This window comes from Pseudidiomarina tainanensis, from assembly GCF_004214835.1.
Taxonomy (GTDB): Bacteria; Pseudomonadota; Gammaproteobacteria; order Enterobacterales; family Alteromonadaceae; genus Pseudidiomarina; species Pseudidiomarina tainanensis.
The window spans coordinates 1,207,955-1,323,297 of record NZ_PIQJ01000001.1 but is presented as its reverse complement, the minus strand read 5'-3'; the positions used below and the strand labels follow the sequence as shown (position 1 = coordinate 1,323,297).

Below are 115,343 nucleotides of genomic sequence, written 5' to 3'. Positions count from 1 at the left end.
CGTACTACCGCAAAAGCTCAAAAGTGGGCTCAAACTTATCACGGCGAATATGCAGAAACACCCGCCAAGGCAGCGTCGGGTGCAGACTTTGTAATGCTGTGTGTAGGCAATGATGATGATGTACGCAGTGTCGTTTATGGTGACGATGGCGTTCTAGCATCAATGAAAGCCGGCACGGTATTAATTGACCATACAACGGCTTCGGCTGAGCTTGCAAAAGAGCTTGCCCAAGCATGTCACGAGCGTGGGATCGGCTTTTTAGATGCGCCCGTTTCTGGCGGACAGCAAGGGGCCGAGAATGGCGTATTAACAGCGATGATTGGTGGTGATAAAGACGCTTTCGAGCAGGTTGATGACGCCTTAGCTTGTTATGCAAAAACCCGCGAATATATGGGGCCAGCAGGGCATGGTCAACTCGCGAAAATGGTGAATCAAATATGTATCGCAGGGGTGGTGCAAGGTTTAGCTGAAGGCTTGCAATTGGCACGCAAAGTTGGCCTTGATCCGGATACGTTAATTAATGCGATTAGCCAGGGTGCAGCCGGCTCATGGCAAATGAAAAATCGTTATAAAACCATGTGGGACCAACATTATGAACATGGCTTTGCGGTAGATTGGATGCGTAAAGATTTGAAAATAGCGCTTAGCGAAGCAGAACGGCAGGGTTTGAGTATGCCTTTGACCGCTTTAGTTGACCAGTTCTACGCCGAAGTTCAAAAGATGGGTGGTGCTCGTTGGGATACGTCGAGTTTACTTGCTCGTCTCGAAAAATAATTTATCTCAGACAAATAAAAACCCCAGCTCGAAGCTGGGGTTTTTTTAAGTAATTCAATACGAAGAGCTTAACGAATACCCATACGGCGCAATGCACCAGTAGAGAAATCACCACGAACTGGCTCGATATCGAAGTTCATGTATTCACTTTCTTCGTTCGCCAGACCCAGCAGAATGTAACGACCTGAGTTGAGGTCATATAATGCTTCTGCTGCCATCCACGGCGTATCGTGATAGTAGAATTGAGTATTGTATGCTTCCGCTACACGCCACAGCTCACCACGGCCATCATAATGATCAATAACTGACGCTGTCCATGTATCTTCGTCGATAAACATGTGACGAGTTGCATAAATGTGACGCTCACCATCTTTCAGCGTACCTTTCACTTCCCATACACGGTGCTTCTCATAACGCACGTAGTCTTGGTTCATGTGGCCTGGGCCGATGATGTCGTCGTACGACAATTCAGTATCCATCAACTTGTAGTTGTTGTATGGAATTAACATTTCTTTCTTGCCAACAAGTTCCCAGTTGTACTTATCTGGTGCACCGTTGAACATGTCTAAACCGTCAGAAGTACGCAGACCGTCAGAAGCGGTACCTGGACCATCATATGCTACCGATGGTGCTTTACGTACACGACGCTGACCAGCATTGTACAACCAGGCACGGCGAGCTTCTTTTACCTGATCGATAGTTTCGTGAACGAGCAACACAGTACCAGTCATACGAGCTGGTGCTAATACTTCTTGCAAGAAGTAGAACAAAACGTTGTCGTCATCTGCTTCACGGCCAGTTTTCAGATATTCAGGGAATACCAGTGATTCACGTAACAGTACTGGAACAAAGTCACCATTCTCGAGTACTGGGAACTGGTTCACCAAGCGCTGAACGGCACCGCCACGATAACGGGTGATGTGGTTCCAAATGATTTCCAAGCCATTTGCTGGGATAGGGAAAGGCACGTGCTTATCAAAGTTAGCCAAACCATTACCGCCAGCAACCAATTCAGCGTTTGCCGCATTTTTCGCAATCACGTCATATACGTCTTGCGGGTATGCTGCAGTACGATGCGTTGGGTAGACATGCATTTTGTACTCAGGGTACTTGTTGAACATTGCCATTTGACCGGCTGAGAGCAAATCTTTGTATTGATCAACGTTGGCGGCAGTAATGGTGTAAAGTGGTTGTTCGTCAGCGAACGGATCAGCTGGACGCTCTGGTGCTTCACCTTCAGCGCTCTTACTGTAACCGCCAGTCCAAGCTGGAATAGAGCCGTCAGCATTACCTGCTTTAACAGCACCTACAGGCGTTAAATCGTTCCCCAAACGTGCCGCTTCTTCTGGGCTAACTTTTGCCATGACCGTAGCGGACACAACAGATAGCGCAAAAATACCGGCTTTGAGCATCATTTTATTCATTGTGCTTTTCCTTGTTGTTCTTGATATGCTTGCTTTACCGCAATAAAGCTACATCAAAACTTAACAAATTTAAATGGCCAACTGATACTAGCGTTAAAACAGCGTTCGTTGTAAGGTATCAGCTGGTTTGACCTCTAGTTATTTTTCCATAGCATGTATCGCGAAATGGAAATTTGCAACTATTAACAAGATATAAGACTCAGAATTTTTACGAGGGTTCCATGATAAAAGCGACAGCTTATGCTGGTGCAGCAGTAATTGCAGCCTTATATGGCGCGCCCAATTCTGCTTTTGCGGACACAATTACTGATTATGAAGTGATTAATGCACCGGCAATGAAGGCCGCCAAAGCGCCACGTACGGTGCTAACCGAGATTACTCAAACGGAAAAATATACCGTTGCTGTTGGCGATTATGGTGTAGTGCTGTTCCGTGAGCCTAGCCAGAGCGAATGGCAGCAGGCCGAAGTGCCAACTAGTGTATTGTTTTCTGCAGTTGATTTTGCTGATGTGGATCACGGTTGGGCTGTCGGCCATCATGGAGTTATTGCAGCAACGACCGATGGCGGTCAAAGCTGGCAAGTACAACTGGACGGATTCGAGTTTATTGCACTGCAACAGCAGCACTTTCAAAAAATAGTGGATGATTTAACTGCGGAACTCGATAGCCTTGATGGCACCGATCCAGATGCTGAAGATGAACTGGCCTTTGCGTTAGATAATGCTTCGTTTTTATTAGAAATGGCTCTGGCAGCAGACGCTGAAGGCCCAACGAAACCGTTTCTCGATGTTCACGCTGTTAACCCGAACGTTATATTTGCTGTCGGAGCTTACGGTACTTTAGTGCGCTCGCGTGATGGTGGAGTCAGCTGGGAGATTCTTGATGATCGTATCGAGAACCCTGATGGTTATCATTTAAATGCTCTGAGTTCAGATGATCAATATGTTTATGTCACTGGTGAAGCTGGCCAAATTTTTCGCAGTGCGGATTTAGGTGATACATGGGAGTCACTCGATTCACCATATTATGGTTCATTCTTTGGCCTCCACAAAGATAGTAAAAATCGGTTATGGGTTGTTGGATTGCGTGGCAATATTTTTGTCAGTAACGACCAAGGTGATAGTTTCGACCAAATTAAATTACCCGACAACGTTAACATTAACTCGGTTGTCGATGCGCCTAACGGCGGTGTTTACTTAGTTGGTAATGCAGGTGTGATCGGTTGGGTTGATGCTGCTGGTAATATTAAGCAAATGACCCATAGTTCGGGCGCCGCGTTAACTGATCTTGTTGCTCACGACGATGGTCGATTGACAGTTGTTGGGCAGCGTGGCGTTCTCGAAATCGGTGATTTCGCCTCTGAATCTTCAGCACAAACCCAAGAATAATAAAGGAACAATAGCAGCATGTCTGAACAGTCTATTGAGTCAAAAAGCGTGTGGTTAGAGCGTGCGCTCTTCAACTTTCGTCCATTGTGGTTTGTGATTTTCGCAGTGTTAACTGCGTTTTTAGCATGGCATGCAAGTCAGGTTCGCCCTGAAGCTAGCTTCACCAAAATGATTCCAACGAAGCACGAATTTATTCAAAACTACTTTAAGCACCAAGAAGATCTTGCCAGTTTAGGTAACGTGGTGCGTATTGCCGTTGAAACAACTGACGGCGATATTTTTACGCCTGAATTTCAAAAAACACTGCAAGAGATTACCGATGAAGTGTTTTTTATTCCGGGCGTCAACCGCAGCGGCTTAAAAAGTATCTGGACGCCGAACGTTCGTTGGAGTGAAGTAACCGAAGAAGGTTTCGTCGGTGGCCCGGTTATTCCAGATAATTGGGATGCGTCAGAGCGTGCGTTAGATCAGCTCCGTACGAATGTGTTGCGTTCTGGAGAAGTGGGTAACTTAGTTGCGAATAACTTTAAATCAGCGTTGATTCTCGTACCGTTGAATGAGGTGAACCCAGATACCGGCGAAGCGCTTGATTATCAGCAGTTTTCACAGCAACTTGAAGAACGCATTCGGGATAAATATCAAAACGACACAGTAAAAATTCATATTACTGGTTTTGCCAAAGTTATAGGCGATTTGATTGAAGGCGCTTACCAAGTCGGTTTGTTCTTTGTGATTGCGATTGTCATCACCTTGCTCATGCTGTTCTGGTATAGCCGCTGCTGGCGCAGCGCGTTTGCAGTGCTATCGTGCTCGATTATCGCTGTGGTTTGGCAATTGGGTATCATTGAATTGATTGGCTCTGGCATTAATCCTTACTCGATGCTGGTACCGTTTTTGGTTTTCGCAATCGGGGTAAGTCATGGCGTGCAGATTATTAACGCGATTAGTAATAATCGCGTTGACGGACATGACAAGTTTATAGCCAGCCGATTAGCTTTCCGTTCGCTCTACATTGCAGGTTTAACGGCGCTAGTTTCAGATGCGATTGGTTTTACCACGTTAATGGTTATCGATATCGAAGTGATTCAAGAGCTTGCTATTGCTGCAAGTATTGGTGTGGCGGTTGTGGTACTGACTAACCTCGGCCTATTGCCGATTATCATGTCGTATACGGGCGTGTCACCGAAGGGGGTTGAATATGTTCGTTCAACCCGCGAGGAACAGCATCCAGTGCTTGCTTTCTTTGGGCGCTTTTCGCAGCCGAAATGGGCTTATAGCGCTTTAGTTGTTGCGCTCATTGGCCTCTTTTGGGGTCTTGTGTATAGCCAGCAAATGAAGATTGGTGACTTAGACGCCGGTGCGCCAGAATTACGCCCAGATAGCCGTTACAACCTTGATAACCAATTTATTGTTGATAATTACAGCTCGAGTACGGATATTTTTGTGGTGATGGCGGAAACAGCGCCAAGCCAATGTATTGCGTACGACAATCTTGAGTTGATGGACCGCTTTAGCTGGCATATGGAGAATACGCCAGGCGTACAAGACGTAAAATCAGTTGTATACGTGGCGAAAATGGGGTCATTCGGTCTCAATGAAGGGAACTTGAAATGGTTCAGCCTAAACCGTAATCAATATGTGTTGAATGCAAATACGGGCCGAACGCCGCCTGGATTAATCAACCCTGATTGTTCAATGGCACCAATTATTATTTATTTGAATGATCATAAAGCAGAAACCCTACAAACGGTTGTTGCATCGGTGAATTCGTTCAATCAGCAATACCAACAAGAAGGTTTAGAATTGTTGATGGCTGCCGGTAACTCAGGTATCGAAGCGGCAACAAATTCAGTCATTGAATCAGCTCAAACCAAAATGCTGTTATGGGTTTACGGTGTTGTTATTGTGCTGTGCTTGATTACGTTCCGTAGTATTCGCACCGTAACGTGTATTGTATTGCCATTGATGCTGACCACCATTATGAGTCAAGGCCTCATGGCTGTGCTCGGTATTGGAGTGAAAGTTGCGACCTTGCCCGTGATTGCTCTGGGTGTCGGTATTGGTGTCGATTACGGTATTTATATCTATACCAAAATCCGAGAAGGCTTGGCGCAGGGTATGCATCTCAATGATAGTTATAAATATGCCCTTGATAGCACAGGTAAAGCAGTTGGATTCACGGGCTTAACGTTAGCGATTGGCGTGGCAACTTGGATTTTCTCGCCGATTAAGTTCCAAGCGGATATGGGAATTTTGCTGACCTTTATGTTCCTCTGGAACATGTTAGGTGCGTTAATTCTCATACCAGCCTTAGCGCGCTTCTTCGCGCGCTTTGGCAAGCAAGTTCACTAGTTAATTTAACGGTTATCAGATTCGGCGTCGGCCAATATAAAGTCGGCGCCGATATCTGCAATCACCATGGTTGGTGCATTGGTATTGCCGCTGACCACTGTTGGCATAATTGACGCATCAATCACACGTAAGCTTCTCACACCATTCACACGTAGTTTCGGATCAACCACAGCATGGTTGTCATTGCCCATTCGGCAGGTACTGGTTGGGTGATAAATCAAGCCTATGTTAGCCGTAATTCGTTTAAGTAATTCATCATCCGAAGTAACTTCGCCTGGCCAAACTTCGCCACCGTTATGCGCAGCCAAAGGAGCTTGGTTCATGACATGGCGTACCTGCTTTACGCCTGACAGCAGGGCATTTTTATCTTCTTCGTTATCTAGAAAATTATAACTAAACGTTGGCGCTTGTGTAGGGTCAGAGCTAGCTAGACGCAGTTCACCACGCGCTTTGGGGCGCAATACGCAAACGTGACAGGCGTAACCGTGCGTGAAAGCGGGCCACAAATCCCAACCACTGTCGTTGAATCGCGTTGAGACAAAATGCAGTTGCAGGTCAGGAACATCAAGTTGCGGCTGACTTTTTATAAAGCCACCCACTTCTGCCGGTGAAACGGCAAGTGGACCGGTTTTATGCCGCTGATACTGCCACCACGCGGCAGCCATCTTGAGTAACCCGCGCGGTGTAATGCTAATACCGTCTTTGCGCTTATTACGGTAATGAATCATCACATCGACATGATCTTGTAGATTTTTACCGACCTCTGGGCTGTCGACAATAATTGGAATGCCGTGTTGTTCTAATTCGGTTTTCGGACCGATACCTGAAAGCAGTAACAATTGCGGCGAGTTAATGGCACCGCCGGCGATGATGACTTCTCGATGGGCAGAAGCCACGTAAGTCTTACCACGCTGTTTAAACTGAATACCATTCGCACGCTTGCTATCAGCAGTGCCCTCTACGGTAATCCGTTCAACTAAGCTGTGGGTAAAAATGGTCAAATTAGATCGTGTGCGCGCGGGTTCCAAGAACGCTTTACGTGCACTGAAACGTGCGTTTTCGAATATCGTAAATTGATACGGACCAACACCGAACAATTGTTCACCGTTAAAATCTGGATTAAAGGGGATACCGGCGGCCACGCCAGCTTCAACAAATTGTTTCGCCGCACTGAAATACACCGGAACATCACTCACTTTCAATGGACCATGAGCGCCATGAAAGGTATCTTCACCACGTTGATTACATTCAAGTTTACGGAACCGTTGAAGTATTTTGTCCCAAGCCCAATCAGGTGAACTCACGGCTGACCAATGCTCGTAATCGCTGGCTATACCGCGGGTATAAATCATCGCATTAATTAGACTGCTGCCGCCGAGCCCTTTGCCACGTGGTGTGTAGAGACCTTTGCCGTTGCGCAAGGGCGCTTTATCTGAACTGCGATACAACCAGTTAAAGGCTTTGCTATGCATAAATCGAATCACGCCACCGGGCATATCGCTAAACGGTGATTTACCCTCGCCACCAGCTTCAAATAGCGCAACACGGTACTTGCCACTGGCTGTTAGCCGTTCTGCCAATACACACCCAGCAGTGCCGCCTCCGACAATAATATAATCAAAATGCAATGCCGGCTTGTTCATTGGGTTATCTCTTCAATAAGTTGACGTTAGAGGCTTTGAACATAGCGATATAAATCGTGTAGTAAGCGCATATGTTTTGCCGAATCGGCATATTGAACCGATGCTTGCTCTAGTTCATGCATAAATTGCTCGGCACTAAGTGCACGCCCAGGTGGCGTCATTAACTGTTGTTGGCAGAATGAACGCCAACGTTGTAGTTCAGCGTCGTTCAACGTTCTCGGAAAGTTACGAGCGCGATAACGAAATAACATTTCAGGTAATCGACTGTCGGCAAAATTCAGTTCAAGCCCTGCAAGTTGGTCAGGATCAGCGGCGCGAATAATAGCCATGTTGGAACGATCTTGGTCACTAAAAAACGCGCCGCTGTAGAGCATGAGATCTGGATCGGAAGTCGTTTCAAATTCGCGTGTAAAACAGCATGCAGCAACGATCTTTTCACGCAATTCTGAGTTACCAATTAAGAACTGTCGGCGTTGCTCAAATTCGTTTAAATCAATTTGCCAACGCGTCTGTGCTGTTTGATCAATAACTTTAAGTGGCGCTATAAACGGGCACTTATTGAGCGCAAACTGGCCGCCACCAAAAGGACTTAAATTTTGCTCTTGAAGTACGGCGCGACGGGTAAAACGACGCTCAATCATGTCAGCTTCGCTCATCTGGAGCAGTTGCTGTGGGTCGCAGCGCAAATCCCAATAGATCACTGAATTAGGCTGATCAGGATGGTAAGCCAACGGCATAATCACACTTAAATAGCCATGATGAGCGCCATAAAATCCGCTGACATGGGCTAGCGCTGTAAACGTGGTTAATTGCACCAAGTCTTTTACGGCTTGCTTACGACGCATGCTATAGGCGTAATCGAACAGGCGTGGTTGTGCATGTTTTACTTTTTGTGCCATTGCAATGGTGGCATAGACATCCGCCATTGCATCGTGCGCTTGGCCATGTTCGATGTTATTAACTCGGGTCAAATCTTCAAGTTTCATGCTCACGCGCCCATCATCGTGATAGGGCCACTCGATACCTTCAGGGCGCAACGCATAGCAGGCACGCATGAGATCAATCAGATCCCACCGTGAATTGTTATCCTGCCAGGTGTGGGCATAGGGATCGATAAAGTTGCGATAGAACAGATGTCGTGTAACTTCATCATCAAAAGCGATATTGTTGTAGCCAATAATCGTCGTATCCGGCTCACTCATTTGTGCCGCGATTTTTTCTGCAAATGCGGCTTCATTCATGCCTTGCGCCAAGGCATGTTGCGGTGTAATACCGGTAATCATAACTGCTTGCGGATGCGGCAAAAAATCTGGCGTTGGCTGACAATAAATCGTCATTGGTCGACCAACCGGTTCAAAATCTAACGTTGTGCGTAGGCCAGCAAACTGCGCGGGTCGGTCGGTTTGTGGGTTTGCTCCCCAAGTTTCATAGTCATGCCAATAGAATGTCGGCTGAGTCATCGCTGATCCATCATGTTTTTTTAAATACTTGCGCTCAGATTAACTGAATAAACGAGCAGAGCAAAGGCGTTATTCATTATTGGTTATTCGTTATTCGGAAGAGATAAAAGCGGTAAAACGAGAAGCACAAGCGTCAGAACAACTGTATTCCAAGTTTCCCAACTCTGCTAGTATCGGTAAACTAATAACCAATAACGATAATCGAATAACGATCAACGAGGTTCTTATGAAACGTATCGCTCTTATTGCTGCTATGGGTTTATTTGGCGTTGCAGCCAATACCGCGTTAGCAGATAACCATGGTCATAAAGCGGCTGACGAAACCTTCGCCATCGCCATTCATGGCGGTGCCGGCACCATCACACGCGAAAGCATGACGCCAGAACGCGAACGTGCCTATAAAGAGAAATTAACTGAAGCGATTAATGCCGGTCATGCCGTTTTAGCACAAGGCGGTACGAGTATGGACGCAGTGATCGCGGCCGTCCAGATTATGGAAGCTTCACCGCTATTTAATGCGGGTCGCGGTGCGGTTTATAACTGGGACGGTGAACACGAGCTCGATGCCTCCATTATGGATGGTAAAACGCGCGAAGCGGGCGCAGTTGCTAGTGTTAAAACAGTAAAGAGCCCAATCGCTCTGGCTCGTAAGGTTATGGAAGAATCTGTGCATGTCATGTTAAGCGGTGAGGGTGCTGAGCAATTTTCTCGCGAGCAGGGCTTAGAACAGGTTGATAATAGCTATTTTAATACTGAAGCGCGCTATAAAGCGTTGCAACGCATGAAAGAGCAAGTTGGTAACCCGCAAGATAAGCAAGCTTGGGTGACCATGGATGATAACTTTAAGTACGGTACGGTTGGCGCTGTTGCTCGAGATAAACATGGCAACCTTGCCGCGGCAACATCAACCGGTGGTATGACCGGTAAACGCTATGGCCGAGTGGGTGACTCACCAATTATTGGTGCCGGAACTTGGGCTGATAACGACAGTTGTGCGGTTTCTGCAACTGGCCACGGCGAATACTTTATTCGTTACCACGTTGCTGCAGATATTTGTTCGCGAATGAAGTATCAGCAAGTTGATGTGGTGACTGCAGGTGACACGGTGATCCATGATGTGTTGCTTCCGCAAGGCGGTACCGGTGGTGTGATTATTGTCGATAAAGACGGCAATGTGCATATGCCATTTAATACCGAGGGGATGTATCGCGCGAAACGAATCGGTAATAGTCCAGTTGAGGTTGCCATCTACAACGATTGACTATACTGAATGCATGGTAACTTGAAGTTCGACAAACGAGGTGCGCCATGCATTCATTAAAAGTGGTTGATTATATGAATCGACATCCGGTGAGTTTCTCACCGTCGATGTCGATTGAAGCAGCAGTTTCAGTACTAATTCAAAGCAACCAGCGCGGCGGGCCGGTGGTTGATGCGCAGCATAAGCTGGTTGGTTTCTTATCTGAGCAAGACTGTCTGGCGACGATGTTACGTGATACCTACCATAACGAACAAAGCGCTACCGTCAGCGACTGTATGTATCGGGGTGAGGTGGTGACGGTCGATGCCGATACCTCAGTCACTGACTTAGCGCAGCAAATGACCGCCAATAAACCTAAGTTGTATCCAGTGATTGATGCTGAGCGTCAACTCATTGGGGTTATTTCACGAAGTGATGTGTTACGAGCAATCGATTTACATTTACGTGAAGGATACTCTCGCCGTTAACATCAAAGGCTGACGCTGGTAAACTAGCGTCAGCTTTTTAAAATCAATTAGGATTGACGTGCGCGCTATTCAATTTCCCGCTGACTTACCTGTCGTACAAGAAAAATCGTCTATTCAGGCGGCCATCAAAAAACATCAAGTTGTTATTGTTGCCGGCGAGACAGGTTCAGGTAAAACGACTCAGTTACCCAAAATGTTGCTCGAAATGGGCTACGGTGATGCTGAGCAAGGGCGCATGATCGGACATACGCAGCCGCGTCGATTGGCGGCTCGAAGCGTAGCTAGCCGTATCGCACAGGAACTGCAAAGCGAACTTGGCTCAATCGTTGGTTTTAAAGTTCGATTTCAAGATGAAACTGCCCCGGGCACCCGGATTAAGTTAGTCACCGATGGTATGTTGCTGGCTGAACTACAAACGGACCGACTGTTGTCCAAATACGACGCAATTATTATTGATGAAGCGCATGAGCGCAGTCTAAATATCGATTTCTTATTGGGTGTATTGGCTACATTGTTGCCAAAGCGTCCAGAGCTGAAGCTCATCATCACCTCTGCAACGATTGAAACGGAACGTTTTTCCAAGCACTTTAATGCCGCGCCGATTATTACTGTTAGCGGGCGGACCTATCCCGTTGAAACACGCTATCGACCGTTGCAAGACGCAGATACCAATGATGATGATCTGGACGTGGTGCAAGGCGTTTGTGATGCCCTGCATGAGCTACAGTGCGAAGCACCTGGTGATGTGTTAGTTTTTGCCAGTGGTGAGCGTGAAATTCGTGACTTTGCTGAAGCGATTGGTGAGTTGAAGTTAACGAATACCGAGGTATTACCTTTATTTGCGCGCCTTTCTGCAGCTGAACAAAACCGAATTTTTCAACCACACAGCATGCGCCGCGTGGTGATTGCAACCAACGTGGCGGAAACATCGCTCACGGTTCCAGGTATTCGTTATGTGATTGATCCAGGCACAGCCCGAATCAGCCGTTATAGTTATCGCACTAAGGTGCAGCGGTTGCCGATAGAGAAAATATCGCAAGCCAGCGCCAATCAGCGTGCAGGACGCTGCGGCCGCGTTGCACCAGGCATTTGTATTCGGTTGTATAGCGAAGAAGATTTTCTTGCTCGCCCGCAATACACGGATCCAGAAATTTTACGTACCAACCTTGCTGCGGTTATTTTACAGATGACGTCGGCGAAGTTGGGCGATATTCGTAAATTCCCATTTATCGAACGCCCCGATGAGCGTTATATCAACGATGGTGTGAACTTGCTGCAGGAGTTGCATGCCATAGCTCCAAGTGGTCGTCGTAATCGACGGCAGAGAGGAAATGGCTATCAAGGGCCTCGATTGACTCCGATCGGGCGGCAACTCGCTCAATTACCACTAGATCCGCGCCTGGCGCGTATGGTTTTAGCGGCCAACGAGTATGGCTGTATGCAGGAAGTGATGGTGATTGTGGCTGCGTTGAGCATTCAAGATCCGCGCGAGCGTCCACAGCAGGCAGCACAAAAAGCCGACGAGTTACACCAACGCTTTCATGATAAAGATTCAGACTTTATGGGCTTTTTAAAGCTCTGGAGTTATTTGTCAGAACTGCAACATGAGTTGTCAAAAACGCAATTTAGAAAGCGTTTAAAGCAAGAGTTTTTGCACTTTCTGCGTGTGCGTGAATGGCAGGATGTTTATACCCAAGTGCGGCAAACAGTGCGTGGCTTAGGCTTTCGGATTAACCAAGAGCCAGCCTCTTACGAGGCTGTGCATCGGGCGCTACTCACAGGCATGTTATCGCAACTTGGCCAGAAACAAGAAGGCCATGAATATCTCGGTGCGCGTAATCGAAAGTTCTATATATTTCCGGGATCGAGTCTGTTTAAGAAATCTCCCAAGTGGGTGATGGCGGCTGAGCTGGTCGAAACCTCGCGGTTATTTGCGCGCATGAATGCCCGAATTGAGCCCGAATGGATTGAACCTGCGGCAACGCACTTGGTGAAACGCAATTATTTTGAGCCTCACTTCTCGAAGAAGCAGGGGTCGGTTATTGCCGATGAACAGGTTACTTTGTTCGGCTTAATTATTGTGCCTCGGCGCAAAGTACAATATGGACCAATTGACGCAAGTGCGGCACGCGAAATTTTTATACGTGAAGCGCTAGTGCAGGGTGAGTTGAAGCGTGAATTACCGTTTATCGCCCATAATCGAGCACTGATTGATGACGTACGAAAGCTTGAAGAAAAGTCACGTCGCCGTGATATTTTAATTGATGATGAAGCGCTATTCGAGGCCTATGATCGCGAGCTACCTGCGGGGATCTATAACGAGCAGCTGTTAAGTGGCTGGTGGCACAAGGCCGTTAAACAACAACCTCAATTATTGCGCTTTGAACGTGATGATTTGATGGCTCAGGACGCTTCGCATGTTACCGAACTAGATTATCCAGAAGCCTGGCAGCAAGGCAATTTACGTCTAAAACTGCGTTATGTTTTTGATCCGAAAGCAGAAGACGACGGCGTGACCGTGGAAATTCCGCTGGCGCTATTGAATCAGGTGACTAATCATGGTTTCGATTGGTTAATTCCGGCTTTTCGTCATGATGTTGTGGTGGCTTGGATTAAATCCTTACCTAAAACATTACGGCGTAACTTTGTGCCCGCACCAAATTATGCTCAGGCATTTTTAGCTGATTGTACCGGTGAAGTAATTTCCAACACATCATTGTTAGATGCACTGGCGGCCAAATTAAGGCGCATGACCGGCGTTACCATTCCGTCCGATGCATGGGATGCATCACAATTGTCGCCGCACTTGCGGATGAATTATGCGGTTGTGAACGAACGCGGTGAAACGTTACGCATGGCCCGAGATTTAGAAGTGCTACAGCAAGCCATGCAAGGTCAGGTACAACATGCGTTGAAACGCGCTGTACAGAAGTCTGAGACAGAACAGCCAATGCGGGCAACCGAGTGGGTATTTGGCGCACTTCCAGATACTTTGGAACAGCAACAACAAGGGTATGCGATAAAAGCTTATCCTGCGTTGGTTCCAGACGGCGAGGGCGTTCGTCAGGAACTGTTTGATACGCCAATACAAGCGCAATATGCGCATCGACGTGGTTTGCGTCAACTGCTGCTAGTACAGCTTCCTTCACCGGTACGTTATCTGCAGCAGTCGCTGTCTAACAAAGCGAAACTGGCGATGTATTATAATCCTTGGGGCAAAGTCGATGACTTGATTCATGACTGCATTATAGCGGCGCTCGACGAACTCATTGATGGCAATACAGCTCGTGACGCTGCGTCTTTTAGCCAACTGTTTGAGCAAGCGCGTGGAGAAATTAATGAGAGAGTTACAGCGATTGCCAATATGGTGGAGCCGTGTTTGATATTGAGTCAGACCATACGCAAGCGCTTAAAAGGCAAAGTAAGTTTAGATCAGATTCAAGCACACGGTGACATCAAAGATCAGCTTGATCACTTGGTTTATCGGGGCTTTGTTAGCGATGTCGGTGCTGCGAGATTAGCCGATATTTTGAGATATTTACAGGCGATAGAGCGGCGCCTAGAGAAACTTCCGGTTGATCCAAACAAAGACCGCTTACATACGCTCACAATTACCAGCTTACAGCAAGATTATCAGGCGTTGCTGGCAAAATATCAGCACAGTCAGGAAATACCGAAAGCGGTTAAAGATATTCGCTGGATGATTGAAGAACTGCGGGTAAGTTTGTTTGCGCAAACATTAGGCACCCGTTTCCCTATCTCTGAAAAACGGGTGCGACAAGCATTAACTAGCGTATAAGCCTAAGTTGGCACGTGAATACGCTTCGAAATCATCGCAACCACCAATGTGCTGCTCATCAATAAAGATTTGTGGCACGGTGAGTACTGGTTTACCGACCGTTTTTTCTAAGTCAGCTTTGCTGATACCTTCGGCATGCATATCGATGTAACGGAATTCAAAATCGTCACGATCCTCAGCTAATTTTTCAGCAATCTGTTTTGCGCGGACGCAAAATGGGCAACCAGGGCGACCAAAAATTACAGTAAACATTCGCTACTCCTGTTTTTTAAAGCGATAATTGCCCAGTATTTTCCTACAAACAAGGCCGAGATGCCAATGGGTTTCGTTGATTTAGATTATCGATTTTGTCGATTTATTGATTAATTTCGAGGTCGGTTTTTGCTGTACAGCAACAGGCGAGACAATCACCGGGGCGAATAAAGGCAAGTGGATCATTCACATAATCAACTTCACCGCTGACCAGCTGGACACGACAAGCACCGCAGAAGCCATTACGGCAGTGATAGTGCGGTTCTAAGCCGGCTTGCTCCATCACCTCAAGCAGAGTTGTACCTTGTGAAGCATCAACGGTCAGCTCGTGCTGACCGTTGACTTTAACCTTATAAAGCTGGCTCATGGGGGATTAAAGTTCGAAGTCTCCCAAATCGGCGGCACTTACTTCGCTATCGATTTGGCCCACTAAGTAAGAGGTGATTTCAGCTTCTTGTGGCGCGACTTGAACGTTGTCAGAAACAAGATACTTGTTCATCCACGGTAATGGGTTACTGCGTTGTTTGAATGGCGCATCAAAGCCAATGGCTTCCATACGCATATTGGCAATGTATTCCACGTATTGGCATAACATTTCTTCGTTCAAACCAATCATTGACCCATTACGGAACAAATAATGCGCCCATTGCTTCTCTTGTTCGACCGCTTTCATGAAAATCGCCAGCGCTTCTTCACGCAGTTCTTCGGCGATTTCTTTCATTTCAGGGTCATCTTTGCCGTATTGCCAAAGGTTCAAGATTTGCTGAGTTGAAACCAAGTGCAGGTTTTCATCACGAGCAATCAAACGAATGATCTTTGAGTTACCTTCCATTAAGTCGCGCTCAGCAAAGGCAAAGGTGCAAGCGAAACTTACATAGAAACGAATAGCCTCAAGAGCATTCACGGAATTGATACACAAGAATAATTTCTTTTTGAGCTCCCGCATGTTTACGGTGTGCTCTTCGCCATCAACTTCCCAGACACCTTCGCCGTGTGTTTGCCAAAGCTGCGTGTAGAAAATCAAATCATCATAGTACTGAGAGATATCGTTCGCGCGCTTTTGGATTTCTTCGTTGATCACGATATCTTCAAATACTTCACTCGGGTCGGTAAAAAGATTACGCAAAATATGCGTATATGAGCGTGAGTGAATGGTTTCAAAGAACGACCAAGTTTCAATCCAAGTTTCAAGTTCAGGAATCGATACAATTGGGAGTAGGGCAATGTTTGGACTACGACCTTGCACTGAATCGAGCAACGTTTGATATTTCAGGTTTGAAATAAAAATATGCTTTTCACTTTCAGTAAGTGCCTGAAAGTCCACGCGATCGCGACTCACGTCAACTTCTTCTGGACGCCAAAAGAAGCTGATTTGTTTCTCGATGAGCTTTTCAAAAATACTATGTTTTTGTTGGTCATAACGCGCTACGTTGACCGAGTTACCAAAAAACATCGGCTCATGTAACGGGTTAATCTGATTTTTATTAAACGTCGAATAACTCATAATTTAGCGCACCTTAATTGTTGGCCTTGCCACGTTATTAAATTTTGCAAGCACCACCGGCACAATCATCGTCTTCTTCAACGACCGCCACAGTTGCTTGTTGATTTTCTTCTTCACGTGTTTTGGCTTCAACTTTATCGCGGAGATCCACCTGGTTGTCAGATGCACCGTCACGCGTGTTGTGGTAATACAATGTTTTGACACCAAGTTTGTAGGCATACAGCAAGTCTTGTAGCAATTGCTTCATAGGTACTTTGCCGGCTTCGAACTTGTTCGGGTCGTAATTGGTATTCGCTGAAATCGTCTGATCGACAAATTTCTGCATAATACCAACCAGCTCTAAATAACCTTTGTTACTTGGAATCTGCCACAGAAGTTCATACGCTTGCTTCAAGGTCTCGTACTCTGGAACAACCTGTTTGGTAATCCCGTCTTTCGATGCTTTGACGCTGATATGTCCGCGTGGCGGCTCAATACCATTGGTTGCATTCGAGATTTGCGACGACGTCTCAGATGGCATCAATGCTGACAAGGTTGAGTTACGCATGCCATACTTCATAACATCTTCGCGCAGGCTATCCCAATCGTAATGCAATGGTTCGCTACAAACGGTATCGAGATCTTTCTTATAGGTATCAATTGGCATGATGCCTTTTGAGTACGTCGTTTCGTTAAACTTCGGACACGCACCCATTTCTTTCGCCAGGTTCATCGAGGCTTTCATGAGGTAGTACTGAATTGCCTCGAAAGTACGGTGCGTTAGGCCATTGGCCGAGCCATCAGAATAGCGCACGCCATTTTTCGCTAAGTAATATGCGTAGTTGATTACACCGATACCTAAGGTACGGCGCCCCATGGTGGCATTACGCGCTGCCGGCACTGGATATTCTTGGTAGTCGAGGAGGCTATCAAGCGCGCGCACGGCTAATTCAGCCATCTCTTCCAAGTCGTCCAGTGATTTGATCGCGCCTAAGTTAAAGGCGGACAGCGTGCATAGGGCAATTTCACCTTCTTCATCGTTCACGTGCGCCAACGGTTTCGTTGGCAGCGCGATTTCCAGACACAAGTTGCTCTGGCGAATCGGCGCCACTTTCGGATCAAATGGGCTATGGGTGTTGCAATGGTCAACGTTTTGCAAATAAATACGGCCAGTGCTGGCACGCTCTTGCATAAACAGACTAAACAATTCGATTGCTTTGATGCGCTTCTTACGAATTGATTCATCGGCTTCATACTGTTTGTATAAACGCTCAAATTCGTCTTGATCAGCAAAGAATGCATCGTATAAACCAGGTACGTCAGACGGGCTAAATAATGTGATGTAGTCGTCTTTAATCAAACGCTGATACATAACTCGGTTAAATTGCACGCCATAATCGAGGTGGCGTACACGGTTCTCTTCAACACCTCGGTTGTTCTTAAGCACCAACAAGCTCTCTACTTCTAAATGCCAAAGCGGATAGAAGAGGGTAGCTGCGCCGCCACGAACGCCACCTTGCGAACAGCTTTTTACAGCTGTTTGGAAGTATTTATAGAACGGGATACAACCGGTGTGGAACGCTTCACCGCCGCGAATTGGGCTACCGAGTGCACGAATACGACCTGCATTGATACCAATACCAGCGCGTTGCGATACGTATTTCACAATAGCGCTTGCGGTTGCGTTGATAGAATCGAGGCTGTCACCTGCTTCAATTAATACGCACGAACTAAACTGACGCGTTGGCGTACGCACGCCCGCCATAATTGGCGTTGGTAGCGAGATTTTGAACTGTGACGTCGCATCGTAGAAGCGTTTGACATAATCTAATCGTGTATCTTTCGGATAGTTGGCAAATAAACAAGCCGCTACCAGAACATATAAAAATTGAGCACTTTCATAGATGTCGCCGGTAACACGGTTCTGAACGAGATACTTACCTTCCAGTTGTTTTACTGCAGCATACGAGAAATTCAAATCACGTGAATGATCAATAAAATCATTCATTTGTTCGAACTCTTCTTTGCTGTAATCGGTTAACAAGTGCTTATCGTAACGACCTGACTCAACCATTTTGGTGACTTGATCATACAAATGCGGTGGCTCGAACTGGCCGTATGCCAACTTGCGCAAATGGAAAATGGCTAAGCGAGCGGCCATGTATTGATAATCAGGTGCTTCTTCAGAAATTAAATCGGCAGCAGCCTTGATAATCGTTTCATGAATATCTTCAGTTTTGATGCCGTCATAAAACTGAATATGTGATTTGATTTCAACTTGTGAGACTGAAACGTCGTTTAGGCCTTCGGCGGCCCAGCTAATAACGCGGTGGATTTTGTCCAAGTTCAGAGGTTCACGTTCGCCGCTACGCTTAGTTACGAAGAGCTGTTGATTCATGAGGCGCATCCATAGTCATTGTTGTTATGTGTTTTTTATGTAGCCACAAGATATGGTGCGACAGGACGTCGCTCGTGCGTTTTTTACACAATATCTTGGGTTAGCTGAATGACCTGTATCCTAGCACTTATCGTACGCTGATCAAGTGAATTTACGGTGAAAAAATGGCGAGAATTGCATGGCGAAGTAGGAGCTTTCGCTAAAACGCTTGCCAATAAAGCGACTTAGGAAAATCAAGCCAGAAAAAAAATTTTCTTATTATTTTTTTGTCTGTTAAATGCAATGTTCAGATAACAAATTTATAAGCCACGTTTAACAAGGCTTTTACAAGATCTTGACGGGTGAGTCGGCTCACCCACAAGATGTAGTGTTAAACAATTAATTTGACCACAATCGGACTAATTCTAGCGGGTGGGTAATTTGCGCATTTGCGCCCCAACTTTGGATGTTATCATTGGTGCTGATGTAACCATATTCGGCCAGCACAGTGAACATGTTAGCGTGCCGACCAGCTTCTATATCACGTTCGGCATCTCCCACATACCAGCAGTGCTGAGCTTCAATACCAAGATGGCTTGCAGCATGCAGCAACGGCGCAGGATCAGGCTTTGCTACCGGCAGCGTATCGCCACTGACTACCACCTTAATTGTCGCCAACTGTGGGTAGTGCGGCACTAACTGTTGCGTCAGTGCTTGTGGTTTGTTCGTGACAATTGCCACCGCGATGTGTTGCTGATGCAATTGCTCGAGCAAGTCTGCAACGCCATCAAATAATTGCGTGTGTACGGCAATTTGGGCGGCATAGGCATCTAAAAAAGCGCTGCGTAGTTCATCGCTACGTTGCTCAAACTCATCACCGTAGGCGTAGCGTAACAGCCCAGCAGATCCATGCGACGCTAGCGGCGTGTATTCTGCAGGACTGACTAAGGGACGCTGCTCGGCGGCAAGTACCGTATTCAAGGCCGCGCCGAGATCTGGCGCGGTATCTAACAAGGTCCCGTCGAGATCAAACAAGACCGCTTGCGGTGGTGCTAACTTGGCTTGTGTAGACATACGATGTAATTCACATCCACATTCGAATTATCAAGATAAAAACCACGCCACGGTAAATAGTGCATACCGGTCATGGCTTGCGCGTCAAGGCCTGCTGCATCAGTCATGCGCAGTAGTTCGGCTGGCTGAATAAATTTTTGATGCTGGTGTGTTCCTTTTGGCACCCAGCCCAATACATATTCAGCGGCAACAATACCTAATAGCCATGATTTGACGTTTCGGTTTAACGTGGAGAAAAATACATAACCACCTGGCTTCACAGCATTGGCAGCGGCTTGGACAATGGCGCCGGGATCAGGCACGTGTTCAAGCATTTCTAAACAAGTGACCACGTCGAATTGCGCTGCGTGCTCCTGCGCAAATTGCTCAGCGGGAATACACTGATAATCAATTGAAAGTTGGCTTTCAAGGGCATGCAGACGCGCAACTTGCAGCGATTGTTCTGCCATGTCGATACCAGTAACTGTTGCACCAGCTTTTGCTAAACCTTCAGCCAGGAGGCCGCCGCCACAGCCGATGTCTAAAATCTTTTGTCCAAAGACACCGTCGCAGTGACGCAAAATATAATCAAGGCGCAACGGATTAATGAGGTGAAGTGGTTTAAATTCACCTTCGGGGTCCCACCAACGGGAGGCAATGGCGCTAAATTTTTCAATTTCTGCTGGATCTACATTCGAATTTGCGGTCATAGGGCTTCTGCTACGGCTTAAAAGTCGGTACAGTGTACTCAACCTACAGGGATAAAAAAAGATGCGATAGCGGCTCGCTACGGGTACAATGCGCTATCGTACGAATTATAAGAAAGACAGAGCGTTTAGGGATATAACTACTATGAGTGATCTCGCCAGAGAAGTCGTTCCGGTCAATATTGAAGACGAACTGAAAAGTTCATACCTCGATTATGCGATGAGCGTAATTGTAGGACGGGCATTGCCGGATGTACGTGATGGTCTCAAGCCGGTTCACCGTCGCGTATTGTTTGCGATGAATGAACTACGCAATGATTTCAATAAGCCATATAAAAAGTCAGCACGTATTGTTGGTGACGTTATCGGTAAGTATCACCCACACGGTGATAGCGCTGTGTACGATACCATTGTACGTATGGCGCAACCATTCTCACTACGCTATATGCTGGTGGATGGCCAGGGTAACTTTGGTTCCGTTGACGGTGACTCCGCAGCTGCCATGCGTTACACCGAAATCAGAATGGCAAAAATTGCCAGCGAATTACTCTCCGACCTCGACAAAGAAACCGTCGATTTTGTGCCAAACTACGATGGCACTGAACAAATTCCTGAAGTCTTACCAACTCGCGTACCGAACCTTCTGGTAAACGGTTCATCAGGTATTGCCGTAGGTATGGCGACCAATATTCCGCCACACAACTTAACCGAAGTGGTTAATGGTTGCTTGGCAATGATTGATAATCCAGATATTCAAATTGATGAATTGATGGAATATATCCCAGGCCCTGACTTCCCAACGGCGGCAAGCATTTCTGGTCGTGCAGGCATCATTGAAGCCTACAAAACTGGACGTGGTCGGATTCACCTGCGCGCTAAAGCCGAGGTTGAAACGGATAGCAACGGTCGCGAAGCGATTATCGTTACCGAAATACCTTATCAGGTGAACAAGGCGAAGCTGATTGAGAAAATTGCTGAGCTAGTGAAAGAAAAGCGCCTAGAAGGTATCAGTGGTCTGCGCGATGAATCAGATAAAGATGGCATGCGTATCGTCATTGAAATCAAGCGCGGTGAAGTTTCTGAAGTTATCCTGAACCATTTATATGCCAACACTCAAATGCAAGTTGTGTTTGGTATTAACATGGTTGCGCTTGATAAGAACCAACCACGTTTGTTCAATCTGCGTGACATGCTGGAGTGCTTCATTTTACACCGCCGCGAAGTGGTGACACGGCGCTCAGTATATGAGTTGCGCAAAGCACGTGAACGCGCGCACATCTTAGAAGGTTTAGCGATTGCGTTGGCGAATATTGACGAAATTATTGAGTTAATTCGCCGCTCACAAACTGCCGCGGATGCGAAAGCTGGTTTAACGGGTCGCGCATGGCAGTTAGGTGATGTTGCAGCAATGCTTGAGCGTGCCGGTGTTGACGCTGCGCGCCCAGATCACCTTAGCCCTGAATTCGGTATTCGCGAGGGTCAATACTATTTAACGGAAGAACAAGCCCAAGCAATTTTGGACTTGCGCTTACACAAGTTAACTGGTCTTGAGCACGAAAAAATCCTCGAAGAGTATAAAAACCTTCTACAAATCATTGAAGAATTGCTGCACATTCTGAATAGCGCTGAGCGCTTAATGGAAGTGATTCGTGAAGAGCTAGAAAAAGTGAAAGCAGAGTATGGCGATGCGCGCCGTACTGAAATCACTGCAGCTGCGCACGATATCAGCATGGAAGATCTGATCAATGAAGAAGACGTTGTTGTAACACTTTCGCATCATGGTTATGTGAAGTATCAACCATTGACGGAATATGAAGCGCAACGTCGTGGCGGTAAGGGTAAATCTGCCACCAAGATGAAAGATGAAGACTTTATTGAGCGGCTATGGGTTGCCAATACGCACGATACGATTTTGTGCTTCTCAACTCGCGGCCGTATTTACTGGATGAAGGTTTACAACTTGCCATTGGCGACGCGTACCGCGCGTGGTCGACCTATTGTAAACTTGTTACCACTCGAAGAGGGCGAACGTATTACCGCCATCTTGCCAACACGTGACTACCCAGAAGATAAGTACATTGTGATGGCCACCCGTAACGGTACGGTTAAGAAAACGCCGATGGAAGCATACTCGCGTCCGCGTAGCGGCGGTATCATTGCCTTGAATCTCAACGAAGGTGATGAATTGATTGGTGTTGACGTTACTACTGCGGGCGATGAGATCATGTTGTTCTCTGATGGCGGTAAAGTGGTCCGTTTCAGTGAAGATCAAGTGCGTTCTATGGGTCGTACCGCAACCGGTGTCCGTGGTATTCGCCTCGCTGACGGTCAGAAAGTCGTGTCATTGATTGTGCCTCGAACTATCGAAGAAGAGGTGCCGTGCATCTTGACGGTAACCGAAAATGGTTACGGTAAACGTACCCCAATTACTGATTATCCAGCGAAGAGTCGCGCAACCAAAGGCGTTGTTTCAATCAAGGTAAGCGAGCGAAACGGCGAAGTGGTTGGTGCCATGGAAGTGGTTGAAGCGAACCAGATCATGCTCATTAGTAATAAAGGTACCTTGGTACGCACCCGCGTCAGTGAAGTATCGATTGTCGGTCGTAACACCCAAGGTGTGCGCCTGATTCGCACGGGTTCTGATGAGCAAGTGGTCGGTATGCAGCGGATTGATGAAGTAGACGAAGATGATGAAACCGATGCGCTGTTGAATGAGCCAGTAGAAGGCGAGGACAACAGTGAACCTTTAGATGACGATGCGGATGATGACGCAACGCCTGATGATGTCAGTGAGGAATAATTGCATGAGCGCCCCGTTTAACTTTTCTGCGGGGCCGGCAATGTTGCCGGCAGAAGTAATGAAACAAGCCCAGGAAGAATTCCTAAATTGGAACAACTTGGGCATTTCAGTGATGGAAATTAGTCATCGTGATCCGAGTTTCATTCGGATGGCCGAGCAAGCTGAACAAGACTTGCGTGATTTGATGGCGATTCCTGATAACTATCAAGTGCTGTTCATGCATGGGGGGGGGCGCGGCCAGTTCAGTGCCGTGCCTCAAAATATCGCCGGACCAAACGCCACTGTCGATTACTTAAATTGTGGTATTTGGTCTGACTTTGCCATTCGAGAAGCACAGAAGTACGTGCAACATGTCAATGTTGTGGGTGCGGCAGTGCAAACCGAGCAAGGTAAAGCATTGGCACCGCGTGACAGCTGGCAGTTGTCCAATAACGCAGCCTACTTCCATTATTGTCCAAACGAGACCGTTGACGGCATTGCCTTACATGAAATTCCGGATGTTGATGCGCCCATTGTTGCGGATATGTCTTCGAATATTCTGTCTGAACCTTTAGACGTGAGCCGTTTTGGTATTATTTACGCTGGCGCCCAGAAGAATATTGGGCCGTCTGGTTTTGCCATTGCGATTGTTCGCGATGACTTGCTTGGCCATGCCCAGGGTAACACCTCGACCATCATGGATTATACCGTTCAAGCAAAAGAACGCTCCATGTATAACACCCCAAATACCTTCGCTTGGTATTTGTCGGCGTTAGTTTTCCAGTGGTTGAAACGCCAAGGTGGCGTTGCGGCGATGGGGCAACAAAACCACGCCAAGGCGAGCAAACTGTATCAATATATTGACAGTTCTGACTTTTATAGTAATCCAGTTCACCCTAACTATCGTTCAATTATGAACGTACCATTTCTGCTCGCTGATGACCGCCTCGACGGTGAATTCCTCAAGCAAGCAGAGCAAGCTGGTCTGTTGGGGCTTAAAGGACACCGTTTTGTCGGCGGTATGCGCGCAAGTATTTACAATGCGATGCCGATGGCCGGAGTGGATGCGTTGGTTGAGTTTATGCGCGAATTCGAGCGCAAAGCCTAAAACATAAAACACAAAAGCGTTGTTCGGTTTTCGTCCGTTCACTTTGTTCACTGTTCGTGCGTGCTACGCACTGTTCGAATAGCGAAGCGGACGAATAGCGAAGCGTACGAACAACGAAGTGTACGAACAACGAGAAATTTATGACTGAATTTAATGCGAAAGAACTTGCGAACCCAGGCGTTCGTAACTTGAGTCCTTATCAAGCTGGCAAGCCCATTGAAGAAGTGGAGCGTGAGCTTGGAATTAAAAACATCGTGAAGCTCGCTTCAAACGAGAACCCGTTGGGATTGAGTACACAGGTAAAAGCGGCATTACAAGACGCGTTAAATGGATTAGCGCGTTATCCGGACGCCAATGGCTTTTATTTGAAAAGTAAATTGGCAAGCAAATTTGGCGTAAATACGAATCAAATCACCTTGGGGAATGGTTCGAATGATGTGCTGGAGTTATTGGCTCGCACGTTCGTTGATGCCAGCCATGAGGTCATTTTTGCCCAGCACGCATTTGTGGTCTACCCGCTGGTAACCCAAGCGATTGGTGCAACAGGTGTCGCTGTGCCAGCGAAAGATTATGGCCACGATCTACCAGCCATGTTAAAAGCAATTACGCCAAAAACTCGCATGATTTTCATCGCCAATCCGAACAATCCAACCGGTACTTTTTTAACAACCGAAGCGTTGGCTGAGTTTATTGCGCAAGTGCCAAGCAATGTCTTGGTGGTACTTGATGAAGCTTACTACGAGTATGTTGACGAAGCTGAACGTGCACCTTCCGTTGAGTGGGTCGCGAAGTACCCGAATTTGATTGTCAGCCGCACTTTTTCAAAAGCCTATGGCCTAGCTGGGTTACGTGCCGGCTATGCGATTTCACATCCTGAAATTGCCGATTTGATGAACCGTATTCGTCAGCCGTTTAATATGAATAGTTTAAGTCTTCGCGCCGCAGAAGTAGTGCTGGATGATGAAGCGTATTTGGCGGAATCAATTCGTGTGAACAAACAAGGCATGCAACAGCTTGTCGCGTTCTGTGAGGAGCATGGCTTGAACTATATTCCTTCGCACGGCAACTTCCTCACCATTGAAGTGGGCCCAGAAGCTGGTGAAATGTATCAAAAATTACTGCGATCAGGCGTGATCGTGCGCCCGGTTGCAGGATATCAGCTGCCCAATCATCTGCGCGTCAGTATTGGTTTGCCAAGCGAAAACCAAGCCTTCATTGATGCGATGAAAACTATTTTGTAGCTCCTTACATGACCTCAGGCTCCCCATCAATTACGCTCAAAAACTTGCAGCAGTGTCGCGGCGACGTGACACTGCCGGGTTCGAAAAGTATTGCCAACCGTGCGCTATTGATGGCTGCACTTTGTGTGGACGGTCAAAAAACCACGTTAACTAACGTATTGCGTAGCGACGACACTGAACGAATGCTTGAAGCATTGAGTGAGCTTGGCGTTATTATTGATGTTGCGTCTGACAGCGAGACGACCATGACTGTTACCGGTTGTGGCGGCCATTGGCCAAAGCAACCACAGGTGCTTGACTTGGGTAATGCTGGCACCGCAATGCGCCCGTTACTTGCCGTATTAAGCGCGACATTGCACGATACAGCGTGTGTGTTAACGGGTGATGCACGAATGCAAGAGCGACCGGTGCAGGCATTGGTGGATGCCTTGCGCGCTGGCGGCACACAACTCAACTGCTTACAGCACGAGGGCTATCCGCCAATAGAAGTGCAGGGCGGTCTACAGGGCGGTATGCTCAGTATTGATGGTAGTGCGTCGAGTCAATATATATCAGCCATGCTGATGGCGTTGCCACTATTAACACAGGACAGTGTGCTGCAACTTACCGGTACCGTGGTTTCATGGCCGTATATTGAGTTAACACTGGCGATGTTAAAGCGCTTCGGCATTGAAGTGCATCGTATTTGTCGGCAGGAATTTTTAATTCCAGGGCAGCAAACATATCAAAGTCCAGGTGAATACTGGGTTGAAGGTGATGCAAGCGCGGCATCTTATTGGCTTGCCGCAGCAGCGCTTGGTGGTGGCCCCTTAACGGTGCATGGTGTCGGCAGTGAAAGTATTCAAGGTGATGTTAAATTTGCTGATTACCTAGCTGATATGGGCGCTGAAGTAATAATTGAGGCACATTCGATTACTGTCAAACGCGGTGAGCTACGCGCTTTAGACGCTGATCTTAATGCCATCCCAGATGCTGCCATGACGTTCGCCACACTGGCCTTGTTTGCAAGCGGCACCACTCATATCCGCAACATCGCAAACTGGCGTATTAAAGAAACGGATCGTCTGGAGGCCATGGCAACTGAGCTACGCAAAGTTGGTGCTCATGTGGTTGAAACCGAAGATGCGATTGCGGTGACTCCGCCAGACGAAATTAATCACGCCGAGATAGCAACTTACAACGATCATCGCATGGCCATGAGCTTTGCGTTGTTGGGTTTTAGTCGTACTGGTGTGACCATTCTGGACCCAAAATGTTGTTCAAAAACCTACCCATCGTTCTTTGATGAGTTTTGTGCGATCACGCAATCTTCATAGAGATATCATGGAACGTTCACCAATTTAGGGTGCAATTTCCTGCCAGATCCGTATAATTGCGGCGCTTTTATTTGGTAGAGGATCGCATGACCAAAAACACACCTGTTATCACGATTGATGGCCCAAGCGGCTCGGGTAAAGGAACCGTTAGTCGAATTCTTGCCGATCAACTGGGCTGGCATTTACTCGACAGCGGCGCTATTTACCGCGTACTTGCGCTCGCAGCGTTGCATCATGGATTTGCCGCTGACGATGAAGAAAGCTTGGTAGCGTTAGCTGGTTCTTTGGATGTGAAGTTTGATGTCGAAGAAGATCCAGAGCTGACCCATATCATCTTGGAAGGCGAAGATGTGACGATGACGATTCGGACACAAGATGTCGCCAATATGGCATCAAAAGTCGCAGCATTGCCGCGTGTTCGCGAGGCGTTATTACGCCGCCAACGGGCTTTTAAAGAACTGCCAGGCTTAGTTGCCGACGGTCGCGATATGGGCACGGTCGTTTTTCCTGATGCTGCAGCGAAAATATTTTTAACGGCGAGCCCTGAAGAGCGCGCTCGTCGTCGCTTTGAGCAATTGCAGGAAAAGGGAATCGATGCTAAAATCGACCAATTAATCACCGAAATTCGTGAGCGCGATGATCGGGATACCTACCGCTCGGTTGCGCCACTGCGTGCTGCTGAGGGTTCGTTATTTATAGATTCAACGAATTTGAGCATCACGGAAGTAGTTGATCAAATTTTACAGTTTGCCCACGGCAAACTAACTCAATCTGAGACGGGTAGCTAATCGAGCTACCAGCTTAGGGGTCTGTAGCAAGGAAAGCTAACAGATCAAATTTAACAACCCCGCCATTCGGGAATGCTTGGTGGACGTACTTAACTAAAAGTAGTTAACACATATGTCAGAAAATTTTGCACAACTGTTTGAAGAAAGCCTCAAAGAGGTTGAAACTCGCCCAGGTTCTATCGTTAAAGGCACCATCGTAGCTATCAACCGTGACGTTGTTCTTGTTGACGCCGGTCTGAAATCTGAAAGTGCTATCCCAGTTGAACAATTCCGTAACGCTGAAGGCGTTGTTGAAGTTCAAGTCGGCGACGAAATCGACGTTGCTCTGGACGCGGTTGAAGACGGGTTTGGTGAAACTATCCTGTCTCGCGAGAAAGCGAAGCGCTACGAAGCTTGGTTGCAGCTTGAGAAAGCATACGAAGACCAAGAAACTGTTACTGGCTTAATCAGCGGTAAAGTTAAAGGCGGCTTCACAGTTGATTTGGGTGGCGTACGTGCGTTCTTGCCAGGTTCATTGGTAGACGTTCGTCCGGTTCGTGAAACCACGCACCTCGAAAACAAAGAATTAGAGTTCAAAGTTATCAAGCTTGACCAGAAGCGCAACAACGTTGTTGTTTCACGTCGTGCGGTTATTGAAACTGAGAACAGTGCAGAGCGCGATGAGTTGCTTGAGAACCTACAAGAAGGCCAAGAAGTTAAAGGTATCGTTAAGAACCTGACTGATTACGGCGCATTCGTAGACTTAGGCGGCGTAGACGGCTTGTTGCACATCACCGACATGGCTTGGAAACGCGTGAAGCACCCAAGCGAAGTTGTGAACGTTGGTGACGAAATCAACGTGAAAGTATTGAAGTTTGATCGTGACCGTACTCGCGTATCGTTGGGTCTGAAGCAGTTGGGTGCTGATCCATGGGCTGATATCGCAGCACGTTACCCAGAAGGTCATCGTTTGACTGGTCGCGTAACCAACTTAACTGACTACGGTTGCTTCGTTGAAATCGAAGAAGGCGTTGAAGGTTTGGTTCACGTTTCTGAAATGGATTGGACCAACAAGAACGTACATCCTTCTAAAGTTGTTAACTTGGATGACGTTGTTGAAGTTATGGTTCTCGAAATCGACGAAGAACGTCGTCGTATTTCACTTGGCCTGAAACAGTGTAAAGCTAACCCATGGGAAGAGTTCGCGAAGAACTTCAACAAGGGCGATAAAGTATCAGGCAAGATCAAGTCAATCACTGACTTCGGTATCTTCATCGGTCTTGATGGCGGCATCGACGGTTTGGTTCACTTGTCAGACATTAGCTGGAACGCAACTGGTGAAGAAGCGGTTCGTGACTTCAAGAAAGGCGAAGAAGTTACTGCTGTGGTATTACAAGTTGATGCTGAGCGTGAGCGTATTTCTTTGGGTATCAAACAACTTGAAGAAGATCCGTTTAACAATTACCTAGCAGCTAACAAAAAAGGTGCTATTGTTAAAGGTAAGGTCATCGAAGTTGATGCTAAAGGCGCTAAAGTTGAGCTAGCTGATAGTGTTGAAGGTTACATTCGCGTAGCTGACATTTCACGTGATCGCGTTGAAGACGCTACCACTGAATTGAAAGTAGGCGACGAAGTTGAAGCTCGTTTCATGGGCGTAGACCGTAAAAACCGTACCTTGAGCCTGTCAATTCGCGCGAAAGACGAAGTTGAAGAGAAAGAAGCTCTTGAGTCTGTGAACAAGCAACAAGACGAAGCTGACTTCACAAACGCAATGGCTGAAGCCTTCAAAGCGGCTAAGAGCGACGACTAAAATAAGCTGAACGTGGGCTTGATGCATTGACGCATTTGTAGAGGAGCATGTGATGACAAAATCGGAACTGATTACCCAGTTAACGAAGTTGTACCCAGAGCTTTCTCCGCGTCAGGTTGAAGATGCGGTGAAAGAACTAATCGAACAGATGGCGCAATATATGGCCTCTGGTGGACGTATTGAAATACGTGGCTTCGGTAGTTTTTCACTGCATTATCGAGCTCCACGTGAAGGGCGAAATCCGAAAACCGGTGAAAAAGTGCAGCTTGAAGCTAAACATGTACCGCACTTCAAACCGGGTAAAGAGCTGCGAGAGCGGGTTGATAATCTCGGATAATTTAACGTCGAGTTAACGAAAACGGCATGCTATAGTAAGCATGCCGTTTTTTTATATGCGCAAGACAGGAAAGAATATGATTCGATTCATTTTTGTTAGCCTTCCTTTAATAGTTTTATTCCTGATAGCCGTTGCTTTTGGTGCGTTGAATAAGCAAGTGATTGCGGTTGATTTTATTGTCGCGCAACAACAAATCAGTGTGGCTACATTAACTGCGGTATTTTTAGCGGTAGGCTTCATCATTGGCCTGTTAAGTATGCTGGGCGCGCAATGGATGCTACGTCGCGATGTACGCAAATTGAAAAAACAATTGGTGAATTCTAAGAGCTCGGCTTAATGTTAGAATTACTGTTTCTGTTACTTCCGGTTGCTGCTGCCTATGGCTGGTTCATGGGGCGTAACAGTGTTCGTAACGAAAATCGGCAAGAACAAGAACAGTTTTCTCGTCAATACGTTACCGGTTTGCACTTATTGCTTTCCGATCAACCCGACAAAGCGGTTGATCTATTTATAGAATTACTCGACGTCGATTCCGATACGCTAGAAACGCACTGGGCACTAGGTAAACTCTTCCGCCGTCGTGGTGAACTCGATCGGGCAATTAAAATCCACCAAAACCTTACTTCACGACCAACGATTAGCGAGCAAGATAGACGCCAAGCGATGTTCGAGTTAGGGCTCGACTATCTGGCTGCTGGCATTTATGACCGTGCCGAAGAAATGTTATTGGCATTGCACAACGATAAGCAGTTTCGTGAAGCCTGCCAGCGACATTTACTGGAATTATATGAATCGACCCATGAATGGGACAAGGCAATCAAAGTCGCTTTGAAGTTAATGCGTTATGATCGCAGTGCGGAACTGTTGGTCGCACAATTGTACTGTGAGCTAGCTGAGCGTCAAAACGAAACGGAGCATACTGAAAAGTACTATTTAAAGGCGCGCCAGCATGATCCGGATTGTGTGCGTGCAGCTCTTGCATTGGGACGCATGTGGTATAACCAAGGGTTATATCGTAAAGCACAAAAGATATTGGTTGGGATTCTTGACGAAGACGCCGAGTTTATCAGCGAAGCGTTACCACTTATAAAGGCCTGTTTTGATGAATTACAGGATATTGGTGGACTGATTCAATTCTTGCATCAGTGCGTCAAATCTGCGCACTCAACCTCGGCGGCCGTGATGTTGTCAGAAATGATTGCCCGTGAAAATGGCGTTGAAGCAGCGGAGCAGTTTGTTCAAAACACCTTATTAGAAAATCCGACCATGAAAGGCTTCCATAAGCTGATGGATTTTCATATCCGAGCTGCCGATGTTGGTAAGGCACGTGACAGCCTCAAAATGTTGCAACGAATGGTGCAACAACAAATGCAACAGCGGCCGAAATATCGTTGCCGTCATTGTGGTTTTTCTGGAAGTACCCTGTATTGGCATTGTCCGTCATGCCGCACGTGGGGTGAAATTAAGCCTATTATTGGGTTGGATGGAGAATAGATGACTCAGCAATCACTCATATTTGTCGCTCTAGATTACGCAGATGCAAAATCAGCATGGCCGTTGATTAATCAATTATCACCAGAGCAGTGTGGTCTCAAAGTTGGCAAAGAACTGTTTACCAGTGCCGGGCCTGATTTTGTTCGAGAGCTTGTTAAACGTGGCTTTAAGGTCTTTCTCGATCTTAAGTTTCACGATATTCCGACGACAGTGAATAAAGCCGTTCGTGCTGCAGCAGAATTAGGTGTATGGATGGTCAACGTTCATGCAAGCGGCGGGCGGCGTATGCTTGAGGCTGCGCGTGATGCCGTAGCTAATATGCCCAATCGTCCCTATGTTATTGCCGTAACGGTATTAACCAGTATGACGGCAGAGGATTTACGTGAAGTTGGCATTGATACCTCGCCGGCTGAGCATGTGATTAAACTCGCGCAATTAACCAAATCAGCAGGTCTTGATGGCGTTGTATGTTCAGCATGGGAAGCTGAAGCGATTGCTGCAGCGTGCGGAAAAGGCTTCTTGAGAGTGACACCTGGCATTCGGCCGGTGGGAGCCGAACAAGGTGATCAACGTCGCATCATGACCCCGCCGGAAGCCGCCGCTTTGGGCATTGAGGTGTTAGTCATTGGTCGTCCAATTACGCAAGCGACGGATCCGGTGGCCGCATTAAAGCAAATACAGTTATCGCTGACAGCTTAATCCGCTTTAATTCGTCGCGCTCGTTAGCGACTCCTTCTAAACTCTCTCATATGTCCCCAGACGCGCTCTGGGGATGCTTTAGGTACCGGTAAACACGGGTGCCAATGAACTTAAATTACTGAGGAGAGTTTATGTTACGGAAAACACTGATTTTCACATCAATGCTTGCGCCTCTGGTGATGCTCTCACCATTGCATGCAGCTCCGGTTGTGGCGCCTCTGCAAGCAGCAAGCCAGAGCGCTTCAATTAATATTAATACGGCCGATGCAGAGCAATTAGCCTATGCATTGACGGGCGTAGGTATTAAGCGGGCTAAAGATATCGTCAAACTTCGTGAAGAATTGGGGCAATTTAGTGATATTAATCAGTTGATGCAGGTGAAAGGCATTGGGCCGCGTATGCTGGAGCTGAATAAAGATCGCATTGTGCTTTAAGAGCAAGAGCGATATTAGATATTAGCTATTAGATATTAGCTATTAGATATTAGCTATTAGATATTAATGGTTAGCGGGTGGTCTCGGTTACGCGGTGAGCGAGGCCAAACGCTTTCGGTGAAGGCGCCACGCGATAATGCCGCCCGCAAGCCCAGCTAGATGTATATAACCATAGTCGCTGCCGGCACTAAGTAATATTGCACTGTGCATTGCCCCCATCATTTCTAGTAAAACCTTCAATACGAGTAAACCAATAACAAGCGGCGACAACCAGTCGGTTCGAGCGTAATTCTGTTGCGACCATTCAAGTAATAAGCTCGTAAGCAATAAACCATGGATAAGTGCGGATAAACCAACAAAACGCTCGGGTGTGCCAAGTAGCCATACAACCGTGGTACAAATAACCATAATAACAATCACGGCGTTGAACCAAGTGCGCACGGTGTAGTGGTGCGCAAAGAAAACCGTCACGATAACCAAAGCGATAGCATTGGTAACCGCATGAGTCGTGTCAAGGTGGAATATATGGGCCGTAAAAAAGCGCCATGGTTCTTGCCAAATAACCTGAGCATAATAGTCATATTGGTCGAGAAGCGAACTCGTTTCAGCTTGATAAAACGGCAACCAGATGGCAATGACGGCAATAATTGTTGCGCAAATGATAACTTGAATTCGCTCCGACATATGCGACCTTTTTATGATTGTTCTGAACGGTTTGAACCCGTATGATAAGTTGTTATTCGCGTGGCTGTAAACCGAAAGCAGCCGAGATTTCGCTTAATTAGGATAATAACCATGCGCTATTTGATGTTGTTCGCTGCCGTCGCTATTTCAGCGTGTAGCGATGTTGCCCCGACTAACGTCGACAAAACCACCGCCCTTGACCCCGAAGCTTCGACTGGATTTGTTGAAAAATCAGGCGTGAGTGCTTCGAACTATATGGTCGCAGCCGCCACCCCGGCCGCTGCGAAAGCAGGTGAAACCGTGTTAGCTGCAGGTGGCAGTGCGATTGATGCCGCGGTAGCCGTGCAAGCGATGCTGACTTTAACTGAGCCCCAATCATCTGGCCTTGGTGGTGGTGGCTTTATGCTTTATTGGGATGCCGACGAGCAAAAGCTTTATACGATTGATGCGCGTGAAACGGCGCCACTTGCTGCGACACCAGAGCTATTTTTAGATGCTCAAGGTAAACCACCGAAACAATTTATGGATGCGGTGACGGGCGGGCGCTCGGTCGGAACACCGGGGATATTACGTGGCTTGGAAATGGCGCATCAACGCTGGGGCAACTTAGCTTGGTCTGAGTTATTTGCAGAAACTATCGATCGTGCAGAGCAGGGCTTTGTGGTTGGTGAACGGTTACAAAAATTACTGGAATTAAAGCTCAGTCCAGGTTTATTAGAAATGGCACCAGGCAATGCCTATTTCTACCCAAATGGACAAGCGTTACAAGCAGGTTCACTTAAGCAAAACCGAGAGTACGCGCAAACGTTAAAAGTGATTGCTGAGCAAGGTGCTGATGCTTTTTATCGCGGCGATATTGCGAAGGAGATTGTGTCAGCAGTACAAAACTCGAGCATTAATCCCGGCAAGCTAACATTGGATGATCTCGCAAGTTATGACGCAATCATTCGCGAGCCAGTGTGTGCTGAATATCGGGTTTATGAAGTGTGTGGTATGGGACCACCAAGTTCCGGTGGCCTTACGGTATTACAAATATTAGGAATTCTCGAGAACTTTCCAGTCAACGAGTGGGAAGTTAATTCAGAAAATGCCGTTCATCATTTCACTCAAGCTTCGCGGTTAGCGTTCGCCGATCGTAATCGTTACATTGCAGATAGCGACTTTGTTGATGTACCAGTAACCGAACTATTAAACAAAAATTATCTGCGTGAACGGGCAGCACTGATCCAGACTCGTGATATGGGTAAAGCGCAAGCTGGCGTATTTTCTCAATATAGTTATGCGAACGATCAATCGCCGGAATTCCCAAATACCACGCATGTAACTATTGTCGATGCTGAAGGTAACGTATTTTCGATGACTTCCAGTATCGAAATGGGCTTTGGCTCAGGTGTGATGGCTGCGGGCTTCTTATTGAATAACCAATTAACCGACTTCTCAATCGTCCCTGAGGTGAACGGAGAACTGGTTGCTAACCGTGTTGAAGCCGGCAAACGTCCGCGTAGTTCAATGTCACCAATGATGATTTTCAATGCCGCTGGAGAGCCTATCCATGCGGTTGGTTCGCCAGGTGGTGCACGTATTATTAATTATGTTGCACAAACGCTTGTCGGTTTGCTGGATTGGAATCTTGATATGCAAGCCGCTATCGATCTGCCACATGTGACAAACCTGAACGGTGTGACGAGTTTAGAACGGGGCACAGCCATCGAGCAACTGGCAGATACATTGCGTCAACGCGGTCATGAAGTGAAAGTTCAAGACTTAAATAGTGGCTTACATGGCATTAGTTTGTTGAGCGACGGGACCCTTTATGGAGGCGCAGATCCACGTCGTGAGGGTATTGCAGTAGGGCATTAATTGTGAACAACGGTGACTAGGTAATAAATTTTACCCAGTCGCCGTATCCGCGCTCTTCCATTTCTTCCACTGGAATGAATTCCACCGCAGCGGAGTTAACGCAGTGCCGTGTACCGAGCGGTAAAGGTCCGTCGTTGAAGACATGGCCCAAGTGAGAGTCAGCATGAGCACTTCTGATTTCGGTGCGAACCATACCGAACTTTAAATCCTGATGTTCGGTAACCGCCTGTTCAGTAATGGTTTTTGTGAAGCTTGGCCAGCCGCAGCTCGAGTCGAATTTATCTGCTGAGGAGTAGAGTGGTTCGCCGCTGACAATATCAACGTATATACCGCGGCGCTTTTCATTCCAATACGCATTCTGAAAGGGCGGTTCGGTGCCATCTTCTTGCGTCACGTAGTACTGCATCTCAGAAAGGCGCTGCTTAAGCTCTTCTGGTGATGGTTTGTTTGACGATCCCATACTATTTAGCCAACTTGTTTGGGACGATTATTGGCAAAAGGCGGCCAGCCCATTGTCACGCCTGCAAGCAAATGCAAGTGAATATGATAAACCGATTGACCGCCATCTTCGTTGCAGTTCATTACCACGCGATAACCGTCTTTCGCAAAGCCAAACTGCTGTGCTAAACGCGCAGCAACCACATATAGATGCCCAACTAACTCACGGTCTGATTCTTCAATATCGTTAATGGTGGCAATTTGCTTTTTGGGAATAATTAACACGTGCACTGGGGCTTGCGGATTAATATCTTTGAAGGCCAAACTGAGCTCGTCTTCGTAGACAATTTCTGCAGGTATTTCCTTGGCAATAATCTTGTCAAAAATAGTTGTACTCATGCCATCCACCTCAACTTCATCGAATGAATAAATAAGCCGTTTCTTTCATAACTCGTTATTTAAACTTATAGTAACGAACTCAACCGCGAAGTACCAATCCCTTTAAATACAATGATTCTGGAAAGTTTGTCCGTACTGGGTGATCAGCGCCTTGATATAAACGCTCAATTATATGCAGAGGCCGTTTTGCATCCAGTGCGGCATCAGCAACCACCTTTTGGAATAAATCGCCTGAGAGTAACCCTGAACACGAAAATGTCAGGAGAGTACCACCTGGTTTCAAAATCATACAAGCCAAACGATTAATGTCTTTATAACCGCGACATGCACGCATGAGGTTTGCTTTACTATCAACAAACTTTGGTGGATCGAGCACGATCACATCGAAACGCTCGCCACTTTGATAAAACTTGCGTAACGCTTCAAAGACATCTTCTTGTTGATTCGTGAGTGTATCGGTTTTCAACTCGTTTCGTTGGTGGTTTCTGACTGCTTGTTCGAGCGCTGGAGCCGAAACATCAAGATTCACAACTTCGGCCGCGCCCGCAGCAGCGGCATAAAGACCAAAGCCGCCAGTATAACTAAACGCATTCAAGACACGCTTACCAGTAACGTATTTCTGAATTGCTGCGCGACTATCTCGTTGATCAAGGTAATAACCGGTTTTGTGACCCGTTTGGATATCAACCCCGAGTTCAAGGCCGTTTTCTTCTATCCAAACTGTCTCTGGTGGCAATTCGCCATCATGGCTATAAAGCAGCTGTACGATAGGTGCCAAGCCTTCTTTTTGTCGTACATCGACATCTGAGCGTTCAAAGATATTGCACTCAGGAAACAACTCGCGGAGTGCATTAACAATGGCATCACGCCAAAAATCGGCGCCGGTGCTTAAGAGCTGACAAACCAGCCAGTTATCATATTTATCAATCGTGATGCCGGGTAATTGATCGGCCTCAGCAGCAACTAAGCGAAAAGCATTACTACGAATGCTTAAACCGTCACGTAAATGCTTTGCCGCGGCAATGCGCGCTTTAAAGAAGTCGGCATTAATCACTTCGTTCTGCTGAAAACTCCAAACGCGTGCACGAATTTGCGATTGCGGTGACCATGCAGCATAACCAAGCCAATCGCCATCGGCGCTGTGTAATGACACGGTTTCACCTGCTTTGGGTGTGCCTTTTACCCGCGCAATAGCGCCGCTGAATACCCATGGATGTAAACGGCGTAATGATTTTTCCTTACCTGCCAGCAGGTGTACAGTTGCCACCATTATTTCACACGCATCCCAGGCTTCGCGCCATCATGAGGATTGAGGATGAAGAGTTCTTCGCCACCTGGGCCTGCAGCGAGCACCATACCTTCTGACATACCAAAACGCATTTTACGCGGTGCTAAATTTGCCACCATCACGGTATGTTGACCAATCAGTTTTTCCGGCGCATAGGCTGACTTAATTCCAGCAAAAACTTGACGTGTCTCACCACCTAAATCGAGTGTTAATTTTAATAGCTTATCGGCGCCTTCAACGTGTTCTGCTTTAGCAATTAAAGCAACACGCAGGTCAACTTTAGCAAAGTCGTCATAATTGATTTCTGCGCTAATCGGATCGCTGTCCAACTCGCCGTTGCTCTTCGTCGCTGTTGCATTAGCTTCGTTTTGTGCTTTTGAATCGTCAATCATGGCTTCAACTTTTTCCATTTCAATTCGTTGTAATAGGGCTTTAAACGGGGTAATGGCGTGATCTTTTAAGATAACTTGGTGGCTCGCCCATTCAAATTTATCATTTAAGAACGCTTGCACGCGCTCCGCTAATGCTGGCACAACCGGCGTCAGATAAATCATTAAGAGACGGAAAAGATTAATCCCAATCGAGCAAATCTCATGCACTTCTTGAGCTTTCGCTGGGTCTTTAATTAACTGCCAAGGTTCTTTTTCAGCAATATAGAAATTGGCTTTATCAGCAAGCGCCATAATGTCACGCATTGCCTTTGAAAATTCACGCTTTTCATAGGCTTGTGCAATGCCTTCAGCAGCTGCTTGGAATTCATCGAGCAAGCTTGTGTCGCTAATCGTCGCTGCTAATTTACCGTCGAATTTCTTACTGATAAACCCAGCGCAACGACTCGCGATATTTACAACTTTACCAACCAGATCGGCATTAACGCGCTGAGCAAAGTCAGTCAGGTTCAAATCTAAGTCATCTATACGATTTGTTAGTTTAGCGGCAAAATAGTAACGCAAGTAATCTGGATCTAAGTGATCAAGATAAGTACGCGCCATCACAAACGTGCCTTTGGATTTCGACATCTTCGTACCATTCACGGTAATAAAACCGTGCGCCCAAACGTTGGTTGGTTGACGGAAGTTCGCACCCTTGAGCATGGATGGCCAGAATAAACTGTGGAAATAAATGATGTCTTTACCGATAAAATGGTACAGCTCAGCATCGCTATCGACTTGCCAATAGCTATCAAAATCTGCTTTACCGGTGGTATTGCAGTAGTGCTTGAAGCTACCCATATAGCCAATAGGGGCATCAAGCCAAACATAAAAGTACTTACCCGGAGCATCTGGAATTTCGAAGCCGAAGTAGGGGGCGTCACGACTGATGTCCCACATTTGTAAGCCTGATTCAAACCACTCGTTAAGCTTGTTTGCCATTTCATCTTGCAGTGAACCGGAACGCGTCCACTCTTTCAGCATGTTTTCAAACGCTGGCAAATCAAAGAAATAGTGTTCCGATTGACGCAGCTCCGGAGTCGCTCCAGATACCGCAGATTTTGGATTTTTCAGTTCAGTCGGTGCGTAAGTCGCACCACAAACGTCGCAGTTATCACCATATTGGTCAGTAGCACCGCATTTCGGGCAGTCGCCTTTTACAAAGCGATCCGGCAGGAACATTTGCTTTTGCGGATCATAAAGTTGCTCAATCGTCTTTGTTTTAATGTAACCATTATCGCGAAGGCGAGTATAAATGAGCTCCGCTAGCTCACGGTTTTCCTCACTGTGTGTGGAATGATAATGATCAAAGGCAACGTGGAAATCCGCAAAATCAGCTTGGTGCGCAGCGTTCATTTCAGCAATCATCTGCTCTGGCTCAATACCTAATTGTTGCGCTTTGAGCATAATTGGCGTGCCGTGTGCGTCATCTGCGCACACATAGTGGCATTCGTGACCACGAAGCTTTTGAAAACGCACCCAAATGTCGGCTTGAATGTAACCCAACATGTGGCCGATATGAATTGGACCATTGGCATATGGTAATGCATTGGTGACCAGAATTTTGCGTGTTGCTGTTGGCATGAATGTTTCCATTAATTCTGCGTTACTGAAAGGCTTGAAGTGTACCTGAATCAGCGCTGGCAATCCAGCCGAAGTCACCGTATCATGCGGGTTCATGCGAGTTGTGGGAGAACTAAATGTTTGGTCGTTTTAAAAAGTCAAAGAATCAAGAATCCTCGCTATCCCAACAGCAACTGAGTAATGCTTTAGCGCAAGTTAGTTTGCCGCACTGGCCAACACCGGTTCCGCCGGAGTGGATTACGGTAGACGGGCAGCATGCGCAACTAACTGTGCCTTTTGCGGCTGATAACAGCATTTTAGAACCACTTAAGCAGCACCCAGAGCTAGGTCAATTGAGTTGGTCATTACAGCGAAATATAGCCAAACTCCCAAACTCACAGCCGGAATTACCGATGACCTTCGGCAATGTCATTGTCGTTTCATCGGGGAAAGGTGGTGTTGGGAAATCATCTGTTAGTGTCCAGCTTGCTCTTGCGTTGCACCAACTTGGTGCAAATGTCGGCATTCTCGATGCCGATGTTTACGGGCCATCGTTGCCAACCATGTTAGGCGGTCAAGAACAAAAGCTTGAAATTAATGCGCAACAAAAAATGATCCCGCATCAGCGCCATGGCATTTGGGTGAGTTCGCTTGGTTATCTGACCGACACTAAAGACGCGGCTATCTGGCGCGGGCCGATGGCGAGTGCGGCGTTACAACAATTGTTCCGTGATACCAAATGGCCTCGACTCGATTATTTAATTGTCGATATGCCACCGGGTACCGGCGATATCCAATTAACGTTCGCGCAAAAGCTTCCCATTACCGGTGCAGTAATCGTTACCACTCCACAAACGGTTGCATTGGCTGATGCTGAGAAGGGCATCACCATGTTCCGTAAAGTCGGCGTGCCGATTACTGGTTTGATTGAAAATATGAGCTATTACCAATGTAGCCAATGCGGACATCGCGATGCTATCTTTGGAGCTGATGGCGGCGCCAATGTTGCGCAACGAGAACAAGTCCCGTTACTTGGCCAGTGGCCTTTGGACGCGCGGATTCGCGCGGGACTTGATGAGGGTAAACCATTGGTTGCTGAACAGCCTGAGCATGAGTTGAGTGTGATGATGAAAAACAGTGCATACCAATTAGCTGTGGAGCTATATCGCCAAGCACAAACCCGACAGCCGGCAACACGATAATAATCAAAAGGATAATCTTTGCATGCGTTTAACAGATGGACAAATTGAACAATACCTTAATGACGGCCGCATTGTGCTTGATCCTCGCCCGATTCCGGAAGATATCAGCGGCGTTACAGTTGATATCCACTTAGGTAACGAATTTCGTGTTTTGCAGGACCATGCAGCGCCATTTATTGATATCAGCGGGCCTCGCGAAGAAATTGACCGTGCGATTAATTCTGTCATGAGTGATGCCATTGTGTTAACGCCAGATCAAGCGTTCTTTATTCATCCAGGCGAATTTGCATTAGCTGTGACCCATGAGTCGGTAACGCTCCCTGCAAATATGGTTGGCTGGTTAGACGGACGCTCGTCATTGGCGCGCTTAGGCCTCATGGTGCACGTCACCGCACACCGGATTGATCCAGGTTGGTCGGGGCAGGTTGTATTAGAGTTTTTTAATAGCGGTAAACTGCCGTTGGCATTGCGGCCATTAATGAAAATTGGCGCGTTGAGTTTCGAATTATTAGAGCAGGATTGTTTGCGTCCTTACAGCAAGCGTAAAGACGCAAAATATAAAGATCAACGTGGCGCCGTTGCCTCACGCATTGGCGCCGATAAGAACACTTAATTAACGTAGTGGTGTCGCGTGTGCGGCACCACCGAAGATGGCATTCAACAAGAGTACATTTAAACCATCTAAGTAAGCGCGATAGGTTGGCTCTTGAGTGAAGCTAATCACCATACCTTTTTGACGCGGTTGCCACATCAAATACGGCTTGTACTGTAATTGCTTCTGGTTTTCAGCCCACAGATAGCCGCTCGCCAAAACATCTTCTGAATAGCTGACAATATTGCGGCCATTTTCGATGCTCAGTGGACGATAGATTTGGTTACCGACAGTGACGCTCACCAGATTAGGTTTCACCCCAGCACTTAACCAATGCTCTTGGTCAACATCAAGGTTAGTCAGCACGCCAGAAGTCCAATATGGATCAGCTGAGTCAGGCGTAATGTAGTGCATGAGTTGGGCTTTTGATTCAAACACCATGCCATCGACTCGTTTCTCGTTACCGTGACCTTGCGGATCTTCAGTAATGACTTTCTCCAGAGCACTACTCAATAGCTCTGAATCAACCGCCCATTGCGTTGCATTGCCAAGCGTAATGAGAACACCACCGCGCTCAACCCATTCGGTTAGATTCGCTTTGCCGCTGTCACCAAGGCTATTGGCGAGATTACCGTACACCGCTGGCATAATTAACACTTGATAATGCGATAAATCCGCACGAGCCATATTTTGTGCCCGCATAGCTGTAACTGGGTAACCAAATTGTTGCTCGATAACAAAACGAGTGTGCCCAGCGTTTAGGCTTGACACCGGTTCATCCCATAGCATGAGAATGTTCGGTGCGTGAATTCGCTGGGTATTATTCGAACCGAAGTTTGGTCCTTCTGTAACCCAGCTGCTGTCGACACCATAGATCGTGGCGCCAGTCGCTTCAGCCAAATGCTCAACGGCAGCGTTGATGTCTGGATTTTCCGCTGTGGTGAGAATCAAGCTTCCGGCAGGATAAGTTGTTCCATTTTTGTGTTTAAATGCCATGTCAGCGCGTTTGACGGTGTAACCTGCTTGAACGGCAGTGGTTAGGAAGCGTCCCGCATTCATATCACCCCAAGGCACAATAAATGCGACCTTCGCGTCTTTGTTGACGACCTTGCCTGGTTTGATCAAATCACGTGATGCAACTTGGCTGTCAGCACTTGGTACACGGTTACATGTTTGATAGTCAATGTTAAACATCAAAGGCAACGACCAAGCAGTCACGTCATAAATTTCATCCGGCAAGTTATTCGCTCGACGACGTTCTTGTTCAGCTAAGAAGTCATCATCCATGGCGATATTTTTATCGAGCATAGTGCGAACCATGTAATGCGCTGGCTGTGCTGAGTCGACCCAGAAGCTACCTGCTGGGTAATCGACGCCACAAACCTTGAAGCTTTCTTGCGCTTGATGAACCTCAACGCCGTGGCGGGTTAACAACCCAGCTAGCTTTTGCGCTGCAGCGGCATCATCTTTACCTGAGAATAAATAGGTGCGTTGCTTACTATCTTTACCCAGTGCGATACCTTGTTTGCGATAGTTCCAGAAATTCGACAAGAGTTGTTCACGTTGCTGAGAAACGCTCTCGATAGTCGACATTGAGGCGACAAAATGACGTTGCACACCATCACCATAGGTCAAAATCTCACCATCTTTGGTTCTGAATACATGACCACGAGCTGAAGCCATCTCATAGGTCATTGAAATCGAACCGTGGTACAGCGGCCAACTGGCGCCGTAGCCTGGGTAAAACGCATCGAAAATTTCACGAGTGAAATAATCATAGCCGCGCTCATCAAACCAACGGCCGTTATTCTCGCCAATTGCCCAAAGGGTTTCACGCTGCTTTGGCGTGATCAATGGATTATAAGGGTCTGCTTCTGGTGTGAAGTAATAACTGGTGTCACCGCCCATCTCATGCAAATCAACAAACACTAACGGCATATTTTCTAATAAAGCATCAACTTGGCCGCTGATTTCTGGTTGCGTCAGTGCTAACCAGTCGCGGTTGAGGTCAAATAGGTAATGATTCGAACGGCCGCTTGGCCAAGGCTCGTTGTGCTCAGCTGAGTTTCTATCGGCGCTGTGTTGGATACCGGTTGTCATGTAATAACGTGAAACGAAGCGAGCACGACCATCTGGGTTTTGCATTGGATCGATAAACACGATGGTGTTATCCAGATAGCTTTTGGTTTTTGCATCAGTGGCTGCCAATAAATGATAGGCAGTCAGCATGGCGGCTTCAGGTGAAGAAATTTCGTTACCGTGCACGCCGTAAGATAACCAAACACTTGCTGGTAATGACTTAATCAGTTGTTGTGCTTCCGTGTTACTGGTTTTATCAGCGGCGCTCAACTTTTGAATACCTTGTTGGTATTGCTCAAAGTTTTGCATATTTTGGGCATTTGAAAGCGCAACAAAGAATAAGTCACGGCCTTCCCACGTTTTGCCATAGTTAATAAGCTTAACTTGCGTTGGATATTTCTCAGCTATTGTCTCAAAGTAGCTCTGAATCGCATCAGGACTGCTAATACGCGAACCGGCTGGGTAGCCAAGAAGTTCGTCCAGAGTGGGGACGGCCGGATCGTAATTGACATCCAGACCTAATTCCTGCGCATTAACGGTAGCCGTTAACTGCAGCGCTGCGGCAACGCAAGATACCGCTAAAAGTTTCTTAAAACGCATGGTATTTCCTCAACAAAAGTGAGTGACAGCGGCATTTAGTGCCGCTAACAATGAACTTGGTTCATGGCGCTGCGGTGCTTCTGGAGCGGAATGAACATGGTCAAAAACCGGCACTTGAAGTTGTTCATCTGGGCGATTCGAAATCACGGCATCAACCAGATTAAAACCAAGTTGCTCGGTCATCCACTGTAACCGCTCACTTAATGATAATTCACCCGCAGGGCTATGTTCTGCTGCCAGATTATCAATAAAAACAACAGGTGCTTTGCTTTCTGCGATAGTTTGCGCAAATTCATCTACCAGCAACGGCGGCATCACCGAAGTAAGAAAACTACCCGGGCCTAAGATAATTAAATCGCTACGACGAATATGAGCAAGCGCTTCGGGAGTCGGTTTAACTGGGTGTGATAAGCCAAGTTTTTCGGGCATATGGAGCAGACCGTCGACATGCAGTTCACCAAAGCATTCCAATCCGTCGTAAGTTGATGCAACTAAATCGACCGGCATTTCTGACATGGGTAATAAGCGCGTATTGATATTTAGCAGTCGGCTTAACAGCTGAATACCGTCGAGCGGACGCGCACTAATCTGATCCAGCGTGTATAAAATCAAATTACCGAGGTTATGGCCTTTTAACTCATGATCGGAGCTAAACCGGTAATTGAGTACATCGGCAGCCAGCGGGTGTTGGGCAAGCTGCGATAAGCAATTGCGGATATCGCCCCAGGCAATGCACTCATGGTGCCGGCGCAATAAACCGCTCGCGCCACCATCATCAGTGGTGGCGACAATGCCAATCAGGCGTCGTTCTAAAAAAGATAAAGTGGAGAGCACGCGCCCAAGGCCATGACCTCCACCTATCGCGGTAACACATTGCAATTGCGCAATAGTATGCGGGGTAGGGGAAACCGGTGTTAATTGGGCGTGCTGCTGGCTCATGTTAGCTTCATGTTGTTGTCGTAATCTGCGCTACTTTAAGCGCTATTTCCCTGACAATCAACGTTTCAAATAAGCTAAATCGCCACAAATACGGGTGGTGTTAACTTCATTTCAGCAACGTAAAAGCAGGGTAAATCAAATGCGCTCAGTAATTACCTTTGCTATAACTACAACAACTTTCATAACACAAGAGGTGTTTTATGTTGATGAATCGTAAATTGACAACACTCGCAGCCGTTATGGCGGCATCTACTTTACTCTCAGCATGTGGTTCTGATTCGAATGACTCAAACACCGCCATGTTTAGCTTGGGCGTCAGCGACGCACCAGTGGATGCTGCCGACGAGGTTTGGGCTTGTTTTCATAGCGTTGAGTTGGTAGGCAACACCGAAGGTAATCAAACTTTTACCATTGGTGAAGACACCAACACAATTGAGTCGAACGATGCTTGTTTAGATGCTGACGGTAACGTGATTCCAAATACACGTGGTATCAATTTACTCGAGTTCACCGGCTCAGAATCCGAGGATTTGTTGTCGGGAGTTGAAGTTCCTGCCGGCGTTTATGGTCAATTGCGCCTAGAAATGGCTGAAGGCTCGTATGTTCTTGTAGGTGAGGAACGTATTCCATTGTCAGTGCCGTCAAATGAATTGAAGTTTGATAGCTTCACGCTTGATGCCGGTAGCAATGTTGCGTACACCATCGAATTTGATTTGCGTCAGGCGTTGGTCAACCCTGTGGGTCAAGCTGGTTACTTCTTGAAGCCACGCGGTGTGCGTCTCGTTGATAATATGGAAGTGGGTCATATTGAGGGCACCTTAGCGGAAGCGTTATTGATTGAGAACCAATGTACCGTAGCGCCAACCGATACTAGCGAGCCTGTTGCGGTTGTGTATCTGTACTCAGGTGCCGATGTGATGCTTGAAAGCATGGCTGATTTCGGTGGTACCGAAGAAGCGGAAGCTTACGCTGCCACGCCAGTACAATTTGATGGCGCCACAGCATATAACTTCGAATTAGGCTATGTTGCAGCTGGCGATTACACTGCTGCATGGACTTGTAATACTACTGATGATCCAGAAGTTGATGATGAGCTTGTCTTCATCAGTGCGCAAAACGTTTCGGTAGAAGCGGGTGAAGCGGTTACCACAGTAACGATTGAGTAATTGAGATTGTGCTTTTAATCTCTCCCGTTGAGCCTCCTTTATTGGGGGCTTTTTTTTGCCTTTTTTTCTGATGCTATTCAAGCGATACTAGAAGCCAATTGCTGACCGAATGTAAGGTTTACTATGAAGAAAGCTTTAATGTTAGGTGCGTTATTGATTCCAATGACGCTGCCAATGGCGAGTGCAGCTACACAGACAGTCGAGCTGTGTATTGATGAGCATCCGCATCGCTTACAACTGGAAATTGCGGATACTTTTGAAAGCCGCGCGCGCGGTTTAATGACCCGCGAAAATCTAGCAGAACATGCGGGTATGTGGTTTAAATATACTTCAGAGCGTCCCGCTAATGCCGGATTTTGGATGTACAATACGTTAATTCCATTAGATATCGCTTATTTAGACAGCGACATGAAAATTGTCTCTATTATTACGATGGAGCCATGCCCAAGCATTGATCCGAACCGTTGTCCGGCTTATCGCCCCGGCGTGCCGTATTATGGGGCGATTGAATTAAACAAAGGTTATTTTGAACGCTTTAACATTGGTTTAGGGCGCAAATTCAAACAGTGTCAATAAGGAGAATAACAACATGAAACACCTTTCGGTACTTGCTGCCGCTGGGCTTGTGCTTGCTGCATGTAGTCCAGCAGAGCAGGTCAGTACACCCGAACAACCTCATGCGAGTGTAGACCCTTATAGTTTTAACGAAAACTACAGTAGCTATTTGCAAACTCTCAGCTCTGATGAATTTGAAGGTCGCGCACCAGCATCTGAAGGCGAGAAGAAAACTGTTGCGTTTGTTGAAGGGAAATTTCGCGAGTGGGGATTAAAACCTTATGACGCAGAAAATAATACCTATCAACAACAGGTGCCATTAGTGCGGATGTTGCCAACACAAGTATCGCCAATGAGTTTTAGTGCTGATGACTTGGAAGCCTTTGAATATCGTACCGAGATGATGGCATGGAGTCCGCGCGTTCAAGAGAACATTGAACTAACTGACAGCGAAATGGTGTTTGTCGGTTATGGCATTGTTGCTCCTGAGTTTGGTTGGAGCGATTACGAAGGGTTAGATGTTGAAGGCAAAACTGTTGTCATGCTCGTTAACGACCCTGGCTATGACACCCTCGACCCGGAAGTATTTAATGGTAAAGCGATGACCTATTATGGTCGTTGGACCTATAAATTTGAAGAAGCAGCACGCCAAGGCGCTGCGGGCGCAATTGTGATCCATGAAACTGGTCCGGCAGGATATGGCTGGGGTGTGGTCGCGGGCGGCTCACCAATGCGTTTTGATTTGGCACGCGAGAATAAAAACATGGATCGTGTTGCGATTGAGGGATGGATGACGCAGGAAAGCGCTGATACGTTGTTCGCCCGTTTAGGTAGTAGCTACGAAGAAATGCGCAAAGCAGCGCAACAAGCTGATTTCAAACCGGTATCACTTGATACCAGCATGTCAATTAGCGTAGCGACTAAGTTCGATTACTTAAACTCACCAAACTTAATTGGCTATATTGAAGGTAAATCGAAGCCAGAAGAACACGTGATTTATATGGCGCATTGGGATCATATGGGTGTTGACCCAATTAATCCGGATGATGGTATTTATAATGGCGCGCAAGATAATGCTAGCGGTACCGCTGGAGTTATGGCGTTAGCCGAGTTTTTTGCCAGCCAACCGCAACCAGAGCGCTCAGTCGTATTTGTTTTGGTTACCGCTGAAGAGCGTGGTTTGCTGGGTTCAGATTGGTATGCGGATAACCCTATGTTGCCATTGAGTAAAGCAGTTGGTGGTATTAATACCGACGTGCTGAATGTCTATGGTCCGATGCGTGACATGGTGGTTGTTGGTCATGGTAACTCCGAAATGGAAGAGTACTTAGCCAAGTATGTTGAACAACAAGATCGTTATATTGCGCCAGAGCCAACACCTGAAGCGGGTTCATTTTATCGTTCAGATCACTTCAACCTAGCCAAACGTGGTGTACCGATGTTGTATGCAAAAGGTGGCAATGATCACGTTGAATTTGGCGAAGAATACGGTAAGCAAAAACGTGCTGAGTATGTGCAAGTTGCTTATCACAAACCTGCTGATGAATTTGATCCAGAATGGGATCTGCGCGGTGTTCAGCAAGACCTCTGGTTATATTACTGGGTTGGACAAGAGCTCGCGAATAGTGGCGATTGGCCGAATTGGTATGCTGGTAATGAATTCCGTGGCATCCGCGATGCGAGTGCAAGCGAACGTCAGTAATTTTGTTTGAATATAAACGGTAATGAGGCAACAACTGCTCTCATTACCGTTTTTTAATGGTGAATTGTGATTTCTATTGCAGAGCTATTTGGTTTATTCGCACTGATTGCAAATTTTATCGCTTACCGACAGGGTACGGCGAACCGTTACCGTATAGTCAGCGCCTGTGCACTTGGGGCTCTATCGTTACATTTTTTTATGCTCGGTGCTATTGCGGGCTGCGTGGTCACGGCAATTGCTGTTGTACGTAATGTTATTGCATTGCGTTGGCGCGGACCCATTGTGCTATGGGGCTTTGTACTTGTTAATTTCATATTTTTAGCCTGGGAACTAACGACAGATGCACCATTAGTGCCACTTATAATGGCGTACACGTCGTCACTCATATTCACTGTGGGCTCGATCGTTCTCAACGATCCACACCGTATCCGTCAGTGGTTTTTACTGGCTGAAGTGTTAGGTTTGGCCTATGCAATTATGGTCGGTAGTGTGTCGGGAACCGTGTTTAATATCGTCAATTTAACGAGCATTATTCTCAAATTGTTACAAGATTATCGGCGTTCACGCTTGTCTGAACTAAATTGATCCCAATATAGTCTTAAAGAAAGTAATTCATTTTGAGAAAAGTGACGAGAGCATGCTGATATATATCCGCCAATGGCAAAATAAAATTAAACCGCAACCAGGCGCAAATCCGTTTGTGGTGATTCTAAGCTGGTTGTTGTTCGGCTTACTTTTAGTTGTTGGTCTTAGCCTTGGCTTACTGATGTTGCTGTTCGGCTGGATTTTATTGTTACCATTAATGTGGCGTAAACGCCGCGAAATGAAACAGATGTGGCAATTCACCAAAGCAACCCGGCAGGCGCAGCAGCAAGCGCGGCGTCAGTATCAACAACAGCGCGAACAACAACAAAACCGGCAGGATGACTCGGTTATCGAAGGTGAATATCAAGTTAAAGATAGCGACGAACGGCGCTAACGATTTGTCTGCTGATGAGGCTGCTGGCGCTTACGTCGCCAGCGGCGATAAGCCAACTTACACCCACCCACACAGCCATCAAATAAAATGACCGCAAGTAGGGCGCCAATAACGCCGGAAAACACTGCTTGGCGCGTCAGCGGTACGTTAAAGCTATAAGTACGCCAAGTATTATCGACCATTTCACGGTTCGCTTCGGTCGCTACAAACCAAATCTGCTGTAAATAACCGCGCTGCAATTGTTGCTGTTCATGACGATATAAATCCACGCGCCGAATTAGTTCACGAATTGGCACTGCTTCGTCTTTGAAGACTGGATTATCACTTTGCTCATGCATTTGAATTAACGCATTCATATCGCCATTTAAGTACTTATCAGCGATGCGTTGATACTCTTTGTAATACACCATTGCTTCAGTCAGCTGAGAATCCAGCCGCTGCTGATATTGCGTAATAAAATTAGGTACCTGCACACCGATGAGTACAGCGATAAGTGCGATAGCTAAAACCAAGTAACGATGCAGCATAAAAAAAGGTTGAGTGATGAAACACCACTCAACCTTAGCACGTTCTTATTTATGGCTGCTAGTCTCCGCTAGTCCTCATAAGGAGGCTTTGGCGGGAATGCACGTCGTACAATATAGAACAACAATGGTACGAAGAAGATAGCTAAAATGGTGCCACCTAACATACCACCAATGACACCGGTACCGATTGCTTGACGGCTAACGGCGCCGGCGCCCGTTGATAACGCTAACGGTAGCACACCAAAGGTGAATGCCAATGAAGTCATCAAAATAGGGCGCAAACGTAAACGTACAGCCTCTAAAGTTGCTTGCAATAACTCTTTACCTTGGGCTTGTAAATCTTTCGCAAATTCCACAATAAGAATCGCGTTACGTGCAGAAACACCGACGGTGGTTAACAAACCTACTTGGAAATATACGTCATTTTCAAGCCCACGCATCGTTGCCGCAATAACTGCACCAAGAATACCCAACGGCACAACGAGCATGACAGAGAATGGTATTGACCAACTCTCATATAGTGCAGCTAAGCATAAGAATACAATCAACAGTGATAGCGCATACAACAATGGTGCCTGATCACCTGACGTACGTTCTTCCAATGAAATGCCGGTCCATTCAAAGCCAATGCCAGGAGGCAATTGGGCAATGAGTTCTTCCATTTTGAGCATGGCATCTCCAGACGAATAGCCTGGTGCCGCTTCGCCTTGGATGTTCATTGCTGGTACGCCATTATAGCGTTCGAGACGCTGTGGTCCGAAGTCCCAATGGGTTGTTGAGAATGATGAAAATGACACCATCTCACCACTGGCATTGCGAACATACCATTTGCCGATATCGGCAGGGGTCATGCGTGCTTCAGGAACACCTTGGAGGTATACCTTTTTCACCCGACCACGGTCGACAAAGTCGTTCACATAGGTAGTACCAAACGCGTTAGATAAGGTTGAGTTGATATCGCTAATACTTAGCCCAAGTGCTTTGGCTTTTTCATAATCGACATCAATGCGTAGCTGTGCCGTATCTTCTAAACCATTCGGACGCACACCAGTCAACATCGGTTCTTGTGCCGCCATTCCCAGTAGCTGATTACGGGCTTCTAACAGACCTTCATGACCCAGTCCGCCACGGTCTTGAATATACAAGTTAAAGCCACTTGCGGTACCAAGTTCAGGAATCGATGGTAGGTTGAAAGCAAACACCATGGCTTCACGTATTTGCATGAAGTAGCCAAATGCTTGTCCAATAATGGCGTCAATTTGCAGTTCTGGCGACGTCCGTTCACTCCAGTCGGTTAAGCGCACGAAGGCCAAGCCTGAGTTTTGGCCCTGGCCGCTGAAGCTAAAGCCGACAACTGAGAATACCGAACGAACACCTTGCGCTTGATCGAGGTAATAATCTTCGATTTTTGCCATGGTCTGACGCGATTGTTCTTGCGTTGCGCCAGATGGCAATTGCATCTGCGTTAAAAATACACCGCGGTCTTCGTTTGGAATAAATGAGCTTGGCATCCGCGTAAATAGGAATCCAAGCACCACAATCAGGCCGAGATAAATCAATACAAAACGTGTGCTTCGTTTGATGATTGATTGGACCGAACTGGTGTACTTTTTGGTTGCTCGATCGAGCGAACGGTTGAACCAGCCGAGAATACCTTTTGCTTCATGATCATGGTTCAGAGGTTTTAGAATTGTCGCACACAACGAAGGTGTGAAAATAATCGCGACCAAAACTGATAATGACATGGCAGAAATAATGGTAATCGAGAACTGTCGATAAACCGCACCAGTCGAACCACCGAAAAATGCCATGGGCACGAATACCGCAGCCATTACCAAACCGATAGCGACGAGTGCACCGGTAATCTGCTGCATGGATTTTATCGTGGCTTGGCGTGGGGTCAGCTTCTCTTCACTCATTAAGCGCTCAACGTTCTCGACCACAACAATCGCGTCATCCACTAATAGACCGATGGCGAGAACTAAACCAAACATGGTTAGCGTGTTAATCGAGAATCCCAACGCCGACATAATGCCGAAGGTACCGAGTAAAACTACCGGGATAGCCAGCGATGGAATAATGGTTGCGCGCAGGTTCTGCAAAAAGATAAACATCAGAATGAACACTAACACGACCGCTTCAAAGAGAATTTTTACAACTTCTTTGATTGAGATCTCGACAAACGGTGTGGTGTCATATGGAATGACCAGCTCAACGCCTTGCGGGAAGAATTGCTCAAGTTCAGCTAATCTCGCTTTCACAGCCTCTGCGGTTTCTAATGCGTTCGCTCCGGTTGCAAGGTTTACCGCAAGACCACTCGCAGGCTGACGGTTATAGCGAGCAATAACGCCATAATCCTGGCCACCCAGTTCAACTTCCGCGACATCGCCCACAGTCACTTTCGAGCCGTCGCCATTAACACGCAGTAGCACCTGTTCAAATTGCTCAACGGTTTCTAGCCGCGTTTGCGCAATAATAGAGGCCGTGAGACGTTGATTTTCAACTGCCGGCGTACCACCGATTTGTCCCGCTGCAACTTGGTTATTTTGTTCCCGAAGTGCCATCACCACATCTAAGGTGGTCATGTTATAGCGCACCAATTTATTCGGATCCAACCAAATACGCATGGCGTAAGGCGCACCAAACAAGCGTACGTTACCGACACCCGGTGTACGACTAATCGGATCTTGCATATTACTGGCGATATAATCGCCGAGATCGATTTGGGTAATTTCCGGATTGCTCGAGATAAGCGCAGCAACCAGCAAGAACGAGTTATTTGATTTGGCAACAACTAAGCCTTGGTTTTGAACCTCTTGCGGCAATAACGGTAGCGCAAGTTGCAACTTATTTTGCACCTGCACCTGCGCGATATCCGCATCGGTACCAGCTTCAAAGGTTAACGTGATACTCGCGTTACCGGCAGAATCACTGGTTGATGAAAAGTATTTGAGGTTATCAATACCGTTCATGTTCTGTTCAATAACCTGCGTGACGCTCTCTTCCAAGGTTGCCGCAGTAGCACCCGGATAGCTTGCGTTAATCTGCACCGAAGGTGGCGCAATTTCAGGATACTGTTCTACTGGAAGCTGCGTTACCGCAAGGCCACCAGCGAGCATGATCACAATAGCGATAACCCATGCAAAAATAGGGCGATCTATAAAAAATTTTGCCATGATTTACTTCACTTCTTCAGTTTGTACAGGCATACCAGGCTGAATCTTCTGAAGCCCTTCAACAATAATTTTGTCGCCAGGTTGCAGGCCATCTGTGACGACCCAATCGGTTCCAACAGTACGATCGACTTGCAAATAACGTTGTTCAACATTGCCCTCTGAATTCACAACATAGGCAATGGCGCGACCGCGCGGGTCTCTTGAAACACCGGTTTGTGGCGCTAAGATTGCGTTTTTCAGGTTGCCAGCAGCAACTTCAGCGCGCACATACATACCTGGTAAAATAGCGTGGTCCGGATTATCGAGACGAGCGCGTAGCGTGATAGCACTGGTTTGCGGGTCAACGGTAACTTCGTTGAATAGCAACTCGCCTTGTGTGCTGAAGTTATCATTTTCGCCTACACGGACTACCACTTTGGCGCGATTATTTGCATCCGTCTCAATACGGCCATCAGCAATCGCTTGCTGTAAAGTAAGGTAGTCACTGGTGCTTTGTGCGATATCGACATAAATTGGGTCAAGCTGAGTAATTGTCGTTAGCGCTTGTGCTTGGCCAACACTCAACAATGCACCTTCGGTAAGCTGTGAGCGGCCAATGCGACCCGCAATTGGAGCTTTTACCTTGGTATATTCTAGGTTGAGTTCGGCACGAGCTAAGTTCGCCTGAGCAACTTTTAATTGTGCTTCTGCTTGCAGGTACGCTGCTTCAGCTTCATCAAAATCTTGTTGGCTTATCGCTTTATCTTTTAACAAGTCACGGCTGCGCTCAAAGCGCGACTTGGTTGATTTTACTGCGGCGGTAGCGCGCGCAATTTCAGCCTTTGCGCTAGCTAGCTCTGCCTCGTACATCGCGGCATCAATTTGATACAACTGTTGGCCAGCTTCAACCATTGAGCCTTCTTCAAATAGGCGCTTTTCTAAAATACCGCTGACCTGCGGACGCACTTCGGCAACGCGAAAGGCACTTGCACGGCCAGGTAGGGTAGTGGTTAAATCAACGTCGCGCGCGCTAACAGTGACGATTCCAACGGTCATTTGTTGCTGTTGACCTGCGTTTGCAGCGCCTTGCTCGGCGTCACCACAACTAGCTAGCAAAATAGAACTTGCTAACACAGATACGAACAACGGCTTACGAAAACGTTGTTGCATGTAAATACCTCGTATTCGGTTAATGATTTTCGACGACCATAATTATACATACATTCATGTATGTTTGTAAGTGACTGGTCTCAATATTTTCGATACGTTCAATCTGAAAATACGGTGCAAATAATAGGTGAAGTTTATGACAAATCGCTTTAAACGCCAGCTTTTGCTTGGGGGTGGGGTTCTTTTATTGGGATGTGTGATGATTTTGCTCTATCGCCAGTTAGCAACTAGCTCAACAATTAAAAATCGTAACGATTTGTATCAACAGCTGTTAGAGCGCTCAGGTAAGTTGAATCGTGATTTACCCAAACTACTGGATCGTCAGACACGTTTCGAACGCGCGGAGGTGGTTAATTACGGGATGCGTTTTATTTATAGCCTTGTTGATGTGGATAAATACCAACACAATATTGAGGATATCCGCCAGCAGCTACAGCCGGCAATGTTGCGTCAATATTGTGCGAGTGAATCACTTAAATTCTATCGCGAACAGGCTGATTTTTTGGTTATCCGCTATTTAGATCGCGATGAAACGTTGCTGTTTGAGCTACGTTTCACCGCTGACCAGTGCACCAGTTAGGCAAGGGGAGCATTGTAACCGTCGAGTACGATTTTGCCGACAGTACTGTGCGATTCGAGTTGCTTGTGCGCGCGGATTAAATTTGCGGCAGTTAAATCACCAAAGTGCTCAGTTTTTGTGGTTTGCAGTTTACCTGCATCCGTTAATTCAGCCACTTCACGTAATATTTGACCTTGCCGATGCATATCAGTGGTTTCGAATAACGAGCGGGTAAACATGAATTCCCAATGCAATGCGAGACTTTTTTGTTTCATGAGTTTGATATCTAACGGCTGCTCAGGATCATCAATCAGGGCAAAGTGACCTTGTGGCGCCAACAGCTCAACTAACGCGGCAAAATGCTGATCGGTATGCGTCAAGCTGGCGACATGAGTCACCTGTTGAATCCCATGTTGCTGAAGCTGAGGCGCTAGTGGTTGACTGTGATCGATGACGATGTCGGCACCCATCTTTTTCGCCCATTGCTGGGATTCAGTTCGGGATGCGGTGGCGATTGTTGTTAGGTTTTGGTTCAGTTTAGCTAATTGTAATAATGCAGAGCCAACGCCACCAGCGGCGCCAGTAATCAATAACGTAGCTGAGTCCGTGGCGTTATTTTCTTCAGTTAAACCGAGACGCTCGAAGAGTAATTCCCAAGCAGTTAAAAAAGTAAGGGGCATTGCGGCAGCATCGGCAAATGATAAGGTTCTTGGTTTTTTGCTGGCAATGCGCGCATCAACCACCTGATATTGAGCGTTGCAGCCATGTCGATTGACTGCGCCGGCATACCAAACCTCATCGCCTTCTTTAAAATCAAAGACATTTTCCCCAACGCTGAGTACAGCGCCGCTGGCATCCCAGCCCAAAATACCGATTTCGTCGGCTGCCGGCTCACGGCGCGAGCGAATTTTGGTATCAACTGGGTTCACGCCAATACCGTAAACAGCGACCAAAATATCATTTGGCCCGAGCACAGGATCGGGCACAGTCGTGTCAATTAACGCATTTTCTGTATCAATCGACCCAGAGTGTCGATAACCAACTGCTTTCATGGTTGCGTCCTCTTTTATGGATAACGTATAAAGGTATAGTACGCCATTCTTAACAGACCAACTAGAGGAAGTCGCGATGAAACTTAAACCGTCGGCGCTATTGTCGTCTGTCGCAGCTGGTGTTTTCGCCATGAGCGCGCATGCCGATGTCGAATATACCGACCAGCCACAATTGCATGCCATTCAACAAGCAGTTTCGGCTGATCGTATTGAACACGATATTGAAAAGCTGGTGAGCTTTGGTACGCGTCATACGTTATCAGAAACTGAATCGGATACCCGCGGCATAGGTGCTGCACGCCGCTGGATTAAGGCTGAATTTGATAAAATCTCTGCCGAATGTGGTGGTTGCCTTGAAGTTTATTACCAGTCGCGAGTGATCTCGGGTGAGCCGCGTATTCCTGATCCTGTTGAGGTGGTCAGCGTGATTGCGGTACAGAAGGGGACTGTCGACCCATCACGTTACGTGATTATGTCGGGGGATATCGATTCACGTGTGAGTGATGTTATGGATTACACTTCCGATGCCCCGGGTGCCAACGATAACGCCTCAGGGGTTGCAGGGACTATCGAAGCCGCGCGCGTATTAAGTAAATATAAATTTGCCGGAAGTATTGTTTATGCCGCATTAGCCGGCGAAGAGCAGGGGCTTTTTGGCGGTAAGATCATGGCTGAGCAAGCAAAACAAGATGGTTGGCGTATTAAAGCTGTCTTGAATAATGACATGATCGGTAATATTGAAGGTATAAACGGTGTCATCGATAATACGACCGCGCGAATTTTTGCTGAAGGAACGCGCCAAGACGAAACGCCAGAGGATATTCGTCGGCGTCGTTTCATGGGTGGTGAAGTCGATTCACCAAGCCGAAATGTCGCACGCTACATTGACTGGATGGCGGATCGTTATATCCCAAACTTAGATACCATGGTGATTTATCGCTTAGACCGTTTTGCGCGTGGCGGACATCATCGACCGTTTAACGATCTTGGATTTCCTGGCGTACGCATTATGGAAACCAACGAAAACTATAATCGTCAACATCAAGATTTGCGCGTTGAGAATGGCATTGCATACGGCGACACCATCGATGGCGTAGACTTTGATTATGCAGCTAAATTAACCGCATTAAATGCCGTATCTCTGGCGAGTATGGCGTGGGCACCAAGCCCTCCGGCACAAGTGAAAATTGCCGGAGCAGTGAGTCCAAGTACAACATTGAGTTGGGCGGCGCCAACAGCTGCCGAGAAAGACCATGTGAAAGGTTATCGCATTTATTGGCGTCATACTGATGCACCAAATTGGGAATTCAGCCGCTATGTTGGCAACGTCACTGAATACACACTCGAAAATGTGGTGATTGATAATTACTTTTTCGGTGTTGCTAGTGTGAGCGACGATGACTTTGAAAGCCCTGTGGTATATCCAGGTGCTGCTGGTGCGTTTGGCGAATAGTTGAATGCAGTCAACTCACAATAAACGCGCTGACCGTTGGTTAGCTCGTTTTGCTGACTCAAAAGCGATATTGCCGCTTATTTTCCTCGCTTCGTTGTTGGAAAGTCTGATTGTTCCCATCCCATTGGAACTTATCCTTATTCCGCTATTAATTCATCAACGCGACCGTATTTGGGCTATTGCTACGGCAACGTTGTTAGGCTGTTTAGTCGGCGCTAGCATTGGCTACAGCGTTGGCTATTGGTTTTTAGACGATCTAGGCGATTGGTTACTCACCACCTTGGGTTATCAGGATGCCTTCGAAGCGTTTACCGCGCGTTTTAGTGAACATGGTTTTGCTACGTTATTGTTAGTGGGGATTACCCCAGTACCGTTTCAAGTTGGTATGTTAGCGGCAGGGAGTAGCGAGTATCCATTTAGCCTCTTCATGCTGGCTTCGTTAATTGCTCGGGGTATTCGTTATTACGGACTCGCACTGCTGGTTTATTGGTTTGGGGAGCGAGTGTTGAATTGGTGGCAACAGCAAAGTAGACAAGCAGGGTGGTGGCTTCTAGGCCTAGGCCTCGTAGCCTATGTGAGTTACCTGCTTGTCTAAGGTCGTGGTTTAGTCGCGGGGCAATTCTGCACAAACTTTTTGCAACGCAGCTAAACCATGTAAATCGGTTGGAAACAACGGCAAATAAACGCGCGATAAATCAGCAAAGGTATTTTCAATTTCTTCGCGATAGAGTGATTCTTGCTGACGCCGCTGTGCAAAAAAGTCACTATCAATAAGATCAGGCAGGTTACGGTTGATGACTAAACCAGCAATCGGCAGATGCTCAGATTTAAGCGCCGCAACGGCACGCGTTGTTTCTAAAATCGGTAATTTTTCCGGCGTTAATACAAATACTAATCCAGTTTGTTGTGGGTCGGTCAACACATGCCGAATACGATGAAATAAGCGCTGGCGCCGCAGCAACGTTTCGGTAATCTCGGCGGTACGATCATCCATCGTTGCTGTTTCATGTTGTGTTGGATCAGCCATTGGATTGGTAATGTCTTTACCGGCTTTGGGCGAGAGATGTTCAAGCACACCTTCAAGCTGTTTTGCTTTCTGACTTTGTTTTAATAGGCCTTGTGTCCATGCCGCCATCGCCTCAGGAAGGCTCAATAAACGTAACGTATGACCCGTTGGTGCCGTGTCAAAAATCATGACATCGTAATGGGCAGGTTCTTCATCAATAATGCGGGCAATTCGCTCTAACAAAGCAGCTTCTTGTGCACCCGGCGACTGCTGTGTTAAACGCATTTGGCGCTCTATTTCTGGGAACATATCGGGTTTGCTGAACCGTTTCATCGTACGCATGACTCGCTCAATATGCGCATCAACTTCACGATCCGGATCAATCTCTAACGCATCAACACCAACTGCAACTTTGGTTTTACTGTCACCAATCGGCCGGTCAAAAGCATCAGCTAAGCTATGGGCGGGGTCGGTAGAAATAAGTAAAACACGACGCCCTAATTCCGCTTGTTGTAAGGCGATAGCCGATGACACGGTGGTTTTTCCAACGCCACCTTTACCTCCAACAAAAATGATTTTTTTCGTATTCAGCGAGAACATCAGGTCACCATAAAATTAGCGGAATAAAACGAGGTAGGGGGCTTAACAACACCGAAAACCGTCTAACGGCGAATGCTCCATTCCCATGCGTAAATGCCATTCGTGGAAGCGCTCTAATAATAACGGCTGTAATTCCAGTGTGTAATAAGAAGCGGGATTCGGAACGCCCATGAGTTCGGAGAACACTAAAAGCATGAATAAATCATCTTCATCCCGCTTGGCACGAGCAATCGCAGAACGGTAAGGGGCGTTGTACACGTTGGTCGCGTATTCATTTGCCTGCTTTAACCATTCCACAATCGCTCGTATTTTCATAGTAATACCTTAATTAGCTGATTGACGTGCTTCACGGCGGAGGCGCGTTAATGTTCCAGCAGCTTCCAGAGCAATCCAAATAGCCGCTACTAACACAACTAAGTCTAAGCCGAACAGGAACCAATCTGATTTCTGATAAAAGCCCATCAGCTGAATTAACAGGGCATAGATTGTCATGACTAACAAGAACAACAATGGGATTAAGGTGACGTACATTGGACGTCCCAACTTAACCAACATGGTGGTAATCACAAGCAACGTTAAGCCTGCTAACAATTGGTTGGTGGTTCCAAATAATGGCCAAATTAATAGGCCACCTGAACCATCAGCACCGCCTGCACCAAAGGCGAGAAGTAGGCACGAAATCACAGCAAGCAAGGTTGCTGGTGCCGCCTTTTCCATCCACTTAATATTGTAGATATTGCCCCATTCTTGGAAGATATAACGTTGCAGACGTAAGCCGGTGTCCATGGTGGTACCAGCAAATAAAACAGCCATTACAGTCAGCAATGTTTGTGATAGCTCCACATCGAGCCCAATACCGTTGTTTAAGATATTCGCGCCGCCTTGTACGAAGGCAGATACACCACCTTGTCCGAAGCTATGATATACCGCTTGCCAATCAGCAAGTGTTGCAAAGCCCGCAGTAGCGGCAATGATGGTGGCCAAAGACAATGAACCTTCACCAATCGCGCCGAAGTAACCAACAAATCGTGCATCGGTTTCTTTATCGAGCTGTTTTGAGGTGGTACCTGAAGCAACCAAACCGTGGAAGCCTGAAATCGCACCACAGGCAATCGTTACAAATAGTAACGGCACCAAACTTGGGGTTCCTTCTGGCGTGTTGGTGTTGAACGCTGGTGCCACAAGTTCGGGGCCGCTAATTAACACCGCACCGTACACCAAAATTAAACCAATAAATAATTGCAGACCATTAATATAGTCACGCGGTTGCAGCAACATCCATACTGGTAATAGTGAGGCAATGGCAGCGTATAGGAAGAGCACGATAATCCACTGCGCATTATCAGAAACGCCAAAAACCGTCTCAGGCAACGCAATAGGCAATGACGGACCCGCATAAATTAATGCGTACAGTGCGATAACACCAAGAATCGATACCGTACCAAGATTCATCCATTTACGGAAAATTACTTGGCCAATAATAAGTGCGACAAAAATTGCCCCCCAAACCGGTACGACTGAACTTGGGAAGTTAATCAGCAGGCCTGAGATAGCTGTGGCAAATACTGCATTGACCATTAGTAAAACCAAGAAGATAACGATCATGAACAAGCTTTGTGAACGCTTGCCGACAACATCTCCCGTCAAGGCACCAATTGAGCGAGCTTTATTACGGTTCGAGGCCCAAATTGCACCGGCATCATGCACACCCGCGAAAAAGATGGTACCGAAAACCACCCACAAAAATGCTGGAACCCAACCCCAAATGACCGCAATGGCTGGTCCAATAATAGGAGCAGCACCAGCTACTGAAGTGAAGTGATGTCCCCACAACACATATTTGTTGGTCGGAACAAAGTCGACACCATCTTCAAATTCATGAGCTGGTGTTCGGAAATTCGGATCAAGTTTGAATATTTTTTCGGCTACGAATTTTGAATAAAACACATAGCCCAAAAACATCGCACCTAAACCGAGTAGCATTAGCAGAATTGCATTCATGACGTTACCCTTTTTAGTTTATTATTGGTACAACAATAACTGCGTTATGTTACTTCATGCACACTAACAACTGACATACGACCAAAGTCTAGCTTGTTACGTGTAACCTGCAATTAAGGATTATTCATGTTCAGTTGGTTTGAACGTCGTCTTAAACCATTTCCGGATGGTAACCCAGAGCAGCCACCGAAAACGTTGGTTGCCTTTTGTTTGTATTACAGTCGAGGTGCGTGGCCGTTTATCTTCACCGCTGGCGCCTTGATGATGTTGATTGCACTGACCGAAGTTTGGTTATTCAGTTTCATTGGTAATATTGTGGACTGGCTGGCTGAACAAAACCGCGAAACGTTTGTGCAAGAACAGTTTTGGGGGCTAACAGGTATGGCCGCGGTCGTGCTCATCGGCTTGCCGTTATTGGTGATATTTCATTCTTTGATTACGTATCAAAGTCTGTTGGGCAACTACCCAATGCGGATTCGTTGGTTAGTGCATAAATATCTACTCAACCAGTCTGTCACCTTTTATCAAGATGAATTTGCCGGTCGAATTGCAACTAAAGTAATGCAAACAGCTTTAGCGGTACGAGAGTGTGTGATCAAGCTGTTCGATGTGCTGAACTATGTCACGGTTTATTTCATCGGTACTGTGGTGATTATTGGTGCTGCTGATTGGCGCTTAGCATTGCCGCTTATCGTTTGGTTAGCGCTATATGTTGTTTTGTTGCGATATTTTGTGCCGCGTCTTGGGAAAGTGGCCGCTGCGCAAGCCGACGCGCGTTCAATCATGACTGGTCGAATTGTCGATAGTTATACCAATATTCAAACGGTCAAACTGTTTTCTCATGCGCAACGTGAACTCGCCTTTGCAAAAGAGGGTATGACTGATTTCCTCGGAACTGTGCACCGGCAAATGCGCTTAGTGACGAAGCTGTATACGTGTTTGTATCTTCTAAATTCGCTATTGTTATTTAGTGTCGGATTTTTGGCAATTTACTTATGGGTCGAGAGTCTGATTACAGTTGGTGCCATTGCAGTTGCGCTCAGTTTGGTACTTCGCCTGTGGGGTATGAGCCAGTGGATCATGTGGGAGATTTCGTCACTCTTTGAAAATATCGGAACCGTGCAAGACGGTATTAAGACCGTCTCAGTTCCACAAGATATTCAAGATAAGCCGCAAGCGAAGCCGCTTGTTGTTAAGCAGGGCAATATTCATTTTGAACATCTCAATTTCTTTTATAGCGAAGATAAACCCGTATTACGCGATCTTGAACTTGCGATTAAAGCAGGCGAAAAAATTGGCTTAGTCGGTCGTTCCGGTGCTGGTAAATCAACCCTAGTGAATCTGTTGCTGCGCTTTTATGAAGTGAAAGAAGGGCGGATTACCATTGATGGTCAGGATATATCTATGGTGACGCAAGAAAGCCTACGCCAACATATTGGCATGGTCACCCAAGACACGTCGCTATTACATCGTTCGGTCCGCGGCAATATTGCGTACGGTCGCCCAGATGCAACGCAAGAGATGATTGATCAAGCTGCGCATCGCGCCGAAGCCGATGCCTTTATTGCCGATTTAGAGGACTCGCAAGGCCGACGTGGCTATGAAGCGCATGTTGGTGAGCGCGGTGTGAAGCTTTCAGGAGGGCAACGGCAACGCATTGCGATAGCGCGAGTCATGTTAAAAGATGCGCCAATTCTGATACTTGATGAGGCCACCTCAGCATTGGATTCAGAAGTGGAAGCGGCAATTCAGGAAAACTTATATCGACTCATGGAAGGTAAAACGGTTATTGCCATAGCTCATCGATTATCCACGATTGCCGCGATGGATCGGTTAGTGGTGATGGATGAAGGCCGAATTGTGGAGCAAGGTAGCCACGAGGAGTTGTTAGCGCATGGCGGTTTATATGCGCAGCTATGGGCACGTCAGTCTGGCGGCTTTTTGCCAGATTAATCACTTAAAATATTTTTTAGAAAAAAGGGAATAAAAGGATTACCTCGTTCGTTTTATAAGTAAGCGACCATTTTACTAGGAACTTATATGTCTGATCGGTTGGCGTTATTACGCCCGTTTTTAGCTGATGCGATGGCTCACGCTATGGCAATTCAGCAGTGCGAGCAACGCGCCGCCGATAGTGTTCAGCAGGTATTAGCCAAGGCAATGTTTCTCTCCGACATGCCGCACGAAAGCCAGCATCTTAAAGCTTGGTTTTTGCGTTCGGTACACAACGCGGCGATTGACGTGATTCGGCATGAGCGCAAAGAGCAACCAATTGATAGTGAAACCGAAGAACAATCAGCTCCTGTTTCGATTGAGCCTGATTGTCAACTCGAGACCTGGCAAACTCAACAATGGGTTCGTACGGGCTTGCAAAAGTTATCAACTGAGCAACGAGAAATTCTGATGTTACGCGATATTTTTGCTGCTTTTCGTAACATTGTTGGTGGTGAAATACACGATTACACAAAGTTACTTGCTGAGAGCCGTGAGCAAGCGTTAGACCGATTGGTCGACGAAGCCCGTTCGCTTGACGCTGATGCTGTCATTGATGTGCGTTTTAGTACCTCTATGCTTGCGCATGGTGCGGCCGAACTACTGGCATATGGCACTGCCGTAAAGTTATTGCGAGTAAAATCATAGCACTAGGTGCATGGTTCAATATTTACACTGAATTTACCCTAAATTTACGGTGCAAATAAGAAGATTTGCTTAGACTCATTGCTGTACTAGAGGCAGAGATTACCAATCTCTTCGTTAACTGCAATTTAGGTAGATATAGCCATGCGCAAACTATTGTTGCTTTTCATATTCGGCGGCGTTGCGTTTCAATATTTTAACCGCGATCAACAGATTGATGTGACACCCAACGTCAACTTGAACGATTGGGCAGTTAAGTTAACGCAGTTATCCTCAAACTCGAAAAAAGATTCAGAAAAGTTAGTTTGCCCTAATGACCACTATGTGAGTGTTAATTACGACTTATCTGAAGCGACTTGTCGTCAACGTACTCAATTATAAATCTTCGTTCGAAATACCCGAATCAAGCGTTGTAAATCGACCGCTTCTCAGGTTAAATGAAGGCTAATAAAAATAATAATTACAATGCAGTTTAGCTAAGTAGATAGCGGTTCAATGCTTAAAATATTCTCTCGTTTTCGATCAGTGTGGATGGCCGAGCTCGTTCGTCGCCATGAATTACAAAATGGCTTTCAACGCGCCGATGCCATCGAACAACAAGCTCGCCAGTTACCGACTATGGAACAGCGCGTGTTTAAACGTGCCGAACTTTTGGCGGCGCGGCTTGGCTTAGTCCACCAACTTCGTTTGTGGGACCATTTTCGTCGTCTTATCGCTATTCTTCTGAGTCTATTCGCAATAATTGGTGCTGTTGCAGTAGTTCGCGGTACGTTAAGCGTCTCACAACCTATTTCGCTCAGTTACGCCTTGATGATGCTATTGGGTTTACACATTATTCTATTCGTCTTGTGGTGTTTTTCGCTGATTATTAAAGATAGCTATGGTTGGGTTGGTCGCGTGTCGTTATGGGGTCTCGAGCATATTGGCCAGCGCCAATACAATCAGCAGTTTAATAACACCCTGCTTACCATCGCTAACCAATACGGCCTGACAAAACCTGCGGGCGCCGCGCTAACCCACGGTTATTGGACGTTGTTCATGTTGGCGGTATGGTTTGTCTTATTCTTTCATCTGAGTACCAGTGCTTATGCTTTCACATGGGCAACCACGATTTGGCCAGCCGCGACCTTGCAGACTTGGGTTAGTGTTATCGGATTTTTACCGAGTTTATTCGGCGTTGATGCGCCCTCGGTTGCCGCATTGTGGGATCAGCCGAGCGAGAGTGCACAACTTGAAGCTGGACGTTGGTTATTAAGCTGCGTCATTATTTATGGTGTCGCATGGCGGTTATTGTTTTTAATCGGTGCAATTGGAGTTTTGATTGCCCGTATTCGTAAAATGACCATCGATTTGACACTACCTGGTTATGCCCCGATTATTCGCAAACTAACGGTGTCAGCCGCTACCGAACTCGTTGATGCCGATAGTGATGTGTCGGGTATCGATTCATCACAATGGCGAACGCCTAAACCGGGGCATGGCGAATTGGTGCTGAGCCTGGATCATGAAGCGGATACTGCGTGGGCTGCACAACATCAACGTGAAGATTGGTATGCAGGGGTAATTGCTAGCAGTGACGAAAAACACCGTTTACTGGCACGACTTGATGCCGAGCCAGTTGCAAAAATTACCGTGCGTTTAAATGCACAACTCACACCGGATAGAGCAGCCATGCGTTTTCTCGCGCTACTCCAACAATATTGTTTAAACGTTGAAGCACTATTGATTATTTCTGAAAAAAGCGATGAAAAGAGAATTGTGCATTGGCAAGAGTGTTTAGACGAGGAGGGCGTAATATGGAAACAGTAAACGCTCTTATGTTAGCGGTGGTTGGGCATACCAACACCGGTAAAACCTCGTTAATGCGCACATTATTACATGATAGCCAATTCGGTGAAGTTGACTCACGGCCAAGCACAACACGCGAAGTCACGAGTATTGATGTTGATGCCGATGGTCAAGTTTTACTGCGTTTATTTGATACGCCAGGATTAGAAGCCGGCTCCGATTTATACGAACATTTAATCCACAGTGAATCCAGCTTTCGACATGACGGACCAGCACAGGTTCGTCATTTTCTAAGCACCATGGCTGCAGCGCATCAGTTTGAGCAAGAGTCGAAGGTTTTACGTCAATTACTCAAATGTCATGCCGCACTTTACGTGATTGACGTACGTGACCCTGTCTTGCCAAAGTATCAAGATGAATTAAGCGTGCTGGCGCGCTGTGGCAAACCAATATTACCCATCTTAAATTTTACTGCGCAAAAGCCCAACAATGTAAATGAATGGAAGCTAGCGTTAACGAAAGTGAACCTGCATGCGCATATTGAGTTTGACGCCGTGAGTCCACCAGAAGGTGGAGAAGCAATATTGTTTAACCGCCTGAGTGCGATTGTTCCGGGCTTCCAAAGTCAACTTGAACAATTGGCTGAATATCGAACCCAGCAACGCGCGCATCGGTTAAACACCGGCCTAACCCAAATTGCTGAATTACTGGTTGACGTTGCGGCATTTCACGAACAAATCAAAGCAAATATTAATGAAGCCCAGTTGAAACCTATTGTTGAACAAATGCAAAACTTGGTTAAGCGCCGGGAACGTAACTGTATCACTGAAATGCTTGCGTTATACGCGTTTCGGTTAGAGCACGTTCGATTGCAACAACTCCGACAAACTGACGGCACGTGGAAAGATGATTTATTCGAACTGGACACGCTGAAAGAGTTCGGTATCAAAGCCAGTGTTGGCGTAGGCAGTGGTGCAGCGATTGGCGCCGGTGTTGATTTAATGGTTGGTGGTATGAGTTTGGGCGCTGGTACTGCGCTTGGTGCTGCTGTCGGTGGTATTTGGCAGGGCTGGAATCACTACGGTAAAAAGTTACTGGGACACTTTAAAGGTGAACGCGAATTAATTGTCGATGATGAAATTTTAAAGTTATTGACCTTGCGCCAATTAAATTTATTACAACAGCTGGCAACACGCGGTCACGGTTCACAAGATTTATTGTTAGTGACGCAATCTTCAAAATTACGCGAGCAATTCTTACGTGCGTTGTCAGGACGATTAAAATTAGCACGTCGTCACCCACAGTGGTCGAGCTTAAATCAGCGTAGCTTTGTTCGCGACGCTCAACGTCAAGAATGTGTGCGCGATGTTACCGAACTGTGTCGTGGTTTCTGGAGTCAGGCAAATTAGTCACAATGGGGTAGGATAATACCCACTCCTTTTTGCACAAAATTCAAACGAAACTAGCTATACTGTTTTTAAAAGGATATAAAACTATCACATTAATGCCAGCATAAGGATTCGCAGTGACTAGAACTGCAAAGGACATTTCAGGGAAATATCGTACGCTAATCCGCAAAGTCGTGTGGGGTATTTTGTTGACAGGTGTTATCGCAAGTTTAGCAACGTTAATTCCACTATCGTTTTACATCTCACAATCCCAAGAACGCACCGGCTTAACCTATGCTTCTGCGCAGGCGATGTCAGTGCAAAAGCAATTGCAACATTATCAGTCAATTGCCAAACAGTTCGCGAGTCGCACTCAAATTCGTAAAGCGTTAATCGCATATTCAGCCGGTGATATCGATTTAGACCAGGTTGCAAATGAAACGATTAACCGTATAGCTGATGCTGCGGCCTTTATTCCTAATCTTGCTGCCGGCATACGCATTACCAATTCCGGTGAAACCATTGCCGAATATAAAGGCCCAGCGAGTGATTTATTAGACTTTGATTTAAGTAAAAACATACAGCAACTACGCGCGTATGGTCTTCATTATGTCAATCTGGCTGACAACTTATTCCTCTCTGCCGCCGCACCGATTGTTGACGATGATAATCGAATAATCGGTATCGACATTCTCTTATTCGGACCAACCGAAGTTCTTGATATTTTGCGAGAGTTAAATACTTTTGGACAGGATACAAATTTTCGTTTGGTAAACTCGCGTGAACGTTTATATATCGAGTTTGATCAGGTATCAAATCAATTAAAACAACGAGAGTTCGGTTCTGGTGAGAATTTCTATATCGCCGCATATGGCAGCGCGCCGTTTGTATATCGCGATACATCTAAGGATGACACGCGCTTACATTACTTTATTCCGTTCAACGATTCCGCTTGGGGTTTGGTTGTTATTCATGCGGACACCTCGCTTTTTGGCGCATTGATCACCGAATTTGCATCGGTTGGGTTCGTCATTATTATGACCGTTGCTATTGGCGCTTGGTGGCTGCACAAATACTCGCAGCCGATTATTCGCGCGCAATTGGCGCAACACAAACAATTACATGAATCAAACCGCAAGCTGAAACTCGCCAATACGGTGTTTGAAAAAGCGCAAGAAGCTATTGTGATTACGGATAATGGGTTAATGGTTTTGCGCGTCAACCAAGCTTTTGCGGAGTTGTTTAATCTTGGCGTTGATAATTTTAGGGATACCAGCCTTTTAGCATTCCTTGATAAAGAACGCATGACTAACGATATTCAGCGCCAAGTAAGACGGCATATTGTGAAGAACGATAGCTGGCAGGGTGAGGTTTGGTATAAGAAGCCAAATGGTGATAGTTTTCCAGCGCTGCAAACGATTACCGCTGTGCGTAATGATAAAGGTGAGGCATTACAGCTCATTCATATTTTTAATGATATTTCAGCGGAGAAACATGACCAAGAGCGAATGCAACAACTCGCGCTTACTGACACTCTGACACATTTACCTAATCGATTTGCGGTGTTGCAACACCTTGACGATGCCATAAAACGAACCCACACATCAAAACGATCCTGCGCGTTATTATTTTTTGATTTAGATTTCTTTAAACCAGTGAATGATACGCATGGTCATGATGTTGGCGATGCGTTATTACAGGCTGTCGGCCCGCGGGTTAGGGAATGCCTGCGCTCAACTGATATTGTGGGGCGCTTAGGCGGCGATGAATTTATTATTTTGTTGGAACATATTCAGACGCGTAGCGATATTGAAAAAATAGCTAACGAGGTTATTGACGCACTCCAACGACCATTCCGTGTTGGTTCGCTGACCTTGCAAATTGGCGCATCAATGGGTGTGGCATTATATCCCGAGCACGCTGACACGCCGAAACAGTTACTGAAGATTGCCGATGCGGCAATGTATCGGGCAAAAGAGGCTGGACGAAACCAGTTCTTTTTCGCTGAGTAGAAGGAAATTGGTCGGCGTGACTGGATTTGAACCAGCGACCCCTGACACCCCATGACAGTGCGCTACCAAGCTGCGCTACACGCCGACCGAGGTGGCTATATTACCGATTACCAACAAATAGGCAAGGGTTAGCGCGTCAACTGATGTTTTATTGTTCAGCAGGGGATTGCTGGTCTTGACTAAAACGTTTTAACTTTCGAATACCATCAACTAATACTGGTGTCGCCGGTGATACGCCAGGTAAGAGTTTTTGTTCTTGGTTATCGAAAGTGCGAATACTCGCGTCCGCTTTAATGATAGAGGTCATTTCTTCGTCGTACACAACTAGATCATGACCAAAGCTTGTCATTACCGGTAAGCGTCGTTGTTCCGCGGTCAAATCAATACCAATTGAATAGGCATCTGCTTCATCAACACAATTAATATAGCGCGCCAGTACCGTCGGCATGATGTCAGTAAGCAACGCTAAAGGTTGCTGCTTTAACGGCAGTCCTTCGGTATGTAGTAACGTGACTTGCATTGATGCAATCGCAAGTTCTTCCTTATCTTCAGTTTGTTGCGGTTCAATACCGACGACAATCACTTGCGTATTATCGTCCAGCTGTCGACGTAACACACGCTTCATTTCGGCGGTTATGGTGTCAGCAGTTGCTATACCGATGTAGGCGGACGGTTCGGGTAAATTAAATGCGTTAAATTTTTCCAGTGGCTCAGGCAGTGATGATTTTTGAAATTGATCTTGAAGTGTTACTTCAACGCGATAATCACGCAGTGTTGAAAAATAGACAGGGTGCTTGTCGGCGTGAGCCATGGGTGCTTGATAAAGATCAGGTAACGCATAAATTAATTCAAATAAACCACTGCTGCTATCACGATGGCCAAGCATAGGACTTGAATACAAGCGTAATTCAGGAAATTCACTTTGTAATACCGTTACCGTTGCTGTGTCGAGCTGATTCACAGCAATTACTAACGTATTTGGAGCATCTGGAACGCGAGCACATTGCAACGCCCGTGTCGGGTAGGCCAATTTTACTGCGGTGCCCTGACGAATAAGATTCTCAGTTGCTTCAAGGCGCTGCTCTACCAACAATCCATGTTTGCTCATTAAAGTTTTGGCTGTGGTTGGATAACTCAATGGAAACATGTCGTCTTGCTTGGTTATCGGCGTATAAAACACTGCATCAGCCCAAATATGTATACTGTGGCTTGCTAAAAAACACAGCACGAAGACGGCGCTAAACGCGTTGCCCCAGTGTTTCTGCTGTAACTTGTCGAGCCGCTTCCAAGCGATATTCGCTAAACCCAGTTCAAAAATCAGTAGCACAACGAAAATTAATAACATGCCAAGCAGTATGACGAAGCTGGCACCGGCGAATACAGTTTCTGCATCGGTGGCTAACTGCGACAGTGAATAGGTATTGAGATGATAACCATATTGGCGATAGAACAGGGCGTCGGCTACCAGCGCAATGAGACCGAATGACGCGACTAATGTGGCGATACCGCGCAATATCCGAGTAAACGGGATAAGCAAGCAAAATGGAAAAATCAGAATAATAAAAACGATGAACGGCAAAAAGGCAAAATGCCCAAGCCAATTCACTAACATATAGAGTACGCCAAGAGCGCTACCTGGTGACTCGGTTGCTTCGATATAAAGAGTTCCGATGGCGAGTACAATCAGAATATTGAAGAACGTAAACCAGTGGCCCCAACTGATTAATCGAGCAATTTTGTCGCGACGTTGTTTACGTTGTTTCATGCGCTGCTTGAACCTTTATGCTTGTTTTTCCATCGATTGTAGCAGTACTTTACCGAATTGTTCAGCAACCTTGTACGCATCTTCGGATTTATAACTGGCATTGATAATATTTGAGACGGCGTTACCAAGCGTCATCAGGGCTAAATCAGTTGGCGCTTTGTGTTGATTCAATACATCAATGACCGCATCCAGCAACTGTTGTTGGGTTTTTACGTCGTATTTCGAAACAATCGGCATGGTTTTAATTCTCAACATGTTAAACTAGCGCACATAGTATCACAGGGAATGACAGAGGACACCGAGATAAGATGCAAGCTGATGTGAAACATAGCATTATCCATCAATTTTACACCAATGACGGTCAAATCGGACTGCGTGTCGCGCCGGCAACACTGGCGATTAACGACGAGGTTGGGTTGTTATTGAGCGAGTTGACCGAAGTTTATAATGCGAAGCCGAGTAAAGGTTATGCGCGCTTTATTGACCCTATTTCTGATGATGCCGAAGAACATCAAATTAGCGAGTTTCCTGATAAATTAAGAGCCTGGCGTAGTGGTGATGAAGAGTTCGTCGCATTTTCGCAGCAAGCATCAAAAATTCTTCATCAGCAACTTCAGCACTATGGCATTCTTGAAGACGGTTTTTTGGTGATTGCGAGTTATACGGAACGCGGCCAGGATTATTTAGTCGTCGCATTCTTACCGAGCAAAGACGGTGTAACAATTGCACCAGACCTTTCTGTCGACCGCTCATCGCAACTGGACATTAATAAAGTACAGCTTGCGGCCACTATTAATTTAACTGAATGGCAAGAAGAGCCGGATTCAGCTACCTATATTTCCTTTATTAAAGGTCGCGTAGGGCGCAAAGTTTCAGACTTTTTCTTAGATTTTTTAGGTTGCGCTGAAGGTCTCAATGCGAAGAAGCAATCACAGCATTTAGTGGAAAGTCTACAAGATTATGTGAAAGCGGCTGAGCTGCCCACGGAGCAAGCTAACGCTTTGCGCAAATCGGTGTACGACATATGCGACACGTCATGGAAAAGCAACGAGCCCGTACGAGTCAAAGATTTGTCGGAGCAATTGCAACAAGCCGTGCCAGCTGAGCGCAGTTTCGCAGACTTTAGCGCTGAACAAGCACAGCCGTTACCTGAAGAAATTCGCGCTGATCGAAGTACACTGCGAAAGTTAGTGAAGTTTCAAGGTCAGGGTGGTGGCTTGAGTGTTGGCTTTGATCAAGAGTTGCTTGGTGCTCGAGTGGAATATGATCCGCATACTGACAAATTGACGATTCATGGCACCCCCCCGAATTTGCGTGACCAATTACGCCGTTACTTTGGCATTGATAGTTAAATCTGACTAGCCAACAAAAAACGCCGACTAACGAGTCGGCGTTTTAAATGGTGCGTGCGGAGTTTTATTTACTGCCTTGCACCGGAATAATGTTGGTTGCATGAAGACCTTTTGGACCTTCTTCGAGTTGAAACTCAACGTCTTGTCCAGCTTTCAATGTACGATAGCCTTCCATATCGATGGTTGAGTAATGTGCAAAAATATCGCCTTCGCGATCTTCTGCCTCGATAAAGCCAAAACCCTTCGAATTATTGAACCATTTCACTTTACCGGTTGCCATACTTCTACTTCCTTTATTCTGCATTTAAAATTTAGTTATTGTTAGAATGGTTGCTAACGAAACGACGTGTTTAACACACTTGAAATGTCGTCTTGTTAACACCATGTTTTACTCTAGGTGAGTTCTGGTGATAGTCAAGCCGTTTTTTGATTGTTTTGTGAACAAATTGAGTTTTATGGTGGGTATTTTTCACCGAACTTACAAATTTTTAAGCCAATTGTACAAATAGCTACTATATATAAAGAAAGGGTCATCCATGGGTATGGCAGATCATCACCAACAGGGCAGTGAACGTATTGCTGAAAAGCAGAAGTTGCAGCCACCGCCAATGTATCGGGTGATTTTGAATAATGACGACTACACACCAATGGATTTTGTCGTTGAAGTATTAATTAAGTTTTTTCGGATGGATCAGGAGCGGGCAACCGACACCATGTTAACCATCCACTATAAAGGACGCGCAATTTGTGGCGTTTATTCTGCAGAAATTGCAGAAACTAAAGTAGTACAAGTGAACCAGTATGCCCGTGAACATCAACATCCATTGTTGTGTTCAATGGAGAAAGCCTAAAGCTTGCAAGCTGAACACTGGGCCTTTTGAGGAGTAGCTCATGTTAAATAAAGCGCTAGAAATCACTTTAAATGATGCATTTCGGTTAGCCCGAGATCATCGTCATGAATTAATGACGGTAGAGCATCTATTGTTAGCGTTACTGGATAATCCAGAAGCGGCGCAAGCGTTGCGCGCCTGCGGGCTCGAGTTCACGCAGTTAAAGCAAGAATTATTGAGTTATGTTGATCGCAGCACACCAAGTTTCGACGATGAAAGTGCAGATACCGACACCCAACCGACTCTAGGGTTTCAGCGCGTATTACAACGAGCTGTGTTCCATGTGCAATCATCTGGTAATAGTGAAGTGACCGGTGCCAACGTATTGGTTGCTATTTTTGGTGAGCAAGAATCGCACGCAGTATATCTGTTAAATAAACACGATATTACTCGCCTTGATGTTGTGCATTATTTGTCACACGGTATGACCAAAATCGACGATGAGTCGGCACAAACGGATAGTAACGACGCAGAGACCATCGAAACCCAAACCGAAGAGCAACAAAGCTTTTTGAAGCGTTTTTGTACGAATTTAAACGCGCGTGCGCGTGAAGGGAAAATTGATCCTCTCATCGGGCGGGACTTTGAAGTCGAGCGTTGTATTCAAGTGTTGTGCCGTCGCCGCAAAAATAATCCGTTATTGGTTGGCGAAGCCGGCGTTGGTAAAACAGCGATTGCAGAAGGTTTAGCGCATCGCATCGTAACCGATGACGTTCCCGACGTGATTCAAAATGCGGTTATCTATTCGTTGGATATGGGGGGATTGCTCGCCGGTACCAAATACCGCGGCGATTTTGAAAAGCGCTTTAAGCAGTTATTGAAAGAGCTTGCTGAACAACCTGATGCGATTCTATTTATTGATGAAATTCATACGATTATCGGTGCCGGCGCAGCGAGCGGCGGTGTATTAGATGCTTCCAATTTGCTCAAGCCACTGTTAAGTAGTGGTGAGCTGAAATGTATTGGCTCGACAACATACACTGAGTACAAGAATATTTTTGAAAAAGACCGTGCGTTGGTGCGCCGGTTCCAAAAGATTGATGTAGCGGAGCCATCTGTTGACGACACTACCCGCATTCTGCAGGGTTTAAAAGAGCGTTACGAAGAGCACCATGGTATTCGCTACACCCAGCCGGCCATTCGCGCGGCAGCAGAGTTGTCAGCACGTTATATTAATGAGCGGCATTTGCCAGACAAAGCGATTGATGTACTTGATGAAGCGGGCGCGAGCCAGCGATTGTTACCACCGTCAAAACGTAAGAAGACCATTGGTGTTCAGGATATTGAAAATATCATTGCTAAAATTGCACGGGTTCCTGAGCAATCGGTTTCGCGTAGCGACCAGCAAATTCTGAAAAATCTTGATCGTAATTTGAAGCTCGTGGTGTTTGGTCAAGATCAGGCTATTGATCAGCTGACATCGGCGATTCGCTTGTCGCGCTCTGGTTTAGGTCAGGAACATAAGCCAATTGGCTCGTTCTTATTTGCGGGGCCAACTGGGGTCGGCAAGACTGAAATCACGCAACAACTCGCCAAAGTACTGGGGATTGAATTTGTTCGCTTTGATATGTCGGAATATATGGAACGTCATGCGGTGAGCCGCTTGATTGGTGCACCGCCTGGGTATGTTGGTTTTGAGCAAGGTGGTTTGTTGACTGACGCAGTGATCAAGCATCCGCATTGTGTGTTGCTCCTCGATGAAATTGAGAAAGCGCATGGCGACATCTACAACATCTTGTTGCAAGTGATGGATCACGGCACGTTAACCGATAATAACGGTCGCAAAGCTGATTTCCGTAACGTGATTGTGGTGATGACGACCAATGCAGGCGTGCAAGAAACGGTGCGCCAATCGATTGGTTTTCAACAACAAGATCATGCGCCTGACGCGATGGCTGAAATTAATCGGACATTCTCACCAGAATTTCGCAATCGTTTAGACGGTATTGTCTGGTTTAATCACCTGAACCAAGAGGTGATTGAGCAAGTCGTCGATAAATTTATTTGCGAACTTCAGGCACAACTTGACAAGAAACATGTGTCACTTGAACTGGAACCCGCTGCGATTCGCTGGTTAGCTGAAAAGGGCTACGATAAAGCAATGGGGGCGCGGCCGATGGCTCGGGTAATTCAAGAGCATTTGAAGAAGCCGTTAGCCAACGAGATATTATTCGGGAAATTGGCGCACGGTGGTGCGGTGAAAGTATCGGTTTCTAAAGGTGAGTTAGAACTGAAGATTGACGAGCGGGAGGCACGCGGTTCAACCACTGATTGAACCGCGAGTGGCCTGAATTAACGGGCGCGGAAGACGATACGGCCTTTGGTCAGGTCGTACGGAGTAAGCTGCACCGTGACAGTGTCACCGGTTAAAATGCGAATGTAGTGTTTACGCATTTTGCCAGAGATATGAGCGGTCACCACGTGGCCGTTCTCTAACTCAACACGAAACATTGTATTCGGCAGGGTTTCTAATACCGTGCCTTGCATTTCAATACTGTCTTCTTTTGCCATTCAAGTCCTCGATAAATTTTCTAATGATGCGATGAATTCGCAAATTTGATTAAATTGCTAACGTAGAATAAGGCTTACGCCGCGAAAAGTGGCAGAATTTTAGCCGTTTTTGATGACAATTGCCACTGCTTATCATGATTGATCAGGCTTTTAAGGAACGTGGTGTCCAAAAATTTGTACGCAATAGCGTGTTTTGAGTGTGTAATTTGTTCAGATAACGTTGTCGAGAAATATCATGAGCGCCAAGGCTGGCAGTGTGTTCATTACGTATTTGGGCATCAATCAATTGCCCGCCAGCTGCAAAGAATACTTCTGCAAACACTAAAAGTGCCGTTTTACTGGCATTGGTCACGGTATGAAACATGCTTTCAGCGCAAAAAACGTTGCCGACACTAACGCCATATAAACCGCCGACCAGCTGGTTGTTGTCCCAGACTTCGACTGAATGCGCATGCCCTAATTGATACAACTGAGTATAGGCTTTTTGCATTTCCGGATGGATCCACACGCCACGATCAGCGAGTTCATGAACTTTCGCACAAGCCTGGATAACTTGTTCAAACGCCTTATTCAAAGTGACATGCAGGGAAGTACGTTTGAGAAAGCGTTGCATCGAACGGCTTATATGAAGACTGTTCGGCGTAAAAACGGTGCGCGGGTCTGGGCTCCACCATAAGATAGGATCTGCTGCACTATACCAAGGGAAAATACCGTTGCGGTAAGCTTCAATTAAACGTGCGGGATGAAGGTCTCCGCCAACTGCGAGGAGGCCATCGGGATCGCGTAAGGCGAACTCTGGTGAAGGAAACCAGACCGAGTCGTTCGCTAGTTCAAACAACACCGGAGTTCTGCCATGTAACCAAAGCGCTTAGGCTTTGGTTAATCCGTCAAGATAACGCTCGGCATCAAGTGCGGCCATACAACCGGTACCCGCAGAAGTGATCGCTTGGCGATAAATGTGATCCATCACATCACCCGCGGCAAATACACCAGGCACGCTCGTTGCAGTAGCATTACCGTGCAAACCTGACTTCACCACAATGTAGCCGTCGTGCATTTCGAGTTGTTCAGCAAAAATACCGGTATTTGGCTGGTGACCAATGGCAATGAAACAGCCCATCACGTCAAGTTCAGATAATGAACCGTCGTTGGTGTCCTTAATCCGCACACCCGTTACACCGGCGTCGTCGCCCAACACTTCATCAAGAGTTTTGTTGAGGTGCAACGTCACATTACCGTTGTTGGCTTTATCCATTAACCGATCAACGAGTATTTTTTCTGCACGGAAGCTGTCACGGCGGTGAATGACGTGCACTTCGCTTGCAATGTTTGCTAAGTACAACGCTTCTTCAACAGCTGTATTACCGCCGCCAACCACGGCAACTTTTTGGTTGCGATAGAAAAAACCATCACAAGTCGCACAGGCCGATACGCCGCGACCCATAAATGCTTCTTCAGAGTCTAAACCGAGATATTTTGCTGAGGCGCCAGTAGCAATAATCACTGCATCAGCGGTGTATTCACCCGAATCACCAAATAACTTCAGCGGTTTGCTGGAGAAATCAACGCGATTAATATGGTCAAAAATCATTTCCGTATTAAATTTTTCTGCATGTTGTTGCATGCGTACCATAAGGTCAGGGCCGGTTAGGCCTTCTGGGTCACCTGGCCAGTTCTCGACTTCGGTAGTGGTGGTCAATTGACCGCCTTGCTGCATGCCAGTAACTAAAACAGGATTCAAATTTGCGCGTGCTGCATAAACAGCTGCAGTGTAACCCGCTGGACCTGAACCGAGGATCAGCAGGCGGCAATGTTTGGCTTCAGCCATAAGTATGGTACTCCGTTGTTCTTTATTTTTCGGCTTGATAATTGGAACTATGGGGTCGATTGTATGAATTACAAGCCTCTGAAACAAGAGACCCGCGGTGGAAATCCACGGCGGGTCTTGTCAAGCAATCGCTCCGGCACTCTGGGCCGATACAGCTTAGGCTTTGATAGCTTCTGCTGGGTCTTGATATTCAAGGCCGAGTTGCGCACCTAAATCGTCATGAACTGCTTTGTAAGTGATTTTACCTTTATGCATGTTCAAGCCATTCAACAAGTGCTGGTCATCTGCCATTGCTTTCAGGCCTTTGTTCGCTAGCGCGAGACCAAATGGTAGAGTTGCGTTGTTCAACGCGATAGTTGACGTACGTGCAACACCACCAGGCATGTTAGCAACACAGTAGTGAATCACATCTTCAACAACGTAGGTTGGATCTTGATGGGTTGTTGCTTTGGAAGTTTCAAAACAACCGCCTTGGTCAATCGCAACGTCAACAACAACCGAGCCTGGTTTCATGTTTTGTAAATGTTCACGGGTTAGCAATTTCGGTGCTGCGGCGCCCGGAATCAATACAGCGCCAATCACCAAATCAGCTTCACGTGAGAACACGTCAATGGCATCAACCGTTGAGTAGATGGTTTTCACACGGCCACCGAAGATGTCATCAAGCTGACGTAAACGTGGAAGTGAGCGGTCAAGAATTGTCACGTCAGCACCCATGCCAACTGCCATTTTAGCAGCCTGGGTACCAACCACACCGCCGCCGACAACCAATACTTTTGCTGGAGCAACGCCCGGTACGCCACCTAATAGGGTACCACTACCACCGTTCGCTTTTTCAAGGTGGTGGGCGCCGGCTTGAATCGACATACGGCCAGCAACTTCACTCATTGGTGCTAGTAGGGGTAAGCCACCATTGCGATCAGTAACGGTTTCATACGCAATAGCCGTTACGCCAGCTTTGGCTAACAATTCAGTTTGCACTGGATCTGGTGCAAGGTGCAGGTAGGTATAAAGGATTTGGCCTTCGCGTAATTGTTCACATTCATGTGGCTGCGGCTCTTTTACCTTAATAATCATTTCTGCTTTAGCGAAAATTTCTTTCGGATCTGCAACAATCGTGGCACCAGCTTGCTCGTAGTCTTCATTGGTGAAACCAATCGCTAAGCCGCCGTTTTGCTCAACCATGACTTGGTGACCATGGGCAACATACTCGCGAACTGCTGCAGGGGTTAAGCCAATGCGGTATTCGTGGTTTTTAATCTCTTTAGGTACACCAATTAACATGGTTGTGCGTCTCCGATTATTGCTTGTATTAAAGGTTGTTGAGTCGCTTTTATTCAGCAACTTTAGTCGGCGGCAATTATAGATGATAACCTAGGTGTGTTTCGTACTTTTTTTAAGGCTGTTTATAGGCTATAAATAGGTATATAACGCTTAAAATAGAGAAAAAATATGTTTAGTGCCGAAGAACCAGTGGAAATAACTATTGATCGAATCGATAGGAAGATTCTGCGTATCCTGCAAGACGATGGCCGCATTAGTAACGTCAATCTCGCTCAGCGTGTGGGATTGAGTGCAACCGCATGTAATGAACGCGTCCGTAAGCTTGAACGTGAAGGGGTTATTGATAGCTATCACGCCCGTATCAATCCCGCTAAATTGGGTGCAAACTTAATGGTGTTTGTTGAAATAACCTTAACTCGAACCTCGTCAGATGCGTTTGCTGAGTTTAGTGAAGCGGTGCGGAAAACCCCGGAAATTTTAGAATGTCATTTGGTTGCCGGCGATTTTGATTTTTTAATCAAGGCACGTGTTCCCGATATGCCTGCCTATCGAAAACTATTGGGTGAGACCATTCTCACCATGCCGGGTGTGAATGAATCACGTACCTATGTGGTTATGGAAGAAGTTAAGGATGATAATAAGGTACTGATTAAAGGTTAAGAAAAGGCTGGATAAATAGCTGAATAACACGGTCAAGCAAGTTACAATGGTTGCGATAATAAATTTAAAATAATAATAACGTAAAGCTCAGAACAAAAGGACGACAGAACCCTATGGTAAGTCAATCAGCGAGCTGGAGTGGTTTATGAGTGGTGTACAACGCGTTTTAGAGGTTGGCCTCATACTCTGCGGCGCTTTTGCTATCTTTCTATTTTTAGCATTAGCTAGCTTCAATCCAGCCGATCCAAGTTGGTCACAAACAGCCTATGAAGGCAATATTCATAATGCTGCCGGCGCAATTGGCGCTTGGTTTGCTGATGCCTTGTTGTTTGCTTTTGGATTTGTCGCCTATCTCATTCCGTTCGGATTGGCTTCACTGGGCTACATGATGTTTCGCCAGCCCCATAAATTACTTGAGCTGGATTATTTAGCCGTCGGACTACGTTTAATCGGACTCGTGCTAACCTTAATCGGCGCTTCTGCACTAGCGGCGTTAAACTTTAGCGATATCTACTCATTTTCAGCCGGTGGTGTGGTTGGTGATGTGATCAGTACCTCGTTACTGCCGTATTTCAACCTTATTGGCACAACATTATTATTGTTGACGTTCTTGTGTACTGGTTTAACGCTAGTCACAGGTATTTCTTGGATTTGGTTAGCCGATAAACTTGGTGAAGTAACCATCACTGGAACGCTTGGTTTGATCGCTCTGGCGAAGAAGCTCGTTGCGAAAGTCCGGGCTTATGAGCGCCCAGTTAAAACTGAGAAGGCCAAGGTTCCAGAGCAATTGTCGCCAAGCCAGAAAACTCTGCCGGCTACGACCATCCGACAAGAACCTGAGCTTGATCTCGACTTAACATTATCTGCGCTCGACGAGGATGAGTCAGCACTTGGTGATATAACGCCACGTAAAGATGTATCCAAACCAGCCGATAATGCGCGATTCAAGCCAAAATCATCGAAGTCAGTTGCGGTGCCATCTGATGATGAAGATAAATCAACAATCCAGGCTGACCAAGACGATGATACCGATGGCGCGCCAGTATTGAGCGTTGATCCGTTGCCATCGATTGAACTGTTGGATCGACCAAATAAAACCGGTAATCCATTAACGCCTGAAGAGCTTCAACAAATTAGCCAAACGGTTGAAGCGGTGTTGCAAGATTTCGGTGTGGAAGTCAAAGTTGCGAACGTGCAGCCTGGCCCAGTAATTACGCGCTTTGAACTCGATTTAGCGCCTGGTGTGAAGGTATCAAAGATTTCCAACCTCGATAAAGATATTGCGCGTTCGTTGAGTGCAATTTCAGTGCGCGTGGTGGAAGTGATACCGGGCAAATCATACGTGGGACTTGAGCTACCTAATAAATCGCGAGAAACCGTATTCTTTAGCGAAGTTATCGCATGTGATGCATTCCAACAGAGTCAATCGCCATTAACCATGGTGCTGGGTAAAGGTATTTCTGGCGCGCCAGTTGTTGTGGATTTGGCGAAAATGCCACATTTACTCGTTGCCGGTACCACAGGTTCTGGTAAATCAGTGGGCGTGAACGTAATGATCTTGAGCTTGCTTTATAAGAGCTCGCCGGAAGATGTTCGTTTGATCATGATCGACCCGAAAATGCTTGAACTTTCGGTGTACGAGGGCATCCCGCACTTGTTGACTGAAGTTGTGACGGACATGAAAGACGCCGCAAATGCGTTGCGGTGGTGCGTTGGTGAAATGGAGCGACGTTATAAACTCATGTCAGCACTTGGCGTGCGTAACTTAAAAGGTTACAACCAAAAGGTTTTAGAGGCGAAAGAAGCGGGCGAACCGCTACGCGATCCAATTTGGAAGCCAGGCGATTCGATGGATGAGTTACCGCCGTATTTAGAGAAGTTACCTAGTATCGTTGTCGTCATCGATGAATTTGCTGACATGATGATGATTGTGGGTAAGAAAGTTGAGGAATTGATTGCGCGTATCGCGCAAAAAGCCCGTGCGGCTGGAATTCATTTAGTTCTAGCGACCCAGCGTCCATCAGTAGACGTTATTACGGGTTTGATTAAGGCGAATATTCCAACGCGAATCGCGTTCCAAGTGCAGTCAAAAATTGATTCACGGACTATTCTAGATCAGCCCGGTGCCGACCAGTTATTGGGGCAGGGCGATATGCTTTACTTACCGCCAGGAAGCGGTGTTCCTACTCGTGTACATGGCGCATTTGTTGATGATCATGAAGTTCATGCGGTGGTTGCGGATTGGAAAAAACGCGGCAAACCGAACTATTTAGACGAAATTCTTAACGGTAGTTTGGATGAGGATAATCTATTACCCGGCGAACAACTTGATTTGGGTGACGAGGAAAGCGATCCACTTTACGATGAGGCTGTTGCTTTTGTCACCGAAACTCGCCGTGTATCGGTATCCAGTGTGCAGCGTAAATTCAGAATTGGTTACAATCGCGCCGCCCGTATTGTGGAACAAATGGAAGCGAGCGGTGTCGTTACTAGTGCCGGAAATAATGGCCAACGCGAAGTTCTTGCGCCGCGCCCACCGCGCGATTAACTCAAAGTTGTAACGGAAAAAATTATGAATGTATTTAAGAAAATCTCGGTAGTGCTTATCGGTAGTTTATTTAGCTCGCTGTTAGCGTTGCCCGTTATGGCCGCTGATGCAGATCGACAAGCATTGTTAACGCGTCTTGATGGCTTAACAACGCTGGAAGCTGATTTTTCGCAAGAAGTGACTGACAGTAACGGTGAATTAGTGCAACAGTTGCACGGGCATATGGCTTTGGCGCGACCGAACCTGTTGCATTGGCAAACCGATGCACCAGATGAAACGCTCATGGTCGCGGACGGCCAGAATCTTTGGTATTACAATCCATTCGTTGAGCAAGTAACTGTTTATGCGCAAGCCGACGCGGTGGCGCAAAGCCCGCTATTATTGTTGTTAGATGGCGATAGCCAAGCATGGGCTGATTACGAAGTGAAAGCTGAGGCCAACAGCTACGCTTTGCAACCATTACCCAGTGCAGATAGCACGCAGAGTTTGCAACTCGTGTTCAACGAAAAGGGCGAAGCGGCACAGCTGCAACGAATTATTCTTGATGATGGTCAAGGTCAAATCAGCACGATTGAGCTTGAAAATGTGAAGCTCAATCGTGCATTGAGCCGCGAGCTATTTAAATTTGAAGTGCCGGAAGGGATTGATGTGGATGACCAGCGCTAACGGTCGTTTGGATTTAGAACCTGATTTTAGGCCTTTGGCCGCGCGCATGCGGCCAAGGCAGCTCAATGAGTATATTGGGCAGTCACACCTGTTAGCCCCTGGTAAGCCGCTTTATGAGGCGATAAACCGGGGGCTTTTGCATTCCATGATTCTGTGGGGCCCGCCAGGTACTGGCAAAACAACCTTGGCAGAAATGGTAGCGAACAGCGCCAATGCAACATTGGACAGAATCAGCGCGGTAACCGCCGGAGTGAAGGACATTCGAGCGGCAATCGATACGGCCAAGCAACGCGCACAAGCACAACAGCGTCGTACTGTTCTATTTGTGGATGAAGTACACCGGTTTAATAAAAGCCAGCAAGATGCGTTTTTACCGCACATTGAAGACGGTACCATTATATTTGTTGGTGCGACCACAGAGAATCCCGCATTCGAGCTCAATAATGCGCTCTTATCACGTACCCGCGTCTACCGTTTGAAGCATTTAGATGACACCGATATACAGCACGTTCTTACGCAAGCGCTAAAAGACTCAGATCGAGGCCTCGGCAACCGACACTTAACGGTTGCTGATGATGCATTCAACTATTTAATCTATGCCGCGGCAGGTGATGCACGGCGCGCACTTAATTTTCTTGAGATTTGCGCCGACGCGACGACAGACGAGCAAATTGATCTTAATCTGGTTCAAGAGGCTGTTGGTAGTCGGCAAGCCATATTCGATAAGCAAGGCGATGCGTATTACGAGCTGTTATCAGCATTGCATAAATCGGTGCGCGGTTCTTCGCCAGATGGCGCATTGTATTGGTATGCTCGTATACTCCAGGGGGGCGGTGACCCGTTGATTGTCGCTCGGCGCGTTTTAGCGATTGCATCGGAAGATATTGGTAATGCCGATCCGCGCGCCATGCAACTAGCCTTGAACGCTTGGGATACGTTTACTCGGGTGGGACCAGCTGAAGGTGAGCGTGCGATTGCTCAAGCATTAATATTTTGCGCCATGGCACCGAAAAGTAACGCCGTGTATAACGCATTTAATCAAGCCCAAAAATTAGCAGAGCAGTATCCTGACTTGCCAGTACCGAAGCATCTCACGAACGCCCCGACCCAATTACATAAAACCGAAGGGTATGGCGTCGACTATCGCTACGCACACGATTATCCTCATGCATTTGTTGCCGGCGAACGCTATTTGCCAAGTAAGCTCGACAATATCTCACTATATCAACCGAGTAATCGCGGTTTGGAAAAACAGTTGCAGGAAAAGCTAAATTGGATGAACCAGCAGCACCAAGCCAGCACTTGGCAACGAGGTGGCGATGACTAATTTTTTTTGGGTGGCATTAGGTGGCGCTATTGGGGCTGTTGGCCGCTACAGTATCGGGTTGTGGCTAATTAATCTCAGCAAATTATTTCCTTTCGCCACACTAATCGTTAACATAACAGGCTCTTTTTTATTGGCGCTATTGTTCGCTTGGCAACTGAACCAAGACGGCGTGAATCAACAACTTTGGTTGCTGCTGGGCGTAGGCACGTTAGGGGCCTTTACAACATTTTCAACCTTCTCCCTTGATTTGGTGCTACTGGCACAACAGGGTGAATGGCTGAAAGCCGTTATCTATGCGCTGTTAAATATTGTCGGATGTATTGCTGCAGTGCTTTTAGCATTGTGGCTGAAGTCTTAACTTTTGATTTGGGAAACACATGTTAGACGCTAAGTTATTTCGTAGTGAACTCACGGAAACCGCTGAACGCTTAAAAGCGACACGTGGTTTTGTTTTAGATGTCGCTCGCCTTGATGCGCTGGAGCAACAGCGTAAAGACCTGCAGGTTCGTACCGAAACACTTCAAGCAGAACGTAATTCCCGTTCAAAAGCAATCGGCCAAGCGAAAGCGAAAGGCGAAGATATCGCCCCATTATTAGCGGCAGTGGATGACCTTGGCGCACAGTTGGAAGCAGCCAAACAAGAACTCACCGACGTACAAAATGAGTTACAAGCTATCATAGCTGGCGTACCCAATTTGCCGGATGCAGAGGTGCCATTAGGTGCCGATGAGGACGATAACCTTGAAGTGAGTCGGTGGGGAGAACCGCGCCAATTCGATTTTGAACCAAAAGATCACGTGGATGTTGCCTCGGCGTTAAACAACGGCATGGATTTTGATGCGGGTGCTAAGCTCGCGGGTGCGCGTTTTGTTGTACTACAAGGTCACATTGCGCGTTTACATCGTGCATTAACCCAATTCATGTTGGACTTACACACCACTGAGCATGGTTATCAAGAAGCTTATGTGCCGTATTTGGTTAATCATGACACCTTATTTGGTACTGGCCAGCTACCTAAATTCGGCGAAGATTTATTCCATGTACAAGGCGCAACAGAAAACCAAGTGCCATTGTCGTTGATTCCAACAGCGGAAGTGCCACTGACCAATCTATGGCGTGATGAGATTGCTGATGAGTCACAATTACCGTTGCAGTACGCAGCCCACACACCATGTTTTCGTAGCGAGGCAGGTTCGCATGGGCGCGACACCCGCGGTCTGATTCGTCAACATCAATTCGATAAAGTTGAATTAGTATGGCTCGTTAAGCCAGAAGACTCGATGGAAGCTCTGGAACAGCTTACCGGTCACGCTGAGAAAGTATTGCAGTTACTCGAATTACCATACCGAAAAGTCTTGTTATGTACGGGCGATATGGGCTTCGGGGCGGCAAAAACTTATGATCTTGAGGTTTGGTTACCAACTCAGAACAAGTATCGTGAAATTAGCTCGTGTTCAAATATGTGGGACTTCCAAGCGCGCCGTATGCAAGCTCGCTTCCGTCGTAAAGGTGCGAAGAAGCCTGAGTTAATGCATACACTGAATGGCTCTGGGCTGGCGGTAGGGCGCACGTTGGTTGCATTGCTGGAGAACTATCAGCAAGCTGATGGTTCTGTAGCTATCCCAGCGGCATTACAGCCGTATATGGGCGGCTTGACTAAGATTAGCGTCGCCTAACGCGATTAAATGCATTTGGCGGGCTTCGGTAAGCCCGCTATGCGTGTCGCTTGCTTCGCTGGGCCTTTAGGGAATAATTTGTATAAGTACATGCTGTTGGCTTTTTCTGCACCTAGACTTTGACCAATAGCTTTCACTAATACGCGCATGGCTGGGCTCGTATCATAAGTTTGATAAAAATCACGCACAAAGTTCACAACTTCCCAATGCGCATCGGTCAACTCTATATTTTCTAGTTCTGCAATATATTCAGCCAATTCAGGTGACCACTCATCGAAGTGCGCTAAATATTCATGCTTGTCGGTTTCGTAGTGACGTCCATTCAGCTCAAACATATCTCTGCTCTAATGTGATTAGTTGGTTATTGCGACTATTGGTTGGGCTCATCCCAAACCATATACGTTGCAGCGTCTAACGATAGTTCCACCCAACGAGCGTCACCAAGTTGAATAATTGATGCCGGTACTTCTTCAAGCTCCAGAAGCTTTATTTCACTGTAAAGCGCGTAGGGTGTTAACGACAATGAATCAAGCAATGTTGGGTCGTTCACGGCAGCAATAAGTGCTTGTTCACTCAAAACTAAGGTGGCATCAGCGCTCAACCATTGTGCTAGCCATTTCTCACTTGGCCATTGGCGCACTAAGAACACGGCTGATTTGGGATTATCCAATGCGGCTGTATCAATCATCATCGACCTTAATAGGTGAGAACCTTGTTGAGTTGAGCGAGGCGCTGTTGCCAGCTTTGTTCATCAAGAATTTCAACGGGGGCAATAAAATCATCTGCGGTTAGGCCTGCCTCATCGCATTCGGCAAGGTTGAGCAACGGTGCAGGGCAGTCAAATAGCTCTAGCATGGCATAACGCTTTTGCAATGAACGATTGTTACGGACAACATCGTAACCTTTCAGCCAGAGTTGAATACCATTACCGGTAAGAATGAGCTGCGGGTTAAGATCCATACTAGCTAGCGATAACAACATATCTTGACCGTGCCAGGTTGTATCTTGCTCAGCCTTCTTCGTTTGAATAATTGCGATACTCACGAGGTAACCTTCAAAACTGGATGACTTGATCGGCAGCTGCTGCGGCCATGGCAAATTCAGATAAGCCACCATTTTCAAATGGCACGATTAAATTCTCGGTGTCCATATGATGATCAACTTCCGCTACGGTGTTACAGATGACCAGAGGAATGTTGTTTTCGGTGCTCAACATTTGCCAATTCGCGATAGCCTGTTGTGCAAGCTTTGAATTTTCCTGCTTAGCGGCATGAAGTACAGCATCGCTGTAAAAAAACACCATGTCTAGTTGGTGCCCAGAAACAAGCGCAGCCTGCGCGTATTGATACGCTAACAGGCTGCGGTAATGGGCTGGGATGTCAGCAGCTGGTGCTGCATGTAATGCGATAACAATCCGCGCCACAGTTATTCCTTTCTATTCTTCGCCACCAAATGCCATCAAGATATTAAGAAGGCTGACGAAAATGTTGTAAATCGAAACGTATAGATAAACTGTTGCGAGTACATAATTACGCTCGCCACCATGAATAATCGCGCTGGTTTGCATTAAGATGGCACCGGCAGAGAACAAGATAAATAGTGCCGACAAGGTCAAACCTAACGCAGGGATATTCAAAAAGATGTTGGCAATGAAAGCAACAATAAGCACAACAAACAGTGCCATCATCATACCGCCCATAAACGACATATCTTTTTTCGTTGTCAGTACATAGGCTGATAATGCAAAGAAAATTAATGCGGTACCGCCTAAGGCCGTCATGATAATTTGATCGCCAGCAGGTCCAATGGCGCTAATCATGCCAAGAATAGGGCCAAGGGTATATCCCATAAAACCAGTCAAAGCGAAGGTTGAAATCAAACCAAGGCCGCTATTCGCTGTTTTATGGACTAAGAATAACAAGCCGTAAAAACCAACCAGCGTAATAATAAAACCTGGGTGGGGCAGGTTCATGCTTGCTGACAAAAATGCAGTGAACGCGCTAAAAGCTAACGTGAGACCCAATAACATGTACGTGTTACGTAAAACTTTGTTGGTCTGTAATACCGTTTCGCTACGTTGCGAGGTTGAAATGTGAGCTTGGTTACTCATGGATATCTCCGTTGTTATCTGAAATCTTTTCTTAACTGACTCCAGTGTACCGTAAAAATGGGTGCACAAGGCAATGTTTTCAAGTGAAATAAGGTGCTGATTGTATAAAATGCCAGCAAACGATCCATTTGATTTAAATTTTTGCTTTACAAGCGTGTTTCACCTCTTTATCATTCGCTTCGTCTTGAGGCACACACCTCATAAGACCGCGGAGAGATGGCAGAGTTCGGTTGAATGCACCTGACTTGAAATCAGGCGTGGGCTCGCGCCCACCGGGGGTTCGAATCCCTCTCTCTCCGCCACTATTCCCAAAAGCCCGCTCACATGAGCGGGCTTTTTCGTTTCTGCATCAAAATGATTTACATCCATTCCCATCTGGTCGTACCTGTGTATACTACAACGAATAACGAATAACGAATAACGATGTCGGAGGTTTTATGTTGTTTTCGGAAGTTCTTGATCTCATTACTGAGTCAGCAGAGCAAACCATTGAGTTGCCTGAAGGTTGGGGCCAGGGGCGTGCGCTATTCGGCGGGCTAACCGCTGCAATAGCTTGGCAACATGCACATTATGGTGCCAGCAACGAGCAAGCGCTGCGTGCGTTCACCGTCTCTTTTGTGGCGCCGATACAACCAGGTCAAGCTGAGCTTAAGCGTCGAGTGCTTCGCGAAGGTAAAAATGTGACGCAAATCGCTGTTGAAATTGTGCAAGGAAATGAGACTGTCTTGGCAGCACTTGCCAGTTATGGGCGTTCGCGTCCCTCAGCGGTTCGGGTAACCGACACACCTACAGCGCAAGTGCCTGGGCGTGAACATGGTCCTGCATTTCCGAAAGTTGCGGCATTGCCCGAATTCACGCATCACTATGATTACGCTGTGTCAGTGGGCGGTTTACCTTTTAGCGGCAACAAAGCACGCGAATTTGGCGGCTGGATGCGTTATAGCCAAGAACAACAACCGATCTCGATCGGCTTGTTACTCGGATTAGTCGATGCTTGGCCTCCGGCGTTGTTACCGCATTTGAATGCACCAGCGCCCGCGAGTTCATTAACCTGGACGATAGAGTTTCCAGAGCCGTTAGACTTTCAGAAAAGCAGTCATGACTGGTGGCAGTATGTTGCCTATATCGACTATGCAGCAGACGGTTATGGGCATACGCACGCCCATATTTGGGATGATGTTGGTAAATTAGTAGCCATTAGCCGACAAACTGTAACGGTCTTTGGTTAACATCGCTTCACTTTGTAAGTTATTTGATGATTAATATGTAGTTTTATGAATTTATTGTTGATTTTGATTCACAAATAGTTCATATCTGAGGTCACTTAACGAACATCTCGTTAAGCTAACCACACAAGGACCGTGTCGTCATGACCGACTTTATTATTGCAATACCAAGCGATTTGTTGCGTGCTGGAATGTATACAACACTGAGCTCAAATAATAACAAATACCGAGTAGTAGCAAGTGTTTCGACCATTAATGAATTACGTGATGAAGTTAAAAATCATCCGTTCGCAGCTGTCATTTTATCCAGTCGACTTGCAGGTGATGGGACGATAGAAAGTTGGCGCCGATTACACCGACGATACAATGATCTTCAGATAATACTATGGGCCGAAAATTTCCAAGATGTACTGGATTTTCAATGTAATACCAATAAAGTCGATGGCTTTTTGTTGACTCACGCGCGTTATGAAGAGTTTGAGCGTGCGTGTGCCAATATCAGCCGCGGACAGATGTACGTAGCGAGCGAAGTAGCTGAGTATTTGGCGAAAAACCCTCGAACTCAGAGTTTCCGCCGTTTGTTGAAATCGCTGAGCGAGCGTGAGCTACAAGTGACGCAAATGCTAGGGCGCGGCATCCGTGTTGTTGATATAGCAAAGTATCTGAATATCAGTAGCAAGACCGTAAATACATTTCGTTATCGGATTTTTAGCAAACTTGGTGTCGGAGGAGATGTCGAATTGACGCATCTTGCGATACAATCAGGGCTTGTTGAAATCGACCCAACGCAAAGGTATGACTGATTCGCAATTTAATTCCAAAGCATTTATTCAGCATTTAACCCATCAACCGGGCGTCTACCGGATGTACGATGGTGATGGTGTGGTGATCTATGTGGGGAAAGCGAAAGATCTTAAGAAGCGTGTCAGCAGTTATTTTCGACAAAATATCGACACGCCAAAGACCCAAACTCTAGTCAAGCAAATTGCCTCAATGGATGTGACGGTTACCAATACCGAAGCTGAAGCACTGATCCTTGAAAATAACTTCATCAAAAAATATCGACCGCGTTACAACGTATTGTTACGTGACGATAAATCATATCCCTATATTTTTGTCAGTGGCCATCAACATCCGCGTTTAGCATTTCATCGCGGTGCACGTCGTGAAAAAGGCGATTATTTTGGGCCATTTCCGAGTGGTGTTGCCGTGCGCGAAAGTTTGCGCCTCATGCAAAAGATTTTTCCAGTGCGTCAGTGCGAAGATTCTTATTATCGAGCGCGTAGCCGACCCTGTTTGCAGTATCAACTTAAGCGCTGTTTAGCGCCTTGTGTTGAAGGCTATTGCACCGACGCCGAGTATCAAGAGCAAGTACAGTTAGCAAAATCATTTTTGCAAGGTAAGAACCAACAAGTTATCGATCAATTGGTACAAAATATGGAACGTGCCAGTACGAGCTTGGATTTTGAACGAGCTGCGCGCTTTCGGGATCAAATTGCAGCAATGCGCAAAGTACAAGAACGCAATGCTGTGACTGGCAATCAACAAGAACTCGATGTCATCGGGTTTGTGCGTCGCGGCGGCATTGCGGCGGTGCATCTGCTATTTATTCGTGAAGGAGCGGTGCAGGGGAGTCGTAGCTATTTTCCTAAAGTTCCAGCAAATACCGACGACGCGGAAATTTTACTCGCATTTATGCTGCAATTTTACCTGAATGATCAAGTCGGACGACGATTACCGCGTGAAATTATTTTACCCGAGGCAAATGCCGCACAAGTGCTTGATCCTGAGCATAACCTCCAAGTTCTCGAGCAGGCACTTGCGCAGAAAGTGCGTATGACTCACAACGTACGTGGTGAACGCAAGCAATACCAAATTTTGGCGCAGAAGAATGCGCTCAACGCGCTTGAAAGCAAACTAAATCAAGAAAACACCATGGTGATGCGCCTGCAACAATTAGAGCAAGTGCTTGACCTTGAGCATCCAATTCAGCGTATGGAGTGTTTTGATATCAGCCATACCATGGGCCAAGAAACGGTAGCCTCATGCGTGGTATTTGACCGTCAAGGCCCGAAGAAGTCAGATTATCGACGTTTCAACATTAAAAGTATTACGCCAGGAGATGATTATGCTGCCATGGCGCAAGCATTGCAGCGACGCTTTGATGCCGCGCTATTAAGCGATGAAGGCAAGGCCGCCATTCCAGATATTTTATTTATTGATGGTGGCAAGGGGCAATTAGCTCAAGCCGAAGCTTACTTTAATGATTGGGGCGTTGATGCTGGCGTCAAATCACCGTTATTGATTGGTGTCGCAAAGGGTGAATCCCGAAAACCGGGCTTAGAGACCCTTATTTTAGCCGGTAGTCATGCGACCGTTCCGTTGGCAGCTGATGCGCCGGCATTACATCTGGTTCAGCATATTCGCGATGAATCTCACCGCTTTGCGATTACCGGCCATCGTCAGCGCCGCGCCAAGGTACGACGCACATCAAAACTTGAAGATATTCCAGGTATAGGCGCGAAGCGACGGCAAAAATTATTGCAAAATCTAGGTGGATTACAGGAAGTAAAACAAGCTAGTATTGAGCAACTTATCGCAGTGCCAGGAATTAGTCGCGAATTAGCTGAAACCATATATCATGCCTTTCGTGATGAATAGAGGACAAAATAACCAATGTGGAACATTCCTAACGTTCTGACGAGCTTCCGGATCTTACTGATACCGGTCTTTTTAATTATTTATTATTTACCTGGTCAGGATGCTCATTTTTGGGCGGCTTTCGTCTTCGCTGTAGCCGGTATTACAGATGCGCTTGACGGTTGGGTGGCGCGTAAATTTAATCAATTTACCAAGTTCGGTGCATTTTTAGACCCAGTTGCTGATAAAGTCATGGTTGCGGCATCTTTGGTTGTTGTGGTGGAGCACTATGCCGCGTGGTGGATAAGTATACCCGCGCTTGCAATTATTAGCCGTGAGCTGGTGATTTCTGCGTTGCGTGAATGGATGGCGCAGATTGGCCGACAGGAACAGGTAAAAGTTTCAAACTTAGGCAAATTTAAAACAATTGCACAAATGGTCGCTATTGGTGGATTAATTTGGGAAGCCAATACATTTGTTATCGTCACCGCGACGATTTTATTGTATGCTGCGTTTATTCTAACGTTATGGTCAATGTGGGAATATTTGCGCGCTGCTTGGTCAGATTTAAGCCAAGTGGATTAAAAATAGCCAAACAGACGCTTTCATGCGAAAAAGTCGTTGACCTCGCCGAAATAGACAGTAGAATGCGCAAGCACTGGATGCGGGAATAGCTCAGTGGTAGAGCACAACCTTGCCAAGGTTGGGGTCGCGAGTTCGAATCTCGTTTCCCGCTCCAAACTCAATGGCGGGTTGGCAGAATGGCTATGCAGCGGATTGCAAATCCGTGGATCTCGGTTCGACTCCGGGACCCGCCTCCATTGAAGAATACCTCAGGCAATACAGAAATGCCCGGGTGGTGAAATTGGTAGACACAAGGGATTTAAAATCCCTCGCTGGTAACAGCGTGCCGGTTCAAGTCCGGCCCCGGGCACCATTCTTTTTGAAGACCACATCAACTCTAAATTTATTTTTCTCTCTTACTTGTTTATTGGCTGGTTAGTCCTTATCTTTGATTTGAGTCAATGTTAACAAGAGTAGTCTGTGAGTTTCATACGCGTTAGTCTGTTTACCGTTGTATTTTCACTACTGTGGTTTGTACCGCAGGGGAAAGTGCTAGCTGTAGAAGGCTATCAACTCGAGCCAGATTCGATTGCGCTATTAGTCGCGCCAGACTCTCATGGTTCTGACGATCCAGACTATGACGCGATTGCGCCTGACGTCGTTAAAATTGTTATTCCTCGTCTGGACAATGCGGTTCAGACATTTGAATCTCCCCTTATTCAACGTCGCTACAAAGGCATTGCCCGCGGCCCACCTTGGCCAATAACCATCTAAAAATTCAAATTTATAATTAGTTATTGAACAGAGGTAAGTTATGTCTGAATTTCATGCACTTCGGTGGGAACCTACGCCTGCTGAGAAATTTTTTCCGTTACCGGAAAGAAGTACGACGCCAGCCCATCTTGACTGGCACCAAAGCGCATTACATGTCATCGACAAGGTAAATAGTTCGCAGTTAGCAGTGATACCGATGTCACTAAGTGTCAGTGATGCAGAAAATCTATTAAATCGCACCGATAAACGTTACGCCGCGGTAGTTGATGCAGAAAACACTATCGTTGGGGTTTTAATGGCGCGCGATTTACACGGTCGTCAAAGTGGTGTCGTTGCTAATTTACTGCAATTACCTTGGCATGAGCTAACGGTCGGTTATTTGATGACACCACTACGTAAGTTACCATCGATAACGTCGGCGCAAGCAAAAGTTGCTCGAATTGGTGATATTGCTGCGACCATGCAAGAAGCGGGCTGTGATTTTATTGCTGTGACTGAAGACGACTCACTTTATGGGATGTTCGTGTCTTTAAAAATACTCGCTGTAACCGGTGAGTCGGTGCGTTTATATCCGCGGGCAACTAGCTTTGCAGAAGTTTTCAGCGCAATACGACACGCTGAAACCTAGAAATGAATAAAGAAAATTAACAAAAGCCCTCGCCAAAAGCGGGGGCTTTTTATATGTTGTGTATAAGCTTTTTCATCAATCGTAAGGAAAGTCGCTGTGAATGGCTGGATGACAACTCTATTGGTAATTGCTCAATGGCTGGTTGCATTGTTTGTGCTCGCGTTATTAATAGGCGCCGTGGCTATTGTTGTGATGTACGTGATTGATAAACGACAGACGCGTCACACAATCCGCAGAAATTTTCCGGTAATCGGAAGATTTCGCTACCTGTTTGAGCATCTCGGCGAATTCTTCCGCCAATACTTTTATGCTATGGACAGAGAGGAAATGCCGTTCAATCGCGCCCAGCGCAGTTGGGTTTATCGGGCGGCGAAAAATGCCGATAGAACACTGGCATTTGGTTCCACTCGTGATTTAACCAAAAACGGCACGATCATTTTTGCGAACAGCGCCTATCCACATCAAGAAGAAGATAAAACCCAACCAGAACCGGTCACAATCGGAGCTGATTGCGCGCAACCTTATTCGCCAACAAGTTACTTTCATATATCCGGTATGAGCTACGGTGCATTGTCACCCGTAGCGGTAACAGCCTTATCGAAAGGCGCCAAATTGGCAGGCTGCTGGATGAATACGGGTGAGGGCGGGTTAAGCCCATACCATCTTAAGGGCGAGTGCGACATTGTGTTTCAAATTGGTACCGCTAAATACGGGGTGCGAACCGCCAGTGGCGAGCTGCATGAGGAAAAATTGCGTGATATTGCGGGCAACAAACATGTGAAGATGTTTGAAATAAAACTAAGCCAAGGCGCAAAACCTGGCAAAGGCGGTATTCTTCCCGGAATAAAAGTGAATGCTGAAATAGCCGAAATTCGTGGTATTCCTGAGGGACAGGATTCGATTTCTCCGAACCGGCACCCAGAAATTCGCAATAATGATGAGTTACTTGATTTTATCGCGCGAGTGCGAACCATTACAGGCAAACCCACTGGTATTAAGTTTGTTATGGGTGAGCCAAACTGGATAGATGAGTTGGTCGCGACTATTAAAAAACGGGGCGAAGCTTCAGCGCCTGATTTTATTACTTTAGATAGCGCTGATGGCGGCACCGGTTCTGCTCCGCAGCCATTGATGGACTACGTTGGTTTAAAACTATCTGAGAGTTTGCCGATGCTTGTTGATAAACTTGCTGCGGCCGGTTTAAAAGAGCGTATTCGTATCGTTGCCTCCGGCAAAATGATTACCCCGGCTGATGTTGCATGGGCGCTAGCAATTGGCGCCGACTTCGTGGTGTCAGCTCGTGGCTTTATGTTCTCTTTAGGATGTATTCAAGCCATGCAATGTAATAAAAACACCTGTCCAACCGGGATTACCACGCACGATAAGAGTTTACAACGAGGTCTTGACCCAGCAGATAAGAGTGTACGTGTTGCGAACTATCATAAATATTTGGAATACGGCGTGAATATCATTGCTCATTCGTGCGGAGTTTCTGATCCTCGCCAATTAAACCGCCGCCATGCGCGCGTGGTCACGCATACCGGCGATAGCATTAGTCTCGCCGAGCGGTATCCGCCTGCGAACTGAGTAAACGTGCCTGCAGCCACTTAGTAAAAGCGACTAAAGCAACAGGTTGTCGTTGTCGTTGCTTTATCGCCAAGGCGAGTGGTTCAGGAAGCGTCACCTGGTATTCTGTATGTTTGGCAAATTGCTGCAATTGCGGGTGAGTTAGGTAAAGCTGGTCAACCAAGGTCATATGGTCGGTGCCATAGATGAGGTCAATTGCGATGTTGCTATTGCCGACATGTCTGGTTTGTAGTTGACGGGCGAGATGTGATTGCGCCTTTTTAAAGTGCTGCCAGTAGGGTGCTTTTTCATCGACATACCAAGGTCGCGACGCCAACGGACTCTCGCTTTTAATAGGGGCGACGGGAACGTAAGTTGGCGTGTATAATGGCACTTGTTTCAGGGCATGATCGCGCAGCTGTCCATAATGTAGGGCGATATCAAGCTGTTCGTGTTGCAGTTCTGCACAAATATTGGCGCGCTCAGAAGCATTAGGAAATAGCGATACGGTATTAAATTGCACCTGAATATGCGGGTATAACGTGTAGAACTCGTGCAATCGACTTGATAGCCACCAGCGCAGAAAACTTTCAGGTAACGCAATACGTAGCGTCGTTGCTTCACTATCGCCGATGTTGCGAGCTCTATCTACTGTGCGGTCAAGCTCCTTAAATAGGCGCAGTAAATCTGGGGCGAGTGTTTCGCCTGCGGCAGTGAGCGCATGTACGCGGTTATCGCGTTGAAATAGTCGAGTGCCCAATTGCTCTTCAAGCGCTTGAATTTGTCGAGTAATGTTCGATTGCGACACCCCAAGCTGTTGCGCGGCTTGTTTAAAACTATCAGCATGCGCGGCGACAGCAAAGACGCGTAAGGCATTGAGAGAAGGGAGTTTTTGTTGTTTCATAAGATAATTCCAGCGCTAAACCAATTAACTTAAAGTAAATCAGAATGGAATATTTAGCAATCTATTGGGCAGAGTTTTTAACCATTGCTACCCTGCATTTATTAGCTGTAGCCAGCCCTGGGCCTGACTTTGCGGTGACAACTCGATACAGTATGAGTTTTGGGCGCCGGGTTGGACGTTGGGTCGCCTTGGGGATTGGTACGGGTATTTTATTACACGTTGCCTATTCGGTACTTGGCGTCGCCTTGATTATTCATCGCTATACATGGATATATGGCACGCTTTTGCTAGTTGGCGCAGGTTATTTAGGGTGGTTGGGCTGGCAGGCCATCCAGTCGCAACCGCGACAAGATGCGCCGCCTGAGCACAACGCGCAAGCGCAAGGAATCAGCTCAGCGAAAGCGTTTCGTGTTGGCTTTTTTACCAATGGCTTGAATGTGAAAGCGACGTTGTTCTTTCTCGCACTATTTAGCACCGTGATTGATCCAGCGACACCGACAGGAGTGAAGCTGTTTTATGGCATTTACATGGCGATTGCTACGGGTATTTGGTTTACTTTATTGGCAACGTTGATTACTTGGGGGCCATTTTACTGCCGTTTGTGGGCAATGAGCCACTGGATTGACCGTACGATGGGCGCAGCATTGCTGCTACTCAGTGCAAAACTTATTTATGATTGGTTTGTTTTGATCAAAGTTATCGCAACGCCATAGGCAATGGTATACTTGGCGCGACGCTATTTTCCGAGAATTTAGAGACAATTATGCAGTTATTTGTAAACGATCTGACCGTTATTGATTTTTCTTACTTATGCCCAGAGCGCGGCATGGTAGGAGAGAGTTGGATTGTTGATATTATTTTAGACGGCTCGCTGAACGAACAATCGATGGTGTTAGACTTTGGGCGGGTCAAAAAGCAAATTAAACGAATTATCGATGGCGCAGTCGATCATAAGCTGGCAGTGCCTGCGGAACATCAGTACACGCACGTCACACACCATGATGATGGCAACAGCTATTGGGTGGATTTTATGCGCCCTAATCAGCGTTCGATACACTTATTTTGCCCAGCTGATGCGTTTGCGTTTATTGATGCCGAACAAGTTACGATGGCTTCAGTTACTGAGTATTTGCGTGCGGTCATTAAACGCGAGCTACCAGATAACGTGCAGGGACTGGAGTTGCACCTTCGAGCGGAGGAAATACCTGGTGCCTTTTATCATTACACGCATGGTTTGAAAAAGCACGATGGTAACTGTCAACGCATTGCGCATGGGCACCGATCGCGGCTCTATATTGCCTTAGATGGCGTTCGCTCTGCACAATTAGAGCAGCAATGGGCTGCAACGTGGCAAGACATTTATTTAGGTTCGCAAGAGGACGTTGCCGCGATCGCGCAGTTGCAACGCTCGCAATATGGCCAAAGTGTGACCGAGAAAAGTCATATTGCTTATAGTTATACGGCTGACCAAGGCTTATTTGAGCTGATTGTGCCGGTGGCTGAAAACTACGTTATTCCAACAGACTCAACTGTTGAGTGCATTGCCACTTATCTGGCTGACACCATCAAACAAAGCTATCCAAGCAATGCAATCAAAGTGACTGGATTTGAAGGGGTCGGAAAAGGGGCGATTGGTTATGCGTAAGTTGCTAACGCTAGCGCTATTAGCGCTCGGGTTCACCATAAATGGACAGGCTACAGAAACTCCAAAGGCGCAACTCAACGGCGCATTAACCTCTGGCGGTTTAATTATTGCTGAAATTAGCCATGCGGTTCGGGTGGAATTAAATGGCCAAGCGCTACCCATGACGCCAGATAACCGAGTGGTCTTCGGATTTGGTCGTGATCAACATGGGCCGCAAACCTTATCGTTATTCGATAACGCTGGGCGTGAATTTAAGCGAACGATTGAGGTTGCGCCGCGTACTTATAAAATTGATCGGGTAGACGGAGTACCGCAACGCACAGTAACCCCTGATCCGGAGCAGCAAGAGCGCGCTCGTCGCGAGGCCGCTTTAGTTTGGAATGCGCGCAATGACGCCGTCACCGAAAGACTCGATTTTTTGCAGGCGGCGATTATGCCCGCGCAGGGCCGAATCAGTGGGGTTTATGGCAGTCAGCGCATTTTTAATGGTACACCGAGAAATCCACATTTTGGCCTCGATGTCGCGGCACCAACGGGTAGTCCTGTTATTGCGCCGTGGTCGGGAAAGGTGATTGTTGCCGAAAACGATTTATTCTATTCGGGCGGTACGTTAATCATTGATCATGGCTATGGTGTAACAAGTACCTACATCCACCTAAACAAATTGCACGTTGCTGTAGGCGATGAAGTGAAGCAGGGGCAGCGTATCGCCGATATCGGCGCGACCGGTCGTGTCACAGGGCCTCACCTTGATTGGCGCATCAATTGGCGCCATCAACGGCTCGACCCTGCGCTGGTTATTGAGTATTTTTCGGAATCTGCAACCAACCCTGTACCTGCGGCGCAGCGTTAATACTCAATAGATAATTCGTTTGCTTGGGCGCTTGCCAAGTTAATGTCACTTGCATTAATTCGTCGCGACGAAAGGCATGAACAACAGCTTGTTGCTTCGGTTGGTAGCGCTCGAACACTTCTTTCACGTTGGCGTCTGTCACTTGTAAATTATCGATGGCGATAATCCGATCATTGGCACTGAGCCCAGCTGTTTGGGCCGCTTCGCCATCAAACACCACCTGTAGCTCAAGCCCTTGATTTGAAGCTTTATACTTCGCGCCAAGCGCTACTGGGAGAGCCGCGCTAGCACGTCTGCCACCGTGGCTATTATCGTCAGCCGCGATTTCTCGTTTGACTTGAATACCAAACTTTTGCAATAACTCGATAATCGGTAGTGGCTGTGTTGTGTACAGCGCTTGTTGGAAGAATCCTGAGAGATCGAGGCCATAAGCCTCCCTAATAAATACCATGACGGTGTCATCATCAGTGCCGATACCGGTTTTACCATAATGAAACCACAAATCATGCATGAGTTGCCCAAGTGTTATCTGATGATTCGATTCAAGGCGCAAGGTCAAATCAAGGCACAGCGCAATCAAAGCACCCTTCGCATAATAACTCACAATGCTATTGGGGGAGTTTTCATCTTGTTTATAGAACTTCGTCCAAGCATGAAAGCTCGACTCGGTAACGGTTTGCTTGTCTACGCCGGCGCCACGCTGAACGCGCGCGATGGTTTCACCGAGCAAGCCTAAATAAGTTGGCGCATCAATGAGCCCGACTTGATGCAAAACATAATCGTCAAAATATGAAGTGATACCTTCGTAAAACCAAAGTTGTTCGGTGTAATGTTCTTGATCTAGCTGATAAGGAATAAAGGTTTTTGGTTTTAATGTTTTAATGTTCCAGCTATGGAAATATTCGTGGCTACAGAGGCTTAAAAAGGTTCGATAATCGCCATCAATCGCAGTTTTACCCGGTAAAATTAAATCTTTACGACTGCATACAAGGGCTGTTGAATTGCGGTGCTCGAGGCCGCCAAAACCTTTCCCCACCACCATGGTTAAGAATAAATACTCTTTGAATGGAGGTTGGTGCCCAAACATTTCAATTTGGTATTCGCAAATGGCTGCCACATCACGGCAAATTCGATCGGCATCGCCGAAATGTCGCCCCGCAAAAACCATCGAGTGTTTCACACCGCCGGCGATAAACTCATGAATATCGAGCTGGCCCATTAGTACTGGATAATCAATCAGCGCTTCATAATTAGCGGCTTCAAATTCGCCAGGACCGAAGTGATGTCCTTGCTTACGCGGCATTCCAGTTGCGACATGCCAGCCATTGTGAGCGGTAATTGTGACACCGCAGGCTTCCTCGGTGCGGCCAGCAACCGCCATGCACAGGCTGGAATGATTAAAGAAGCCCCAATGTTGATCGAGATAAGCGCTCCGCACACTTAAATCATAGGCATATACTTCATAGCTCACCTGAACAATACCAACAGCTGCCGCGTTAATCCGCCAAGTTTGCTTGTCGCAGTGCACAATAGGTAAAACGTTGCCTTGCTGCTCAGCGCGGATGCCAATTATATTTTTGGCAAAGTCCCGGATCATGTAACTACCCGGGATCCATGCTGGCAAACTGAGATAAATTGGCTCGTTTGGCTGAGAAATCGGTATATCGATAGTTACCGCAAAGGTATGTGCGTTGGCATCTTGAACACGTATTTGGTAGTGCAGCATGGCGTTCCTTTAAATGCGTAGATTAGCTTTTGTTAAATATCTTAGCATGGCTAAAGCGCGCTATATAGCAGTTGTACTGCGATGAAGGATGTCATTTGACTCATTTTAATCGGTATAATGGCATTAATTCCTTTCTCTCATTCGGGGCTTTATGCTGAATAACTGGAAACAACTATTAGATGACCGGAATCGCTTTTTCTGGGTGCTTCAAGCAGCCGGCTGGAGTGGTTATGCTTTGGTTCATTATATTGGCTCCCTGATGCATGAAATGCGTGATATTTACGCATTGATTTTGCTACTTGGCGCCTATGCAGGATTTCTACTTACGGTACCACTACGGTATTTATATCGCCGTATTTGGGATTCTAGTCCTTGGTTATTAATTCTAGTGGTATTAGCTGCCAGTTATGTTTGTGCTGCGTTGTGGGCGATTGTTGACAACGCAACGTATTGGGAAATATATAAATTTGGATTTAGTCCAGATAGCAATTGGTTTTACTTCAAGAACACTATTGCGAAGTTTTACATCATGCTGAGCTGGAGCGGTCTGTACTTCGGCATCAAATATTATCAAATGTTACAGGATGAGAAACAAAAGGCTTTAATGGCAACATCAATGGCGCATCAAGCACAACTGAAAATGTTGCGTTATCAATTAAATCCGCATTTTTTGTTTAATACCTTAAATGCTATCTCGACACTTATTTTGGTAAAAGAAAATGACCTCGCAAACCGCATGATGTCAAAGCTGAGTTTGTTTCTACGCTTTAGTTTGGATAATGAACCCATTAAAAAGATTCCACTAGAACGAGAGTTAGATGCGTTAATGTTGTACCTCGATATCGAAAAGGTGCGCTTCGATGATCGTTTGAAAGTTACCCTTGATATTGACGACGAGGTTAAACATGCGCTGGTGCCGAGTCTATTTTTGCAACCGTTAATTGAAAACTCAATTAAGTACGCGATAGCGAAACTGGAAGAGGGTGGCGAAATAGTTATTCGGGCGCAACGGTTTAGCGAAGATTTACTGATTACTGTCGCCGACAACGGTCCAGGGTGCACTAAACCACTCGAAAGCCTTTCAGAATCAGGTGGTGTTGGCTTGGCGAACACACGCGAAAGATTACAAGCCTTGTACGGAAAGAATTACTCATTTACATTAACACCTAACAAACCACGCGGTTTACGTATTGAAATTCGCATTCCATTAGAGCAGGTAGAGTAGGCATGACTGATAAAATTCGCACTTTAGTTGTCGATGATGAATCACTCGCTCGTCGTGGTTTAGTAGTGCGCCTTCAAGAATTTAACCAAATTGAGTTGTTACAAGAATGCCCTAGTGCACGCGATGCACTTGAAGTTATTGGCCGCGAACAGCCTGATTTAGTTTTTCTAGATATTCAAATGCCAGGTATGAACGGTTTTGAATTACTGCGTGAAGTGCAAGCTCACGGTTATAAAATGCCGCTGATTGTGTTTGTCACAGCCTATGACCAATATGCCATCAAAGCATTTGAAGTGCGCGCAATTGATTACCTTCTCAAACCTGTTGATCACGAGCGATTGGCGCAAAGCATTCAGCGTATTGAAAAAAGTCTCGCCGCGCGTGAACAAAAAGTTCAGCAAGATCGTATCTTAAATTTACTAGCAGATGCGACCGGCGAAGATTGCGAAGCGATTTTGAAACGCTTAGCCAGTGGCGAGAATGTCAGTGTGGCACGTTACCCTGAGCACATTGCGATTAAAGAAAGTGGAGAGATTACTCGCGTTGCGATTAACTCGATTGAGTGGGTTGATGCTGCTGGTGATTACATGTGTATTCATGCTTGTAATGAAACTCATATTTTGCGTCGCACGATGAAAGAGCTCGAAGAAGAATTGAATCCGCAGCGGTTTCAACGAATTCATCGCTCGGCTATCGTCAACATGGAACACGTTGAAAAGTTATGCAGTCGGCAAAATGGTGAATATCACTTGATTTTACGTAATGGTAAAGAGCTCAAAGTGAGCCGAAGTTATAAAGATCGGATTAAAAAACTAATATTAAATTCCTAATGGAGTAATTTTATGCCGCGTGCAAGCATTGTAGTTGTCGTTGTTATAACACTACTGCTTAGCGCTTGCTCAACGCAGTTTGGATACCGGTTTGCCGATACGCTCATTGAGTGGAAACTAAACGACTACGTGTCACTCAATAGTCAACAAGAGCAATCGGTTGACCAAGCGATTACCACCCTACATCAGTGGCATGCCACGTCTGAATTGCCTTATTACGCCCAACAACTTCAAACCCTCCGAGATAAAATAGCGAGTAATACATTAACTGAAACGGATCTTGTCGCCACCTACGAACAATTTTTTATTGCTTGGCAGCGTATGCTCAATGCAGTGGAACCCCATGCACAAGAAATGTTACCGCAATTATCAGATGAACAAATTATCGAATTAATTGAAAACCTGCGTGAAAAGCAACGTGAGGAAGAGGAAGAATTACTCGAGTATAGCGATTCTGAGCGCTCGAAACGGCTTATTCGCCGCGCTGAGAAAAACACTCGAAGCTGGCTCGGGCAGGTCACGAAGGTACAGCAGCGACTCATTAATCGCTGGGTAGTCGAGCGGCTGGATACCCGTGAGCTATGGTTGGATTATAATCAGCGTTGGTTAAATGAGTTTGAAAAGGCGCTACAGCAACGTCAGCAACCTGAGCAATTTAATAATTATCTTCAACAATTATTCTATAACCCGGAGCAATGGCGCTCGGAAGAATTAAGATCGCGGGTCGAACACAATCAACAATTAACGCTGGTGCTATTTTATCAATTGAGTGAAACGCTAACTGATCGTCAGCGGCGTCGAATCGTCGATAAGCTGGATGGTTATATTGAGGATATGAATGAAATTGCTGAAGACTTTTCTAAGCGTTAATTGAATTCATAAAAAAGCCCGCTTGGCGCGAGCTTTTTTAGAATAAGCGAAGATTTAAAATTATTTCACTTCAATAATTTTACAGGTGTTGGTTGAGCCAACGGTTTCCATCACATCGCCATGCGTCAGGATGACTAAGTCGCCTGGCACCACGTGACCACGTAATTTTATTTCATTTACCGCATCAGTAACGAGTTGATGTGGTTCGCTTTTGGTTGAATCAAAAGCGATAGGGTACACGCCACGGTAAAGAGCACAACGCGCGCGACTCTCTTTATGCCGTGATAACGAGAAGATCGGAAGTATTGTATTAATACGTGACATTAATTTGGCCGTTGAACCAGACTCGGTGAGCGCAATGATTGCCTTTACACCCGCTAAATGAGTCGCAGCGTACATTGCGCTGATCGCGGTGGCTTCTTGAATCGACGTGAATGTCTCGTCCAGATCATGTTTATCGATCGTCACACTTGGATGCGTTTCGGCACCCAGACAAATTTCTGCCATTGCTTTCACCGTTGCGACCGGATACTTACCAGCAGCGGTTTCGGCTGAGAGCATGACGGCATCGGTACCGTCTAATACGGCATTGGCAACGTCCATAACCTCTGCACGGGTTGGCATCGGGCTTTCGATCATTGATTCCATCATTTGCGTTGCGGTAATCACAACTTTATTGCATTGACGAGCGCGCTCGATGATTCGTTTTTGTTTACCGACCAACTGCGCATCACCAATTTCAACACCAAGATCTCCACGTGCAACCATCACCGCATCAGAAGCCCGAATAATATCGTCGAGCGCGGCATCCGTGGCGACTGCTTCAGCACGTTCTATCTTCGCGCAGATTAAACCGCGGCCTTCAGCTGCGCGCAATAATCGACGCGCCTCATGAATGTCTGCACTACTTCTTGGAAAGCTTACCGCGAGATAATCGACACCGATGTTCGCTGCCGTTTTAATATCTTCGAGATCTTTTTCAGTTAAGGCGGCCGCAGATAGCCCGCCGCCGAGTCGGTTAATACCTTTGTTGTTGGAAAGCTTGCCACCAACGGTTACTGTCGTGGTAATTTGTGAACCGCTGACATCCTCAACTTGAAGCCGCACACGGCCATCGTCGAGTAATAAGATATCGCCTTCGCTGACGTCCTGCGGGAGTTCCTTATAATCAATCCCAACTCGTTGCTGCGTACCAGCGTTCTTATCTAATGCCGCGTCTAATACAAACACATCACCAACATCGAGGGTTATTGCACCGCTTTCAAATTTCGAAATACGTATTTTAGGGCCCTGCAAATCGCCAAGAATAGCGACATGTGTACCGATGCGATTTGCTATGTCGCGCACTTGCTTGGCACGGCATTCATGGTCTTCCGCCACGCCATGTGAAAAATTGAGTCGGACAACATTCGCGCCAGCTTTGATTAGAGCTTCGAGAACTGCGGGATCATCGGTAGCTGGGCCGAGTGTCGTGACGATTTTGGTGCGCCGTAACATAATTTTACTCCTGTTGTTTTATAGCAAAATTATACCATGTCTCATTCGGAGTTACAGAGAATCTGGCGCTCGACGGAGTATTTCAGTACAATAGCCGCCAATTTTCACGCAACCGTCAAATTTACGTAACGAAAAGGTAACCTCATGAGTGATCAGCAACAGGATCTGACCCTAGCAAGTTGGCAGGAACGCCAAGAATACGCCGAAATGATGCAGCCAATTATTGGTCGTTTGTATCGTAATTACGGTGTGGAAATCTTGGTATATGGTCGTTCGCTGCTAAACGTCGACACCATTAATATCATCAAAGCACATCGTTTGATTCGTCGTCATGAGGGCGTCAAACTGCGTTTACGTGAAAGCTTCCCGTTTATTGAAGCATTGAGCAAAATGAAATTAGCTCCGGCACGCGTCGATTTGGGTAAATTGGCTTTTAACTATTTACACAAAGATGCAGGCAAGGGCGATAGTATTGAAGCCTATTTACAGCGCGAGCTAGTCGATATCGTTGATAAAGCCGACGAAATTCCAGCACAAGACGTGGTGTTATATGGTTTTGGCCGTATTGGTCGTTTGTTGGCTCGATTATTAATTGAACGCAATGGTAGCAACAATAAAATGCGTTTGCGCGCAATTGTTGTACGTGGTGGTCGCGATGGCGATCTGGAGAAACGTGCTAGCTTGTTGCGTCGTGACTCGATTCATGGTCCATTCAATGGTTCAATCACCGTTGACCATGAAAACTCAGCCATTAAAGCGAATGGCACCAGCATTAAAGTCATCTACTCAGACGGTCCAGACCAAGTTGATTACACCCAGTATGGTATTAACGACGCAATTATCATCGATAATACGGGTATTTGGAAAGACGAAGCTGGTCTTGGTCTTCACTTGAAATCAAAAGGCGTCAAAAAGGTATTGCTAACAGCACCTGCTAAGGGCGAAATCAAAAATGTTGTTTATGGTGTTAACCATACTGATATTCAGCCAAACGATCTGATCGTCAGCGCAGCTAGCTGTACAACCAATGCGATTACGCCAGTATTGAAAGTTGTCAACGACGCTTACGGTATTCGCAACGGTCACGTTGAGACTGTTCATTCGTATACCAACGATCAGAACCTGATTGATAACTACCACAAGGCTGAGCGCCGTGGCCGTTCAGCGCCATTAAACATGGTGTTAACGTCAACGGGTGCTGCGAAAGCAGTTGCTAAGGCTTTACCTGAACTTGCTGGTAAATTAACCGGCAACGCGATTCGTGTACCAACGCCAAATGTTTCAATGGCGATTATGAATTTGAACTTGAACAAAGCGACAAGCAAAGACGAACTGAACGCGTTTTTGCGTGATCAAGCGCTTCATTCTGAGTTACAAGCACAAATTGACTACACAGCGTCAACCGAAATCGTTTCAACAGATTTGGTTGGTTCACGTTATGCGGGCGTAGTTGATTCGCAAGCGACAATCGTTGATGAAGATCGTGCTGTTCTTTACGTTTGGTATGACAATGAATTTGGCTATAGCTGTCAGGTTGTTCGTGTTGCCGAGCAAATGGCCGGTCAACAACTATTGAACCTACCGAAGTAAAAAAATCGATGTAAAAGCGCCTGAGTAGGGCGCTTTTCTGTTTTTAGAAGTGAGGAATTTCATGTTTATTACGGCACAATTTGATAGCGGCAATATCGAAGTGATTGAAGCGAATGAGCCAAGCGCAATTCAGTTGGCGATTCGCAAAGATAATCAGTCAGATTTTTATCAGTGGTTTCACTTTAAATTGTATGCTGAGCCAGGTGTTGAACACGTGATGACTATTACCAATGCCGGTCAATCAGCTTATCCAGATGGCTGGAAGGACTATTCTGCGTTAGCTTCTTACGATCGTGAAACTTGGTTCCGTGTACCGACTGAATACAACGGTAAAGAGCTCGTTATTCGTCATAGCCCTGACCAAGAAAGCGTTTATTACGCTTATTTCACGCCATATTCGTATGAGCGCCATATGGATCTGATTCAATGGGCACAACAATCGATTGAGTGTGAACATGTGTTACTTGGGCCAACACTTGATGGTCGCGATATGAATCTCTTAATCGTCGGTGAACCTGCTGACCACAAAGCTAAAATATGGGTTACAGCGCGTCAGCATCCAGGCGAATCGATGGCCGAGTGGTTCATGGAAGGTTTTTTAAGTCGTTTACTTGATGATGAAGACGGTGCTGCTCGCCGTTTGCTCGAAACATGCGTGTTTTATATTGTGCCGAATATGAATCCAGACGGCAGTGTGCGTGGTCATTTACGCACCAACGCGGCAGGCGTCAATTTGAACCGCGAATGGGCAGAACCATCGTTAGAAAAAAGCCCTGAAGTTTATTACGTTCTGAACGCCATGCAGCAAACCGGCGTGGATTTTTATCTTGACGTGCACGGCGATGAAGCGCTGCCATATAACTTCTTGGCAGGTTGCGAAGGTGTGCCAAGTTACAACGATAAAATGCACCAGCTAGGCGAACAGTTCAAACAAGTCTTGTTATCTATTACGCCGGAGTTCCAAACCGAGTACGGTTATGAAATCGATAAGCCAGGTGAAGCAAACCTTACTGTGGCAAGTAACGCAGTGAGTGAACGTTTCAGCTGTTTGGCATTTACTTTAGAAATGCCATTTAAAGATAATGCGAACTTGCCAGATGTGGACTTTGGTTGGTCAGCAAATCGTAGCCAACAATTCGGTGCCGATGTACTTAGCGCTATCTACGGAATCGCAAATAGCTTGCGCAGTTAATCTGGGCAAGCTAGTTTAAACAGCGGACAACAACAATAATAATTCGACAAGGGGGACACCTTGGAAGCCATTAATAACTTTTTGTTGCTACTCGATAGCTATCTTGGATCAGCAGCATACTTTCCGTATATCCTGCTCGGCGTAGGTATTTTCTTTACTTTGTATTTGGGTTTTCCACAAATACGGTTCTTTGGCCACGCCTGGAAAGTGGTTACAGGTAAGTTCGATAAAAAAGGTGCAGAAGGTGATACCACACACTTTCAAGCCTTATCAACCGCATTATCCGGTACTGTTGGTACGGGTAACATTGGTGGTGTAGCACTAGCCATCTTCCTTGGTGGTCCAGCGGCCTTATTCTGGATGTGGGTAACCGCATTCTTAGGTATGACGACCAAATTTGTTGAAGTTACCTTGTCACATAAATACCGCGTAAAAACGGAAGACGGCACCATGGCGGGTGGTCCAATGTACTACATGGATCGCCGCTTAAATATGAAATGGCTCGCCGTAATTTTTGCTGTTGCAACAATTATTAGCTCATTCGGTACTGGCAACATGCCGCAAATTAATAATATTGCGCAAAGTATGGAAATGAGTTTCGGCTTTGACCCAATGATTGTTGGTGGTGTTTTGGCCATTTTATTAGCGTTGGTGATTATTGGTGGTATCACCCGCATTGCGGCAGTGACGTCGAAGATTGTCCCAATTATGGGGGCGTTGTATGTTCTCGGTTCGTTAAGCGTTATTCTCTATAACGTCGACCAAATTGGTTCTTCGTTTGCCGCCATTTTTATGGATGCGTTTACTGGCTCGGCAGCGACCGGTGGCTTCTTAGGGGCAACTTTTGCGTATGCATTCAACCGTGGCGTTAACCGCGGCCTGTTCTCAAACGAAGCAGGTCAAGGTTCAGCTCCGATTGCACACGCTTCTGCTAAAGCTGATGAACCAGTATCTGAGGGTATGGTTTCAATTCTCGAGCCATTTATCGATACCATTATTATTTGTACGTTAACCGGTTTGGTTATCTTGTCATCTGGTGTCTGGTCGCAGAAACATGAAAATACCTTTTCACGCACTGATTTAGATATTGTTGCGGGTCATTATTCAGATGCCGAACCGGCTGATCGTGAAGCTTTATATCACTATTTAAACGACACTAAGCAAAACACCATTGAAAAATTTAATGGTACGATTCAAGTGCGCGATGGGCGTCCGGTCAGTAATGGCTACACCATGTTACATGCGCGCTCGGTAGCCGAAAACGTGCGTTTCATTGTTGCTGGTGAAGATCCATATACCGGTGTTTTACGCATTGAAAATGGTCAATTGAAGAAGGAAGACATCGTTATTGTCGGTGACTCTTTGATTCACTCAGCTGCGCTAACGGCGAAAGCTTTTAGTATGGGCTTTTTAGGTCCGGCGGGTGAATATATTGTACCGATTAGCTTAATGTTATTTGCTTTCTCAACAGCCATTGCTTGGTCATATTACGGTGACCGTGCCGTTGTCTATCTATTTGGACAACGCGGGGTAATGCCATATCGCATTATTTACGTTGCAGGGTTCTTTGTCGCATCATTTGCTGATACCACGCTAGTGTGGACTTTATCTTACGTGGCGATTGTTTTGATGACGCTGCCAAACTTACTCGGTATTTTCCTTTTACGTCGAGAGATGAAAGATACTGTGAAAGCCTATTGGCAAGATTTCGATGCAGAGCAATCTAAAAATAGCGATAAATAACGAGTTGTTAGATTGATTTAAAACCCGCTTTGGCGGGTTTTAATCTATGTAAAAGCCGCGTGGTGCTTGAATTTAAGACCAAATCCCTTATATTGCCTATTCACGTTGAAGTAAATGAGGTCATCATGGCGTTAATCGATTGTCCTGCGTGTCGCAAGCGCGTTTCTGACAAAGCTACGGAATGCCCACACTGCGAGTTTAAGCTGACAGGTTTATCTAATGAAGAGCGCGAGCGTGAACTGCAACGAATGCTTGCAACAAAACGCGAAAAAATTGTTGGTCAATCGATGTTGGCATTGCTGATCGCGATTGCCGCATTTACGTATTATTTTATCCAACAACCGCTGCCTGAAACATGGCCAGCTAAAGTGTCGTACGGTTTAATGGTTGCTGGGTTAGTATGGTTCGTGGTGAACCGAGTTCGGTTAGTTTTTGTGAAAAGGAGTCGCAATTAATGCAGTTTGACGACTTAGTCTCCTCCATTACGCCAGACATTTTTGAGCGCTTACTACAAGCCGTTGAGCTGGGAAAGTGGCCAGACGGTGTAAAGCTCTCAGATGAACAGCGTGAACACAGCATCCAGCTAGTTATGGCCTATCAAGCGCGTTATTGCCCTTCAGAAGAACCATTTCGCGTAGGCGCCGATGGCCAGTTAGTTACCCGTAGTAAGCGCGATATGAAAGCTGATTTAAAAGGCGAGAATACTATCGCAAGCTTCTCTCTCAATAACCCAAACGAGGCCTGAGCACACCTCTATGCACACCACCGATTATGAATTATTAATAGAACAAGCAAAGGCCATTACCCACGGCGAATCTGATCTTATTGCGAATCTAAGTAATCTATCTGCGTTAGTTTATGAAGCTCTCGAAGATGTCAATTGGGTCGGCTTTTACTTAACACGGGAACCTGAAACCTTGGTGTTAGGGCCGTTTCAAGGTAAAGTGGCGTGTTTAAGAATTCCGTTCGGGCGCGGTGTTTGCGGCACGGCCGCACATTCACGTGTGACACAATTGGTTGTCGACGTTCATGACTTTGAAGGGCATATTGCCTGTGACGCTGCGTCAAACTCAGAAGTTGTCGTACCGTTGATAGTTAATGATGAAGTTGTTGGAGTATTTGATCTGGATAGTCCAACGGTAGGGCGTTTCAATCAAGCTGATGCCGATGGTTTAAGTGCGTTAGGTCGCTTTATTGAGACACTCAATTGGCGTTAATTACTCACTGCGAACGTGCCAAGTAGATCGATATGTATAGTGAATTTGATATCTATGCTTATTTAGTCAGTTATAGTGACATGCGATTCTTTGAAGGGGATGAAGAGGCTGCGGCTGATCAACTCAATGAAATGTTGCATTACATTGTCGATTATAGTGAAGCTGATGACAGCATAGAACAATTAGAAGAAGTTGTACGCCGCGTCCTCTTCGAATGGATCGAAAATCCTGAATTACTAGGACTCGATAGCGAAGAAATGCAAGCGTATATAATGGAGCAACTAGCTGACGTACGTCAGCAGGATTTTGATGAAGATGACGACTGACGTTAAAAAGATTACGAATACCAAAGAAGTAATTGCCTATCTTGCCGAGAAATTTCCACAATGTTTTTCACTTGAAGGCGATGCGCAACCATTAAAAATTGGTATCTTTGAGGATATCGCAACGCGCTTAGAGAACGATGAATCCGTAAGTAAAACGCGGTTGCGTACTGCTTTACGTCACTACACTAATAGTTGGCGGTATCTGCGTAGCGTTAAAGTTGGTGCGAAACGGGTTGATCTTGATGGTGCCGAGGCCGGTATTATTGAAGAAGAGCATCAACAGCATGCTGAGCAAACGTTAGCCGAATCAAAAGCTGTTGCCGCTGAGCGAGCTGCTAAGAAACGTAAAGAGCAGGCGCCGAAAGCACCCAAAACTGCAGGGGCAAAACAAGAAGCTCGCAAAGCGCGAGCGAAACGTCCTGCCAAAAAGGCTTCACCAGCCACTAAACCAAAACCTGCAGCTAAACTGGACCTCCAGTCGGTGACTGGTTCGGAACTGCAAGTTGGTCAACAAGTTCAGGTTAAAGCTGGACAATCACCTGTGGCAGGACAAGTTACCGAAATCGACCGCGATGACATTTATGTGCAACTTCAAAACGGCTTGACGGTCAAAGTGAATGTAAACGCTGTATTTGTCACGAAATAGGAGTAGGGAAATATGACCAAGCGTGTGAAGTTTAAGAGTGCTTTAATCGTTTCTCTGGCAGCGGTTATGTCAACCGCAGCAGTGGCGATACCGCCGACGCATTCTCCTGATGAGTTACCGCAATTGAAACCACAAGAGCAACACCCGGTTGCCAGTGGTCGTGTGGCTCGTTTTTTCACACGCGATCATTTTAAGCAAATGGAACTTGATAATGAGCTGTCCGAACAAATTTTAGCGCGTTATCTTGAAATGCTCGATTACAGCAAGATGTTTATGCTGGCGGCAGACGTAGAACAAGCTCAGGAATACAAGCATCTCTTCGACGATATGATTCTGACTGGTAAATTGAATGCCGCCTATTCACTTTACAGTAAATCACTCGATCGGCGCTTTGAGCGCTATACCTATGCGTTATCTTTACTTGATGAAGATCAGCCTTTTGATTTCACCGTTGCCAATGATAAATATCACTTTCAACGCGAGGATGCCGAATGGGCAACTACCACATCGGAACTCGATGAGCTTTGGCGTCAGCGCGTTAAATACGATGCTTTAAACCTCACTCTGGCAGGTAAAGAGTGGCCAGAAGTGGTGGAAACGCTCGGTAAACGCTATAACAATGCGTTAAAACGCTTAACGCAAACCAATAGTGAAGACGTTTTTCAAACCGTGATGAATGCTTTTGCACGAAGTGTTGAAGCGCACACCAGCTATTTATCGCCAAGTAACGCCGAACGCTTTGAGCAAAATATGAATTTGTCGCTTGAAGGTATCGGTGCTGTGTTGCAAGCCGAGTATGATTACACGGTAATCCGCAGCCTCGTACCAGGCGGCCCAGCCGATAAAAGCGGTGAATTAGCGGTTGACGACAAGATTGTTGGTGTTGCCCAAGGCGATGAAAAAAAGCCCGAGTTTATAGACGTTATCGGCTGGCGACTTGATGAAGTTGTTGAGCTAATTAAAGGTCCGAAGGGGTCAACCGTCATTCTGCAAGTCATCAAAGCCAACCAGAGTGCAGGTAGCACACCAACTGAGATCGCGATTGTCCGCGACAAGGTTAAACTCGAAGATCGTGCCGCGAAACTTGAAATTGAATCGCCTGAAGAAGGCAAGTATGCCGGTCGTAAAATGGGCGTCATCGAAATTCCTGGTTTCTACAACGGGTTAACTGAAAACGTTGAAAAACTGATTGCCGATGCACAGCAACAAGACGTTGAGGGTATCGTCATTGATTTGCGTGGTAACGGTGGTGGTTCATTAGCCGAAGCGATTTCATTAACGGGTTTGTTTATTGATAAGGGCCCAGTGGTACAGATTTTAGATGGTCGTAAGCGACGAGATATCAATGGCGACCGTGATGGCAAAACCTATTATGATGGTCCATTGATGGTGATGGTAGATCGGTACAGTGCGTCAGCGTCAGAAATTTTTGCGGCGGCGCTACAAGATTATCAACGGGCGATTATTGTAGGTGAAAATACCTACGGTAAAGGTACCGTTCAGCATCATCGTGCATTACAAATGTATCCATTTGATAATTACGACGAACCGTTAGGCAGTGTGCAGTTCACGATTGCCAAATTCTATCGCATTAATGGCGGTAGTACGCAAATGCGTGGCGTGGTACCTGATTTAACCTTGCCGTCAATTATTGATGCCGAAGAGTTTGGTGAAAGCAGCCAAGAGAATGCGTTGCCGTGGGATCAATTACCTGCAGCGAAATATGAACCGCTAAACGTTTTACCAACCACCAAGTTTCAACAATGGCAGAGCAAGCTTGACTCTCAGGTGGCAAGCAATCCTGAATTCAAGTTTATTTTTCAAGATATTGAAGAATACCAAGCCGAGAAAGATAAAACGTGGGTGAGCTTAGTTTTGGATGAACGTAAAGCAGAACAAGCGCGTGATGAAAAGAAAAAACTACAGCGTGCCAATGCTCGCTTGGAACGTTTAGGCAAAGAACCTGTTGAAAAAGTTGAGGATATTCCGACTGATTTAGAAATCGATGACCCTTACCTTGAAGAAACAGTTAGTTTAAGTTTTGCCCTGATTGATGCACATAAATTGGCGATGAACTAATTTATTGCGAATAGTAAGTTACAAAAAGCCGCGTATCGCGGCTTTTTTATAAAAATAACAACGATAATAAAATACGGACAACAACACCCATGCATGAGTCACCTTCAATCGCCAATCGCTGGTCGAGCCGATTACTATTTATTCTTGCCTCTACTGCAGCAGCCGTTGGGCTTGGGAATATTTGGAAATTCCCCTATATCACTGGTGAAAACGGGGGTGGGGCATTTGTGCTCGTTTACCTTTTGTGTATAGCGGGTATTGGATTACCGGTCATGATTGCAGAAATCGTTATCGGTCGACGCGGTCGGCATAGTCCAGGTTATGCGGCACTTAAAGTCGCTCAGGAGTCTGGACGCAGCAAATTCTGGCAGATAACCGGTTGGCTGGGCATGGCAACTGGCTTCTTAGTTCTGAGTTTTTATGCAGTTATTGCCGGTTGGGCACTTGCCTACGTGGTTGAAGCCGCGAGTGGCTCTTTTACCGGTGCCAGTGTTGCACAAATTAGCGATATTTTCGGTAGTTTAGTCAGTTCATCAGCTCGTCTTACTGTCTGGCATGCGGCCATTATCGTAGGTGTTGTTTTGGTCGTCGGTAATGGCATCAAGGATGGCTTAGAGCGGGCAGTATCGTGGATGTTGCCGGCGATGGTTATTCTGTTGATCGGTCTCGCAGGCTATGCGGCCTATATCGGTGATTTCGGCGCAGCCATCGAATTTATGTTCGCTCCAGACTTTTCAGAGTTATCAATAAACGGCGTTATGTTAGCGCTTGGTCATGCCTTCTTCTCGCTCGGATTAGCCTCTGGCGTCGTCATTATGTACGGCGCGTACTTATCAAAATCGACTTCAATTATCCAAACCTCGCTTTGGGTTGCTTTAGCAGATACATTTGTCGCGCTACTAGCAGGCTTGGCTATTTTCCCTATTGTTTTTGGCAGTCAATTAACCCCAGAAGCAGGCCCAGGCCTTATTTTTCAAACGCTGCCTGTTGCCTTCAGCCAAATGCCTGGCGGTGCCGCTCTAGGAACCGTCTTTTTCATTATGCTCGTTATTGCCGCTTTTACTTCGGCAATTGCCATGATTGAATCAGCCGTCGCTTTTTTAGAAGAGCGATTTAATCTAGGTCGCTGGACCGCAACAATGGCTGCTGGTTTTACTTTATGGTTACTGGGGCAGGTGACCATCTACAGCTTTAGCGGCGCGGATTGGACGCAAATTAGCTGGCAGGTGGGTGACAAGGAATTAAAAAGCTGGTTTGACGTAATAGATTACACGACATCCAACGTGTTATTACCACTTGGCGGTCTATTACTTGCTGTTTTTGCAGGCTGGGTGATGAAGAGTACATACAGCCAAGACGAATTGGGTACGCAACCATTGGTATTTAAAATTTGGCACTTCATCGTGCGCTATTTGGCGCCGATAGCAATTATTCTGATTTTTCTACAACTGATCGGTATTATTCGATTTTAATTTTTGGCTTTAGAGACTATTTATGCAAAATACAACAAAGGTGGAGCTGCGTACTCCAACCATTCTGCAAGCAGCATTACCGCTGTTAGCATTGATTTTAATGTTAGCACTGTCGGTATACTTCTACGGTGAAGATTCATCCTACGGACCAAATCAGATAGCCCTATGGGTTGCTGCCGGCGTTGCATTAGCAATCGGTTTCTATAACAAAGTATCATGGGAACAAATTGAAGATGGTATCAAAGAGGGTATTTCAGTTGCCCTAGGTGCCTTGTTAATTATATTAGCCGTAGGTTCACTCATCGGGACGTGGTTGTTAGCCGGTACTGTGCCGAGCATGATCTATTTTGGTCTCGAGTTACTTAACCCGAGCTGGTTTTATGCTGCGACGGCGCTGATTTGTGCCATTATCTCACTCGCTATTGGTAGCTCATGGACCACCGCCGCAACTATCGGTGTGGCGTTAATGGGCGTTGCGGCGGGTATGGATTTATCACCAGCAATTACCGCTGGTGCTGTGGTCTCAGGCGCATACTTTGGTGACAAAATGTCACCTTTAAGTGATACCACCAACTTAGCACCAGCCGTAGCTGGTACTGAGTTGTTCGCACACATTCGTTATATGGCGTACACCGCCGGCCCTGCATTTATTATTACGCTAATTATTTTCGTGTTCTTAGGTTTTAATGCCGACAATTCAGTCAGCTTACTCGAGCTTGAGCGGATGCAGTTAGAGCTGCGTAACACCTTTAATATCGGGTGGGTGATGCTAGTTCCGTTGCTCGTTCTTTTGTATTTAGCAGCAACGCGAAAACCAGCGCTTCCAACAGTATTCTTCGGAGCCTTGCTCGGTGGCGTGTGGGCGCTCATATTTCAGCCAGAAATGGTAAGTAAACTGGCAGGTGGTGATACTTCAGTTGTTGCAACGGTCAAAGTGGTTTGGACCGCACTTAGCGATGGCGTGACCATTGAGACTGGCTCTGCTGATTTGGATGATTTATTAAGCGGTGGTGGTATGTCGAGCATGCTCAATACCGTTTGGTTGATTCTAAGTGCCATGACGTTTGGCGCGATCATGGAGAAGCTTGGTCTCTTACAACGCTTAATTTCCGGCATGCTCGGCTATGTAAAATCCCTTGGCAGCCTCATTGCAGCTACGTTGTTCACTTGTTTTGGTGCCAACGTGCTAACCGCTGACCAATATATGGCTATTGTTTTGCCAGGGCGTATGTATCGTGAAGAGTTCGAACGTCGCGGTCTTGA

The 115,343-nt window shown here is 46.4% G+C and carries 105 protein-coding genes and 5 tRNA genes (2 of these 110 running past the window's edge); 71 read left to right on the top strand and 39 right to left on the bottom strand.

The annotated features are described in order from the left end of the window. Positions 1 to 774, top strand: partial view of an NAD(P)-dependent oxidoreductase gene (locus tag CWI82_RS06460; RefSeq protein WP_130202967.1) — the 3' portion only. It extends 96 nt beyond the left edge of the window; the window shows 774 of its 870 coding nt (coding positions 97–870); its start codon lies off the left edge, out of view; the stop codon is at positions 772 to 774. A gap of 68 nt (positions 775 to 842) precedes the next feature. Here the strand turns inward: CWI82_RS06460 and CWI82_RS06455 are convergent, their stop codons facing one another. Next, entirely contained in the window at positions 843 to 2,198 is a 1,356-nt protein-coding gene (locus CWI82_RS06455) for a DUF1329 domain-containing protein (protein ID WP_130202966.1), read from the bottom strand. A 221-nt stretch (positions 2,199 to 2,419) separates the two neighbouring features. On the opposite strand from CWI82_RS06455, the gene CWI82_RS06450 reads away from it, so the two are divergent. Both CWI82_RS06450 and CWI82_RS06445 read left to right on the top strand, forming a co-directional pair. Continuing rightward, a complete protein-coding gene (locus CWI82_RS06450; protein ID WP_130202965.1) occupies positions 2,420 to 3,586 on the top strand; it encodes a YCF48-related protein in 1,167 nt (388 codons plus the stop codon). An 18-nt stretch (positions 3,587 to 3,604) separates the two neighbouring features. Next, positions 3,605 to 5,938 (top strand): efflux RND transporter permease subunit, encoded by a 2,334-nt coding sequence (locus CWI82_RS06445; protein ID WP_130202964.1) that lies wholly within the window; start codon positions 3,605 to 3,607, stop codon positions 5,936 to 5,938. 5 nt (positions 5,939 to 5,943) lie between these two features. On the opposite strand, the gene CWI82_RS06440 is transcribed toward CWI82_RS06445, so the two are convergent. Beyond that, a complete protein-coding gene (locus CWI82_RS06440) occupies positions 5,944 to 7,581 on the bottom strand; it encodes a GMC family oxidoreductase (protein ID WP_130202963.1) in 1,638 nt (545 codons plus the stop codon). Positions 7,582 to 7,607: 26 nt separating this feature from the next. Continuing rightward, positions 7,608 to 9,041, bottom strand: a complete 1,434-nt coding sequence (gene sbcB / locus CWI82_RS06435) for an exodeoxyribonuclease I (protein WP_092854785.1) — start codon at positions 9,039 to 9,041, stop codon at positions 7,608 to 7,610. A 226-nt stretch (positions 9,042 to 9,267) separates the two neighbouring features. Between sbcB and CWI82_RS06430 the strand changes: the two genes are divergently transcribed. From CWI82_RS06430 to hrpA, 3 genes are read left to right on the top strand one after another with little or no spacing between them, the layout of a single operon-like run. Continuing rightward, a complete protein-coding gene (locus CWI82_RS06430) occupies positions 9,268 to 10,302 on the top strand; it encodes an isoaspartyl peptidase/L-asparaginase family protein (RefSeq protein ID WP_130202962.1) in 1,035 nt (344 codons plus the stop codon). 47 nt (positions 10,303 to 10,349) lie between these two features. Then, positions 10,350 to 10,769: a CBS domain-containing protein gene (locus CWI82_RS06425; RefSeq protein WP_092854789.1), complete on the top strand. Its 420-nt coding sequence runs from the start codon at positions 10,350 to 10,352 to the stop codon at positions 10,767 to 10,769. A 58-nt stretch (positions 10,770 to 10,827) separates the two neighbouring features. Next, positions 10,828 to 14,568 (top strand): ATP-dependent RNA helicase HrpA, encoded by a 3,741-nt coding sequence (gene hrpA / locus CWI82_RS06420; RefSeq protein ID WP_233340198.1) that lies wholly within the window; start codon positions 10,828 to 10,830, stop codon positions 14,566 to 14,568. Here hrpA and CWI82_RS06415 read toward each other — a convergent pair. The 6 genes from CWI82_RS06415 to ubiG form a co-directional block, all read right to left on the bottom strand. Then, complete coding sequence (locus CWI82_RS06415) at positions 14,554 to 14,820, bottom strand: GrxA family glutaredoxin (RefSeq protein ID WP_092854793.1); 267 nt, start codon at positions 14,818 to 14,820, stop codon at positions 14,554 to 14,556. The two genes, hrpA and CWI82_RS06415, sit on opposite strands and share 15 nt — an antisense overlap. A 103-nt stretch (positions 14,821 to 14,923) precedes the next feature. Next, positions 14,924 to 15,187 (bottom strand): class I ribonucleotide reductase maintenance protein YfaE, encoded by a 264-nt coding sequence (gene yfaE, locus CWI82_RS06410; RefSeq protein ID WP_092854795.1) that lies wholly within the window; start codon positions 15,185 to 15,187, stop codon positions 14,924 to 14,926. Between the two features lie 6 nt (positions 15,188 to 15,193). After that, positions 15,194 to 16,324 carry a class Ia ribonucleoside-diphosphate reductase subunit beta gene (gene nrdB, locus CWI82_RS06405; protein ID WP_092854797.1) on the bottom strand — a complete coding sequence of 377 codons (1,131 nt, stop codon included), beginning with the start codon at positions 16,322 to 16,324 and terminating at the stop codon, positions 15,194 to 15,196. A gap of 37 nt (positions 16,325 to 16,361) precedes the next feature. After that, entirely contained in the window at positions 16,362 to 18,701 is a 2,340-nt protein-coding gene (nrdA, locus tag CWI82_RS06400) for a class 1a ribonucleoside-diphosphate reductase subunit alpha (protein WP_092854799.1), read from the bottom strand. Positions 18,702 to 19,079: 378 nt separating this feature from the next. Further along, positions 19,080 to 19,754, bottom strand: a complete 675-nt coding sequence (locus CWI82_RS06395; protein WP_130202960.1) for an HAD family hydrolase — start codon at positions 19,752 to 19,754, stop codon at positions 19,080 to 19,082. Continuing rightward, positions 19,733 to 20,443, bottom strand: a complete 711-nt coding sequence (ubiG, locus tag CWI82_RS06390; RefSeq protein ID WP_092854803.1) for a bifunctional 2-polyprenyl-6-hydroxyphenol methylase/3-demethylubiquinol 3-O-methyltransferase UbiG — start codon at positions 20,441 to 20,443, stop codon at positions 19,733 to 19,735. Before ubiG ends, CWI82_RS06395 begins: the two co-directional genes overlap by 22 nt. 142 nt (positions 20,444 to 20,585) lie before the next feature. Between ubiG and gyrA the strand changes: the two genes are divergently transcribed. From gyrA to CWI82_RS06335, 11 genes are all read left to right on the top strand, one after another. Beyond that, on the top strand, positions 20,586 to 23,240 hold the full coding sequence (gyrA, locus tag CWI82_RS06385) for a DNA topoisomerase (ATP-hydrolyzing) subunit A (RefSeq protein ID WP_130202959.1): 2,655 nt from the start codon (positions 20,586 to 20,588) through the stop codon (positions 23,238 to 23,240). Positions 23,241 to 23,244: 4 nt separating this feature from the next. After that, positions 23,245 to 24,327 carry a 3-phosphoserine/phosphohydroxythreonine transaminase gene (gene serC / locus CWI82_RS06380; RefSeq protein ID WP_130202958.1) on the top strand — a complete coding sequence of 361 codons (1,083 nt, stop codon included), beginning with the start codon at positions 23,245 to 23,247 and terminating at the stop codon, positions 24,325 to 24,327. A 140-nt stretch (positions 24,328 to 24,467) separates the two neighbouring features. Further along, a complete protein-coding gene (hisC, locus tag CWI82_RS06375; protein ID WP_130202957.1) occupies positions 24,468 to 25,568 on the top strand; it encodes a histidinol-phosphate transaminase in 1,101 nt (366 codons plus the stop codon). A gap of 8 nt (positions 25,569 to 25,576) precedes the next feature. Then, positions 25,577 to 26,884: a 3-phosphoshikimate 1-carboxyvinyltransferase gene (aroA, locus tag CWI82_RS06370; protein WP_092854811.1), complete on the top strand. Its 1,308-nt coding sequence runs from the start codon at positions 25,577 to 25,579 to the stop codon at positions 26,882 to 26,884. Between the two features lie 86 nt (positions 26,885 to 26,970). Then, entirely contained in the window at positions 26,971 to 27,672 is a 702-nt protein-coding gene (gene cmk, locus CWI82_RS06365) for a (d)CMP kinase (RefSeq protein ID WP_130202956.1), read from the top strand. A gap of 112 nt (positions 27,673 to 27,784) precedes the next feature. Further along, positions 27,785 to 29,461 (top strand): 30S ribosomal protein S1, encoded by a 1,677-nt coding sequence (rpsA, locus tag CWI82_RS06360; RefSeq protein WP_092854815.1) that lies wholly within the window; start codon positions 27,785 to 27,787, stop codon positions 29,459 to 29,461. Between the two features lie 52 nt (positions 29,462 to 29,513). Then, positions 29,514 to 29,798, top strand: a complete 285-nt coding sequence (locus tag CWI82_RS06355; protein ID WP_092854817.1) for an integration host factor subunit beta — start codon at positions 29,514 to 29,516, stop codon at positions 29,796 to 29,798. Positions 29,799 to 29,874: 76 nt separating this feature from the next. Beyond that, entirely contained in the window at positions 29,875 to 30,135 is a 261-nt protein-coding gene (locus CWI82_RS06350) for a lipopolysaccharide assembly protein LapA domain-containing protein (protein ID WP_165383888.1), read from the top strand. Further along, entirely contained in the window at positions 30,135 to 31,292 is a 1,158-nt protein-coding gene (gene lapB / locus CWI82_RS06345; RefSeq protein ID WP_130202955.1) for a lipopolysaccharide assembly protein LapB, read from the top strand. Before CWI82_RS06350 ends, lapB begins: the two co-directional genes overlap by 1 nt. After that, the gene (gene pyrF / locus CWI82_RS06340; protein ID WP_092854823.1) at positions 31,293 to 31,991 is read left to right on the top strand and encodes an orotidine-5'-phosphate decarboxylase; all 699 of its coding nucleotides are present in this window, start codon (positions 31,293 to 31,295) and stop codon (positions 31,989 to 31,991) included. Positions 31,992 to 32,122: 131 nt separating this feature from the next. Beyond that, on the top strand, positions 32,123 to 32,425 hold the full coding sequence (locus tag CWI82_RS06335) for a ComEA family DNA-binding protein (protein WP_092854825.1): 303 nt from the start codon (positions 32,123 to 32,125) through the stop codon (positions 32,423 to 32,425). A gap of 87 nt (positions 32,426 to 32,512) precedes the next feature. On the opposite strand, the gene CWI82_RS06330 is transcribed toward CWI82_RS06335, so the two are convergent. Next, positions 32,513 to 33,109 carry a rhomboid family intramembrane serine protease gene (locus CWI82_RS06330; RefSeq protein ID WP_130202954.1) on the bottom strand — a complete coding sequence of 199 codons (597 nt, stop codon included), beginning with the start codon at positions 33,107 to 33,109 and terminating at the stop codon, positions 32,513 to 32,515. A gap of 111 nt (positions 33,110 to 33,220) precedes the next feature. Here CWI82_RS06330 and ggt point away from each other — a divergent pair, with 111 nt between their 5' ends. Next, positions 33,221 to 34,969, top strand: a complete 1,749-nt coding sequence (gene ggt, locus CWI82_RS06325) for a gamma-glutamyltransferase (protein WP_130202953.1) — start codon at positions 33,221 to 33,223, stop codon at positions 34,967 to 34,969. Between the two features lie 16 nt (positions 34,970 to 34,985). On the opposite strand, the gene msrB is transcribed toward ggt, so the two are convergent. The 4 genes from msrB to metG all read right to left on the bottom strand — a co-directional run bounded on the left by msrB (position 34,986) and on the right by metG (position 39,109). Then, the gene (gene msrB, locus CWI82_RS06320) at positions 34,986 to 35,429 is read right to left on the bottom strand and encodes a peptide-methionine (R)-S-oxide reductase MsrB (protein ID WP_130202952.1); all 444 of its coding nucleotides are present in this window, start codon (positions 35,427 to 35,429) and stop codon (positions 34,986 to 34,988) included. A 5-nt stretch (positions 35,430 to 35,434) separates the two neighbouring features. Then, positions 35,435 to 35,806: a histidine triad nucleotide-binding protein gene (locus tag CWI82_RS06315; RefSeq protein ID WP_092854833.1), complete on the bottom strand. Its 372-nt coding sequence runs from the start codon at positions 35,804 to 35,806 to the stop codon at positions 35,435 to 35,437. A 79-nt stretch (positions 35,807 to 35,885) separates the two neighbouring features. Further along, entirely contained in the window at positions 35,886 to 37,076 is a 1,191-nt protein-coding gene (locus CWI82_RS06310; protein ID WP_130202951.1) for a class I SAM-dependent rRNA methyltransferase, read from the bottom strand. Next, positions 37,076 to 39,109: a methionine--tRNA ligase gene (metG, locus tag CWI82_RS06305; protein ID WP_130202950.1), complete on the bottom strand. Its 2,034-nt coding sequence runs from the start codon at positions 39,107 to 39,109 to the stop codon at positions 37,076 to 37,078. The genes CWI82_RS06310 and metG overlap by 1 nt, the downstream gene beginning before the upstream one ends. A 116-nt stretch (positions 39,110 to 39,225) precedes the next feature. On the opposite strand from metG, the gene apbC reads away from it, so the two are divergent. After that, positions 39,226 to 40,290, top strand: a complete 1,065-nt coding sequence (gene apbC, locus CWI82_RS06300; protein ID WP_130202949.1) for an iron-sulfur cluster carrier protein ApbC — start codon at positions 39,226 to 39,228, stop codon at positions 40,288 to 40,290. 22 nt (positions 40,291 to 40,312) lie between these two features. Further along, positions 40,313 to 40,903 (top strand): dCTP deaminase, encoded by a 591-nt coding sequence (gene dcd, locus CWI82_RS06295; protein ID WP_130202948.1) that lies wholly within the window; start codon positions 40,313 to 40,315, stop codon positions 40,901 to 40,903. Here the strand turns inward: dcd and CWI82_RS06290 are convergent, their stop codons facing one another. Both CWI82_RS06290 and CWI82_RS06285 read right to left on the bottom strand, forming a co-directional pair. Further along, on the bottom strand, positions 40,904 to 43,561 hold the full coding sequence (locus CWI82_RS06290) for a M14 family metallopeptidase (protein WP_130202947.1): 2,658 nt from the start codon (positions 43,559 to 43,561) through the stop codon (positions 40,904 to 40,906). It abuts the gene before it with no gap. Between the two features lie 9 nt (positions 43,562 to 43,570). Continuing rightward, positions 43,571 to 44,500 carry a gluconeogenesis factor YvcK family protein gene (locus CWI82_RS06285; RefSeq protein ID WP_130202946.1) on the bottom strand — a complete coding sequence of 310 codons (930 nt, stop codon included), beginning with the start codon at positions 44,498 to 44,500 and terminating at the stop codon, positions 43,571 to 43,573. 206 nt (positions 44,501 to 44,706) lie between these two features. Between CWI82_RS06285 and CWI82_RS06280 the strand changes: the two genes are divergently transcribed. From CWI82_RS06280 to CWI82_RS06260, 5 genes are all read left to right on the top strand, one after another. Then, on the top strand, positions 44,707 to 45,666 hold the full coding sequence (locus tag CWI82_RS06280; RefSeq protein ID WP_130202945.1) for a DUF4382 domain-containing protein: 960 nt from the start codon (positions 44,707 to 44,709) through the stop codon (positions 45,664 to 45,666). Positions 45,667 to 45,789: 123 nt separating this feature from the next. After that, entirely contained in the window at positions 45,790 to 46,242 is a 453-nt protein-coding gene (locus CWI82_RS06275) for a DUF192 domain-containing protein (protein WP_130202944.1), read from the top strand. A gap of 13 nt (positions 46,243 to 46,255) precedes the next feature. Further along, positions 46,256 to 47,923 (top strand): M28 family metallopeptidase, encoded by a 1,668-nt coding sequence (locus tag CWI82_RS06270; RefSeq protein ID WP_130202943.1) that lies wholly within the window; start codon positions 46,256 to 46,258, stop codon positions 47,921 to 47,923. A gap of 66 nt (positions 47,924 to 47,989) precedes the next feature. Next, a complete protein-coding gene (locus tag CWI82_RS06265; RefSeq protein WP_130202942.1) occupies positions 47,990 to 48,508 on the top strand; it encodes a YgjV family protein in 519 nt (172 codons plus the stop codon). 52 nt (positions 48,509 to 48,560) lie between these two features. Then, on the top strand, positions 48,561 to 48,902 hold the full coding sequence (locus CWI82_RS06260) for a hypothetical protein (protein WP_130202941.1): 342 nt from the start codon (positions 48,561 to 48,563) through the stop codon (positions 48,900 to 48,902). On the opposite strand, the gene CWI82_RS06255 is transcribed toward CWI82_RS06260, so the two are convergent. From CWI82_RS06255 to CWI82_RS06245, 3 genes are all read right to left on the bottom strand, one after another. Further along, entirely contained in the window at positions 48,899 to 49,429 is a 531-nt protein-coding gene (locus CWI82_RS06255; protein WP_092854853.1) for a DUF2937 family protein, read from the bottom strand. The two genes, CWI82_RS06260 and CWI82_RS06255, sit on opposite strands and share 4 nt — an antisense overlap. A gap of 68 nt (positions 49,430 to 49,497) precedes the next feature. Continuing rightward, positions 49,498 to 52,605 carry an efflux RND transporter permease subunit gene (locus CWI82_RS06250; protein WP_092854855.1) on the bottom strand — a complete coding sequence of 1,036 codons (3,108 nt, stop codon included), beginning with the start codon at positions 52,603 to 52,605 and terminating at the stop codon, positions 49,498 to 49,500. Between the two features lie 3 nt (positions 52,606 to 52,608). Beyond that, a complete protein-coding gene (locus CWI82_RS06245; protein WP_092854857.1) occupies positions 52,609 to 53,754 on the bottom strand; it encodes an efflux RND transporter periplasmic adaptor subunit in 1,146 nt (381 codons plus the stop codon). Between the two features lie 136 nt (positions 53,755 to 53,890). On the opposite strand from CWI82_RS06245, the gene CWI82_RS06240 reads away from it, so the two are divergent. After that, positions 53,891 to 54,334 (top strand): hypothetical protein, encoded by a 444-nt coding sequence (locus CWI82_RS06240; protein ID WP_130202940.1) that lies wholly within the window; start codon positions 53,891 to 53,893, stop codon positions 54,332 to 54,334. On the opposite strand, the gene CWI82_RS06235 is transcribed toward CWI82_RS06240, so the two are convergent. Next, positions 54,331 to 55,365 (bottom strand): zinc-binding alcohol dehydrogenase family protein, encoded by a 1,035-nt coding sequence (locus CWI82_RS06235; RefSeq protein ID WP_092854862.1) that lies wholly within the window; start codon positions 55,363 to 55,365, stop codon positions 54,331 to 54,333. The genes CWI82_RS06240 and CWI82_RS06235 overlap by 4 nt on opposite strands. Positions 55,366 to 55,495: 130 nt before the next feature. On the opposite strand from CWI82_RS06235, the gene CWI82_RS06230 reads away from it, so the two are divergent. After that, positions 55,496 to 56,818, top strand: coding sequence for a M28 family metallopeptidase (locus CWI82_RS06230; protein WP_233340232.1), 1,323 nt, complete (start codon positions 55,496 to 55,498; stop codon positions 56,816 to 56,818). 4 nt (positions 56,819 to 56,822) lie between these two features. Then, positions 56,823 to 57,413, top strand: a complete 591-nt coding sequence (locus CWI82_RS06225) for a YqaA family protein (RefSeq protein WP_092854867.1) — start codon at positions 56,823 to 56,825, stop codon at positions 57,411 to 57,413. 9 nt (positions 57,414 to 57,422) lie between these two features. Here CWI82_RS06225 and CWI82_RS06220 read toward each other — a convergent pair whose 3' ends face one another. Genes CWI82_RS06220 through CWI82_RS06210 form a run of 3 tightly spaced genes read right to left on the bottom strand, consistent with a single transcriptional unit; the run spans position 57,423 to position 60,425 of the window. Further along, positions 57,423 to 58,424 (bottom strand): ArsA family ATPase, encoded by a 1,002-nt coding sequence (locus tag CWI82_RS06220; RefSeq protein ID WP_130202939.1) that lies wholly within the window; start codon positions 58,422 to 58,424, stop codon positions 57,423 to 57,425. Positions 58,425 to 58,466: 42 nt separating this feature from the next. Then, a complete protein-coding gene (locus CWI82_RS06215) occupies positions 58,467 to 58,739 on the bottom strand; it encodes a cory-CC-star protein (RefSeq protein ID WP_126758764.1) in 273 nt (90 codons plus the stop codon). Positions 58,740 to 58,748: 9 nt separating this feature from the next. After that, positions 58,749 to 60,425, bottom strand: a complete 1,677-nt coding sequence (locus CWI82_RS06210; protein WP_092854873.1) for a carbon starvation CstA family protein — start codon at positions 60,423 to 60,425, stop codon at positions 58,749 to 58,751. Positions 60,426 to 60,551: 126 nt separating this feature from the next. Between CWI82_RS06210 and CWI82_RS06205 the strand changes: the two genes are divergently transcribed. The 6 genes from CWI82_RS06205 to CWI82_RS06180 all read left to right on the top strand — a co-directional run bounded on the left by CWI82_RS06205 (position 60,552) and on the right by CWI82_RS06180 (position 68,250). Next, entirely contained in the window at positions 60,552 to 62,378 is a 1,827-nt protein-coding gene (locus CWI82_RS06205; protein ID WP_130202938.1) for an ABC transporter ATP-binding protein, read from the top strand. Between the two features lie 87 nt (positions 62,379 to 62,465). Continuing rightward, complete coding sequence (locus tag CWI82_RS06200; protein ID WP_130202937.1) at positions 62,466 to 63,065, top strand: heavy metal-binding domain-containing protein; 600 nt, start codon at positions 62,466 to 62,468, stop codon at positions 63,063 to 63,065. A 141-nt stretch (positions 63,066 to 63,206) separates the two neighbouring features. Beyond that, the gene (locus CWI82_RS06195) at positions 63,207 to 63,443 is read left to right on the top strand and encodes a hypothetical protein (protein ID WP_092854883.1); all 237 of its coding nucleotides are present in this window, start codon (positions 63,207 to 63,209) and stop codon (positions 63,441 to 63,443) included. A gap of 150 nt (positions 63,444 to 63,593) precedes the next feature. Then, positions 63,594 to 64,871, top strand: coding sequence for a DUF2868 domain-containing protein (locus CWI82_RS06190; RefSeq protein ID WP_165383887.1), 1,278 nt, complete (start codon positions 63,594 to 63,596; stop codon positions 64,869 to 64,871). Further along, positions 64,859 to 66,259 (top strand): DUF3482 domain-containing protein, encoded by a 1,401-nt coding sequence (locus CWI82_RS06185; protein ID WP_130202935.1) that lies wholly within the window; start codon positions 64,859 to 64,861, stop codon positions 66,257 to 66,259. The genes CWI82_RS06190 and CWI82_RS06185 overlap by 13 nt, the downstream gene beginning before the upstream one ends. Before the next feature lie 116 nt (positions 66,260 to 66,375). Beyond that, entirely contained in the window at positions 66,376 to 68,250 is a 1,875-nt protein-coding gene (locus CWI82_RS06180) for a diguanylate cyclase domain-containing protein (protein ID WP_130202934.1), read from the top strand. An 8-nt stretch (positions 68,251 to 68,258) separates the two neighbouring features. On the opposite strand, the gene CWI82_RS06175 is transcribed toward CWI82_RS06180, so the two are convergent. The 3 genes from CWI82_RS06175 to CWI82_RS06165 form a co-directional block, all read right to left on the bottom strand. After that, positions 68,259 to 68,335, bottom strand: a tRNA-Pro gene (locus tag CWI82_RS06175). A gap of 63 nt (positions 68,336 to 68,398) precedes the next feature. Continuing rightward, positions 68,399 to 70,015: a DUF3413 domain-containing protein gene (locus CWI82_RS06170; protein WP_130202933.1), complete on the bottom strand. Its 1,617-nt coding sequence runs from the start codon at positions 70,013 to 70,015 to the stop codon at positions 68,399 to 68,401. 15 nt (positions 70,016 to 70,030) lie between these two features. Next, positions 70,031 to 70,270, bottom strand: a complete 240-nt coding sequence (locus CWI82_RS06165) for a YejL family protein (protein WP_233340197.1) — start codon at positions 70,268 to 70,270, stop codon at positions 70,031 to 70,033. A 53-nt stretch (positions 70,271 to 70,323) separates the two neighbouring features. Between CWI82_RS06165 and yejK the strand changes: the two genes are divergently transcribed. After that, positions 70,324 to 71,367: a nucleoid-associated protein YejK gene (gene yejK, locus CWI82_RS06160; protein ID WP_092854895.1), complete on the top strand. Its 1,044-nt coding sequence runs from the start codon at positions 70,324 to 70,326 to the stop codon at positions 71,365 to 71,367. 64 nt (positions 71,368 to 71,431) lie between these two features. Here the strand turns inward: yejK and cspD are convergent, their stop codons facing one another. Beyond that, entirely contained in the window at positions 71,432 to 71,647 is a 216-nt protein-coding gene (gene cspD / locus CWI82_RS06155; protein ID WP_092854897.1) for a cold shock domain-containing protein CspD, read from the bottom strand. 262 nt (positions 71,648 to 71,909) lie between these two features. Between cspD and clpS the strand changes: the two genes are divergently transcribed. Continuing rightward, positions 71,910 to 72,218, top strand: a complete 309-nt coding sequence (clpS, locus tag CWI82_RS06150; protein ID WP_092856860.1) for an ATP-dependent Clp protease adapter ClpS — start codon at positions 71,910 to 71,912, stop codon at positions 72,216 to 72,218. Between the two features lie 40 nt (positions 72,219 to 72,258). Beyond that, positions 72,259 to 74,532 (top strand): ATP-dependent Clp protease ATP-binding subunit ClpA, encoded by a 2,274-nt coding sequence (gene clpA, locus CWI82_RS06145; RefSeq protein ID WP_092854899.1) that lies wholly within the window; start codon positions 72,259 to 72,261, stop codon positions 74,530 to 74,532. Between the two features lie 17 nt (positions 74,533 to 74,549). On the opposite strand, the gene infA is transcribed toward clpA, so the two are convergent. The 4 genes from infA to ald form a co-directional block, all read right to left on the bottom strand. Continuing rightward, positions 74,550 to 74,768 (bottom strand): translation initiation factor IF-1, encoded by a 219-nt coding sequence (gene infA, locus CWI82_RS06140; RefSeq protein WP_054487875.1) that lies wholly within the window; start codon positions 74,766 to 74,768, stop codon positions 74,550 to 74,552. 142 nt (positions 74,769 to 74,910) lie between these two features. Further along, a complete protein-coding gene (gene aat, locus CWI82_RS06135) occupies positions 74,911 to 75,609 on the bottom strand; it encodes a leucyl/phenylalanyl-tRNA--protein transferase (RefSeq protein ID WP_130202932.1) in 699 nt (232 codons plus the stop codon). A gap of 27 nt (positions 75,610 to 75,636) precedes the next feature. Continuing rightward, on the bottom strand, positions 75,637 to 76,596 hold the full coding sequence (gene trxB, locus CWI82_RS06130; protein WP_092854904.1) for a thioredoxin-disulfide reductase: 960 nt from the start codon (positions 76,594 to 76,596) through the stop codon (positions 75,637 to 75,639). A 156-nt stretch (positions 76,597 to 76,752) separates the two neighbouring features. Beyond that, on the bottom strand, positions 76,753 to 77,880 hold the full coding sequence (gene ald / locus CWI82_RS06125; RefSeq protein WP_092854906.1) for an alanine dehydrogenase: 1,128 nt from the start codon (positions 77,878 to 77,880) through the stop codon (positions 76,753 to 76,755). Between the two features lie 168 nt (positions 77,881 to 78,048). Between ald and lrp the strand changes: the two genes are divergently transcribed. The 6 genes from lrp to serS all read left to right on the top strand — a co-directional run bounded on the left by lrp (position 78,049) and on the right by serS (position 84,757). Next, positions 78,049 to 78,540, top strand: a complete 492-nt coding sequence (lrp, locus tag CWI82_RS06120; RefSeq protein WP_092854908.1) for a leucine-responsive transcriptional regulator Lrp — start codon at positions 78,049 to 78,051, stop codon at positions 78,538 to 78,540. Between the two features lie 145 nt (positions 78,541 to 78,685). Beyond that, on the top strand, positions 78,686 to 81,088 hold the full coding sequence (locus CWI82_RS06115) for a DNA translocase FtsK (RefSeq protein WP_092854910.1): 2,403 nt from the start codon (positions 78,686 to 78,688) through the stop codon (positions 81,086 to 81,088). A gap of 24 nt (positions 81,089 to 81,112) precedes the next feature. Continuing rightward, positions 81,113 to 81,754, top strand: coding sequence for an outer membrane lipoprotein chaperone LolA (gene lolA, locus CWI82_RS06110; RefSeq protein ID WP_130202931.1), 642 nt, complete (start codon positions 81,113 to 81,115; stop codon positions 81,752 to 81,754). After that, the gene (locus CWI82_RS06105) at positions 81,741 to 83,081 is read left to right on the top strand and encodes a replication-associated recombination protein A (protein ID WP_092854914.1); all 1,341 of its coding nucleotides are present in this window, start codon (positions 81,741 to 81,743) and stop codon (positions 83,079 to 83,081) included. The genes lolA and CWI82_RS06105 overlap by 14 nt, the downstream gene beginning before the upstream one ends. Then, positions 83,074 to 83,439, top strand: coding sequence for a fluoride efflux transporter CrcB (gene crcB, locus CWI82_RS06100; protein WP_092854916.1), 366 nt, complete (start codon positions 83,074 to 83,076; stop codon positions 83,437 to 83,439). Before CWI82_RS06105 ends, crcB begins: the two co-directional genes overlap by 8 nt. Before the next feature lie 19 nt (positions 83,440 to 83,458). Further along, positions 83,459 to 84,757, top strand: a complete 1,299-nt coding sequence (gene serS / locus CWI82_RS06095) for a serine--tRNA ligase (protein WP_092854918.1) — start codon at positions 83,459 to 83,461, stop codon at positions 84,755 to 84,757. A 5-nt stretch (positions 84,758 to 84,762) separates the two neighbouring features. Here the strand turns inward: serS and CWI82_RS06090 are convergent, their stop codons facing one another. From CWI82_RS06090 to CWI82_RS06070, 5 genes are read right to left on the bottom strand one after another with little or no spacing between them, the layout of a single operon-like run. Next, complete coding sequence (locus tag CWI82_RS06090; RefSeq protein WP_092854920.1) at positions 84,763 to 85,092, bottom strand: TusE/DsrC/DsvC family sulfur relay protein; 330 nt, start codon at positions 85,090 to 85,092, stop codon at positions 84,763 to 84,765. A 35-nt stretch (positions 85,093 to 85,127) separates the two neighbouring features. Then, complete coding sequence (locus CWI82_RS06085; protein WP_165383886.1) at positions 85,128 to 85,445, bottom strand: hypothetical protein; 318 nt, start codon at positions 85,443 to 85,445, stop codon at positions 85,128 to 85,130. Positions 85,446 to 85,453: 8 nt separating this feature from the next. After that, on the bottom strand, positions 85,454 to 85,801 hold the full coding sequence (locus CWI82_RS06080; RefSeq protein WP_092854924.1) for a DsrE family protein: 348 nt from the start codon (positions 85,799 to 85,801) through the stop codon (positions 85,454 to 85,456). Positions 85,802 to 85,811: 10 nt separating this feature from the next. Next, entirely contained in the window at positions 85,812 to 86,180 is a 369-nt protein-coding gene (locus CWI82_RS06075; RefSeq protein WP_165383885.1) for a DsrE family protein, read from the bottom strand. Positions 86,181 to 86,192: 12 nt separating this feature from the next. Further along, complete coding sequence (locus CWI82_RS06070) at positions 86,193 to 86,867, bottom strand: Bax inhibitor-1/YccA family protein (protein ID WP_092854928.1); 675 nt, start codon at positions 86,865 to 86,867, stop codon at positions 86,193 to 86,195. A gap of 210 nt (positions 86,868 to 87,077) precedes the next feature. Between CWI82_RS06070 and CWI82_RS06065 the strand changes: the two genes are divergently transcribed. The 11 genes from CWI82_RS06065 to CWI82_RS06015 all read left to right on the top strand — a co-directional run bounded on the left by CWI82_RS06065 (position 87,078) and on the right by CWI82_RS06015 (position 94,286). Beyond that, positions 87,078 to 87,169 (top strand) — tRNA-Ser (locus tag CWI82_RS06065). 135 nt (positions 87,170 to 87,304) lie between these two features. After that, positions 87,305 to 88,096, top strand: a complete 792-nt coding sequence (locus CWI82_RS06060) for a thioesterase family protein (protein WP_092854930.1) — start codon at positions 87,305 to 87,307, stop codon at positions 88,094 to 88,096. Positions 88,097 to 88,236: 140 nt separating this feature from the next. Beyond that, a complete protein-coding gene (locus tag CWI82_RS06055) occupies positions 88,237 to 88,896 on the top strand; it encodes a LuxR C-terminal-related transcriptional regulator (RefSeq protein ID WP_092854932.1) in 660 nt (219 codons plus the stop codon). Further along, complete coding sequence (gene uvrC, locus CWI82_RS06050) at positions 88,889 to 90,754, top strand: excinuclease ABC subunit UvrC (RefSeq protein WP_092854934.1); 1,866 nt, start codon at positions 88,889 to 88,891, stop codon at positions 90,752 to 90,754. The genes CWI82_RS06055 and uvrC overlap by 8 nt, the downstream gene beginning before the upstream one ends. Positions 90,755 to 90,769: 15 nt before the next feature. Next, positions 90,770 to 91,318 carry a CDP-diacylglycerol--glycerol-3-phosphate 3-phosphatidyltransferase gene (gene pgsA / locus CWI82_RS06045; protein WP_092854936.1) on the top strand — a complete coding sequence of 183 codons (549 nt, stop codon included), beginning with the start codon at positions 90,770 to 90,772 and terminating at the stop codon, positions 91,316 to 91,318. Between the two features lie 79 nt (positions 91,319 to 91,397). Next, positions 91,398 to 91,472: transfer RNA gene (locus CWI82_RS06040), tRNA-Gly, on the top strand. Positions 91,473 to 91,480: 8 nt separating this feature from the next. Beyond that, positions 91,481 to 91,554: transfer RNA gene (locus CWI82_RS06035), tRNA-Cys, on the top strand. A 29-nt stretch (positions 91,555 to 91,583) separates the two neighbouring features. Continuing rightward, positions 91,584 to 91,670: transfer RNA gene (locus tag CWI82_RS06030), tRNA-Leu, on the top strand. A gap of 107 nt (positions 91,671 to 91,777) precedes the next feature. After that, the gene (locus CWI82_RS06025) at positions 91,778 to 92,071 is read left to right on the top strand and encodes a hypothetical protein (RefSeq protein WP_130202930.1); all 294 of its coding nucleotides are present in this window, start codon (positions 91,778 to 91,780) and stop codon (positions 92,069 to 92,071) included. 40 nt (positions 92,072 to 92,111) lie between these two features. Next, the gene (locus tag CWI82_RS06020) at positions 92,112 to 92,699 is read left to right on the top strand and encodes a CBS domain-containing protein (protein ID WP_092854940.1); all 588 of its coding nucleotides are present in this window, start codon (positions 92,112 to 92,114) and stop codon (positions 92,697 to 92,699) included. Positions 92,700 to 92,807: 108 nt separating this feature from the next. Continuing rightward, positions 92,808 to 94,286 carry an FMN-binding glutamate synthase family protein gene (locus CWI82_RS06015; RefSeq protein ID WP_092856863.1) on the top strand — a complete coding sequence of 493 codons (1,479 nt, stop codon included), beginning with the start codon at positions 92,808 to 92,810 and terminating at the stop codon, positions 94,284 to 94,286. On the opposite strand, the gene CWI82_RS06010 is transcribed toward CWI82_RS06015, so the two are convergent. Then, a complete protein-coding gene (locus CWI82_RS06010) occupies positions 94,252 to 95,169 on the bottom strand; it encodes a LysR family transcriptional regulator (RefSeq protein ID WP_092854942.1) in 918 nt (305 codons plus the stop codon). The genes CWI82_RS06015 and CWI82_RS06010 overlap by 35 nt on opposite strands. A 44-nt stretch (positions 95,170 to 95,213) precedes the next feature. On the opposite strand from CWI82_RS06010, the gene CWI82_RS06005 reads away from it, so the two are divergent. The 3 genes from CWI82_RS06005 to CWI82_RS05995 are packed head-to-tail and all read left to right on the top strand — an operon-like array spanning position 95,214 to position 97,667. Continuing rightward, the gene (locus tag CWI82_RS06005) at positions 95,214 to 95,882 is read left to right on the top strand and encodes a LysE family translocator (RefSeq protein WP_092854944.1); all 669 of its coding nucleotides are present in this window, start codon (positions 95,214 to 95,216) and stop codon (positions 95,880 to 95,882) included. Between the two features lie 50 nt (positions 95,883 to 95,932). Continuing rightward, the gene (locus CWI82_RS06000; protein ID WP_130202929.1) at positions 95,933 to 96,814 is read left to right on the top strand and encodes a 6-carboxytetrahydropterin synthase; all 882 of its coding nucleotides are present in this window, start codon (positions 95,933 to 95,935) and stop codon (positions 96,812 to 96,814) included. Beyond that, on the top strand, positions 96,807 to 97,667 hold the full coding sequence (locus CWI82_RS05995; RefSeq protein WP_092854948.1) for a M23 family metallopeptidase: 861 nt from the start codon (positions 96,807 to 96,809) through the stop codon (positions 97,665 to 97,667). Before CWI82_RS06000 ends, CWI82_RS05995 begins: the two co-directional genes overlap by 8 nt. Here the strand turns inward: CWI82_RS05995 and CWI82_RS05990 are convergent. Then, positions 97,612 to 99,393 (bottom strand): M61 family metallopeptidase, encoded by a 1,782-nt coding sequence (locus tag CWI82_RS05990; protein ID WP_130202928.1) that lies wholly within the window; start codon positions 99,391 to 99,393, stop codon positions 97,612 to 97,614. The genes CWI82_RS05995 and CWI82_RS05990 overlap by 56 nt on opposite strands. A gap of 151 nt (positions 99,394 to 99,544) precedes the next feature. Here CWI82_RS05990 and CWI82_RS05985 point away from each other — a divergent pair, with 151 nt between their 5' ends. The 3 genes from CWI82_RS05985 to CWI82_RS05975 are packed head-to-tail and all read left to right on the top strand — an operon-like array spanning position 99,545 to position 102,318. Further along, the gene (locus CWI82_RS05985; protein WP_092854952.1) at positions 99,545 to 100,618 is read left to right on the top strand and encodes a sensor histidine kinase; all 1,074 of its coding nucleotides are present in this window, start codon (positions 99,545 to 99,547) and stop codon (positions 100,616 to 100,618) included. A gap of 2 nt (positions 100,619 to 100,620) precedes the next feature. Then, positions 100,621 to 101,448, top strand: a complete 828-nt coding sequence (locus CWI82_RS05980; protein WP_092854954.1) for a LytR/AlgR family response regulator transcription factor — start codon at positions 100,621 to 100,623, stop codon at positions 101,446 to 101,448. 12 nt (positions 101,449 to 101,460) lie between these two features. Next, the gene (locus CWI82_RS05975; RefSeq protein WP_092854956.1) at positions 101,461 to 102,318 is read left to right on the top strand and encodes a DUF6279 family lipoprotein; all 858 of its coding nucleotides are present in this window, start codon (positions 101,461 to 101,463) and stop codon (positions 102,316 to 102,318) included. Between the two features lie 60 nt (positions 102,319 to 102,378). Here the strand turns inward: CWI82_RS05975 and pyk are convergent, their stop codons facing one another. Beyond that, entirely contained in the window at positions 102,379 to 103,815 is a 1,437-nt protein-coding gene (pyk, locus tag CWI82_RS05970; RefSeq protein ID WP_130202927.1) for a pyruvate kinase, read from the bottom strand. A gap of 144 nt (positions 103,816 to 103,959) precedes the next feature. Here pyk and CWI82_RS05965 point away from each other — a divergent pair, with 144 nt between their 5' ends. The 11 genes from CWI82_RS05965 to nhaC all read left to right on the top strand — a co-directional run. After that, positions 103,960 to 105,405: a glyceraldehyde-3-phosphate dehydrogenase gene (locus CWI82_RS05965; protein ID WP_130202926.1), complete on the top strand. Its 1,446-nt coding sequence runs from the start codon at positions 103,960 to 103,962 to the stop codon at positions 105,403 to 105,405. Between the two features lie 61 nt (positions 105,406 to 105,466). Continuing rightward, the gene (locus CWI82_RS05960; protein ID WP_130202925.1) at positions 105,467 to 106,597 is read left to right on the top strand and encodes a M14 family metallopeptidase; all 1,131 of its coding nucleotides are present in this window, start codon (positions 105,467 to 105,469) and stop codon (positions 106,595 to 106,597) included. Between the two features lie 60 nt (positions 106,598 to 106,657). Next, the gene (locus CWI82_RS05955) at positions 106,658 to 108,340 is read left to right on the top strand and encodes an alanine/glycine:cation symporter family protein (protein WP_130202924.1); all 1,683 of its coding nucleotides are present in this window, start codon (positions 106,658 to 106,660) and stop codon (positions 108,338 to 108,340) included. A 125-nt stretch (positions 108,341 to 108,465) separates the two neighbouring features. Further along, the gene (locus tag CWI82_RS05950; protein ID WP_092854966.1) at positions 108,466 to 108,795 is read left to right on the top strand and encodes a hypothetical protein; all 330 of its coding nucleotides are present in this window, start codon (positions 108,466 to 108,468) and stop codon (positions 108,793 to 108,795) included. Continuing rightward, complete coding sequence (locus CWI82_RS05945) at positions 108,795 to 109,085, top strand: YeaC family protein (RefSeq protein WP_092854968.1); 291 nt, start codon at positions 108,795 to 108,797, stop codon at positions 109,083 to 109,085. The genes CWI82_RS05950 and CWI82_RS05945 overlap by 1 nt, the downstream gene beginning before the upstream one ends. A gap of 10 nt (positions 109,086 to 109,095) precedes the next feature. Then, the gene (locus CWI82_RS05940) at positions 109,096 to 109,557 is read left to right on the top strand and encodes a GAF domain-containing protein (protein ID WP_092854970.1); all 462 of its coding nucleotides are present in this window, start codon (positions 109,096 to 109,098) and stop codon (positions 109,555 to 109,557) included. Positions 109,558 to 109,589: 32 nt separating this feature from the next. After that, on the top strand, positions 109,590 to 109,883 hold the full coding sequence (locus CWI82_RS05935) for a hypothetical protein (RefSeq protein WP_092854972.1): 294 nt from the start codon (positions 109,590 to 109,592) through the stop codon (positions 109,881 to 109,883). Beyond that, on the top strand, positions 109,873 to 110,529 hold the full coding sequence (proQ, locus tag CWI82_RS05930; protein WP_092854974.1) for an RNA chaperone ProQ: 657 nt from the start codon (positions 109,873 to 109,875) through the stop codon (positions 110,527 to 110,529). The genes CWI82_RS05935 and proQ overlap by 11 nt, the downstream gene beginning before the upstream one ends. A 12-nt stretch (positions 110,530 to 110,541) precedes the next feature. Then, positions 110,542 to 112,608 carry a carboxy terminal-processing peptidase gene (gene prc, locus CWI82_RS05925; protein ID WP_092854976.1) on the top strand — a complete coding sequence of 689 codons (2,067 nt, stop codon included), beginning with the start codon at positions 110,542 to 110,544 and terminating at the stop codon, positions 112,606 to 112,608. An 89-nt stretch (positions 112,609 to 112,697) separates the two neighbouring features. Further along, positions 112,698 to 114,080: a sodium-dependent transporter gene (locus tag CWI82_RS05920; RefSeq protein ID WP_092854978.1), complete on the top strand. Its 1,383-nt coding sequence runs from the start codon at positions 112,698 to 112,700 to the stop codon at positions 114,078 to 114,080. A gap of 22 nt (positions 114,081 to 114,102) precedes the next feature. Beyond that, positions 114,103 to 115,343 carry the 5' portion of a Na+/H+ antiporter NhaC gene (gene nhaC, locus CWI82_RS05915; RefSeq protein ID WP_092854980.1) on the top strand. 223 nt of this gene lie beyond the right edge of the window, so the window shows 1,241 of its 1,464 coding nt (coding positions 1–1,241); its start codon is at positions 114,103 to 114,105; its stop codon lies off the right edge, out of view.

Excerpts from the sequence above, each read along its gene's own strand:
- CWI82_RS06355 (WP_092854817.1), top strand. The coding sequence starts at position 29,514 with ATGACAAAATCGGAACTGATTACCCAGTTAACGAAGTTGTACCCAGAG.
- CWI82_RS06195 (WP_092854883.1), top strand. The coding sequence starts at position 63,207 with ATGCGCAAACTATTGTTGCTTTTCATATTCGGCGGCGTTGCGTTTCAA.
- CWI82_RS06260 (WP_130202941.1), top strand. The coding sequence starts at position 48,561 with ATGCTGATATATATCCGCCAATGGCAAAATAAAATTAAACCGCAACCA.
- CWI82_RS06210 (WP_092854873.1), bottom strand. The coding sequence starts at position 60,425 with ATGAATGCAATTCTGCTAATGCTACTCGGTTTAGGTGCGATGTTTTTG.
- ggt (WP_130202953.1), top strand. The coding sequence starts at position 33,221 with ATGCGCTATTTGATGTTGTTCGCTGCCGTCGCTATTTCAGCGTGTAGC.
- infA (WP_054487875.1), bottom strand. The coding sequence starts at position 74,768 with ATGGCAAAAGAAGACAGTATTGAAATGCAAGGCACGGTATTAGAAACC.
- CWI82_RS06090 (WP_092854920.1), bottom strand. The coding sequence starts at position 85,092 with ATGTTTGAGCTGAATGGACGTCACTACGAAACCGACAAGCATGAATAT.
- CWI82_RS05920 (WP_092854978.1), top strand. The coding sequence starts at position 112,698 with ATGCATGAGTCACCTTCAATCGCCAATCGCTGGTCGAGCCGATTACTA.
- pyk (WP_130202927.1), bottom strand. The coding sequence starts at position 103,815 with ATGTTACGGCGCACCAAAATCGTCACGACACTCGGCCCAGCTACCGAT.
- CWI82_RS06430 (WP_130202962.1), top strand. The coding sequence starts at position 9,268 with ATGAAACGTATCGCTCTTATTGCTGCTATGGGTTTATTTGGCGTTGCA.
- pyrF (WP_092854823.1), top strand. The coding sequence starts at position 31,293 with ATGACTCAGCAATCACTCATATTTGTCGCTCTAGATTACGCAGATGCA.
- CWI82_RS06425 (WP_092854789.1), top strand. The coding sequence starts at position 10,350 with ATGCATTCATTAAAAGTGGTTGATTATATGAATCGACATCCGGTGAGT.
- msrB (WP_130202952.1), bottom strand. The coding sequence starts at position 35,429 with ATGGGATCGTCAAACAAACCATCACCAGAAGAGCTTAAGCAGCGCCTT.
- CWI82_RS06275 (WP_130202944.1), top strand. The coding sequence starts at position 45,790 with ATGAAGAAAGCTTTAATGTTAGGTGCGTTATTGATTCCAATGACGCTG.
- CWI82_RS05950 (WP_092854966.1), top strand. The coding sequence starts at position 108,466 with ATGGCGTTAATCGATTGTCCTGCGTGTCGCAAGCGCGTTTCTGACAAA.
- CWI82_RS05960 (WP_130202925.1), top strand. The coding sequence starts at position 105,467 with ATGTTTATTACGGCACAATTTGATAGCGGCAATATCGAAGTGATTGAA.
- ald (WP_092854906.1), bottom strand. The coding sequence starts at position 77,880 with ATGTTAATTGGTGTACCTAAAGAGATTAAAAACCACGAATACCGCATT.
- serC (WP_130202958.1), top strand. The coding sequence starts at position 23,245 with ATGAGCGCCCCGTTTAACTTTTCTGCGGGGCCGGCAATGTTGCCGGCA.
- CWI82_RS06170 (WP_130202933.1), bottom strand. The coding sequence starts at position 70,015 with ATGAAACAACGTAAACAACGTCGCGACAAAATTGCTCGATTAATCAGT.
- hisC (WP_130202957.1), top strand. The coding sequence starts at position 24,468 with ATGACTGAATTTAATGCGAAAGAACTTGCGAACCCAGGCGTTCGTAAC.
- cspD (WP_092854897.1), bottom strand. The coding sequence starts at position 71,647 with ATGGCAACCGGTAAAGTGAAATGGTTCAATAATTCGAAGGGTTTTGGC.
- CWI82_RS06455 (WP_130202966.1), bottom strand. The coding sequence starts at position 2,198 with ATGAATAAAATGATGCTCAAAGCCGGTATTTTTGCGCTATCTGTTGTG.
- CWI82_RS06020 (WP_092854940.1), top strand. The coding sequence starts at position 92,112 with ATGTCTGAATTTCATGCACTTCGGTGGGAACCTACGCCTGCTGAGAAA.
- CWI82_RS05935 (WP_092854972.1), top strand. The coding sequence starts at position 109,590 with ATGTATAGTGAATTTGATATCTATGCTTATTTAGTCAGTTATAGTGAC.
- CWI82_RS06185 (WP_130202935.1), top strand. The coding sequence starts at position 64,859 with ATGGAAACAGTAAACGCTCTTATGTTAGCGGTGGTTGGGCATACCAAC.
- CWI82_RS06315 (WP_092854833.1), bottom strand. The coding sequence starts at position 35,806 with ATGAGTACAACTATTTTTGACAAGATTATTGCCAAGGAAATACCTGCA.
- serS (WP_092854918.1), top strand. The coding sequence starts at position 83,459 with ATGTTAGACGCTAAGTTATTTCGTAGTGAACTCACGGAAACCGCTGAA.
- CWI82_RS06015 (WP_092856863.1), top strand. The coding sequence starts at position 92,808 with ATGACAACTCTATTGGTAATTGCTCAATGGCTGGTTGCATTGTTTGTG.
- CWI82_RS06445 (WP_130202964.1), top strand. The coding sequence starts at position 3,605 with ATGTCTGAACAGTCTATTGAGTCAAAAAGCGTGTGGTTAGAGCGTGCG.
- CWI82_RS06165 (WP_233340197.1), bottom strand. The coding sequence starts at position 70,270 with ATGTTGAGAATTAAAACCATGCCGATTGTTTCGAAATACGACGTAAAA.
- CWI82_RS05990 (WP_130202928.1), bottom strand. The coding sequence starts at position 99,393 with ATGCTGCACTACCAAATACGTGTTCAAGATGCCAACGCACATACCTTT.
- rpsA (WP_092854815.1), top strand. The coding sequence starts at position 27,785 with ATGTCAGAAAATTTTGCACAACTGTTTGAAGAAAGCCTCAAAGAGGTT.
- lrp (WP_092854908.1), top strand. The coding sequence starts at position 78,049 with ATGTTTAGTGCCGAAGAACCAGTGGAAATAACTATTGATCGAATCGAT.
- apbC (WP_130202949.1), top strand. The coding sequence starts at position 39,226 with ATGTTTGGTCGTTTTAAAAAGTCAAAGAATCAAGAATCCTCGCTATCC.
- CWI82_RS06205 (WP_130202938.1), top strand. The coding sequence starts at position 60,552 with ATGTTCAGTTGGTTTGAACGTCGTCTTAAACCATTTCCGGATGGTAAC.
- aroA (WP_092854811.1), top strand. The coding sequence starts at position 25,577 with ATGACCTCAGGCTCCCCATCAATTACGCTCAAAAACTTGCAGCAGTGT.
- CWI82_RS06310 (WP_130202951.1), bottom strand. The coding sequence starts at position 37,076 with ATGGTGGCAACTGTACACCTGCTGGCAGGTAAGGAAAAATCATTACGC.
- CWI82_RS05980 (WP_092854954.1), top strand. The coding sequence starts at position 100,621 with ATGACTGATAAAATTCGCACTTTAGTTGTCGATGATGAATCACTCGCT.
- CWI82_RS06060 (WP_092854930.1), top strand. The coding sequence starts at position 87,305 with ATGTTGTTTTCGGAAGTTCTTGATCTCATTACTGAGTCAGCAGAGCAA.
- CWI82_RS06085 (WP_165383886.1), bottom strand. The coding sequence starts at position 85,445 with ATGATTGATACAGCCGCATTGGATAATCCCAAATCAGCCGTGTTCTTA.
- CWI82_RS06215 (WP_126758764.1), bottom strand. The coding sequence starts at position 58,739 with ATGAAAATACGAGCGATTGTGGAATGGTTAAAGCAGGCAAATGAATAC.
- CWI82_RS06440 (WP_130202963.1), bottom strand. The coding sequence starts at position 7,581 with ATGAACAAGCCGGCATTGCATTTTGATTATATTATTGTCGGAGGCGGC.
- CWI82_RS06190 (WP_165383887.1), top strand. The coding sequence starts at position 63,594 with ATGGCCGAGCTCGTTCGTCGCCATGAATTACAAAATGGCTTTCAACGC.
- uvrC (WP_092854934.1), top strand. The coding sequence starts at position 88,889 with ATGACTGATTCGCAATTTAATTCCAAAGCATTTATTCAGCATTTAACC.
- dcd (WP_130202948.1), top strand. The coding sequence starts at position 40,313 with ATGCGTTTAACAGATGGACAAATTGAACAATACCTTAATGACGGCCGC.
- CWI82_RS06240 (WP_130202940.1), top strand. The coding sequence starts at position 53,891 with ATGACAAATCGCTTTAAACGCCAGCTTTTGCTTGGGGGTGGGGTTCTT.
- CWI82_RS06285 (WP_130202946.1), bottom strand. The coding sequence starts at position 44,500 with ATGAGCCAGCAGCACGCCCAATTAACACCGGTTTCCCCTACCCCGCAT.
- CWI82_RS06055 (WP_092854932.1), top strand. The coding sequence starts at position 88,237 with ATGACCGACTTTATTATTGCAATACCAAGCGATTTGTTGCGTGCTGGA.
- pgsA (WP_092854936.1), top strand. The coding sequence starts at position 90,770 with ATGTGGAACATTCCTAACGTTCTGACGAGCTTCCGGATCTTACTGATA.
- CWI82_RS06225 (WP_092854867.1), top strand. The coding sequence starts at position 56,823 with ATGCAGTCAACTCACAATAAACGCGCTGACCGTTGGTTAGCTCGTTTT.
- CWI82_RS05975 (WP_092854956.1), top strand. The coding sequence starts at position 101,461 with ATGCCGCGTGCAAGCATTGTAGTTGTCGTTGTTATAACACTACTGCTT.
- cmk (WP_130202956.1), top strand. The coding sequence starts at position 26,971 with ATGACCAAAAACACACCTGTTATCACGATTGATGGCCCAAGCGGCTCG.
- nrdA (WP_092854799.1), bottom strand. The coding sequence starts at position 18,701 with ATGAATCAACAGCTCTTCGTAACTAAGCGTAGCGGCGAACGTGAACCT.
- metG (WP_130202950.1), bottom strand. The coding sequence starts at position 39,109 with ATGCCAACAGCAACACGCAAAATTCTGGTCACCAATGCATTACCATAT.
- CWI82_RS06290 (WP_130202947.1), bottom strand. The coding sequence starts at position 43,561 with ATGCGTTTTAAGAAACTTTTAGCGGTATCTTGCGTTGCCGCAGCGCTG.
- CWI82_RS06450 (WP_130202965.1), top strand. The coding sequence starts at position 2,420 with ATGATAAAAGCGACAGCTTATGCTGGTGCAGCAGTAATTGCAGCCTTA.
- crcB (WP_092854916.1), top strand. The coding sequence starts at position 83,074 with ATGACTAATTTTTTTTGGGTGGCATTAGGTGGCGCTATTGGGGCTGTT.
- CWI82_RS06235 (WP_092854862.1), bottom strand. The coding sequence starts at position 55,365 with ATGAAAGCAGTTGGTTATCGACACTCTGGGTCGATTGATACAGAAAAT.
- trxB (WP_092854904.1), bottom strand. The coding sequence starts at position 76,596 with ATGGCTGAAGCCAAACATTGCCGCCTGCTGATCCTCGGTTCAGGTCCA.
- CWI82_RS06330 (WP_130202954.1), bottom strand. The coding sequence starts at position 33,109 with ATGTCGGAGCGAATTCAAGTTATCATTTGCGCAACAATTATTGCCGTC.
- CWI82_RS06115 (WP_092854910.1), top strand. The coding sequence starts at position 78,686 with ATGAGTGGTGTACAACGCGTTTTAGAGGTTGGCCTCATACTCTGCGGC.
- CWI82_RS06200 (WP_130202937.1), top strand. The coding sequence starts at position 62,466 with ATGTCTGATCGGTTGGCGTTATTACGCCCGTTTTTAGCTGATGCGATG.
- CWI82_RS06000 (WP_130202929.1), top strand. The coding sequence starts at position 95,933 with ATGCAGTTATTTGTAAACGATCTGACCGTTATTGATTTTTCTTACTTA.
- yfaE (WP_092854795.1), bottom strand. The coding sequence starts at position 15,187 with ATGAGCCAGCTTTATAAGGTTAAAGTCAACGGTCAGCACGAGCTGACC.
- CWI82_RS05940 (WP_092854970.1), top strand. The coding sequence starts at position 109,096 with ATGCACACCACCGATTATGAATTATTAATAGAACAAGCAAAGGCCATT.
- CWI82_RS05985 (WP_092854952.1), top strand. The coding sequence starts at position 99,545 with ATGCTGAATAACTGGAAACAACTATTAGATGACCGGAATCGCTTTTTC.
- CWI82_RS05995 (WP_092854948.1), top strand. The coding sequence starts at position 96,807 with ATGCGTAAGTTGCTAACGCTAGCGCTATTAGCGCTCGGGTTCACCATA.
- CWI82_RS06280 (WP_130202945.1), top strand. The coding sequence starts at position 44,707 with ATGAATCGTAAATTGACAACACTCGCAGCCGTTATGGCGGCATCTACT.
- ubiG (WP_092854803.1), bottom strand. The coding sequence starts at position 20,443 with ATGACCGCAAATTCGAATGTAGATCCAGCAGAAATTGAAAAATTTAGC.
- prc (WP_092854976.1), top strand. The coding sequence starts at position 110,542 with ATGACCAAGCGTGTGAAGTTTAAGAGTGCTTTAATCGTTTCTCTGGCA.
- CWI82_RS06255 (WP_092854853.1), bottom strand. The coding sequence starts at position 49,429 with ATGCTGCATCGTTACTTGGTTTTAGCTATCGCACTTATCGCTGTACTC.
- CWI82_RS06230 (WP_233340232.1), top strand. The coding sequence starts at position 55,496 with ATGAGCGCGCATGCCGATGTCGAATATACCGACCAGCCACAATTGCAT.
- CWI82_RS06070 (WP_092854928.1), bottom strand. The coding sequence starts at position 86,867 with ATGAGTAACCAAGCTCACATTTCAACCTCGCAACGTAGCGAAACGGTA.
- sbcB (WP_092854785.1), bottom strand. The coding sequence starts at position 9,041 with ATGACTCAGCCGACATTCTATTGGCATGACTATGAAACTTGGGGAGCA.
- proQ (WP_092854974.1), top strand. The coding sequence starts at position 109,873 with ATGACGACTGACGTTAAAAAGATTACGAATACCAAAGAAGTAATTGCC.
- clpS (WP_092856860.1), top strand. The coding sequence starts at position 71,910 with ATGGCAGATCATCACCAACAGGGCAGTGAACGTATTGCTGAAAAGCAG.
- gyrA (WP_130202959.1), top strand. The coding sequence starts at position 20,586 with ATGAGTGATCTCGCCAGAGAAGTCGTTCCGGTCAATATTGAAGACGAA.
- CWI82_RS06350 (WP_165383888.1), top strand. The coding sequence starts at position 29,875 with ATGATTCGATTCATTTTTGTTAGCCTTCCTTTAATAGTTTTATTCCTG.
- CWI82_RS06105 (WP_092854914.1), top strand. The coding sequence starts at position 81,741 with ATGACCAGCGCTAACGGTCGTTTGGATTTAGAACCTGATTTTAGGCCT.
- CWI82_RS05965 (WP_130202926.1), top strand. The coding sequence starts at position 103,960 with ATGAGTGATCAGCAACAGGATCTGACCCTAGCAAGTTGGCAGGAACGC.
- CWI82_RS05945 (WP_092854968.1), top strand. The coding sequence starts at position 108,795 with ATGCAGTTTGACGACTTAGTCTCCTCCATTACGCCAGACATTTTTGAG.
- CWI82_RS06245 (WP_092854857.1), bottom strand. The coding sequence starts at position 53,754 with ATGCAACAACGTTTTCGTAAGCCGTTGTTCGTATCTGTGTTAGCAAGT.
- CWI82_RS06250 (WP_092854855.1), bottom strand. The coding sequence starts at position 52,605 with ATGGCAAAATTTTTTATAGATCGCCCTATTTTTGCATGGGTTATCGCT.
- CWI82_RS06005 (WP_092854944.1), top strand. The coding sequence starts at position 95,214 with ATGGAATATTTAGCAATCTATTGGGCAGAGTTTTTAACCATTGCTACC.
- yejK (WP_092854895.1), top strand. The coding sequence starts at position 70,324 with ATGCAAGCTGATGTGAAACATAGCATTATCCATCAATTTTACACCAAT.
- nrdB (WP_092854797.1), bottom strand. The coding sequence starts at position 16,324 with ATGAGTTATTCGACGTTTAATAAAAATCAGATTAACCCGTTACATGAG.
- lolA (WP_130202931.1), top strand. The coding sequence starts at position 81,113 with ATGAATGTATTTAAGAAAATCTCGGTAGTGCTTATCGGTAGTTTATTT.
- CWI82_RS06220 (WP_130202939.1), bottom strand. The coding sequence starts at position 58,424 with ATGTTCTCGCTGAATACGAAAAAAATCATTTTTGTTGGAGGTAAAGGT.
- CWI82_RS06335 (WP_092854825.1), top strand. The coding sequence starts at position 32,123 with ATGTTACGGAAAACACTGATTTTCACATCAATGCTTGCGCCTCTGGTG.
- CWI82_RS06270 (WP_130202943.1), top strand. The coding sequence starts at position 46,256 with ATGAAACACCTTTCGGTACTTGCTGCCGCTGGGCTTGTGCTTGCTGCA.
- CWI82_RS06395 (WP_130202960.1), bottom strand. The coding sequence starts at position 19,754 with ATGTCTACACAAGCCAAGTTAGCACCACCGCAAGCGGTCTTGTTTGAT.
- clpA (WP_092854899.1), top strand. The coding sequence starts at position 72,259 with ATGTTAAATAAAGCGCTAGAAATCACTTTAAATGATGCATTTCGGTTA.
- CWI82_RS06010 (WP_092854942.1), bottom strand. The coding sequence starts at position 95,169 with ATGAAACAACAAAAACTCCCTTCTCTCAATGCCTTACGCGTCTTTGCT.
- CWI82_RS06415 (WP_092854793.1), bottom strand. The coding sequence starts at position 14,820 with ATGTTTACTGTAATTTTTGGTCGCCCTGGTTGCCCATTTTGCGTCCGC.
- lapB (WP_130202955.1), top strand. The coding sequence starts at position 30,135 with ATGTTAGAATTACTGTTTCTGTTACTTCCGGTTGCTGCTGCCTATGGC.